This window comes from Aeromonas sp. SG16, from assembly GCF_024436135.1.
Lineage (GTDB): Bacteria > Pseudomonadota > Gammaproteobacteria > Enterobacterales > Aeromonadaceae > Aeromonas > Aeromonas jandaei.
This window is the reverse complement of the sequence record NZ_JANFNW010000005.1, coordinates 129410-239505: the sequence shown is the minus strand read 5'-3', so window position 1 is coordinate 239505 and position 110096 is coordinate 129410. Positions and strand designations below refer to the sequence as shown.

At 60.0% G+C, this 110096-nt stretch carries 116 protein-coding genes, 1 tRNA gene, 1 other RNA gene and 2 riboswitches (1 of these 120 cut by a window edge); of the genes, 63 read left to right on the top strand and 55 right to left on the bottom strand.

Translation table 11 applies throughout. The annotated features are described in order from the left end of the window. Positions 1-95 precede the first annotated feature (95 nt). Entirely contained in the window at positions 96-860 is a 765-nt protein-coding gene (locus tag NOM67_RS14425; protein ID WP_255938138.1) for a helix-turn-helix transcriptional regulator, read from the top strand. A 40-nt stretch (positions 861-900) separates the two neighbouring features. On the opposite strand, the gene NOM67_RS14420 is transcribed toward NOM67_RS14425, so the two are convergent. Continuing rightward, complete coding sequence (locus tag NOM67_RS14420; protein WP_255938137.1) at positions 901-1713, bottom strand: UTRA domain-containing protein; 813 nt, start codon at positions 1711-1713, stop codon at positions 901-903. 212 nt (positions 1714-1925) lie between these two features. Here NOM67_RS14420 and NOM67_RS14415 point away from each other — a divergent pair, with 212 nt between their 5' ends. The 6 genes from NOM67_RS14415 to NOM67_RS14390 are packed head-to-tail and all read left to right on the top strand — an operon-like array spanning position 1926 to position 7197. Beyond that, positions 1926-2972 (top strand): ABC transporter substrate-binding protein, encoded by a 1047-nt coding sequence (locus NOM67_RS14415; RefSeq protein ID WP_033115526.1) that lies wholly within the window; start codon positions 1926-1928, stop codon positions 2970-2972. A 10-nt stretch (positions 2973-2982) separates the two neighbouring features. Continuing rightward, complete coding sequence (locus NOM67_RS14410) at positions 2983-3816, top strand: alkaline phosphatase family protein (protein ID WP_041210062.1); 834 nt, start codon at positions 2983-2985, stop codon at positions 3814-3816. Then, positions 3816-4715: an ABC transporter permease subunit gene (locus NOM67_RS14405; RefSeq protein ID WP_040068741.1), complete on the top strand. Its 900-nt coding sequence runs from the start codon at positions 3816-3818 to the stop codon at positions 4713-4715. Before NOM67_RS14410 ends, NOM67_RS14405 begins: the two co-directional genes overlap by 1 nt. Then, on the top strand, positions 4708-5484 hold the full coding sequence (locus NOM67_RS14400; RefSeq protein WP_255938136.1) for an ABC transporter permease: 777 nt from the start codon (positions 4708-4710) through the stop codon (positions 5482-5484). The genes NOM67_RS14405 and NOM67_RS14400 overlap by 8 nt, the downstream gene beginning before the upstream one ends. Before the next feature lie 6 nt (positions 5485-5490). Then, the gene (locus tag NOM67_RS14395) at positions 5491-6498 is read left to right on the top strand and encodes an ABC transporter ATP-binding protein (RefSeq protein ID WP_255938135.1); all 1008 of its coding nucleotides are present in this window, start codon (positions 5491-5493) and stop codon (positions 6496-6498) included. A gap of 39 nt (positions 6499-6537) precedes the next feature. Then, positions 6538-7197: an HAD family phosphatase gene (locus NOM67_RS14390; RefSeq protein ID WP_255938132.1), complete on the top strand. Its 660-nt coding sequence runs from the start codon at positions 6538-6540 to the stop codon at positions 7195-7197. A 90-nt stretch (positions 7198-7287) separates the two neighbouring features. Here NOM67_RS14390 and NOM67_RS14385 read toward each other — a convergent pair whose 3' ends face one another. Continuing rightward, entirely contained in the window at positions 7288-8886 is a 1599-nt protein-coding gene (locus NOM67_RS14385; protein WP_255938129.1) for a diguanylate cyclase, read from the bottom strand. A 128-nt stretch (positions 8887-9014) separates the two neighbouring features. Between NOM67_RS14385 and NOM67_RS14380 the strand changes: the two genes are divergently transcribed. After that, complete coding sequence (locus tag NOM67_RS14380; protein ID WP_042030217.1) at positions 9015-9455, top strand: DUF2214 family protein; 441 nt, start codon at positions 9015-9017, stop codon at positions 9453-9455. A 72-nt stretch (positions 9456-9527) separates the two neighbouring features. Further along, positions 9528-10427 (top strand): DMT family transporter, encoded by a 900-nt coding sequence (locus tag NOM67_RS14375; protein WP_139393931.1) that lies wholly within the window; start codon positions 9528-9530, stop codon positions 10425-10427. Between the two features lie 66 nt (positions 10428-10493). On the opposite strand, the gene NOM67_RS14370 is transcribed toward NOM67_RS14375, so the two are convergent. The 3 genes from NOM67_RS14370 to NOM67_RS14360 form a co-directional block, all read right to left on the bottom strand. Further along, positions 10494-11120, bottom strand: a complete 627-nt coding sequence (locus tag NOM67_RS14370) for a glutathione S-transferase family protein (RefSeq protein ID WP_255938124.1) — start codon at positions 11118-11120, stop codon at positions 10494-10496. A gap of 106 nt (positions 11121-11226) precedes the next feature. After that, positions 11227-12495 (bottom strand): O-acetylhomoserine aminocarboxypropyltransferase/cysteine synthase family protein, encoded by a 1269-nt coding sequence (locus tag NOM67_RS14365; RefSeq protein ID WP_255938121.1) that lies wholly within the window; start codon positions 12493-12495, stop codon positions 11227-11229. A 151-nt stretch (positions 12496-12646) separates the two neighbouring features. Beyond that, complete coding sequence (locus NOM67_RS14360; RefSeq protein WP_215802310.1) at positions 12647-12823, bottom strand: hypothetical protein; 177 nt, start codon at positions 12821-12823, stop codon at positions 12647-12649. Between the two features lie 99 nt (positions 12824-12922). Here NOM67_RS14360 and sgrR point away from each other — a divergent pair, with 99 nt between their 5' ends. Genes sgrR through NOM67_RS14345 form a run of 3 tightly spaced genes read left to right on the top strand, consistent with a single transcriptional unit; the run spans position 12923 to position 15833 of the window. Beyond that, positions 12923-14641: an HTH-type transcriptional regulator SgrR gene (sgrR, locus tag NOM67_RS14355; protein ID WP_216995016.1), complete on the top strand. Its 1719-nt coding sequence runs from the start codon at positions 12923-12925 to the stop codon at positions 14639-14641. Between the two features lie 50 nt (positions 14642-14691). Next, the gene (locus NOM67_RS14350) at positions 14692-15087 is read left to right on the top strand and encodes a thioesterase family protein (RefSeq protein ID WP_033115515.1); all 396 of its coding nucleotides are present in this window, start codon (positions 14692-14694) and stop codon (positions 15085-15087) included. 32 nt (positions 15088-15119) lie between these two features. After that, the gene (locus NOM67_RS14345; protein WP_255938114.1) at positions 15120-15833 is read left to right on the top strand and encodes a hypothetical protein; all 714 of its coding nucleotides are present in this window, start codon (positions 15120-15122) and stop codon (positions 15831-15833) included. Positions 15834-15880: 47 nt separating this feature from the next. On the opposite strand, the gene NOM67_RS14340 is transcribed toward NOM67_RS14345, so the two are convergent. From NOM67_RS14340 to tyrS, 3 genes are all read right to left on the bottom strand, one after another. Then, positions 15881-16618 carry a lipase secretion chaperone gene (locus NOM67_RS14340; RefSeq protein ID WP_255938111.1) on the bottom strand — a complete coding sequence of 246 codons (738 nt, stop codon included), beginning with the start codon at positions 16616-16618 and terminating at the stop codon, positions 15881-15883. Further along, entirely contained in the window at positions 16615-17526 is a 912-nt protein-coding gene (locus tag NOM67_RS14335; RefSeq protein WP_255938108.1) for a triacylglycerol lipase, read from the bottom strand. Before NOM67_RS14335 ends, NOM67_RS14340 begins: the two co-directional genes overlap by 4 nt. 197 nt (positions 17527-17723) lie before the next feature. Beyond that, positions 17724-18989 (bottom strand): tyrosine--tRNA ligase, encoded by a 1266-nt coding sequence (gene tyrS / locus NOM67_RS14330; RefSeq protein ID WP_255938106.1) that lies wholly within the window; start codon positions 18987-18989, stop codon positions 17724-17726. A gap of 180 nt (positions 18990-19169) precedes the next feature. On the opposite strand from tyrS, the gene NOM67_RS14325 reads away from it, so the two are divergent. Beyond that, entirely contained in the window at positions 19170-19991 is an 822-nt protein-coding gene (locus tag NOM67_RS14325) for a helix-turn-helix transcriptional regulator (RefSeq protein ID WP_255938104.1), read from the top strand. 38 nt (positions 19992-20029) lie between these two features. Here NOM67_RS14325 and NOM67_RS14320 read toward each other — a convergent pair whose 3' ends face one another. Together NOM67_RS14320 and NOM67_RS14315 are read right to left on the bottom strand one after the other, a co-directional pair. After that, positions 20030-20806, bottom strand: coding sequence for an ABC transporter substrate-binding protein (locus tag NOM67_RS14320; protein ID WP_255938102.1), 777 nt, complete (start codon positions 20804-20806; stop codon positions 20030-20032). A 138-nt stretch (positions 20807-20944) separates the two neighbouring features. Continuing rightward, on the bottom strand, positions 20945-22201 hold the full coding sequence (locus NOM67_RS14315; protein WP_255938099.1) for a hypothetical protein: 1257 nt from the start codon (positions 22199-22201) through the stop codon (positions 20945-20947). A gap of 223 nt (positions 22202-22424) precedes the next feature. Here NOM67_RS14315 and NOM67_RS14310 point away from each other — a divergent pair, with 223 nt between their 5' ends. The 4 genes from NOM67_RS14310 (at position 22425) to NOM67_RS14295 (ending at position 25035) form a co-directional block, all read left to right on the top strand. Continuing rightward, positions 22425-22742 carry a DUF1496 domain-containing protein gene (locus NOM67_RS14310; RefSeq protein WP_052448098.1) on the top strand — a complete coding sequence of 106 codons (318 nt, stop codon included), beginning with the start codon at positions 22425-22427 and terminating at the stop codon, positions 22740-22742. A 309-nt stretch (positions 22743-23051) separates the two neighbouring features. After that, positions 23052-23567 carry a GrpB family protein gene (locus tag NOM67_RS14305; protein WP_255938093.1) on the top strand — a complete coding sequence of 172 codons (516 nt, stop codon included), beginning with the start codon at positions 23052-23054 and terminating at the stop codon, positions 23565-23567. Positions 23568-23672: 105 nt separating this feature from the next. Beyond that, the gene (locus tag NOM67_RS14300) at positions 23673-24170 is read left to right on the top strand and encodes a GNAT family N-acetyltransferase (protein ID WP_255938090.1); all 498 of its coding nucleotides are present in this window, start codon (positions 23673-23675) and stop codon (positions 24168-24170) included. A gap of 4 nt (positions 24171-24174) precedes the next feature. Beyond that, positions 24175-25035, top strand: coding sequence for a GyrI-like domain-containing protein (locus tag NOM67_RS14295; RefSeq protein WP_255938087.1), 861 nt, complete (start codon positions 24175-24177; stop codon positions 25033-25035). 90 nt (positions 25036-25125) lie between these two features. On the opposite strand, the gene NOM67_RS14290 is transcribed toward NOM67_RS14295, so the two are convergent. Next, positions 25126-25713, bottom strand: a complete 588-nt coding sequence (locus tag NOM67_RS14290) for a superinfection exclusion B family protein (RefSeq protein WP_041210085.1) — start codon at positions 25711-25713, stop codon at positions 25126-25128. 172 nt (positions 25714-25885) lie between these two features. Continuing rightward, positions 25886-25992, top strand: a riboswitch (yybP-ykoY riboswitch). A gap of 88 nt (positions 25993-26080) precedes the next feature. On the opposite strand from NOM67_RS14290, the gene NOM67_RS14285 reads away from it, so the two are divergent. Further along, entirely contained in the window at positions 26081-27067 is a 987-nt protein-coding gene (locus tag NOM67_RS14285; protein ID WP_255938084.1) for a sodium:calcium antiporter, read from the top strand. Between the two features lie 67 nt (positions 27068-27134). Here the strand turns inward: NOM67_RS14285 and NOM67_RS14280 are convergent, their stop codons facing one another. From NOM67_RS14280 to pepA, 3 genes are all read right to left on the bottom strand, one after another. Further along, the gene (locus NOM67_RS14280; RefSeq protein ID WP_139393917.1) at positions 27135-29987 is read right to left on the bottom strand and encodes a valine--tRNA ligase; all 2853 of its coding nucleotides are present in this window, start codon (positions 29985-29987) and stop codon (positions 27135-27137) included. Positions 29988-30052: 65 nt separating this feature from the next. Continuing rightward, positions 30053-30508, bottom strand: coding sequence for a DNA polymerase III subunit chi (locus NOM67_RS14275; RefSeq protein ID WP_124241476.1), 456 nt, complete (start codon positions 30506-30508; stop codon positions 30053-30055). A gap of 175 nt (positions 30509-30683) precedes the next feature. After that, a complete protein-coding gene (gene pepA, locus NOM67_RS14270) occupies positions 30684-32192 on the bottom strand; it encodes a leucyl aminopeptidase (protein ID WP_033115499.1) in 1509 nt (502 codons plus the stop codon). Between the two features lie 172 nt (positions 32193-32364). Here pepA and lptF point away from each other — a divergent pair, with 172 nt between their 5' ends. Together lptF and lptG are read left to right on the top strand one after the other, a co-directional pair. After that, the gene (gene lptF / locus NOM67_RS14265) at positions 32365-33477 is read left to right on the top strand and encodes an LPS export ABC transporter permease LptF (protein WP_041210089.1); all 1113 of its coding nucleotides are present in this window, start codon (positions 32365-32367) and stop codon (positions 33475-33477) included. Between the two features lie 25 nt (positions 33478-33502). After that, positions 33503-34573 carry an LPS export ABC transporter permease LptG gene (gene lptG, locus NOM67_RS14260; protein ID WP_182926941.1) on the top strand — a complete coding sequence of 357 codons (1071 nt, stop codon included), beginning with the start codon at positions 33503-33505 and terminating at the stop codon, positions 34571-34573. 61 nt (positions 34574-34634) lie between these two features. Here the strand turns inward: lptG and NOM67_RS14255 are convergent, their stop codons facing one another. Further along, on the bottom strand, positions 34635-35168 hold the full coding sequence (locus NOM67_RS14255; protein WP_255938074.1) for an RDD family protein: 534 nt from the start codon (positions 35166-35168) through the stop codon (positions 34635-34637). 143 nt (positions 35169-35311) lie between these two features. Between NOM67_RS14255 and NOM67_RS14250 the strand changes: the two genes are divergently transcribed. Next, positions 35312-35397 (top strand) — tRNA-Leu (locus tag NOM67_RS14250). Between the two features lie 202 nt (positions 35398-35599). Here the strand turns inward: NOM67_RS14250 and NOM67_RS14245 are convergent. From NOM67_RS14245 to NOM67_RS14210, 8 genes are all read right to left on the bottom strand, one after another. Further along, on the bottom strand, positions 35600-36223 hold the full coding sequence (locus NOM67_RS14245; RefSeq protein WP_255938071.1) for a PepSY-associated TM helix domain-containing protein: 624 nt from the start codon (positions 36221-36223) through the stop codon (positions 35600-35602). A gap of 64 nt (positions 36224-36287) precedes the next feature. Further along, positions 36288-38330, bottom strand: a complete 2043-nt coding sequence (locus tag NOM67_RS14240; protein ID WP_255938068.1) for a TonB-dependent siderophore receptor — start codon at positions 38328-38330, stop codon at positions 36288-36290. Positions 38331-38548: 218 nt separating this feature from the next. Further along, on the bottom strand, positions 38549-39586 hold the full coding sequence (locus NOM67_RS14235) for an acyltransferase (protein WP_156853769.1): 1038 nt from the start codon (positions 39584-39586) through the stop codon (positions 38549-38551). 226 nt (positions 39587-39812) lie between these two features. Beyond that, positions 39813-40715, bottom strand: a complete 903-nt coding sequence (locus tag NOM67_RS14230; protein ID WP_041210094.1) for a serine hydrolase — start codon at positions 40713-40715, stop codon at positions 39813-39815. Positions 40716-40950: 235 nt separating this feature from the next. Continuing rightward, entirely contained in the window at positions 40951-42417 is a 1467-nt protein-coding gene (gene yjeM, locus NOM67_RS14225) for a glutamate/gamma-aminobutyrate family transporter YjeM (RefSeq protein WP_156853768.1), read from the bottom strand. Between the two features lie 415 nt (positions 42418-42832). Further along, a complete protein-coding gene (locus NOM67_RS14220) occupies positions 42833-43672 on the bottom strand; it encodes a DMT family transporter (protein WP_198037994.1) in 840 nt (279 codons plus the stop codon). Positions 43673-43764: 92 nt separating this feature from the next. Further along, the gene (locus NOM67_RS14215) at positions 43765-44667 is read right to left on the bottom strand and encodes an ABC transporter substrate-binding protein (protein ID WP_255938065.1); all 903 of its coding nucleotides are present in this window, start codon (positions 44665-44667) and stop codon (positions 43765-43767) included. A 116-nt stretch (positions 44668-44783) separates the two neighbouring features. After that, positions 44784-45845: a porin gene (locus NOM67_RS14210; protein WP_255938063.1), complete on the bottom strand. Its 1062-nt coding sequence runs from the start codon at positions 45843-45845 to the stop codon at positions 44784-44786. A gap of 218 nt (positions 45846-46063) precedes the next feature. On the opposite strand from NOM67_RS14210, the gene glpX reads away from it, so the two are divergent. Both glpX and NOM67_RS14200 read left to right on the top strand, forming a co-directional pair. Next, positions 46064-47074 carry a class II fructose-bisphosphatase gene (glpX, locus tag NOM67_RS14205; protein ID WP_041210099.1) on the top strand — a complete coding sequence of 337 codons (1011 nt, stop codon included), beginning with the start codon at positions 46064-46066 and terminating at the stop codon, positions 47072-47074. 260 nt (positions 47075-47334) lie between these two features. Next, entirely contained in the window at positions 47335-47586 is a 252-nt protein-coding gene (locus NOM67_RS14200) for a YkgJ family cysteine cluster protein (RefSeq protein ID WP_033115487.1), read from the top strand. A gap of 76 nt (positions 47587-47662) precedes the next feature. Here the strand turns inward: NOM67_RS14200 and NOM67_RS14195 are convergent, their stop codons facing one another. The 4 genes from NOM67_RS14195 to hemC are packed head-to-tail and all read right to left on the bottom strand — an operon-like array spanning position 47663 to position 51542. After that, entirely contained in the window at positions 47663-48826 is a 1164-nt protein-coding gene (locus NOM67_RS14195) for a heme biosynthesis HemY N-terminal domain-containing protein (protein ID WP_255938060.1), read from the bottom strand. A gap of 9 nt (positions 48827-48835) precedes the next feature. Next, the gene (locus tag NOM67_RS14190) at positions 48836-49885 is read right to left on the bottom strand and encodes a uroporphyrinogen-III C-methyltransferase (protein WP_043850945.1); all 1050 of its coding nucleotides are present in this window, start codon (positions 49883-49885) and stop codon (positions 48836-48838) included. After that, positions 49882-50616: a uroporphyrinogen-III synthase gene (locus NOM67_RS14185; RefSeq protein WP_215802264.1), complete on the bottom strand. Its 735-nt coding sequence runs from the start codon at positions 50614-50616 to the stop codon at positions 49882-49884. Before NOM67_RS14185 ends, NOM67_RS14190 begins: the two co-directional genes overlap by 4 nt. Beyond that, on the bottom strand, positions 50613-51542 hold the full coding sequence (gene hemC / locus NOM67_RS14180) for a hydroxymethylbilane synthase (RefSeq protein WP_156853852.1): 930 nt from the start codon (positions 51540-51542) through the stop codon (positions 50613-50615). The genes NOM67_RS14185 and hemC overlap by 4 nt, the downstream gene beginning before the upstream one ends. 323 nt (positions 51543-51865) lie before the next feature. Here hemC and NOM67_RS14175 point away from each other — a divergent pair, with 323 nt between their 5' ends. Continuing rightward, entirely contained in the window at positions 51866-54385 is a 2520-nt protein-coding gene (locus tag NOM67_RS14175) for a class I adenylate cyclase (protein WP_156853762.1), read from the top strand. A gap of 76 nt (positions 54386-54461) precedes the next feature. Here the strand turns inward: NOM67_RS14175 and NOM67_RS14170 are convergent, their stop codons facing one another. Together NOM67_RS14170 and cyaY are read right to left on the bottom strand one after the other, a co-directional pair. Continuing rightward, positions 54462-55115, bottom strand: a complete 654-nt coding sequence (locus tag NOM67_RS14170) for an alpha/beta hydrolase (RefSeq protein WP_255938055.1) — start codon at positions 55113-55115, stop codon at positions 54462-54464. Beyond that, entirely contained in the window at positions 55112-55426 is a 315-nt protein-coding gene (gene cyaY / locus NOM67_RS14165) for an iron donor protein CyaY (RefSeq protein WP_255938053.1), read from the bottom strand. The genes NOM67_RS14170 and cyaY overlap by 4 nt, the downstream gene beginning before the upstream one ends. Positions 55427-55499: 73 nt before the next feature. Here cyaY and NOM67_RS14160 point away from each other — a divergent pair, with 73 nt between their 5' ends. The 6 genes from NOM67_RS14160 to NOM67_RS14135 all read left to right on the top strand — a co-directional run bounded on the left by NOM67_RS14160 (position 55500) and on the right by NOM67_RS14135 (position 60324). Next, a complete protein-coding gene (locus tag NOM67_RS14160; protein WP_082044105.1) occupies positions 55500-55676 on the top strand; it encodes a lipoprotein in 177 nt (58 codons plus the stop codon). A 32-nt stretch (positions 55677-55708) separates the two neighbouring features. After that, complete coding sequence (gene lysA / locus NOM67_RS14155) at positions 55709-56959, top strand: diaminopimelate decarboxylase (protein WP_156853760.1); 1251 nt, start codon at positions 55709-55711, stop codon at positions 56957-56959. Positions 56960-57008: 49 nt separating this feature from the next. Beyond that, complete coding sequence (dapF, locus tag NOM67_RS14150) at positions 57009-57839, top strand: diaminopimelate epimerase (RefSeq protein ID WP_043850953.1); 831 nt, start codon at positions 57009-57011, stop codon at positions 57837-57839. Between the two features lie 102 nt (positions 57840-57941). Continuing rightward, positions 57942-58622, top strand: a complete 681-nt coding sequence (locus NOM67_RS14145) for a DUF484 family protein (protein ID WP_033115477.1) — start codon at positions 57942-57944, stop codon at positions 58620-58622. Further along, positions 58615-59580, top strand: a complete 966-nt coding sequence (xerC, locus tag NOM67_RS14140; RefSeq protein WP_255938048.1) for a tyrosine recombinase XerC — start codon at positions 58615-58617, stop codon at positions 59578-59580. The genes NOM67_RS14145 and xerC overlap by 8 nt, the downstream gene beginning before the upstream one ends. Before the next feature lie 33 nt (positions 59581-59613). Beyond that, on the top strand, positions 59614-60324 hold the full coding sequence (locus NOM67_RS14135; protein ID WP_255938046.1) for an HAD-IA family hydrolase: 711 nt from the start codon (positions 59614-59616) through the stop codon (positions 60322-60324). Between the two features lie 76 nt (positions 60325-60400). On the opposite strand, the gene NOM67_RS14130 is transcribed toward NOM67_RS14135, so the two are convergent. After that, a complete protein-coding gene (locus tag NOM67_RS14130) occupies positions 60401-61927 on the bottom strand; it encodes a cyclic nucleotide-binding domain-containing protein (protein ID WP_041210112.1) in 1527 nt (508 codons plus the stop codon). Between the two features lie 143 nt (positions 61928-62070). On the opposite strand from NOM67_RS14130, the gene NOM67_RS14125 reads away from it, so the two are divergent. Beyond that, positions 62071-62454 (top strand): hypothetical protein, encoded by a 384-nt coding sequence (locus tag NOM67_RS14125; RefSeq protein WP_041210163.1) that lies wholly within the window; start codon positions 62071-62073, stop codon positions 62452-62454. Here NOM67_RS14125 and NOM67_RS14120 read toward each other — a convergent pair whose 3' ends face one another. Further along, positions 62455-63237, bottom strand: a complete 783-nt coding sequence (locus NOM67_RS14120; RefSeq protein WP_255938042.1) for a gamma-glutamyl-gamma-aminobutyrate hydrolase family protein — start codon at positions 63235-63237, stop codon at positions 62455-62457. It lies immediately after the preceding gene. Between the two features lie 397 nt (positions 63238-63634). Further along, complete coding sequence (yjgA, locus tag NOM67_RS14115; protein WP_041210114.1) at positions 63635-64159, bottom strand: ribosome biogenesis factor YjgA; 525 nt, start codon at positions 64157-64159, stop codon at positions 63635-63637. Between the two features lie 113 nt (positions 64160-64272). Here yjgA and pmbA point away from each other — a divergent pair, with 113 nt between their 5' ends. Then, complete coding sequence (pmbA, locus tag NOM67_RS14110) at positions 64273-65616, top strand: metalloprotease PmbA (RefSeq protein WP_156853756.1); 1344 nt, start codon at positions 64273-64275, stop codon at positions 65614-65616. 87 nt (positions 65617-65703) lie between these two features. Here pmbA and murA read toward each other — a convergent pair whose 3' ends face one another. Genes murA through mlaF form a run of 7 tightly spaced genes read right to left on the bottom strand, consistent with a single transcriptional unit; the run spans position 65704 to position 70228 of the window. Further along, positions 65704-66960 carry a UDP-N-acetylglucosamine 1-carboxyvinyltransferase gene (gene murA / locus NOM67_RS14105; RefSeq protein WP_041210116.1) on the bottom strand — a complete coding sequence of 419 codons (1257 nt, stop codon included), beginning with the start codon at positions 66958-66960 and terminating at the stop codon, positions 65704-65706. A 19-nt stretch (positions 66961-66979) separates the two neighbouring features. Beyond that, a complete protein-coding gene (gene ibaG / locus NOM67_RS14100) occupies positions 66980-67237 on the bottom strand; it encodes a BolA family iron metabolism protein IbaG (RefSeq protein ID WP_033115468.1) in 258 nt (85 codons plus the stop codon). Beyond that, on the bottom strand, positions 67237-67509 hold the full coding sequence (locus NOM67_RS14095) for a lipid asymmetry maintenance protein MlaB (RefSeq protein ID WP_071913318.1): 273 nt from the start codon (positions 67507-67509) through the stop codon (positions 67237-67239). Before NOM67_RS14095 ends, ibaG begins: the two co-directional genes overlap by 1 nt. Further along, on the bottom strand, positions 67506-68138 hold the full coding sequence (mlaC, locus tag NOM67_RS14090; protein WP_033115466.1) for a phospholipid-binding protein MlaC: 633 nt from the start codon (positions 68136-68138) through the stop codon (positions 67506-67508). Before mlaC ends, NOM67_RS14095 begins: the two co-directional genes overlap by 4 nt. Positions 68139-68140: 2 nt before the next feature. Further along, on the bottom strand, positions 68141-68641 hold the full coding sequence (gene mlaD, locus NOM67_RS14085; RefSeq protein WP_255938032.1) for an outer membrane lipid asymmetry maintenance protein MlaD: 501 nt from the start codon (positions 68639-68641) through the stop codon (positions 68141-68143). A gap of 7 nt (positions 68642-68648) precedes the next feature. Then, positions 68649-69428, bottom strand: coding sequence for a lipid asymmetry maintenance ABC transporter permease subunit MlaE (gene mlaE / locus NOM67_RS14080; protein WP_033115464.1), 780 nt, complete (start codon positions 69426-69428; stop codon positions 68649-68651). Next, on the bottom strand, positions 69428-70228 hold the full coding sequence (mlaF, locus tag NOM67_RS14075) for a phospholipid ABC transporter ATP-binding protein MlaF (RefSeq protein WP_042030127.1): 801 nt from the start codon (positions 70226-70228) through the stop codon (positions 69428-69430). Before mlaF ends, mlaE begins: the two co-directional genes overlap by 1 nt. 207 nt (positions 70229-70435) lie before the next feature. Between mlaF and NOM67_RS14070 the strand changes: the two genes are divergently transcribed. From NOM67_RS14070 to npr, 10 genes are all read left to right on the top strand, one after another. Further along, on the top strand, positions 70436-71431 hold the full coding sequence (locus NOM67_RS14070) for a KpsF/GutQ family sugar-phosphate isomerase (protein ID WP_124241494.1): 996 nt from the start codon (positions 70436-70438) through the stop codon (positions 71429-71431). Continuing rightward, positions 71431-71985: a 3-deoxy-manno-octulosonate-8-phosphatase KdsC gene (gene kdsC, locus NOM67_RS14065; RefSeq protein WP_156853755.1), complete on the top strand. Its 555-nt coding sequence runs from the start codon at positions 71431-71433 to the stop codon at positions 71983-71985. The genes NOM67_RS14070 and kdsC overlap by 1 nt, the downstream gene beginning before the upstream one ends. Further along, complete coding sequence (lptC, locus tag NOM67_RS14060) at positions 71982-72542, top strand: LPS export ABC transporter periplasmic protein LptC (protein ID WP_156853754.1); 561 nt, start codon at positions 71982-71984, stop codon at positions 72540-72542. Before kdsC ends, lptC begins: the two co-directional genes overlap by 4 nt. Beyond that, the gene (lptA, locus tag NOM67_RS14055; RefSeq protein ID WP_041210123.1) at positions 72529-73056 is read left to right on the top strand and encodes a lipopolysaccharide transport periplasmic protein LptA; all 528 of its coding nucleotides are present in this window, start codon (positions 72529-72531) and stop codon (positions 73054-73056) included. The genes lptC and lptA overlap by 14 nt, the downstream gene beginning before the upstream one ends. Before the next feature lie 3 nt (positions 73057-73059). Then, a complete protein-coding gene (lptB, locus tag NOM67_RS14050) occupies positions 73060-73785 on the top strand; it encodes an LPS export ABC transporter ATP-binding protein (RefSeq protein ID WP_033115458.1) in 726 nt (241 codons plus the stop codon). A gap of 63 nt (positions 73786-73848) precedes the next feature. Then, the gene (locus NOM67_RS14045; protein ID WP_156853753.1) at positions 73849-75288 is read left to right on the top strand and encodes an RNA polymerase factor sigma-54; all 1440 of its coding nucleotides are present in this window, start codon (positions 73849-73851) and stop codon (positions 75286-75288) included. A gap of 21 nt (positions 75289-75309) precedes the next feature. Further along, positions 75310-75597: a ribosome hibernation promoting factor gene (gene hpf, locus NOM67_RS14040; protein ID WP_005336323.1), complete on the top strand. Its 288-nt coding sequence runs from the start codon at positions 75310-75312 to the stop codon at positions 75595-75597. A gap of 2 nt (positions 75598-75599) precedes the next feature. Continuing rightward, complete coding sequence (gene ptsN, locus NOM67_RS14035) at positions 75600-76046, top strand: PTS IIA-like nitrogen regulatory protein PtsN (RefSeq protein WP_042030121.1); 447 nt, start codon at positions 75600-75602, stop codon at positions 76044-76046. Positions 76047-76091: 45 nt separating this feature from the next. Beyond that, positions 76092-76958, top strand: a complete 867-nt coding sequence (gene rapZ / locus NOM67_RS14030; protein WP_041210126.1) for an RNase adapter RapZ — start codon at positions 76092-76094, stop codon at positions 76956-76958. A gap of 20 nt (positions 76959-76978) precedes the next feature. Next, positions 76979-77251 (top strand): PTS phosphocarrier protein NPr, encoded by a 273-nt coding sequence (gene npr / locus NOM67_RS14025; RefSeq protein WP_033115454.1) that lies wholly within the window; start codon positions 76979-76981, stop codon positions 77249-77251. A 9-nt stretch (positions 77252-77260) separates the two neighbouring features. Here the strand turns inward: npr and NOM67_RS14020 are convergent, their stop codons facing one another. The 12 genes from NOM67_RS14020 to NOM67_RS13965 all read right to left on the bottom strand — a co-directional run bounded on the left by NOM67_RS14020 (position 77261) and on the right by NOM67_RS13965 (position 88151). Further along, positions 77261-79165: a transcription antiterminator gene (locus NOM67_RS14020; protein WP_255938029.1), complete on the bottom strand. Its 1905-nt coding sequence runs from the start codon at positions 79163-79165 to the stop codon at positions 77261-77263. Positions 79166-79272: 107 nt separating this feature from the next. Next, a complete protein-coding gene (locus NOM67_RS14015; RefSeq protein WP_156853751.1) occupies positions 79273-80013 on the bottom strand; it encodes a KDGP aldolase family protein in 741 nt (246 codons plus the stop codon). After that, positions 80013-81128, bottom strand: a complete 1116-nt coding sequence (locus tag NOM67_RS14010) for a DgaE family pyridoxal phosphate-dependent ammonia lyase (RefSeq protein ID WP_255938028.1) — start codon at positions 81126-81128, stop codon at positions 80013-80015. Before NOM67_RS14010 ends, NOM67_RS14015 begins: the two co-directional genes overlap by 1 nt. Further along, a complete protein-coding gene (locus NOM67_RS14005; protein ID WP_255938026.1) occupies positions 81112-82251 on the bottom strand; it encodes an amidohydrolase/deacetylase family metallohydrolase in 1140 nt (379 codons plus the stop codon). The genes NOM67_RS14010 and NOM67_RS14005 overlap by 17 nt, the downstream gene beginning before the upstream one ends. A 42-nt stretch (positions 82252-82293) precedes the next feature. Continuing rightward, positions 82294-82944, bottom strand: a complete 651-nt coding sequence (locus NOM67_RS14000) for a DUF4310 family protein (protein WP_005355144.1) — start codon at positions 82942-82944, stop codon at positions 82294-82296. Between the two features lie 11 nt (positions 82945-82955). Continuing rightward, a complete protein-coding gene (locus NOM67_RS13995; RefSeq protein WP_005341754.1) occupies positions 82956-83732 on the bottom strand; it encodes a DUF4311 domain-containing protein in 777 nt (258 codons plus the stop codon). Between the two features lie 39 nt (positions 83733-83771). Further along, positions 83772-84068 (bottom strand): DUF4312 family protein, encoded by a 297-nt coding sequence (locus NOM67_RS13990; RefSeq protein WP_033115448.1) that lies wholly within the window; start codon positions 84066-84068, stop codon positions 83772-83774. Further along, positions 84068-84433: an SFCGS family glycine-rich protein gene (locus NOM67_RS13985; protein ID WP_033115447.1), complete on the bottom strand. Its 366-nt coding sequence runs from the start codon at positions 84431-84433 to the stop codon at positions 84068-84070. The genes NOM67_RS13990 and NOM67_RS13985 overlap by 1 nt, the downstream gene beginning before the upstream one ends. Then, positions 84434-84796, bottom strand: coding sequence for a transcriptional regulator (locus tag NOM67_RS13980; RefSeq protein WP_255938022.1), 363 nt, complete (start codon positions 84794-84796; stop codon positions 84434-84436). Between the two features lie 320 nt (positions 84797-85116). Then, on the bottom strand, positions 85117-86238 hold the full coding sequence (degS, locus tag NOM67_RS13975; RefSeq protein WP_041210132.1) for an outer membrane-stress sensor serine endopeptidase DegS: 1122 nt from the start codon (positions 86236-86238) through the stop codon (positions 85117-85119). Positions 86239-86327: 89 nt separating this feature from the next. Beyond that, positions 86328-87689, bottom strand: coding sequence for a Do family serine endopeptidase (locus NOM67_RS13970; protein WP_041210133.1), 1362 nt, complete (start codon positions 87687-87689; stop codon positions 86328-86330). A gap of 90 nt (positions 87690-87779) precedes the next feature. Further along, positions 87780-88151 carry a YhcB family protein gene (locus NOM67_RS13965; protein ID WP_182926375.1) on the bottom strand — a complete coding sequence of 124 codons (372 nt, stop codon included), beginning with the start codon at positions 88149-88151 and terminating at the stop codon, positions 87780-87782. A gap of 140 nt (positions 88152-88291) precedes the next feature. Here NOM67_RS13965 and zapE point away from each other — a divergent pair, with 140 nt between their 5' ends. From zapE to NOM67_RS13925, 8 genes are all read left to right on the top strand, one after another. After that, entirely contained in the window at positions 88292-89386 is a 1095-nt protein-coding gene (gene zapE, locus NOM67_RS13960) for a cell division protein ZapE (protein WP_255938012.1), read from the top strand. Positions 89387-89652: 266 nt separating this feature from the next. Continuing rightward, entirely contained in the window at positions 89653-90081 is a 429-nt protein-coding gene (gene rplM / locus NOM67_RS13955; protein ID WP_005341737.1) for a 50S ribosomal protein L13, read from the top strand. A gap of 15 nt (positions 90082-90096) precedes the next feature. Further along, a complete protein-coding gene (gene rpsI, locus NOM67_RS13950; RefSeq protein WP_005336286.1) occupies positions 90097-90489 on the top strand; it encodes a 30S ribosomal protein S9 in 393 nt (130 codons plus the stop codon). Positions 90490-90783: 294 nt separating this feature from the next. Then, positions 90784-91374, top strand: a complete 591-nt coding sequence (gene petA / locus NOM67_RS13945) for a ubiquinol-cytochrome c reductase iron-sulfur subunit (RefSeq protein WP_041210136.1) — start codon at positions 90784-90786, stop codon at positions 91372-91374. Positions 91375-91376: 2 nt separating this feature from the next. Continuing rightward, positions 91377-92594 carry a cytochrome bc complex cytochrome b subunit gene (locus NOM67_RS13940; RefSeq protein WP_041210137.1) on the top strand — a complete coding sequence of 406 codons (1218 nt, stop codon included), beginning with the start codon at positions 91377-91379 and terminating at the stop codon, positions 92592-92594. After that, positions 92591-93325 (top strand): cytochrome c1, encoded by a 735-nt coding sequence (locus NOM67_RS13935; protein WP_033115439.1) that lies wholly within the window; start codon positions 92591-92593, stop codon positions 93323-93325. The genes NOM67_RS13940 and NOM67_RS13935 overlap by 4 nt, the downstream gene beginning before the upstream one ends. A gap of 88 nt (positions 93326-93413) precedes the next feature. Continuing rightward, entirely contained in the window at positions 93414-94043 is a 630-nt protein-coding gene (gene sspA, locus NOM67_RS13930) for a stringent starvation protein SspA (protein WP_033115438.1), read from the top strand. Beyond that, positions 94040-94465 (top strand): ClpXP protease specificity-enhancing factor, encoded by a 426-nt coding sequence (locus tag NOM67_RS13925; RefSeq protein ID WP_033115437.1) that lies wholly within the window; start codon positions 94040-94042, stop codon positions 94463-94465. The genes sspA and NOM67_RS13925 overlap by 4 nt, the downstream gene beginning before the upstream one ends. A gap of 47 nt (positions 94466-94512) precedes the next feature. Here the strand turns inward: NOM67_RS13925 and dolP are convergent, their stop codons facing one another. From dolP to NOM67_RS13905, 4 genes are read right to left on the bottom strand one after another with little or no spacing between them, the layout of a single operon-like run. Then, entirely contained in the window at positions 94513-95091 is a 579-nt protein-coding gene (dolP, locus tag NOM67_RS13920; RefSeq protein ID WP_156853742.1) for a division/outer membrane stress-associated lipid-binding lipoprotein, read from the bottom strand. Positions 95092-95095: 4 nt separating this feature from the next. Next, positions 95096-95686 (bottom strand): SIS domain-containing protein, encoded by a 591-nt coding sequence (locus tag NOM67_RS13915; RefSeq protein WP_005336275.1) that lies wholly within the window; start codon positions 95684-95686, stop codon positions 95096-95098. A 9-nt stretch (positions 95687-95695) separates the two neighbouring features. Then, entirely contained in the window at positions 95696-96067 is a 372-nt protein-coding gene (locus NOM67_RS13910) for a YraN family protein (RefSeq protein ID WP_033115435.1), read from the bottom strand. Continuing rightward, positions 96009-97799, bottom strand: a complete 1791-nt coding sequence (locus NOM67_RS13905) for a penicillin-binding protein activator (protein WP_255938003.1) — start codon at positions 97797-97799, stop codon at positions 96009-96011. Before NOM67_RS13905 ends, NOM67_RS13910 begins: the two co-directional genes overlap by 59 nt. A 199-nt stretch (positions 97800-97998) precedes the next feature. Here NOM67_RS13905 and rsmI point away from each other — a divergent pair, with 199 nt between their 5' ends. From rsmI to fliGL, 13 genes are all read left to right on the top strand, one after another. Continuing rightward, positions 97999-98832: a 16S rRNA (cytidine(1402)-2'-O)-methyltransferase gene (rsmI, locus tag NOM67_RS13900; RefSeq protein ID WP_255938000.1), complete on the top strand. Its 834-nt coding sequence runs from the start codon at positions 97999-98001 to the stop codon at positions 98830-98832. A gap of 62 nt (positions 98833-98894) precedes the next feature. Then, positions 98895-99281, top strand: an RNA gene (rnpB, locus tag NOM67_RS13895) — RNase P RNA component class A. 225 nt (positions 99282-99506) lie between these two features. Then, positions 99507-100379, top strand: coding sequence for a lateral flagellar motor switch protein LfiM (gene lfiM / locus NOM67_RS13890; RefSeq protein WP_255937996.1), 873 nt, complete (start codon positions 99507-99509; stop codon positions 100377-100379). An 8-nt stretch (positions 100380-100387) separates the two neighbouring features. Then, positions 100388-100765 carry a lateral flagellar motor switch protein LfiN gene (gene lfiN / locus NOM67_RS13885; protein ID WP_033115432.1) on the top strand — a complete coding sequence of 126 codons (378 nt, stop codon included), beginning with the start codon at positions 100388-100390 and terminating at the stop codon, positions 100763-100765. Continuing rightward, positions 100765-101499, top strand: coding sequence for a flagellar type III secretion system pore protein FliP (gene fliP, locus NOM67_RS13880; protein WP_033115431.1), 735 nt, complete (start codon positions 100765-100767; stop codon positions 101497-101499). The genes lfiN and fliP overlap by 1 nt, the downstream gene beginning before the upstream one ends. 1 nt (position 101500) lies before the next feature. Then, on the top strand, positions 101501-101770 hold the full coding sequence (gene lfiQ / locus NOM67_RS13875) for a lateral flagellar biosynthetic protein LfiQ (protein WP_041210142.1): 270 nt from the start codon (positions 101501-101503) through the stop codon (positions 101768-101770). Next, positions 101767-102549 (top strand): lateral flagellar biosynthetic protein LfiR, encoded by a 783-nt coding sequence (gene lfiR, locus NOM67_RS13870; RefSeq protein ID WP_255937991.1) that lies wholly within the window; start codon positions 101767-101769, stop codon positions 102547-102549. Before lfiQ ends, lfiR begins: the two co-directional genes overlap by 4 nt. Continuing rightward, complete coding sequence (gene flhB / locus NOM67_RS13865; protein ID WP_156853740.1) at positions 102546-103682, top strand: flagellar biosynthesis protein FlhB; 1137 nt, start codon at positions 102546-102548, stop codon at positions 103680-103682. The genes lfiR and flhB overlap by 4 nt, the downstream gene beginning before the upstream one ends. 3 nt (positions 103683-103685) lie before the next feature. Continuing rightward, complete coding sequence (lfhA, locus tag NOM67_RS13860; protein ID WP_033115427.1) at positions 103686-105761, top strand: lateral flagellar biosynthesis protein LfhA; 2076 nt, start codon at positions 103686-103688, stop codon at positions 105759-105761. Positions 105762-105958: 197 nt separating this feature from the next. Further along, a riboswitch (cyclic di-GMP riboswitch) is annotated at positions 105959-106046 on the top strand. 249 nt (positions 106047-106295) lie between these two features. Further along, entirely contained in the window at positions 106296-107558 is a 1263-nt protein-coding gene (gene lafK, locus NOM67_RS13855; protein ID WP_269747690.1) for a lateral flagellar response regulator transcription factor LafK, read from the top strand. 11 nt (positions 107559-107569) lie between these two features. After that, positions 107570-107896: a lateral flagellar hook-basal body complex protein LfiE gene (gene lfiE, locus NOM67_RS13850; protein ID WP_082035417.1), complete on the top strand. Its 327-nt coding sequence runs from the start codon at positions 107570-107572 to the stop codon at positions 107894-107896. 17 nt (positions 107897-107913) lie between these two features. Then, the gene (gene fliFL, locus NOM67_RS13845) at positions 107914-109662 is read left to right on the top strand and encodes a lateral flagellar M-ring protein FliFL (RefSeq protein ID WP_255938201.1); all 1749 of its coding nucleotides are present in this window, start codon (positions 107914-107916) and stop codon (positions 109660-109662) included. Then, positions 109649-110096, top strand: partial view of a lateral flagellar motor switch protein FliGL gene (gene fliGL, locus NOM67_RS13840; RefSeq protein WP_033115424.1) — the 5' portion only. The gene runs 581 nt beyond the window's last position; the window shows 448 of its 1029 coding nt (coding positions 1-448); its start codon is at positions 109649-109651; its stop codon lies beyond the right edge, outside the window. The genes fliFL and fliGL overlap by 14 nt, the downstream gene beginning before the upstream one ends.

Genomic DNA, 110096 nt, shown 5'->3' with positions numbered 1-110096 from the left:
TTTGGTGTCAATATCTGAGCCTTGGCGGTAAAAATAGAGGCGACCCCGCTGCGGCATAACCATGCAGTCACGATGCAACAACAAGGATGAGTCCCGTGAGCTACAGCCAGACCCTGGCCACCCAGATCCTCGATACCCTGAAGAAGATCCTGACCGACAAGGGGATCCGCTATCAGACGCTGGCGGAGGCGATGGGGGTCTCCATTGCCACCATCAAACGGATGATGAACAAGCCCTCCCTGCCGTTCGATACCCTGCTGGAGATCTGCCATCTGGTGGGGCTCTCGTTCGAGGAGCTGCTGGAGCGCACTCAGGATGCCCAGAGCCGGCGCGCCGTCTTCACTCAGGAGCAGGACGAGGCGTTTCACAACGAGCCGGGCCTCTACGCCTTTCTGGCCAACATCTTCTGGCGCGACAAGACGTTGATCGATCTCAAGCGGGAGTACAGCCTGACCGATGCCTCCTGCTACCTCTATCTGCGCAAGCTGGAGAAGCTCGGCATCTTGCAGCTTGGCATCGACAACAGCTACCACTTCCTCATCAGCGAGCGGATCAGCTTCGAGCAGCACAGCCGCTTCGCCCGCCAGCAGGCGCGGCAGGCGATGTCGATGCTGGGGGAGTATCTGGTGGAGAACATGCACAAGTCGAACAACTATCTGGCGCTCTGCCAGCTCCATCTCAACGAGAGCGAGGCGATGGGGTTGATCGAGCGGATGAAGGAGTACTGGCATCAGGAGCTCAAGCTCAACCGCCCCGCCATCGGCCCGCAGGAGCACCGCAAGACCTACACCATGTCGCTGCAACTGGCCGACTGCGGCTACCAGAGCTTTGACGACATGATCCCCAATATCGACAACTGATCCCGGCGGATCCTGCGGGATCCGCTCTGTTGGTGTCTGGTTATTCCGTGAATTGAACGGTCTGCGATCTGCTTGTGGCCGGTTGCAACGCCCGGGTATCGAGGCAGATACGGATCGCATCCGGCCGCCAGTGTTCGATATCGCAATCCACCAGAGCGCCCCGCTCGTCGTAGTTGACCCGCACCAGCCGCAGCACCGCGCTCCCCTCCGCCAGATTGAGGGCGCGGGCGATGGCGCCGCGCGCCGCCGAGGGGGTGATCTCGAGACTCGCCCCGCCCTGGCCTATGCCATAGCGCTGCTGATAGAGCTCGGTGAGGGAGCTGGCCAGCGGTGCGCTGGCGATATCGGGAAAGCGGCTGGCCAGCAGATGATGGCTGACGTGGAGCACCGGGCGGCCGTCGATAAGACGCTGGCGGCGGATCTCGTAAAGCGGCGTAAAAGGATCCAGCCCCATCCAGCGGCAGAGCTCACTGCTGGCTAGCTCGCTACCGTGGGCCAGCACCCGGGTTTCGGCGGTGCGCTGCTGCTCGCCGATCCACTGATGAAAGTGGGTGTGGATGGCGGGATCGTAGGTGAGGCGGGGCGGCGCAACGAACCAGCCACGCCGCTCGGCCCGGTAGATGAGACCATCCGCCTCGAGGCTGGAGAGCGCCTCCTTGATGGTGATGCGGGTGGTAGCAAAACGCTCGCTCAGGGCCCGTTCGGCGGGCAACTGCTGCCCGGCCGCCAGCTGGCCGCTGCCGATATAGCGGCGCAGGGTCTGGCAAATCTGTTCACACTTGGAGGCGCGGCCCTCTGCCGCTAGCCGTTCGCTCAATCTCGGTTCAATCACGCTCATGTCCCTGTCGCTCATTCTGGCTGTGCGGGCTGGCCTGGCCCTTGTTGGTTCAGCCCTTGCTGGAGTAGTCCAGCTTCACTTGGGTTCAGAGTTTTAACCGCTGCGGATGACAGCGACATGACAGGGCAATTGTCATCAAACTGCCATCAAAGCGCCCCGCGACCGTCATATTTCCCCTCTAGCATCCCTCTCGAACCTTAACTGACCTAGTCCAGAGGGATGGGATGATGAAAAGCGTGATCGCAAGTGCACTGGCTCTGGTGGCCATCAGTCAACCGCTGTTTGCCGCCGAAAATATCGCAGATCTTGAGAAGGCCGCTCGCGGCGAAGGGCAGCTCAGCAGTATCGGCATGCCCGACAGCTGGGCCAACTGGAAGGATACCTGGCAGCAGCTCGGCAACATCTACGGCATCAAGCATCAGGATACCGACATGAGCTCGGCGCAGGAGATCGCCAAGTTCGCTGCCGAGAAGGCCAACGCCACCGCCGACATCGGCGACGTGGGCGGCGCCTTCGGTCCGGTTGCGGTCAAGCAGGGGGTCACCCAACCCTACAAGCCCTCCACCTGGGCCGATATTCCCAACTGGGCCAAGGATGCGGACGGTCACTGGATGCTGGCCTATACCGGCACTATCGCCTTCCTGATCAACAAGGATCTGGTCAAGGCCGCCCCCACCAGCTGGCAATCCCTGCTGGGCGGCAACTACAAGGTGACCCTGGGTGATGTGGGTGTTGCCTCCCAGGCCAACAACGGCGTGCTGGCGGCGGCCTACGCCACCGGTGGCAGCGAGAAGAATCTCAAGCCCGCCCTGGAGTTGTTCGGCAAGCTGGCCCAGCAGGGTCGCCTGTCGCTGAACGACCCGACCATCGCCAACATCGAGAAGGGCGAGGTGGAAGTGGGTGTGCTGTGGGACTTCAACGCCCTCAACTACCGCGACCAGATCGACCCCAAGAAGTTTGAAGTGGTGATCCCGAGCGACGGCTCCGTCATCGCCGGTTACACCACCATCATCAACAAGTGGGCCAAGAACCCCAACGCCGCCAAGCTGGCGCGGGAATACATCCTCTCCGATGCCGGTCAGATCAACCTGGCCCGCGGCTATGCCCGCCCGATCCGCAGCAACGTTGCGCTGCCAGATGACGTGAAGGCCAAGCTGCTGCCGGCCGAGCAGTATGCCAAGGCCAAGCCGGTGCAGGATCACGCCGCCTGGGAGCAGAGCTCCAAGGCCCTGCCGCGTCAGTGGCAAGAGAACGTCATGATCTACATGCAGTAAGGAGCGGCCAGTGCAACACAAGGTGATAGTGGTACTTGTGGATGGCCTCTCTGCCGGGGTAGCCCATGGGATGGGCTACCTCGCAGGCATGGTGGAGGCGGAGCGTGGCCTCTATACGACCCTCAGCTGCGCCCTGCCATCCCTCTCCCGGCCTCTCTACGAGTGCATCCTGACCGGCGTTCCGCCGGTAGCGAGCGGCATCACCCACAACGGGGTGAGCCGTCTCAGTCTGCATGACTCCATCTTCCATCTGGCCCGCGCCGCGGGTAAACGCACCGCAGCGGCGGCCTACTACTGGGTGAGCGAGCTTTACAACAAGAGCCCCTGGCTGGCGGCCCGCGATCGCTTTACTCACGACGAGCAGCTGCCGATCCAGCACGGCTGCTTCTACTGGGATGACAACTACCCCGACAGCCATCTGCTGATGGACGGCGAGTGGCTGCGCAGCCAGTACGATCCCGATTTTCTGCTGATCCACCCGATGGGGGTGGATGATGCGGGCCACAAGTTTGGCTTCGACTCCCGCCAGTACCGCAATCAGGCGCGCCGCATGGATAGCCTGCTGGCCGATCTGCTGCCCCAGTGGCTGGCGGAGGGGTATCAGGTGGTGGTCACCTCGGATCACGGCATGAACAACGACCTGAGCCACGGCGGCACCCTGCCCGAAGAGCGCACCGTGCCGCTCTGGCTGTTTGGCGATGCCTTCGTCGAGCGCTGGCCGGATGGGGTGGCGATTGCCCAGACCCAGCTCTGCGCCCTGATGGCGGATCTGCTGGGGGTGTCCCACGACAAGCCGGCAGCGCCACCGCTGCTCAAGGCCGCCTTTATGCGCGAGGTGCACTGATGATGCCTGCAACCACCGAGATCCTGGTGGATCAACCCGTGGCAACCAAGCAGAAGGTGCGCCGCCACTGGCTGCCCGCGCTGGTGCTGCTGCCGTTTATCCTCTTGATGATCCTGTTCCAGCTCGCCCCCATGGTGTGGGTGCTGGTGGGCAGTTTCCAGACCCCCGATGGCTGGGGCATCGACTACTACCGGGAGATTTTGAGCTCTCCCTTCTACCTGCAATCGTTCGGCAACTCATTGCGCATCGCCGGTATCGCCAGTCTGGCGGGGCTTGCTATCGGCACCCTCGGTGCAGCCGCGCTGCGCCACAGCGGCGAGCGGGTCAAGCGGGTGCTGCTGGCCTTTGTGACCATGACCGGCAACTTCAGCGGGGTGCCGCTGGCGTTCGCCTTCATCATCATTCTCGGCATCAACGGTGCAGTGACCCTGCTGCTGAAATCCTGGGGATTGATAGACGGCTTCAACCTCTATTCGGGCAGCGGCCTTATCCTCATCTACACCTATTTCCAGATCCCGCTCGCCCTGCTGCTGCTCTATCCGGCGTTCGATGCGCTGCAGGATGAGTGGCCGCAGGCCGCCGCGTTGCTGGGGGCGAGCAAGGGGCAGTATGTCTGGCACGTGGCGCTGCCGGTGCTGACTCCAGCCCTGCTCGGCACCCTGATCATCCTGTTTGCCAACGCGGTGGGGGCCTATGCCTCTGCCTACGCCCTCACCACCGGCAACTTCAATCTGGTGACCATCCGGGTGGCCAGCCTGGTCTCCGGCGACATCTTCCTCGAGCCCAATATGGCGGCGGCGCTGGCGGTGATCCTGATGGTGCTGCTGGGAGTGGTGACGGCCGCCAACCAGTGGCTGCTGAAAAAGAGCTATGTGAACAAGGGGCAATCCCATGCATGATTTGACGCCGCGCTGGCCCAAGTGGGTGTTGGGTGGGCTGGTTGCCACCCTGCTGTTACCGCTGCTGGCTACCTTTCTCTACTCCATCTCTACCCGCTGGGGGGCGACCCTGCTGCCGGATGGCTTCACCCTCGACTGGTATCTCAAGCTGTGGGGCGACCCGCGCTTTCTGGCGGCGTTTGGCCGGAGCCTCCTGGCCTGTTTCGCCACCCTGCTGCTGGGGACCCTGGTGCTGGTGCCGACCGTGCTGGTGGTGGCCTACTACTTCCCCAAGCTGGATCCCTGGATGAACCTGTTGATCCTGCTCCCCTTCGCGGTGCCACCTGTGGTCTCGTCAGTGGGGCTGCTGCAGATCTACGCCGACGGCGTGCTGCCGATTATCGGCACGCCGTGGATCCTGATCGGCACCTGGTTCACCGTGGTGCTCCCCTTCATGTACCGAGCGCTGGCCAACAGTCTGCAAGGGGTGCCGCTGAAAGATCTGATGGATGCCGCCCACCTGCTGGGGGCGAGCAGTCGGCGTGCCTTTCTGCTGGTGGTGATCCCCTGCCTGCGCAAGGGGCTGCTGGCGGCGCTGTTTCTCTCCCTTTCCTTCCTGCTCGGCGAGTTCGTGTTCGCCAACATGCTGGTGGGCACCCGTTACGAGACCCTGCAGGTCTACCTCTACAACATGCGCGCCACCTCGGGCCACTTCACCAGCGCACTGGTGATGAGCTACTTCCTGCTGACCCTGCTGCTCACCTGGGCGGCCAACAGATTTCATCGGTGAATCAACATGTTCCATCTAGAAGTGAATCAATTGCACAAATCCTATGGCGACACCAGAGTGTTCGAGGGGATCGAATTCGGTATCCGCAAGGGGGAGCTGGTGACCCTGCTCGGCCCCTCCGGCTGTGGCAAGTCCACCCTGCTGCGGGCGCTGGCCGGGCTCACTCCGGTGGATGGCGGTCAGGTGCGGGTGGCCGGTGAAGATATCACCTGGCAGGAGCCCCAGAAGCGCGGCATCGGCATGGTGTTCCAGAGCTATGCGCTCTTCCCCAACATGACGGTGTGGGACAACGTTGCCTTCGGCCTCAAGATGAAACCCCAGCCGGGACGGGATCTCGCCGCCAGCGTGCAGGAGGCGCTAGCGCTGGTGGAGCTGACCGGTTTCGAGCGCCGCTATCCGGCCGAACTCTCCGGCGGCCAGCGCCAGCGGGTGGCACTGGCCCGGGCGTTGGTGGTGCAGCCGCGGATCCTGCTGCTGGACGAGCCGCTCTCGGCGCTGGATGCCCGTATCCGCCGCAGCCTGCGCCAGCAGATCCGCGAGATCCAGCAGCGCCTTGAGCTCACTACCATCTTCGTGACCCACGATCAGGAGGAGGCGCTGACCATGTCGGACAGGATCTTCCTGATGAACAAGGGATCCATCGTCCAGAGTGGTACGCCGGAGGAGATCTATACCCGTCCCGCCAGCGAGTTTGTGGCGAGCTTTATCGGCAACTACAACCTGCTTGGCGCAGAGCAGGGCAAGTCGCTGTTTGGCCCCCGTTTTCAGGGCAAGCTGGCGCTGCGACCCGAGTCCCTCTCCCTGCTGCCGGCTGGTGCTCACAGCGACGAACCGAACCTGCCGGGGGTGATCAGCGGGCAACAGCTGCTCGGCAACGTGATCCGCTATCAGGTGACCTGCGAGGCAGGTGTGCTGACGGTAGATTGCCTCAACCGCTCGGCCCGCGAGCTGCTGCCGGTGGGGCGCGCCGTGACGCTGGTGGTGGCCCGGGATCAGCTCTGTGAGGTAGCATGAGGCGGCATTTCATTTCCATTTTCACTGCGAGGAGCGCCCATGGCACTGGCACTGTTTGATCTGGACGAGACCCTGATTGCCGGGGATTCCGCCAGCCTCTGGCTGGAGTACATGGTGGCCGAGGAGCTGGCCCCCGCCAGCATGATCGCCGAGGAGCAGGGGATGATGTCCCTCTACCATCAGGGCAAGATGGACATGCACCAGTACATGGCCTTCACCCTGCAACCACTGGCGGGCAAGACGCGCCAGTGGCTCGATTCGCTCTGTAGCCGCTTTGCCGAGCAGGTGCTGCGCGAGCGTATCTACCCAGAGGGGTTGGCACGTATCGAGTGGCACCGCCAGCGTGGCGACGAGCTGGTGCTCATCTCCGCCTCCGGCGAACATCTGGTGGCCCCCATGGCGCGGATGCTGGGGATGGAGCACTGTGTCGCCATCCTGCTTGATGAAGAGTCCGGCATGCTGACCGGCCAGACCCGCGGCACCCTCAGTTTTCGCGACGGCAAGGTGGCCCGCATCAACCAGCTCTTTGCCGGGCGGGAACCGCTCTGGCAGGGAAGCTTTGGTTACAGCGACTCCCACAACGATCTGCCCATGCTGCGTGCGGTGAGCCATCCCCATGCGGTCAATCCGGCCCCCGCGCTGCGCCAGCAGGCCGAGGAGCTGGGCTGGCCTGTGCTGGAGTGGCAGCGCCAGCTTTGAGTGCCGGTTGGTGGTGATGAAAAGGTGCTGATGAAAAAAGAGAGAGGCCGGAAGGCCTCTCTCTTTTTATCTGAGCGCAGCTGTTGGCTGTCATGCCTCGTTGGCGCGTAGCGGCTCCTCATCAGACGCTTTGTCCGCGGGACGCGGTTCATCCGGCTGCGCTGTCTGCTCGCCATTTTGCGGGAAGCAGATGCGGTTTTTCCCCTCCCGCTTGGCGCGATAAACGGCGTTGTCTGCCAGCTCAATCAGATCTTTGCCAGACATACCGGGTTTGCTGAAGGCGACGCCGCCGCTGATGGTGATGGTGAGATTGGCCTCGCGCCACTCCAGCTGCTCCACCCCGATCCGGAAGGTCTCCAGCAGGGAGGGGAGCATGGGTTGATCCTCGCCGTAGCGGAAGATGAGCACCAGCTCCTCGCCACCATAGCGGCAGAACCAGCCCCAGTCGTGGAACAGCCGCATGCCGAGTTTGCCCACCCGCTTGAGCACCACGTCACCGGTCTGGTGGCCGAAGGTGTCGTTGACCCGTTTGAAGTTGTCGAGATCGAACATCACCAGCCCGAAGGGGTGGCCCTGCTTGATCTGCTGTTGCAGACACTCGTCGAAGAAGCGGCGGTTGTAGAGGCCGGTGAGCTTGTCCTGATTGGCTTGCAGCCGGATCTGGGCGAAGTCCTGGCTGGCGGCATCCATCTCTTCGTAGACCTTGGCCAGCTCCAGCATGCGGCGGCCGTTGTAGGCGATACCGCCGGAGCGGCTGGCCCGGATCAGCAGGGTGATCTCGCCCAGCATGCGGCGGAAGTAGCGTGACCAGAGCATGGCGAGCAGCAGATAGAGTACGCAGGCAACGCCGATCATCAGCTGCACGTTGACGGAGACGCTGTCTATCACCCGTTCCATGCTGGCGGTAGGCTCGACGCTGAGCAGGACCCAGCGCTGCTCGGGAATGCGGTTGTAGGCGACCATCTGGCCGCTTGCCTCATCGAGGAAGAAGCCCTGATCGCCCTTCATCCGTGTCAGCCATGTAGGGTCGGCCAGCGGCTTGAAGACGCGGGCGCGATCCGGGTGAGCCAGCACCAGACCTTCGTGGTTGATCAGCATCTGATAACCCCGCCCGTCGTGATAATCCACACCGCGTTTGTTGTTGAGCCAGCTGGCGAGCGGAGTGAGCTGGGTATCGAGGGAGAGCACACCGACCCGTTTGCCGTCCGGGGTCAGGATGACCCGGGCCAGCGCCATGGTGAGGGTGCCGAGGGTGTAGTCGTAGTAGGGGTCGGTAAAGACAATCTGGCCGGGGTGGCTGGCCGCCAGCTTGTACCAGGGGCGAACCCGGGGATCGAACCTTTCGTCAGCCTGCCATGCAGGGTGGATCAGCATCTTGCGATACTCGGTGCCGACATAGACATAGTCGAGCTCCATCACCTTGTGATAGGCCCGCCACGACTGCAGATAGTGCTCGCCGTTGCGAATGGTCGGCTCAATGAAGTCCTGATAATTTACCTGCTGGTAAATCAGCGTAAACTGGCGTTTGAGCGTCTCCAGATAGGGTTCGAGCAGGGTGTGCAGATATTGGGTATTGCGGGCCACCAGGTTTTGTTCCTGCTCGTTGCGCAGGGTGCGCTCCATATGCAGGTAGTAGATGCTGCCCAGCAGCAAAACAGGGATAAAGAGCAGGAGGAGGCCCAACCGCATGCGGGAGATTAATGACCACGTATTCCTGGACGTACCGCGGGGCATGAAAAAGTCCTTTTTAACTCGTGTGAGACCAGCATATATGATGCCGCTCTGCTCGTCTAAAGGCAGAAAGTGAGAATTTGCTGATGCTCAATCATTCTCTGCTCTGCCATCTCCATGACGGCAGTATTATTCTGCTGCTGCTCGCCCTGTGCATCGAATACCTCATTTTTCGCCGAGGGCTCAACATGGTGCGGGTGCGCCGTCTGCTGGTGGTGGACGGGGTTTCGGCTCTGGCCCTGTTCGGCATCTTTGCCACCGGTTGTCTGCTGGCGCTCGAACATGCCGGCTCGCTGGCGGCTCTCTTTGCCCACCCGGCTCACGGCATGCAGACCCTGCTCTTTCTGGTGATCGTCGGGTCGCTCGATTACCCCAGCCGTCTCTTCTACCGCTGGCGCCGCTCCCTGCGGTTGGGGCGCGCGCCAATGATCTCCATCCAGCAGCAATTCCGGGTGATCTGGATCCTGCGTGGCAACATGTTGCTGGTGCTGATCTTCGCCCTGCTGGTAAAACATCCACTGCCATAAAGACAAGAGGGTGGGGAGACGGGTATCTTGGATCAGATAACCCGCAAAACGCTGATTTAAGGATGAATCATCATGCGTTCCAATCTGATGTTGCTGATGGCTGCCACCATCTGGGGCATGGGCTTTGTCGCCCAGCGTCTCGGGATGGATCATATGGGGCCATACACCTTCAATGGCCTGCGCTTTCTGCTCGGCGCCTTCTCTCTGCTGCCGCTGCTCTGGTGGCTCAAATCCCGACAACCTGTTGCCGTCACGGGCGATCATCGCCAGCTGCTGACCGGTGGTGTGCTGGCCGGACTGGTGCTGTTCTGTGCCGCCTCCCTGCAACAGGTGGGGCTGCTCTACACTACGGCCGCCAAGGCGGGTTTTATCACCGGCCTCTACATCATTCTGGTACCTGTGCTGGGTTTGCTGTTGCACCACAAGACCGGCACCAACACCTGGATTGGCGCCCTTATTGCGCTGGCCGGTCTTTATGTACTGAGCGTGACGGATGACTTTTCCATCGGCTTTGGCGATCTGCTGCAGGTGATTGGAGCCCTGTTCTGGGCGATCCATCTGCTGCTGGTTGATCACTACTCCAACCGGGTGGCCCCCATCAAGCTGGCTTGCGTGCAGTTTGTTGTGTGCGGTCTGCTCAGCCTCGTGACCGCCTTTATCATCGAGACGCCGACGGTGGCCGGGGCGGTTGCCGGTTGGCAGGCGCTGCTCTACGCCGGTCTGGTCTCGGTGGGGGTTGGCTATACCCTGCAGGTGCTGGGGCAGCGCGGTGCTCATCCTGCCCATGCCGCCATCATTCTCAGTCTGGAGACAGTCTTCGCCGCCGTGGGTGGCGTGTTGCTGCTGGATGAGACGCTGGATGAGCAGACGGTGGCGGGCTGTTCGCTGATGCTGGCGGGGATGCTGATCTCCCAGATCCGGTTGCGCTGGTGGTGGAAGTCGCGCCGCGACAAGGTGCCGCTGGCCAAGTAAACCGCGCTCTGCCTGCATAACAAAAACGCCCCGACAGTCGGGGCGTTTTGCATGGTGGCTGTTCGGTCAGGGGCGCTGATCCAGCTCGCGTTCCAGCTCCATGGCCTTCTGGCGAGCCGGATGGGTATTGAGGCGCTGCCAGTAGGCTTGCAGGTGCGGGAAGTGGGCCAGCTGGCCGCTTTGTGCCAGTAGATCCACCAGGAAGGAGTTCATGATGTCGGCGCCGGAGAGGCGATCCCCCACCAGATAGTGGCGATTTGCCATCACATCGTTGAGGTAGCCCAGCACCTTGGCAGACTCCGCCTTGGCATAGTCCGGCAGGAAGCGCATCGGGCTGCCATCCTTGCGCACAAACATATCCAGCAGCAGTGGCAGGATGCCCGAGCTCTCGGCGAAGTGGAGCCACTGCAGATATTCGGCATACTCCGGGCTGTCGGTGGCCGGTGCCAGCCGTTCCGGATCGTGGCGGGCAATCAGGTACTCGGTGATGGCGCCCGATTCCGCCAGTACCCGGCCATCGAACTCGATGACCGGCGACTTGCCGAGGGGGTGAATGGCTTTTAGCTCGGGCGGCGCCAGAAAGGTGGTGGCATCGCGCTGATACGCCTTGATCTCATAGGGCTGGCCCAGCTCTTCGAGCAGCCAGATGATGCGTTGGGAGCGGGATTTGTTCAGGTGGTGCAGGACTATCATAACGACCTCGATTCGGTGGCAGGGTGGGGTATACGAGCGGGCGAGGGGGGCGGTTCACTGGCAGTAAAAAAAGAGCGGGCTGATGCCCGCTCGCTCAATACCTGACTTATGCCTCCAGCGCCTGATCCAGATCCGCCAGAATGTCCTCGATCGCCTCGATCCCGACCGACAGCCGGATCATCTCGGGTTTCACCCCAGCCTTGGCCTGCTCCTCCTCGCTCAGCTGGCGATGAGTGGTGGAGGCGGGGTGGCAGGCCAGCGACTTGGCATCGCCGATATTGACCAGCCGCTTGAAGATCTTGAGCGCATCGTAGAAGCGCACGCCTGCGTCATAACCCTCCTTCAGGCCGAACGAGAGGATGGCCGAGGGGCGACCGGCCATGTACTTCTCTGCCAGCAGATAGTGCGGGTGACCCGGCAGACCGGCGTAGCTGACCCAGGCCACCTTGGGGTGATGCTTGAGGTGGTTGGCGACCCGCAGGGCGTTGTCGACGTGGCGCTCCATGCGCAGGCTCAGGGTCTCCAGCCCCTGCAGCAGCAGGAAGGCGTTCATCGGCGCCAGCGCTGCGCCGGTATTGCGCAGCGGCACGGTACGCACTCGCCCGATAAAGGCGGCCGGGCCAAAGGCCTCGGTATAGACCACTCCGTGGTAGGAGGGCTCGGGTTTGGTCAGCTGAGGGAAGCGCTCGGCGTGATCCGCCCAGGGGAACTTGCCCGAGTCGACGATGACGCCACCCAGCGAGTTGCCGTGGCCGCCGACATATTTGGTCAGGCTGTGTACGACTATGTCAGCGCCGTGTTCGATGGGCTTGCAGAGTACCGGGGTGGCGACCGTGTTGTCGACGATGAGCGGCACACCACTGGCGTGGGCGGCCTTGGCCAGCGCGGCCAGATCGACGATGTTGCCCGCCGGGTTGCCGATGCTCTCGCAGTAGACCGCCTTGGTCTTGTCGTCGATGAGGGCGGCGATGGCTTCGGCGCTGTCATCCTTGGCAAAGCGCACCTCGACCCCGAAACTCGGCAGCATGTGGGCGAACAAGGTGTAGGTGCCACCATAGAGCTGGGGTGTGGAGACGATGTTGTCACCGGCTGCGGTCAGCGCCTGAATGGCATAGGTGATGGCGGCGGAACCTGCCGAGACCACCAGTGCGGCGATCCCCCCTTCCAGCGCGGCCATCCGCTGCTCCAGCACATCGTTGGTGGGGTTCATGATGCGGGTGTAGATATTGCCCGGCACCGCCAGATTGAACAGATCCGCCCCGTGCTGGGCGCTCTCGAATTCGTAAGCCACCGTCTGGTAGATGGGGACGGCAACGGCCTTGGTGGTGGGGTCGTTGGTAAAGCCGTGGTGCAGGGCCAGGGTCGCATCTTTCATCACACACTCCTTGTTGGATGTTGCTTATGGCAGTTATAGATGGATAGACGTCCAATCTATCAGGCCCGTGGCCGATGTAAACAGCAAGATCCGGCAAAGCAATTGCTCCCGCAGGGGGATGCGCATCCCGAGTGGCTGGCACGGCTCGCACTCAGAGACGGCGGCGATACTCCTTGTCGTCGATCTGGTTCATATCCCACTGCATCAGGCGGTTGAGCTGCTGCATGGGATCTTCGATAAGTGGCAGCGGGCACGGCAGGATCCGCTTGAAGTAACGGCGCAGGATCTGCTGGATCCGGTTCGGTTTGGGCTCGATGTGATGGTTCATGGTGAGGCTCCTTATGTTGTTGCTCAGCGTCATCGTCAGTATTGAGTTAAAATGCGGAAGTAAAAACTGATGACTTTTGAATGAAGGATTTCCTCTTTTATGCCGACAGGTCGCCTCTACCAGCAATTTCAACGGCTCGCCCAGCAGCTTGGCTGTGATGAGCGGGAGATCAGTCTCGCCGAGGTGGCGGAGCTGCTCTGCTGCACCCCGCGCAACGCCCGTCTGTTGCTGCGGCGGATGCAGGATCAGGGCTGGCTCAACTGGACAGCAGAAGCGGGGCGGGGGCGGCGCTCCCGGCTCACTCTGCTCGACAGTCAGGAGAGCCTGACCCGGCGCCGCTTGCGGGATCTGCTCAGTGAGGGCCAGCTGGCGCAGGCGGTGCGGCTGGCCGAAGATCGCCTCGATCTGCTCACCCCGCTGCTGCTCGAGCAGCTCGGTCAGGCCACCCGCGAGGGGCGCCAGATCCTGCGGGTGCCCTACTACCGGCCGCTGCCGCAGCTGCTGCCTACCGGCCCGATGCGTCGCTCTGAGGTGCATCTCAGCCGCCAGATCTTCAACGGCCTCAGCCGGCGAAATGAGGAAAATGGGGAAATCGAGGGCGATCTGGCTCACCACTGGGAACAGGTTGGCCCTTGTCACTGGCGCTTCTACCTGCGCCCGGCGGTGCGTTTTCACCACGGTCGAGAGCTGGTGGTGGAGGATGTGATGGAGAGTCTGCTGGCCCTGCGGGATCGCCCGCTGTTCGCCCATCTGGCGCGGCTGGAGAGCCCCTGGCCGCGAACTCTGGATCTCTATCTCGACAGCCCGGATCCTCTGCTGCCTGACCTGCTGGCCGAGCCGGTGGCGGCCATTTTGCCGCGCGAGCTCAAGGGGGAGGCGGGCTTTGCCTTGCAACCGGTGGGCACCGGCCCCTATCGGGTGATCGCCAACGACCCGCTGCAGCTGCGCCTCGCCGCCTTTGACGACTACTTCGGTCTGCGCGCCCTGCTCGACGAGATCGACATCTGGATGCTGCCGGAGCTGGCGGAGCGGCTGGAGAGCCACCTGCAGCTGGGGCGTGACAGCCCCGAGCTTGGCACCATGCGCGGCGAGTCGGAGCTCGAATCGGGCTGCTACTTCCTGCTGCAGGATGAGCGCTCCCGTGCCTTGCAGGATCCTGCCCTGCGCTACTGGATCATTCAGCTGCTCAGTCCGGTGGCCCTGATGGCACGGGTTGCCCCCGAGCTGCAACGGGGCTGGACCAGCGCCCTCGGCATGCTGCCCCACTGGCGCGAGACGCTGCCACCGCCGCAGCCCCGGCCACAGAGCCTGCCACAGCGACTGGTGCTCGCCTGCTTCAACCAGCATATCGAGTTCAACGAGTGTGCCGGTGCCATGGCCGATCTGCTCGGGTCGCAGGGAATTGAGCTGGAAGTGCGCACCCTTGATTACGGTCGCTGGGTGAGTGGCGAGGATGAGGATGTGGATCTCTGGCTTGGTACCCTCAACCTTGAACATGAGGGGCCTTTTGCCCCCTACGGCTGGTTGCAGGGCACTCCGCTGCTGCGCCGGGTGTGGGCCAGCCAGCTGCCGTTGTGGCAGGGGTTGACGCAGTGGCGCGCCAGCGGTGCCGAACCCGGCCCGCGCGCCCTGATGGCCCGGGTGCAGCAGCAGGGCTGGTTTGTGCCGTTGTTTCACCACTGGCTTGAGCTGGAGAGCCGTACCGGCGTGCACGGGGTGCGGATGACGGCGCTCGGCTGGTTCGATTTTCGCAGCGCCTGGCTGCGACCCGAGCTGGTTGGTCAGGCACAGGGCGATGGCGGGGAGCTTGAGTCCTGATGCGGGGCGCGTTAGCCTGAGCGCGGTTCAATGACAAGGAGTCACCAGCCATGCTGGAAATGCAGATCCAACCCCGCTTTCAGGAGACAGATGCCCTCGGTCACATCAACAATACGGTGCCGGCGGTCTGGTTTGAGTCGGCGCGGGATCCCCTGTTCCGGATCTTTTCGCCCGAGCTGGATGTGCATGACTGGCACCTGATCATCGCGGGCTACACGGTGCAGTTCAAACGGGAGCTGTTCTACGGCCAGCCGGTCACCATCAAGACCGGTGTGCGCCGCATTGGCAGCAGCTCCTTCACCATCTGGCAGGAAGCCTGGCAGCAGGGGGAGCTGGCCGTCACCGGCGAGACGACCCTGATCCATTTTGACTATCGGGCACGCCAATCCATCCCTCTGAGCGAGACTCACCGGGAGGGGCTGCGGGCCTGGTTGATAGAGAGTTAACCCGGGCCTTTCGGCCAACACACAGGACACATATGCGCAATACCGTGATCGCTCTGAGCCTCGGCTTGGGGCTGGGGCTCTGCTCCCTGCCGTCTCTGGCGGCAACTCTTGCCGAACAGTTCTCCTTGATGGAAAAGGGTGCCGCCAGTGCCCTCGATACCCGTCTCTTCAGCCACGACGGCGTCGACATCAAGGCCTGGGTCGATGGCGCCCCCGTCATCATCGCCGTGCCCATCATGAACGAGCTGGGCAAGCTGGAGGGGGAGAGCCGCTACTACTTCAAGGGGGGCAAGCTGTTCGGGGTCAAAGAGCCCGCCGCCCAGTTCGCCTTTGACGACAGCGGCAAGCTGACCCAATGGCTGGACGAAAAGGGTCAGCCAGCCGAGTTCGTCAGCAAGATGAGCATGCAGCAGCGTCAGGAGTGGCTCACCAAACGGGCCGCCGAGCTGAGCAAGCTCTTTGCTCCCGGCGCAGCCGAACAGAAGGCGGCCAAGGGCAGCGTCAAGCTCAAGGGGGCTGAGCTCGCCCACTGGCTCTGCAACGGCAAGCTGATGGAGCTGGCTGGTGGCGACAAGGTGATCTTCGAGCAGGAGAAGCTGAAGATTGGCGAGCAGGGGATCGCGGGCGATGTCTCCTTGCGTCAGGAGAAGGGTTGGCAGGAGCTGAGTCTCACGTGCGAGGTGCAGGGCAATCAGGTGACTCGCCTCACCTGGCAGCCGTTACCTGCGACCAACAAGCCGCAATAAGCGCACCACAACAAGGGGCCCATCGCGGGCCCCTTGTCATTGGCTTACTACTCCCCCAGCTTCATCCGGGTGAGCGCTTCGACCCGTCGCCACTGCTGTGGCTCGAACCAGCGGGCCAGCAGCTCCTGCTGCTGTTCGGTTCTGGCGGTGGCGGGTAACTGCCCCAGCTCGGCCAGATAGCCATTGAGCTGCTCCTTGAATTCCTGCCGATCCTGTTCGAGCTGATGCAGCCGATCTACCGCCTCCGGCCCCGCCTTCTCAAGCAACAGGGCATCCCTTCTGGCTGGCTCCATCTGCTCCAGCGCCTGCAGCTCGCCCAGCAGGCGGCCGTTGGCTTCGGCCTCCTGAAACCACCGGGGCTGCGCCGCCAGCCAGAGCTCCAGCTCGCTGGCCAACTCCTGCTTGTCGGCATCGCTTGCTTCAGCCAGTGCCTTGCGGCGCAGGGTCCACTGCTCCATCAGGCGATCTTCGGCAAACAGCTGATCCTGCTCGGCCGGGGTGAAGCTTTGCTGGCGCAGTTGCTCCCGCTCGTCGAAGAGAATTTGCAGGCTGGCGAGGGTGATATCGGTAGGTACGGTCAGACTGCTCTGGGCCGAGATAAAGGTGCGATAACGCTCCTGCAGCTCGTCGGCGGCCTCCTGCACGGGATCGTGGTGATGGTTGCTGGCAGCAGGTACGCCTTGCTGACGAGCCACCTGCGCAGTCGGTGCTGCCGGCCAGAGCAGCACGCCGCCGATCAGCAGGGCGATGGCGCTGGGGACGGCGAGCAGGGTGACGATCCTCATAGTCCCAGCTCCTTGAGGCGGTGAGCATGGTCGCGATAGAGGGTGACCGGGTCGGTTTCAAACAGGTGGTGGATGCCGAAGGACTGGTTCACCTCATCCAGATGGTTCATCCGGTAGTCGGTGCCGATCACCTTGCCGAGGTGGCTGCTGCAGACGCCGACCAGCCCGTCATTGGGCTCCTTGAAGAAGGTACCGGTCAGCGCCAGCGCCGGATCCACCGGATCCAGAATATTGGTCATGTTGCCGCGTCCGCTCCAGGAGAAGTAGTAGACGCCGTTGGTCGCCCGCATCGGCCCTTCGCCGCAATACTGGCTGGGCAGCCCTTCCGGATAGCGCTGGTTGAACTGGTTGGCTCCCTTGCTGGTGAGGGCATCGAGCGCGGCGACCGGATCCTGCGGCAGTTGACTTCCCCCCGAGAGGAGAGAGATGACGCCGGAGAGTGCGTGGGCAGCGGCGGCAGCCAGCTGCTCGGCGGCCGAGCCGGGCGCCGCATTGGTGCGCACCAGATCTGCGATGTCGGAGCCGTAGTTCACTCCGCCCACGCTGGTGGCAGAAGCGACCAGCTCGGGGGCGACCGATGCGACATAACGAATGGTGGGGCCGCCGTGGGAGTGGCCGATCAGGTTGACCTTCTCGGCGCCGGTGGCGGCCAGCAGCAGTTCAATCTGGGCGAGCAACTGCTCCCCCCGCTGCTCGGAGCTGGCGGTAGCCGATACCTGAGCCACGTAGACCTTGGCGCCATCGCGGCTCAGGGCCTGTGGAATGCCGTAGAAGTAGTCGACCCCGAGCAGCTTGTCGAAGCCGAACAGGCCGTGCACCAGCACTATGGGGTAGCGGGTCTGGGTATATCCGCTGGCGTGCGCCAGTATGGGCAGGGTGCAGAGCAGCACCAGAAGCCATCTCTTCATCATCAGCATCCTTGTCGATTTGTAAGGGGTTGTGAGGTGGGGCGGACTCCATGTTCGCCGGTGCCAGTATGGTGGCTGCTTGAGAAACGGGTTGTGAGGGGGATCGCAAGTTGGGATTCAAAAGAGGTTGTGGCCATCCCTGGCCAGCGGTTGAGGCGGGGAGGCGACCTTGTGATGCCTCCCCAACCAAACGGGAATCAGTGCCACATCACCAGCCGATACTGCTTCTTGCCCCGGCGCAGCAGCAGGTAGCGGCCGAACAGCCGATCAGCCGTCGTCAGCGGCTCATCCCGGCGGGTCTCGCCGTTGAGGCTGATGGCCCCTGCCGCCAGCAGCTCGCGGGCGATGCGCCTGGAGTTCGCCAGACCGCTCTCCACCAGCAAGGTCACCAGATCTGTTTCCCTCTCGATTCGGCAGCTTGGCATGCCATCCTGTGCCAGCTGGGCCAGATCGCTCTCGCCAAGGCGGGCCACCTCGCCGCTAAACAGCAGCTCGCTGATGCGCTGCGCTGCCGCCAGCGCCCCCTTGCCGTGCACCAGCTCGGTCAGCTCATCGGCCAGCACCTGCTGGGCCAGTTTGCGCCCTTGCCGCTTCGCATCCTCCGCCTCCAGCGCCTCAATCTCGGCCAGCGGCATAAAGCTGTAGTAGCGCAGGAAGCGGTAGACATCCTCGTCTGCGGTGCCGAGCCAGAACTGGTAGAAGGCGTAGGGCGAGGTGAGCGCCGGGTCGAGCCAGATAGCGCCGCCCTCGGTCTTGCCAAACTTGGTGCCGTCAGCCTTGGTGATGAGCGGCAGCGTCATGCCATAGACCTGGGCCTGATTGAGGCGGCGGGTGAGATCCATGCCGCTGGTGATGTTGCCCCACTGGTCGTTGCCGCCAATCTGCAGGGTGCAGCCGAGGCGCTGGTTGAGCACCGCGAAGTCCTGTGATTGCAGCAGGGCGTAGGAGAACTCGGTGAACGAGATACCCTGATCCGGGCGGGCCAGCCGCTGGCGCACCGATTCGCGGGCCAGCATGGCGTTGACCGAGAAGTGCTTACCTATGTCGCGCAGAAAATCGAGGGCGGACATCTGCCCCATCCAGTCGGCGTTGTTGACCAGCTGCGGCGCCGCCAGCCCTTCGCTCGCCGGCAGCAGCGCTTTTATCTGGGCCGACAGGCTGGCTACCCAGCCCTGAACCGTCTCGGCGCTGTTGAGGTTGCGCTCGGTCGCTTTGAAGCTGGGATCGCCGATAAGGCCGGTGGCACCGCCCACCAGCGCCACCGGGGTGTGGCCCGCCAGCTGGAAGCGGCGCAGCATCAGCAGTGGAACCAGATGGCCGATGTGCAGGCTGCCAGCGGTGGGATCGAACCCGCAGTAGACGGTGCGCGGGGTGGCAAGATGGTGGGCCAGCGCCGCCGGGTCGGAGTTCTGGGCCACCAGGCCGCGTCGGGTCAGCTCATCGAGCAGGTGGGGGTTGATCATGGGGTCTCCAACAGCAAGGGGAAAAGCCCACATCCTCGCCGCTCCGGCTCGCGCCGAATATGTCCCCCAGGGGACAGTTTTGCCACTCTCGTGCTAGCATCCGGCTATCGTGTGACCATCGCACAACCATAGCGGGAAGCCTGCCCGCCACCCGGAAGCCATCGCCATGAACCAGTGCCCATGATCCAGACTCTTGCCACAGATGCCCTGACCCGCAGCATGACCGAGGTGGTCGATGCCCTGCACGGCAGCGCCTTTCCGGCGGCACTGGTGCGCCTTATCCAGCAGCAGGTGGCGTTCGACTGTGCCCTGCTGCTCGGGGTGGGGCCGCGCCCCGTCTATCTCTACGACAACCTGCACCACCAGCGGGCGCTGCTGTTCGATCGCTACCTCACCCGCCACTTCAGCCAGGATCCCTTTATGCTGGCGCTGGAACAGGGTCTGGAGGCCGGGGTCTGGACGCTGGCGCAGGTCTCTCAAGGGCGGCTCGACCCCGAGTATCGCCACCACTTCTATCAGGCCACCGGCTGGCAGGAGGAGGTGGGGCTGATCCTGCCGGTGCGGGACGGCCTCACCCTGATGCTGTTTCTGGGGCGACTCGACAAGCGCAGCACCCTCAGCCGTGACGAGCTGGCCAGGCTGGAGGCGCTGTTTCCGCTGGTACATTCGCTGTGCCGCCAGCACTGGCGGGAGGGAGCCGCGTTGCTGGCACAGAGTCCGGTACTGCCGGGTGGCACCGATCTCAAGGCGACGGTGGAGCAGGCCATCGCCAGCGTGGGGGGCGCGAGCCTCACCCGCCGTGAACGCCAGGTGGCGGGATTGCTGTTGCAGGGGTTGGATACCGAGGCCATTGCCGGTGCGCTCGGTATCGGCAGCGGCACGGTGAAGAATCACCGCAAGCACCTCTACGCCAAGCTGCATCTGCGCTCGCGGGCCGAGTTGTTCCGCTTCTTCCTCAATCACCTCATTACGGCGCCTGCGGCTGTCAGCGAAGAGGGGTAACGGGAAATAAAGAGCCCGCCAGGTGGCGGGCTGCGGGGCTATTCGATGTGGGTCGGCTGGCTGTCGGCGCTGTGCGGGGGGTTAAGGTGTTCATAGCGGGCGATCAGCCGCTTGAACTCGTCCCCCTGTCTGACTTTGTCGAGCGCCTGCTGGATTCTGGCAACCTCGTTTTTGTCGGCCTGCGGGTTGAAGGCAAAGCAGTTGTCCTGCTCTTCCAGTACCGCCACGGTGACAAAATCATCGGGTTTGAAGCCCAGCTCTTTCAACTGGTGAAACAGCATCACCTCGTTGCCGGCTACCAGATCGGTACGGGCCATGATGAGCTGACGTACCACCTGATCCATCCGTTCCACCGACATCAGATTGAGCGGACTGACTCCCCGGTTGAGCAGCAGCTGTTCACCTACATCCGCCTGCATCACCCCAATCTGCAGCTTGGCGAGATCCGCCTTGCCGGTCACTTTGGGGGCATCCTTCTTGCGGCCGAGCAGCGCTACCCGGGAGTAGCTGATGGGGCAGACCCAGAGGAAGTGGGGATCCCGCTCTTTGGTGTGAGCCGTGGTGAAAAGAACCGCCTCCGGCTGTTGGGTCAGCAGATACCAGCCCCGTGCCCAGGGCATAAAATGGATCGGCTGAACAGGTTCGCCCAGCTCGCGCCAGATGAGAGGAAGCAGTTCGACAGCCATCCCCACCGGTTGGCCATTTTTGTCCTGCCCGTTGAGGGGCATGTTCTGCTCCGAGTAGTAGATAAAGGCATGGGCAGGGAGCGCGACAAGCAGGGCAAAACCGAGCAGAGCAGAGAGCAGACAACGCATGACACACTCCTTGTGCGGATAAGACCGTGATTAACTAACAGTCTATGTGGCCTTTGCCACAACTTCATGATCAGATTGCACGATATTGCCACCCGGTATGGCAGAAAGTAACAGGCCACCTTGCGGTGGCCTGTGGCATTACTTGAGCAGGGCTTCCATTTCGGCTTCTGCCTTGGCGCGGGCTTTGGCCTCTGCCTCTTTGGCGGCATCGGCTACGCTCTCGCCCGCCGTATGGTCAGCGGCACTCACCTGCTGCGTGGCGGTAGCAGCCGCGCTGCTGACCGCTTGCTTGACGGGTTCGACGACGGTCTTGGTCGCTGCCGGTGCTACGGTAGCCACTGCACTGCTGACGGCCTGTTTAGCGGGTTCGACAGCGGCCTTGGTTGCTGCCGGTGTTGCGGTCGCGACTGCGTTGCTGACTGCCTGTTTGACGGGTTCGACGACGGCTTTGGTTGCTGCCGGTGTTGCGGTTGCGACAGCACTGCTGACCGCCTGTTTGGCGGGCTCGACTGCGGCTTTGGTGGCTGCCGGTACTGCGGTAGCGACAGCGTTGCTGGCCGCCTGCTTGGCGGGCTCGACAGCGGCTTTAGTGGCTGCCGGTGCTGCAGTAGCGACTGCACTGCTCGCAGCCTGACTGGTTTGGGCTACCGCTGCTTTGGTTTCCTGAACGGTTGCGGTGGTGTTGGCGACAGCCTGTTTGGCCGGAACGACCGTGGTCGTGGCACTCTTGGCTGCACTGGTGGCGCCAGTGGTTGCGGCCTGGGTGGCTTGTCCGGTCAGCTTGCTGGTGGTGCCGCTGATCGCCTGCGTGGCGCTATTGGTCAGAGAGCCGGTGACGCTGCGGGTGGCGTTGCCGATCGCACTGCCCAGCGAGAAGGGGGCGGCGGCACTCGAGCTGGTACTGCTACCCGTCAGCGCATTGCCGGTGGTGGCAAGCGGCGTGGTTGCAGCCTGCCAGCCCTGCATGGCGGTTGGCCAGACCGGAGTAGTACCCGCCAGATTTTCGCCGAAGGTCTGGGTGGTGCCATCCCCTTTTTGCAGCAGCACGGACATCTGGTTGGTCTGCGAGTTCCAGACCATACCCGCCTGTTTGGCGATGTCGGGTACGGGGGCATACTCCGAGAGCACGTAGAAGAGCGGCCCCTCCTGCTGCAGCTTGTTGGCAGTCTTGAGCAGCTGCATGGTGGTGTCGTAATTGGGGCCAAGGATGGCAGTCATCCGATCCTTGACGAGAGGCTGTTCGAACAGGTTCGCCTCATTGGGATCGAAGCCGACCAGTGGCTTGAGCAGGGCCCACATCAACTGGCTGGTGGGGCTCATCATCAGCAGAGGGGCAACACAGGCGGACAACATCAGGCTCAGGCAGGCCGCCTTGAGCAACGGCATGATACGCATTGGGATAATATCCAAATAACGATTTGATAAATAAGGTTATATTTTGTCTTGAACGGACAAATTCACCGGAATTTGACGGCTGACGACAAGAGATAGTCAGCGGGCGCAGGCAGGCTACCATATTGGTTCCGGAATACCAGTCAGCCTTGCATTTGCCGGTAAAGTAAACACGCGGTATGGTCGCTCCCTATTGGCTGAGCTCACCGAAGTAAAGGAAGAGTCCATGAAAAATCGAGTTCTTTGGCTGCTGGCATCCTGCTGGCTGTTGCCCGTTCATGCAGCTACCGATACCAGGGTGGCAGGCGAGGGGAGCAGTACCCAGCTGGTATTGCCGCTCGGCTCCCTGCCGGAGCGGGTTTGCTGGTTTCAGGATCAGAAGTACTCGCAGGGCGCCCGAATTCTACAGGGGGATATCTGGCTGGAGTGTGGCCCGCAGAACGATCTGGAGAGCAATGGCCCGCTGGTCTGGCGTTCGGCGGCGACCGTATTGCCGGCGACCCGCGATGATCGACAACAAAAAACGATTTCGGTTGGTCAGTGACCCATTTCTTGATCCAGCTAAAGACAAGGGCGTGATCCCTGTCGCATAATGCAGCTCCTTCTTCTCATGGCTGGAACCTAAGAAATGGCTCGTCGCTCTTCCAATGCACAACGTCGTCGCAGTAGCTGGTGGTACAAACGCCTGTTGGCAAGGGAGCGGCAAGAGCGCGAAGCGCGTTCTGTCCGTGATTGATACAGAAGTGAAAAAACGGAGCCTTGGCTCCGTTTTTGTTATGTGTTGCCGTCAAATCCGGCCAGCTTTCCCCATTGCCAATGGCTTGATGCCACACATCCCCAAGGAGCAGATGCCGTGAAAGTCGAAGTTGTTCCCTACCGCCCCCAATGGCCAGCCCTCTTCCAGGCAGAAGCAGACCAACTGCGCAGCCTGCTGGATGAGTGTCTGCTCGCAGTGCACCATATCGGCAGTACCTCGGTCAGCGGGCTGGCGGCCAAGCCCATCATAGATATCCTGCTGGAGGTCTCCTCGCTGGAGCGGCTAGACCAGCAAAACGGTCTGCTGGAAGTCATGGGGTACGAAGCGATGGGAGAGTGCGGCATCTCGCGGCGTCGCTATTTTCGCAAAGGCGGCGATGAGAGGACGCACCAGATCCATGCCTTCTTGCAGGGGGATCCCCATGTCGTTCGTCATCTGGCTTTTCGTGATTATCTCAGGGCTCATCCTGCCATCTGCCGGGAGTATGCCGCTCTGAAAGAGACGGTTGCAGCGCAGTGTGAGAACCGGATCGAGCGCTATTGCGAGGGCAAGAATGACTTTGTGAAAGAGCACGAGGCGAGAGCGCTGAGCTGGCAGGTCAGCAGGCGATAGAAAGCCGGTGCCCTACCTCAGCCACGGCCCGGCGAATAAGTGGGCTGGGGGGATGTGCAAATCAGCCGGATATTGCATGATGGGGGTTTCGAGAAGGAGCCTCATATGCCGATTACCATCCGTCATGCCGAACCCGCCGATGCCCCCGCCTTGCGGGATCTTCATGCCATGCCCAATGCTCAGGCGGGCACCTTGCAACTGCCCTATCCAGCGCTGAGTGTTTGGCAACAGCGGCTGGAACAGAGTGGCGCGGTAGCGCTTGTTGCCGAGGTAGAGGGGCTGCTGGTTGGCCAGATAGTATTGCATGTGGAGCCCAATCCCAGACGGAAGCATGTGGCCGGGATTGGCATGGGAGTGCGGGATGACTGGGCTGGCAAGGGGGTTGGCTCTGCCCTGATGGCCGCGGCGCTGGATCTGGCCGATAACTGGCTCAACCTGCACCGGATCGAGCTGACGGTTTTTGTCGATAACGAAGCAGCGCTGGCGCTTTATCGCAAGTTCGGCTTTGTGGAGGAGGGGCGAGCTCGCGACTATGCCTTCCGCCAGGGGCGCTATGTGGATGTGTTCTATATGGCCAGAGTCGTGGGGGGCGCCAGTCGCTAACGATATGGTCGATTATCAGGCCAGATTGCGCCCGGTGATCCGGGCGCTGGAGCAGAATCCCGATCTCTCCATCGAAACGCTGGCAAGCAGTGCCTGCTTGTCTTTCTACCATTTTCACCGGGTGTTTACGGCTGTGGCGGGGGAGACGCCCGGGGAGATGTGTCGTCGTCTGCGCATCCAGCGGGCTGCTTGGCAGCTCTGCTATACCGATGCCAGTGTCACGGCCATTGCGTTGGGGGCGGGGCTCGCCAGCTCCCAGGCGTTTGCCAAGGTATTTCGCCGTTACTATGGTTGCACGCCGGGAGAGTTTCGCCGCGACAAGAGCAAGAATGGACACTTGATGAGCAAGGATGGACACGCATTTGTGAAGCCGAATCCTTATGCTGAGGGTCACTCATCTGCAAGGAGCAATACCATGAAAATCATCGAGATGGACGCCCGTACTCTGGCCTATATGCGTGTCACCGGCCCCTATGGCGAGGGGTATGACCCCGTCTGCAGCCAGCTGCATCAGTGGGCCAGCACCCGCGGTCTGGAAGGTGGGGAGTGGATCTTCATCTATCACGATAACCCCGAGGTGACTCCGCCAGCTCAGTGTCGCACTGACATCGGGGTGACGGTGCCTGCGGGGACGGTGGGGATGGGAGCGGTCGAGATCCAGCTTATTCCCGCCGGTTGTTACGCCCAGTCCCGTTATCTTATTACCGACCGCAGTCAGTATGGCCCTCGTTGGCAGGAGCATATCGGCGACATCGTTGCTGCCGGGCTGGAGTTTGGCAATGGTCCCTGCTTCGAGCTCTATCACAGCATGAGCGATGATCCTGTGCAGGACGATGTCAGCTTTTGCTCCAGCCTAAAGGGGTAGCGCAGCAAGACGGAAGGGATGGTACAGAACGTCGCGCAGAAACGAGAGAGCCGGACAGTGTCCGGCTCTTTTTATATCAGCGGGCGCTGATTAGCGCTGCAGGCTCTTCTGGGCGAACTTGGGTCTGGCATTCATGATCTGCTCCACCTGCTCGTCGCTCATCTTGCCACGTGACAGCCCCAGCACCTTGTAGGTGAGCAGCGGTCGGGCGGGCAGGGCGATCATCAGGGCGCGGATCTGGTTCTCGTCCTCTTTCTCGCGCGTCGGTTTGCCGTAGGCGTAAGTGAGGACGCCGGCATCCATCAGGTTTTTGACGGCGGGCTCGGTGATCGGCAGGTTTATGACGCTTTTGCGCTGCAGTACGAACTCGCGCAGCACTGCCTTCTCGTTGAAATCGAGGAAGCTGATCATCTGGGCCAGTTGATCCTGCTGGCGGCGTGCCTGCCACTCGTCACAGGCCCACTCCCAGGCGATCAGGAAGCCCTGACTGCAGAAGTAGGAGATGGCGATCAGCATGCCGACTCCCAGCCAGGCCGCGTGGGTCGTGGCCCACTGGCTGACGGCACCCTTCATCAGTCCGGCCGGAAACAGCAAAATGATGCTGCAACAGAGCAACAACCAGACCATCATCCAGTTGAGGCGGTTCAGTTGATAGAAATGTTGGATCCACCGTTTCATTGTTCATCCTTCCCAAACTGTTGTGGATAGTGAACTACCTACAGCAATCGGTGTGCCAACAGCGCAATAGCGGTGGAGAGGAGGGGCTGGCGAGGTTACATTCCCTTACAACTTATTGAATGAGTTGTCATTAATTTGCCTTGTGAGGCGGCGGTCGAGTTGGTAAAACGTCCCCTCAGTCATTGGGGAGTAGCAACCCGCCCGTATTCCGGGCCGGGCCCATGTCAACACTCTTGGATCCTCGTATCCATGGCATGGGCGGCGATAGGCACTATCGCTCTGCAAGACCTTTGGCCTCGATATGCACGCCAGCCGGGCGAGCCATGTCGGGTCCATCGGTTATTCTGCTCGCCTGGCGGTATCTATTATGTTGATTACCCTGCTGTTATTTCTCGCCTCTGCGGTCACCATCTACCTTGCCTGCGAATACTTCGTCAACGGCATCGAGTGGACTGGCCACCACTTCAAACTATCCCAAAGCGCCACCGGCTCCCTGCTGGCGGCACTGGGTACGGCGCTGCCCGAGTGCATCGTCACCCTGACCGCTTTGCTGATGGGCAACACGACCGCCCAGCAGGAGATCGGCATTGGTGCCGCCCTTGGCGGGCCACTGGTGCTGGCGACCATCGGCTATGCGGCGGTTGGCCTCACCCTGGTGCTTTGCATGGGGCGTACCGAGCGCGCCATCGATGGCGAGGTGCAGCGCGAGATTGGCCGGGATCAGCGCTGGTTTATGGGGATCTTTCTGGTGGCGACCGCGCTGGGGCTGGTCGCTTTCACCGGCAAGAGCTGGCTGGCCCCGCTCTTCCTGCTGGTCTACCTCGTCTATGTAAGGCGCGAGCTGAAGCAGGCTGACAGCCACGAAGTCGAATTGCCGGAGCCCCTCAAGCTGGCTCCAAATGCCGGGATCCCGCCCCTTGGCAAGGTGTTGCTGCAGACGCTGGCTGCGTTGGTGGTGGTAGCGCTGGCTGCCCAGCTGTTTGTCCATCAGCTGGAGAGCATGGGCGAGCTTTTTGGCCTCTCGCCGGTGCTGGCGGCTCTGCTGTTGAGTCCGGTGGCGACCGAGATGCCGGAGCTGATGAACGTGCTGATCTGGGTGCGGCAGGGCAAGAACCGGTTGGCGCTGGCCAATATCTCCGGGGCCATGATGATCCAGGGCACTATCCCCAAGGCGTTCTGCTTGCTCTTTACCCCCTGGTTGCTGGATGGCGCAATGATGGCCTCCTCGCTGGTGACGCTGTTGGCGGTCGGGTTGCTCTGGTGGGGGTTCAGAAAGGGAACCATGACCGCCGGGCGGTTGGCGCTGGTCGGTCTGCTCTATCTCGGTTTTTGCGGCTGGTTGCTGGTGAGCTGAAGCGGGAAGCGCGGATATGAAAAAGCCCCCTTGGCAGGGGGCTTTGTTGTATCGGTTGGGGCGGTGCTTACAGCGCGGCGATCTCGGCCTGCTGGGCTTCCAGCTTGGTCAGCTGGAGACGGTAATCTTCCAGCTTCTCGCGCTCTTTGGCGATGACCGCTTCCGGCGCCTTGGCGACGAAGGCTTCGTTGCCGAGTTTGCCTTCGATACGGCCGCACTCGCCCACCAGACGGGCAACTTCTTTGGCCAGACGGGCCAGTTCGGCATCCTTGTCGATGAGACCGGCCATCGGGATCATCAGTTCGGTAGCACCGATCAGCTTCTTCACTGACAGCGGAGCGGTTTCACCGTCCGCCAGTACGCGGATGGACTCCAGACGGGCCAGCGACTTGAGGAAGGCCTCGTTGTCAGCGGCGCGCTGGGCATCCTTGGCATCGCACTGGAGCAGTACGTTGAGCGGCACGCTCGGCGCCACGTTCATCTCGGCGCGGATGTTGCGGATGCTGACGATGAACTCCTTCACCCATTCCTGATCCGCCATCGCGGCTTCGTCCACCTTGGCGGCGTCGAACTCAGGGAAGGCCTGAATCATGATGGTGTCGGCGTGTACGCCAGCCAGCGGAGCGACCGATTTCCAGATGGTCTCGGTGATGAACGGGATGATCGGGTGCGCCAGACGCAGCAGGGTTTCCAGCACGGTCACCAAGGTATGGCGGGCAGCGCGCTGCTCGGCCTCGGAACCCTTGGTCAGCACCGGCTTGGTCAGCTCCAGATACCAGTCACAGAACTGGTTCCAGATAAATTCGTACAGCACGCCAGCCGCGATGTCGAAGCGGTAGGTATCGAGGGCGGTACGGAAGTCACGGATGGCCACTTGCAGCTGGGACTGGATCCAGCGATCCGCCAGACTGAACTGCATTTCGCCACCGGCAAAACCGCAGTCCTGATCTTCTGTGTTCATCAGCACATAGCGGGAGGCGTTCCACAGCTTGTTGCAGAAGTTGTTGTAGCCGTCCAGGCGCTTCATGTCCCAGTTGATGTCACGACCGGTAGAGGCCAGCGCCGCCAGGGTGAAGCGCAGGGCGTCGGTACCGTGGGCATCGATCCCTTCCGGGAACTGCTTGGCGGTGCGCTTGGCGATCTTTTCGGCCATCTGCGGTTGCATCATGTTGCCGGTGCGCTTCTCCAGCAGATCTTCCAGCGAGATGCCGTCGATCATGTCGAGCGGGTCCAGCACGTTGCCCTTGGACTTGGACATCTTCTGGCCCTCTTCGTCACGGATAAGGCCAGTGATGTAGACGGTCTTGAACGGGACTTGCGGCTGGCCGTTTTCGTCCTTGATGAAGTGCATGGTCATCATGATCATCCGGGCAATCCAGAAGAAGATGATATCGAAGCCGCTCATCAGCACGTCGGTCGGGTGGAAGGTCTTGAGTGCCTCGGTATTGTTCGGCCAGCCCAGAGTGGAGAAGGTCCACAGGGCGGAGCTGAACCAGGTGTCGAGCACGTCTTCGTCCTGACGCAGGGTGGTTACGGACGGGATGCTGTGCTTGGCGCGCACTTCATCTTCGCTGCGACCAACGTAGACGTTGCCGGCATCGTCATACCATGCCGGGATGCGGTGACCCCACCACAGCTGACGGGAGACGCACCAGTCCTGAATGTCGCGCATCCAGGAGAAGTACATGTTTTCGTACTGCTTCGGCACGAACTGGATGCGGCCATCTTCCACCGCCTCGATGGCGGTCTTGGCCATCGGTGCCACGCGCACGTACCACTGGTCGGTCAGCATCGGCTCGATGGGCACGCCACCGCGATCGCCGTAAGGCTGTTGCAGCACGTGATCCTTGATCTCGTCCAGCAGACCCAGCTCTTCCAGCTTGGCCAGAATCGCCTTACGGGCGGCGAAGCGCTCCAGACCGGCGAACTCGGCCGGCAGGGCGGCGTCGTAGGCAGTGCTCGGGTTGCCGTTGGTATCGACCACTTCGGCCTCGGCACGCACGTGGGCATCCAGAGTGAAGATGTTGATCATCGGCAGGCTGTGGCGCTTGCCCACTTCGTTATCGTTGAAGTCGTGGGCCGGGGTGATCTTCACGCAACCGGTGCCCTTCTCCATGTCGGCGTGTTCGTCGGCAACGATGGGGATCAGACGGTTCACCAGCGGCAGCAGGATGTGCTGGCCGATCAGCGCCTTGTAGCGCGGGTCTTCCGGGTTCACGGCCACGGCGGTATCGCCCAGCATGGTCTCCGGACGAGTGGTGGCGACGATCAGGTAATCTTTGCCTTCGGCGGTCTTGGCGCCGTTGGCAAGCGGATAGCGCAGGTGCCACATGTGGCCCTTGATCTCACGGTTCTCCACTTCCAGATCGGAGATGGCGGTGTTGAGTTTCGGATCCCAGTTCACCAGACGCTTGCCGCGGTACATCAGGCCATCTTCGTAAAGACGGACAAACACTTCCTGCACGGCAGCGGAGAGACCCTCATCCATGGTAAAGCGCTCGCGCTCCCAATCCACGGAGTCGCCCAGACGACGCATCTGGCGGGTGATGGTACCGCCGGACTCTTCCTTCCACTGCCAAATCTTGTCGATGAAGGCATCACGGCCGTAATCGTGGCGAGTTTTGCCCTCTTCTGCAGCGATCTTGCGCTCAACCACCATCTGGGTAGCGATACCGGCGTGGTCGGTACCTGCCTGCCACAGGGTGTTCTTGCCCTGCATGCGGTTGTAGCGGATCAGGGTATCCATCAGGGTTTGCTGGAAGGCGTGACCCATGTGCAGGCTGCCGGTGACGTTCGGCGGCGGGATCATGATGCAGAAGGAGTCTTTGCTGGTGTCGCCGTGGGGCTTGAAGTAGCCCTGAGCTTCCCAGTGCTGGTAGAGCGCCTGTTCGATGGCGTTGTGATTAAAAGTCTTTTCCATGGTCTCGCCGTAATCTGGATGGATGGATTCTGGTGTTGATTCGTCGTGGATCACAGGCGGCGCAGTCAGGGCTGCGCCGGATCCGGTGCGGCAAGGACGGGCTGATCCCTCATCTCGAGGGCATGGCCTGCCTGGCGATAGTGCTTGTAGCGCTCGCGGGCTTGCTGCTTTTGTGTTTCGTCAGTGGGGACAAAATCTACCACTTGAGCGAAGTGTCCTGCAAACAAAGGTGTCTGTTTGGCCAGATTGATGAGGCGGGCGTAGCGCCGCCGTGGCGGCTGGTGGCCGATCTCCACCGGTGCCTGACCGCTTTCGCCCTGCAGCTGGTGCGGCACGAAGCGCTCCGGCGGCAGCTGCCACAGCAGCTCGTCGAGGCGCAGAGCCTGCGCTTCGTCGTCGCAGAACAGGTAGATATGGCCCGCACCCCAGCTATCGGCTACGAGCTGGCAGGCGAGCCGTTCGATGGCCGACGCCTGCGTGTCATCCTGTTCGCTCATCAGGTAAAAGGTCACTTGGCTCATCAGGTTGATCCCGTGTTGCAGTGACGGACTATTGACCGCCTCATGAGGCTCGCGGGGTGTTTCTCCGCTCGCAACTCACTGATTCAAGAATGAAACAAGGAAGAGGCGGGCCTCTTCCTTGTGATTCAGGGTAACGCCAACCCCGTTGATGCACGCATCCGACAGGGTGGGAGAGTTACTCTTTCTCTTCGATATCCACGCCAGCCCGGTTCAGCAGGAACTGGGTCAGCAGGGGCACCGGACGACCGGTGGAGCCTTTATCCTTGCCACTCTTCCAGGCGGTCCCGGCGATATCCAGGTGGGCCCAGTTGTACTTCTTGGTGAAGCGTGACAGGAAGGCGGCCGCAGTAATGGTTCCGGCCGGACGACCGCCGATGTTGGCCATGTCGGCGAACGGGCTGTCGATCTGCTCCTGATACTCGTCGAACAGCGGCAGACGCCAGGCGCGATCACCCGCCTGCTCGGAGGCGTTGAGCAGCTCGTGGGCCAGCGGGTTGTGGTTGGCCAGCAGACCCGAGGTGTGGTGACCCAACGCGATGACGCAGGCTCCGGTCAGGGTCGCCACGTCGATCACGGTATCCGGCTCGAAGCGGTCCACATAGGTCAGCGCATCGCACAGCACCAGACGACCTTCCGCATCGGTGTTGAGCACTTCGATGGTCTGGCCGGACATGGAGGTGAGAATGTCACCCGGGCGATAGGCGTTGCCACCCGGCATGTTCTCGCAACCTGCCAGCACGCCAACCACGTTGATCGGCAATTGCAACAGTGCCAGCGCATGCATGGTACCGAGCACGGAGGCGGCGCCACCCATGTCGTACTTCATCTCGTCCATGCCGTCGGCCGGCTTGATGGAGATGCCGCCGGAATCAAAGGTCAGACCCTTGCCGACCAGCACGATGGGCTTGGCATCCGGATGACCCTTGTATTCGATGATGGCCATCATGGCTTCGTTGTCGGAGCCGCGAGCCACTGCCAGATAGGAGTTCATGCCGAGCTCGGCCATCTCCTGCTCACCCACCACCTTGGTGGTGATGTTGTCGTAGGCATCGGCCAGACGACGGGCCTGAGAGGCGAGATAGGCCGGATTGCAGACGTTGGGCGGCATGTTCGCCACGTCGCGGCAGACCCGCACACCTTTGGCCACGGCCAAGCCGTGAGCGATGGCTTTTTCACCAATGGTCAGTTCCCGACGCGTCGGCACGTTGAATACCAGCTTGCGCAGCGGGCGACGTGGCTCGGCCTTGTTGGTCTTGAACTGGTCAAAGCTGTAGAGGCCCGCCTTGGTGGTTTCTACCGCCTGACGCACCTTCCAATAGGTATCCCGACCCTTGACGTGCAGCTCGGTCAGGAAGCAGACCGCTTCCATGGAGCCGGTTTCGTTCAGGGTGGTGATGGTCTTGTTGATGATCTGCTTGTACTGGCGTTCGTCGAGTTCCCGCTCCTTGCCGCATCCGACCAGCAGTACGCGCTCGCTGAGCACGCCCGGTACTTGATGCAACAGCAGCATCTGACCTGGTTTCCCTTCCAGGTCGCCACGGCGCAGCAGCGAACTGATATAGCCATCGCTGATCTTGTCCAGTTGTTCGGCAACCGGAGAGAGGCGACGAGGCTCAAATACGCCGACTACGACGCAGGCGCTCCGTTGCTTCTCAGGACTGCCACTCTTTACACTGAACTCCATGGAATCTCCTACATCCTAAAGACAAAAGGCACCTTTTATTGAATAATGCGGTGCTTGTTGGGGTATCAGAGGCGGAGCGAACAGCCACTGGCTCCGCAGTTTAAACTGGTAAAAATCCAATATACGGCCCTATTTTTCAGGCATTCGACTAAAAACACAAGTTTACTTGGGAATGACTGTGATCGTTTTCCGATATTTGTTCAGGGAAACCCTGAAAACCCAGCTGGCAGTGTTATTCGTGTTGCTGCTTATCTTTGTCAGCCAGCAATTTATCCAGATTATTGGCGACGCTGCCGACGGCGAGGTACCGACACGTCTGGTCTCCACCCTGCTGCTGCTCAACCTGCCCAACATGGCGCTGTTGATGCTGCCAATCAGCCTGTTTTTGGCCATCTTGTTTGCTCACGGGCGCCTCTATGCCGAAAGCGAGATGACGGTGATGCATGCGGTTGGTTTCAGCCACCGTTTCGTGATGCGCAATGCCATGTTTCTGGCGCTGCTCACCGCCGCTGTCGCTGCCTTCAATACCGGCTGGATCGCCCCGCAGGCGAAGGAGCGCGAGTATCAGGTTATCGACGAGTTCAAGGCTGATCCCGGTATCTCCTTCCTGCAGGCGGGTCGCTTTATGGAGCTCGACAAGGGGCGTCTGGTTGCCTACATCCAGGATTTGAATGATAACGGCTCCAAACTGCACAAAATCTTCGTGCTGCAGCGACCCGAAGGGAACAATCCTCCCTCTGTGGTGGTGGCATCCGAAGGGGTGGTGACGGTGGATGCCAACGGTTTGCAGTGGCTGACCCTGACCGATGGGTCCCGCTACGAGGGTAACTTCTCCGGCAAGCAGTTCCAGGTCTCCGATTTTCGCGAGTACGGCCTGATCATTCGCCAGCAGGAGATGGAGCGCTCCAACCGCAAGGCGGCAGCCAAGCCGACCATGGAGCTGTTCGGTACCCAGGACAACTCCATGATGGCGGAGCTGCAGTGGCGCCTCTCGTTGCCGCTTTCGATTCCGGTGCTGACCCTGCTGGTGGTGCCGCTGGCGCGGGTCAATCCCCGTCAGGGCCGTTATGCCAAGCTGCTGCCTGCCATCATGCTCTATCTCTCTTACTTCCTGCTGCTCAGTGCCGCCCGTTCGGCCATCGACAGCGGCCGGTTGCCCTACTGGCCGGGGATGTTCCTGGTTCCGCTCGGTTACCTGCTTTTTATCGGTTTGCCCCTCAACCTGCAGGGCACCAGCTGGTGGAATGGGGTGAAAGGGCGTTATTTCAACAGAAAATCAGCATGATGCTGCAACATAGGAACTTCTGCTGATGTTTGGCATTCTCGACAGATATATCGGCCGGGTCATCTTTATGTCGATCCTGCTGTGTGAGATCACGCTGGTTGGCCTTGCGGGTCTGATCAAGTACGTGGAGCAGCTGCGCTCGGTCGGTGAGGGCAACTACGACATGGTCAATGCCCTCTACTATGTGCTGCTTTCGATGCCGAAAGAGGCGGTACTCTTCTTCCCGCTGGCGGCCCTTCTGGGTGGCCTGATCGGTCTGGGTCAACTGGCGACCAGCTCCGAGCTGGTGGTGATGCAGGCGGCGGGTCGCTCCAAGATCAGTATCGTGATGGCCGCGCTCAAGACGGCGATCCCGCTGATGATCCTGGTGTTGCTGATGGGGGAGTATGTGGCCCCCGTTGCCAAGCGAATGGCGGATGATATTCGTGCCGGCGCCATCTCCGAAGGGCGGTTGACCGTCTCCGCCTACGGGGTGTGGGCTCGCGATGGCAACAACTTCGTCAATATCAACGGGGTGCGCAACGATGGCGCGCTGACCGGTATCACCCTCTACCGCTTTACCCCCGAGCGCAAGATGATCGATGTGGTTCAGGCGCAGGAGGGGACGTTTGAACAGCACCACTGGCTGCTCAAGCAGGTACAGGTCACCCGCTTTGATGATCCGACCCGGGTGCAGAGCGAACAGCATGCCCAGATGGAGTGGAGCTCCGAACTGACGCCCAAACAGCTTGGGGTGGTGAGTATCGATCCGGAGAACCTCTCGATCTCCGGCCTACGCGACTACATCGGCTATCTGGACGCCAACAAGCAGGATGCCGGCCGCTACAAGCTGGAGATGTGGCGCAAGTTGCTGGCCCCCCTCTCGGTGGTGGCCATGATCCTGCTGGCCTCCTCGTTTATCTTTGGCCCGCTGCGCTCGGTGAGCATGGGGGCGCGGATGCTGATGGGGATCATGACCGGCTTTGCCGTCTACGTGAGTGATCGGGTATTTGGCCCCGTTACGCTGGTCTACTCGGTTCCTCCGATCCTGGCGGCGATAGCCCCCAGTCTGCTTTTTGGCGGCATATCGCTTTATATCCTCGGCCGCAAACAGTAGCGGTTCTGGAATGTAAAAAGGGCACCTTTCGGTGCCCTTTTTCGTTCCTGTCGAGCAAGGCTTACTTGTTCAGCAGTTCCAGATTTTCCTGTTTGCTCAATACCACGACCTGGCACTCTGCCCAGATATCCTGAAACGCGCGCGGTGCCTTACGGTTGAAGAGACACATCAGATTGCCAAGGCCGAAGGCGGCAGTGGCGAGCCGGATCAGCGCCTGAGTGATGCGGATATTGCTGCCATCTTCGTTCTGGATGCGCAGCCGCCAGGCCCGCATGCCGATCGTTTGACCGGCGCGAGTCCAGAACCAGGTGTAGAAACCGCAGATGACAAAGGCGAGCCACAGGGTATAGATCAGGCTCAGGGGATGGCGGGTCAGCAACCAGACGGTATCTTCACCCGCCGGTACGCTGGCCATGCCGGTGACCAGCAGCAGTTTGGCGACGCCCATGCCGATAAAACCGGCAATGACGAGCAGCGAAGTGACGACCAGATAGTCGTAGATGAGGGCTCCCAGCCGACGCAGCAGACCTGCTGACGGGTACTGGAATGCCACAGGCTTGGAGGGGGTTTGTTGGACTTTTTTATGCTTGGCCATCGTTTTTATTCCATTAAAAGGATGGCGGCATTCTATGTAACTGATCCGGTGTCGGCAAGGCGTTGAATAAATGAACAAACAGGAGTGTTCAATCGAAAAACACCTTGCATGGCCTCGCGCCATTCGTATAATCCCTCGCAGTTGCCCGGGTGGCGAAATCGGTAGACGCAGCGGATTCAAAATCCGCCGGTGAATAACCGTGTCGGTTCGAGTCCGACCCCGGGCACCATCAAATTCATGACAAAAGGCCATCAACAATGATGGCCTTTTGTTTTTTCCGCTTTTTATTTCTTGGCGCTCTGCATGGCTGGAGCGGCTTTTTCCTCTTTTAAATCGCCCGCTTATCCCTCTCTTTTCTTGCCGCCAGAAGGCTTCTTTTTCTGCCAGTATTCCGCCCGTTCGAGTGTAATAACTTGCTCTGGCAAAGATATTTATCCCCACAGGGCAAATAGCAAGGTGCCAAAAGCACCGCCAAAGAGCATCAGGGCGACGGCTTTGGGTGAGCCGTGCAGCTTGGTCCACATAAAGAGGCTGGTGAGGGCGAGCAACAGCAGTGCCAGCGCGGCGAGATCGCCAAACAGTTGCCAACCAAGGCCAGTTCCCATGCCGCGATGCAGCCGGTTGAGGCTGGCGGCAAAGTTCGCCTGCTGCAAGTCGGTGCGTACCAGCAGGGTGCCTTCCACATAGCTGGCGGCCACGCTGTGGGTGAGGGTGACGCCACGCATCTCCCAGCGGGCGGGCAGGGTGAGTTCACCGGATGGTGTCGGCAGTCGCTGGGCCGGGGTGATCATGGCGCGGCCATCCTCGAATCCGTCCGCGTAGCGTTGCTGCAGCAGACTCTTCAGCTCATCGGGGCTGGCCAGCGGTACGGCCAGCGTTATCTCTTCGCTCGACTTGACGGTATGGGGGCCGGGTAGCGGCAATACGGCCCTGTGCTGCAACCAGAGCCCGGTAATGCCATAGAGCAGCATCAGGGTAAGGGTGAAAAATCCGGCCCAGGCATGGAGGCGGCGCACCCATTTGTTGTTGTGAAGGGGAATTCTTCTGCGTTTCATTATCTGTGTTTCATAAAAAACTGGCCAGCAAGGGCTGGCCAGTGAGGATGGTCGGTTACAAGGTTCAGAAGCGGTAGCTGCCGGTCAGCATCAGCTGACGGGGCGTTCCCGGCATGATCTGGGTGGCGCCGGTGGCGCTGACGAAATACTCATGGTCGGTCAGGTTCTCCGCGCTCAGCTCGGCTTCCCACTGCTGCCAGCGGTAACCGGCACGGGCATCGAAGCGGGCGTAGCCGGGCAACACTGTGGTGTTGGCGTTGTCGGCAAAGCGATCGCCCACCGCGGTCATCCCCGCCTCGCCAAACCAGCCCTGTTTGCCGCTCTGGTAACCGGCAAACAGCTGGCCATTCTGGCGAGAGACGTTCATTGGCCGTTTGCCCTGCAGATCGGCATCCGCCTTGACCTGCTCGGCATCCTGAATGGCGATACCGCCACGCAGATAGAGCTCGTCGGTCAGCTGGGCGCGGGCGCTCAGCTCGACCCCGTCGGTACGCTGCAATCCGGTCAGGATCACCTTGGTGGGATCCAGCGGATCCTTGCTGCGCTTGTTGTACATCTCCAGCCGGTAGACAGAGAGAGTGGTCGCCAGCCGGCCATTCAGCCAGTCACTCTTCACACCTCCTTCGTAGAGGCGGGTGTGCTGCGGTTCCAGATGGTTGTTGGGATCTCCCGGAGTGAACCCGATCAGCTCGCCGCCCACCGGGGTAAAGGTCTTGCTGTAGGAGGCGTAGAACGCATGCTCCTCAAGAGGATTCCATACCAGGCCTAGGCGCGGACTCAGGCTGGTGACCGAAAGGGTCTCCTCCTTGTTGAGGTCGTTGCGGCGGCTGGTGACGGTGAAGTCATCGCGACGCAGCCCACCCACCAGATGCCAGTCGCCCAGGCTGAGCTGATCCTGCAGATAGATGCCGTTGCCACGCACCTTGTGGTTGGCATCGCTGGAGAGCTTCATCGGGCCGTTGTAGCTGGGCAGCGAGCCCGGGTCATAGAGGTTGCCGGGCGCAATGGGGGCGGCATTCTGATAGAGCTTGGGCGTGCGTGCCTGCCAATCCTGTTCCAAACCGATGAGCAGACGATGCTCGACGGGGCCGCTTTGCAGCTGACCTTCTACCTCGGTGTTGCTGATCAGGTTTTTGGCCTTCAAATCCTGCTGCCAGCGAGAGCGGGTCACCTTGTCCCCTTTCACGCTGGTGACATAGGTGTTGTCGAACTGGCTGTCGAGGGTGGTGTAAGCGAGCTGCTGGCGCAGTTGCCACTGATCGTTGATATCCCAGGAGAGGCGGGAGCGGGTCGACTGCGCCACATCGTCGATGAAGTCGCGGCTGGTGTCGCTGTAAACATACTCTCGTGGCACATCTGCCGGTCGGCCATTGACGCCGGGAATACCGCGATCCGGCATACGGTTGTGCTCGTTGCGCTCGAACTGCACCAGCCAGTTGAGGCTGTCGCTGATCTCCCAGTTGGCTGACGGTGCCAGCAGGGTGCGCTTGCCGGTTACTCCGTTGCGGAAACTCTCTTTGTCCTCCTGCGCCATGTTGAGGCGCAGTCGCAGCTGCTCGCTCGCTTCGCCGTTGAGGTCTGCGGCCAGCCGCTGAGTGTCGAAACTGCCGACCCGAGCTGTGACGCTGGAGGCTTGTTCCTTTTGCGGTGTCTTGCTGACTCGGTTCACTATGCCGCCCGTGCTGCCACGGCCGTAGAGTACGGCTGCCGGCCCTTTCAATACCTCGACCCGCTCGATATTGCCGAGATCGCGGGTGTACTGCATGTCATCGCGAAATCCGTCGAGATAGAAGTCGTTGCTGGCGCTGAAGCCGCGGATATTGACCCCGTCGAAGCGGGTATCACCGCTGGCGTTGACCCCGGGAATGCCAGCCAGCGCTTCGCTCAGGGTGGGTTGGCCGAAGGCAGTCAGCTCGCTTGCCTTGACGCTGTCGATGGCTTGCGGCACCAGTTTTGCCGGCGTGCTGGTGCGGGTCGCTGTCGCGACCTCCTCGTGCTGGCTGCGCTTGCCGACGACCGTCATGGTTTCATCGGCAGCCTGGGCATGAAGGGCTGTACCGAACAGTGCCAGCGAGATGAGGGTTCTGCGAAAGTGAGGGTGCTGCATATTCAATTTGACTCTTGAAGGTGCGGCCTGATGGCCTGAACTTGTTGGTTTAATTGTAATTAGTATCTGCCCCGAAAAAAATCGGGATGCCAATGATATTGATTTTCATTTGTATAGCAAGGTGAAAATGGAAGTGTGTAGAGGGAGATAAGCGCGGGCGATGGGGTGGCGAGTTGTGCGAGGAGACTGGCCCGCAAGGTGCGGGCCGGAGAACGAAATTATTGGGTACGCAGCAACCAGCGGGTCGCAGGCAAGGTAGCCAGCAGGCGATAAGCAAGCAGTGAGGCACCCAGCAGCAGTGGCACCTTGACCAACTCCCATAAAATGGAAGCGCCCTGCGGGCCAAAGGTGAAGAGCCAGACCACCAGCATCATGTGCAGACAGTAAAGGCCCAGCACCTTGGGGGATTGGCGGGCGAGCCAGCTTCCCTTTCCCCAGTCAGGATGGGCCAGCAACAGGCCAAAGAGGCCGACGGCCCAGGGCACGGAACCGAGCAGAAAATCGTGGCGAGTCAGCGGGATACCGGCAAAGGTGCGCAGAACGCAGGCTTCCAGCCCATAGAGCGCGAGTCCACCCAGCAGTAGCCACCATCCGCTGCGGGCCGACGGTTGCCACTGCTGCTGGCGCAAGCGGGCCCCCATTGCCACAAACAGCAGGGAGAAGAAGGGGCCGTTACGGGTGAGCAATAGCCACTCCTCTCCCAGCAATGGCTTGGCATAGGAACCACCGAGCAGTGCCAACAGGTAGAGCCCGGCACCCAGCATGAGTGCGAATCCCGGCTTGCCAAGCCACTGACAAAACGCCAGCAGGGTGACCGCCAGGATCAGTGCCGGCAGAAACCAGAGGTGGATCATGCCGCCGACCAGCCAGCGATTGACCGAATCTCCGAGCTGGAACTGCCACTGTGCGTTGAGGGAGTTCAGATAACCCTGTTCGATGGCATTCAGCGGATTGAAGGGCACCAGCAGGTAGACGAGGCTCCAGACCAGCCAGAGCTGGAGCAGGGGGCGGCAGTAACGCCATGCCACGCTCATCGGTGCTCCAGCACTCAGCTTGGGTTGCAGAAAGTAGCCGGCACAGAGGAAAAACAGCGGTACGGCAAAGCGGCAGAGCTGGTTGATGATGCCGCTGAGCCAGAGGTAGCTCTCGCTACCCCACAGCGTGGGGTCGAAGGGGTGAGCGAAAGGGGATACGTGAATGGTCATCACGGCCAATATGGCGATTACCCGCCCACACTCGATACTGGATATGCGCATATTGCTGGCTCGAGGTTACAGGGTTGAGCCAGCACGCTAAAAGTGTGGTGTTTGATTTACAACTCATTGATTCCATTAATGTGAATCACGCTATTGAGCGGTTACATTTCGTAACGGGGTGGTGGAGAGGGTTACTTGGGGTGTGATCTGGCCCCCGTTTGCGGTGGCCATGGCCAGCATGAAAAAAGCGAGGCAGGAGCCTCGCTTTTTGAGTTTGCAGGATCGATTATTCGCGCAACATGGCGCTCTGGTTGGCTGCCAGGGTTGTTCTGCCAGAGCTCTCCAGCCAGGTTTTGATCCGCTTGGCATCGGCCACCCTGTCGTTGGTGGTTTCGGCGTTCAGCAGCACCATGATCACCGGCTCGTTGTTCACCCTGGTACCCAGCACCAGACAACGACCCGCTTCGCGGATATAGCCGGTTTTGGAGAGGGTAAATTCCCACTGACCCTCGCGAACCAGCCGGTTGGAGTTGCGATAGTGAAGCTGGCTCTTGTTGGTTCGCACATAGCTCTGATCGTCGGTGGAGTATTGGCGGATCAGCGGATAGGCAGCAGCGGCTGCCGCAAGCTTGGCCAAGTCCTGGGCGGTAGAGACATTGCGCGGGTTGAGGCCGGTGCTGTCAGCATAGTGGGTGTTCCACATACCCAGCATGCGAGCCTTGGCATTCATCGCCTCGACGAAGGCGCGCAGACCGCCCGGGTAGTTGCGTCCCAGCGCTGAGGCGGCACGGTTTTCCGACGACATCAGGGCGATATGGAGCATCTCGGCCCGGCTCAGTTTCGAACCGATGGCCAGACGTGAACCTGTGCCCTTGATACGATCAACATCCGCATTGGTGACGGTGAGGGTTTCATTGAGGCGCTGGTTGGCATCCAGTACCACCAGCGCGGTCATCAACTTGGTGAGAGAGGCGATGGGCATCACCCGATTGCCGTTGTGCTCGGAGAGCACTTCGCCGGTTCTGTGGTTGGCGACCACGAAAGCGGCCGAATTGAGGTTGGGAATATCCCTTCGCTCCAGAAAGCTGTGATTGCTGCTGGCGGAAAAGGGGTTGGCGTGGGCACTGTCCATAGCGGCCGGCAGCATTACTGCGCCAAGCAACAGGGGAAGAAGGGAACGCATCATCATGATCTGCTCTACCGGACAAAAAACAGGGATATCTCGGTAAGTTATATGTCGTGAATTGGCGCTTCACAATGATTCTCACCTTGATATTGATAATTTGCTGCGTTGTAACCGTTAAGGTCCTGATTTGAGTATCCAAAGAGGTCTCTTTGAAGTCTTTTAACAGGACGTTTTAGCTGATGTTAAAGGAAAAAACGGGGCCCGAAGGCCCCGCTGACTATCAGGATGAAATAGCCGATCAGTGGGCATCTTCCTGCTTGATTTTGAACCGCATGGCGATGATGACGAACAGTACCGGACCTATGATGGTCCAGACGCCGGTCGAGATGTCACCGGAGATAAAGGGGGCGACCACGGTAAAGACGTTGCCGAATGCCACCAGGATCAGGCTGACAATGGTGGCCAGCAGTACCGAGCGCGAGCTCTTGAAGAAGATCAGGTCCTTCTCCAGTGCCGGATTGTGACGATAGCGATACCAGGCGTAGATGAGGAACATGTAGGGCAGGGTCATGCCGACGTTGGTCATGGTGATGATCAGTTCATAGAGGGCGGCAGCCCCTTCCGGGTTGATCAAAGTGAAGATGGATTTGGCCGCGATGAAGATGCAGACCACCCAGGCCTGAACCTTGAGGGCCTCGACGCGAACGCCATTCTGGTTTTCACGCTGGAAGCGCTCCGGCCAGAAGTAGCTGGGGGTGCCGGTGATAAACTGGCGCAGCGGTGCGTAGGAGAGGGCGATAAAGGCGCCCAGATAGCTCAGGAACATGCCAAGGCCGGCAAAGCGCATGAAGATCTGGCCCAACCACTCGCCACCCAGATGACGACCCAGCTCCAGCATGATGATGAAGAGGGCTGAGAGGGAGGTGATCCCCTCGGCCGGGAAATCGCTCCAGCGCATGATGGAGCCGACCGCCAGAAAGCCGATGATGTAGCAGAGCACGATGAAGGCGCCGGAGAGGAAGATGCCGCGCTTGAGGTCGCGCTCCGGGTCTTCCAGCTCGTCAGCCACACCGGCCATTGCTTCGACGCCGCCGTAGGCGAAGATGGCGAATACCATGAAGCCGAGGAAAGGGATGATGTCGTTGAAGGCGGCATTGGGAGAAGAGGTCAGCGATGCCTCGGTGAAGGGCTCCTGCAGGGTCATGCCGCTCACGGCGAAGGTCAGGACGCCGCCCACCAGCAACAGCACGTTGAGGGCTACGACGGAGAGGCCGCCGATGGCCGCTACCTTGGCGAAGCGAGCGCTGCCGAAGGTGATGAGTTTGGTCACAATGGCCACCAGTGCGATGGCGACGACGCCCAGAATGAAGGGGCCAAAGTCGATACCTGTGCCCAGGGTGACCGGGATAACGGTGATGTCGCGGCCAAACAGCATGAAGGAGAGGGGCACCCACATGGAGAGCGCCTTGCCGAACATCCAGATGACGTAGGAGGCGAACCACATGGTCAGCCCGATAAAGGCGTAACGGGTCGAGACTGAGTGGCGCATCCAGGTAAAGATGCCGCCAGCCTCTTTGCGAAAACCGGTACCGAACTCAATCATCATCAAGATGAAGGGGATGAAAAAGAACAGACCACCGACCACGAACATCGGAATGGCGGCATATCCCATGCGGTAGAAACCGATCCCGATATTAGTAACGCCAAATACCGATGTGAGTATCATCAATATAAAGGCACCCAATTTCAGCTTTTTTGCTGACATATAAAACTCCCTGCTGGTGCAGCATTTTAAATAATCAAAAAATTAAACATATCAAGCTGGATAAATTAATTATCCGGAGTGCATCAGCCTGTCGCGGTGCGACAGGCACAAACGTTCAGCCACGGATCGTTTGGTGGCCGCAAATCACTGTTTGACGAACCTGCATGGCGAATGCCATGGAGAGAAGGGGTGGTGCTGCCAAGCATTGAATGGGCGCGATTTTACCATTAACGGCATCGAATTGGTAAGTTAGCCATATGGTTCTCAATCAGATCGAAATAGCAATGCCAGTTAATTAATACGTTGCGGATGTAATCATTTACGATTCTGGCGTATCTATTTTTCGCTCGATATCCGTGAATAGATAAATGCATAGTTTGTCGACAGATTTAAAAGCAAATGAAAATTGATTCCCTTATCCAAGGCGAGTCAACAGCACGCCACCGGTAATAATGGCGGCTGCAGTCAGACGGGCTCGACCCAGCGGTTCTTTCAGCAGCCAGACCGAGAGCAGCATGGCAAACAACACGCTGCTTTCGCGCAGGGCGGCAACCACGCCGATGGGAGCCTGGGTCATGGCCCAGATGACGATGCCGTAGGCGATCAGGGACATGGCTCCTCCAGTGGCGCCTGCTGCTGCATGCCGGCGGATCTGGCGCCAGGTATTGCGCTTCTGATGGGCGATCAGTACCAGCAACATCACCAGACCGGTGCAGGCGAACAACCAGAGGGTATAGCGCACCGGCTCGCCGCCAGCCCGGGCGCCGGCCCCATCCGAGAGGGTATAAGTCGCGGTAAACATGGCGGTGATCAGCGCCGCCCTGACCGCCTTGCTACCAAGGCGTTGCTGCCCACCTCGCCAGGCCATCAGCAAGACTCCCATGATCAGCACGCAGGCGCCGACGATGCCGCCGTAGCCCGGGTAGTCACCGAGCAGCATGGCACTTAACACCATGGCGAGCAGCGGCGCGCTGCCGCGGGCGAGCGGATAGATCTGGCCAAAATCGCCCTGATTGTAGGCATGACTGAGAAAGAGACAGTAACCGGTATGAAGCAAAATCGAGAGGCCTAGCCAGGGCAGTTCAGCCTGTGATGGCAATCCCAGCGGCAGCAGGGCGACCGCGGCAATCAAACCGGAGAAGAGGGCGACCAGCGAAATGCCGACCAGCCGCTCCTCACCGATTTTGACAAGGGCATTCCAGCTGGCATGGAGCAGGGCTGCCAGCAGCACGGCAAAGAAGACGGTGGTACTCATGGGAGGTGCCTCGAATCCGGGAGCCGATATCATACCCGACCGGCACTTGTCGTGCCGGGATCTCTATCAAGGGATTGGTTGGGCGGGCTCTGTTATTGCCCGCTTTGGCGCAGTTTGCCGAGGGGGCCCAGTACCAGCTTGGGATTGGCATCGAACTTCAGAGCAATATCCTGCAGCGGGACGCCCTGCTGGTTGAGGTGGATGATGTCGGCGGCCATCTTGCCCAGCAGCTTGTAACTGCTGATTGTGCCGACCGTGCAGCCGTGCTGGACGAAGAGCTCGGCGCTGCAGATGGTGGGGATGCTCGCGTCGTTCAGGGCGCTCAGCAGACGGGGAGCGATGGAGAGCAGGTAGCTGTCCGCCGCGAGAAAGACGATGTCGTTGCTGGCATCCTGCTGCAATCGCTTCAGCTCGCTATCTAGCCGCTTGGGATCCGGGGCAATCCGCCAAGGGACCACCTGCCAGTCGTAGCGTCTGGCCTCGGGGATGAGCATGTCTGTGACGAGGCGGGTGTTCTGTTCCCGCGGGTTGAAGGGGACGATGAGCCGTTTGCCGGCGGGCAGGTACTTGCTGGCATTGGCCAGCTGCAGCGCCATCGGCACCATGTTGCTGGTGCCTGCCACCATCTTGTTCAGGTTTTTATCCTTTGCCAGAAAACCGGCACCTGCCGGATCCGAGACCACGCTGAAGATGAGGGGCTTGCGATCGGCCAGCAGACTCTTGGTCATGGCGGTGGCAGTGGTGCCGAAGGTGTAGATGTAGTCGTAGCTGGCCAGATTTGGCTCAATTTGCTGGCGCAGCATGGCCGCCAACGTGGCGCGATCCTGCGCTGCATCGAAGGTGGTGAAGGTGGGTTGATAGCCAAGGCGCAGCAGCTCTTCGCGAAAACCGGCTTCGGCCGCAGTCTCGCCGCGCCAGAGCACCATGGCGATCGAGAGCGCATGTGCCGGCAGAGCCAGCAAAAGCAGGAGTGCAGCAAGCTGTTTCAACATCATCCAGCCTCGTGTCGTACAAACATCACCTGTTGAGCCTAGGCCAGTTTGTCGCTACGTGAACAAAGCAAAAAGCGCGATGGCATGCCATCGCGCTTTTGGTATCCATCCTGACCCGATTAGAAGTCGTAACGGGCAGCCAGCTGGAAGTCATCCTTGTTGGCGGTCGCAGTTCCGGCCACGTTGTCCAGATTGTTGATGCGGTACTCGCCGATGACGCGCAGGTTCTTGTTGAACTTGTACTGGGCGCCCAGGGTGTAGTAGTCCACGTTGTCCTTCTTGACGCCAGCCTTGTCCTGCTCCTGCTTGTTCCACAGCGCCATCAGACCGAAGCCATTCTCGAAGTTGTAGCCCAGCGCGGCTTCCCAGCCGGTGTGGTCGGTGCCGGTGGCCAGGAAGTCGCTGCCGTCGGCGTAGCTCAGGGCGGCGTAGGCGGCCTTGTTGTCGTACTTGGCAGAGATGATCCACAGCTTGGCATCACTCTCGCCGCTTTTGTCGCGAATGCCGACGTTGTAGGCGGTACCCAGTGAGAGATTGAACGGGAAGGTATAGGCCACGGCAGCACCGTAGGCGGCATCGCTATCCTTGCTGGTGGTCTGTTCGGTATCGCCGCCGTCGAACTTGTAGCTGGTATCGAGCTGGAAGCCGTTGAACAGGCCTGAATATTTCAGCACGGAGCCGGCGCGGTTGGTGGCGAAGGTGTCGGTCTTGGCGCCCAGCGCATCGTTGCCGTAGCCATCGGAAAGGGCGACATCAGTCCAGTCAGCCAGGAAGCCCGGGGCTCCTTTCTGGCGGCCGAAGGTGACGCTACCCCAGTCTGCGCCCACACCGGCAAAGGCCAGGCGGGTGCGCAGGTTGTCGGAGTTCTCGCTGATGGTCTTCTCGCTGTCGTTGATATATATCTGCACTTCATACTGGGCCAGCGCTTTCAGACCGCTCTGGATCTGGGTTTCGGCTTTGGCGCCGAAGCGGACAAACTGGTTGGCACCCTGCTTGGCACTGTAATCCTTGGTGCCATTCGGATTGGTAGTACTGACGTTTTCTTTCTTGTCACCGAAGAATTGACCGGCATAGATGCGGCCATAGAGATCCAGCAAAGAGGAGTCATTTTTATAAACTTCAACGGCTTGAGCCTGGAAGGCGGCAGTCAGCGCCAGTGCCACTACAGTCAGCTTTTTCATCTTAATCCCTTGTGTTGCAAGCTTTTGTTTGGAAGACGGGGCCATCCTAGGGAGGGCGGATGACAGCGGGGTGACAGTTGGATGAAGAGTCGATGGCAGTTGGATTGCAATTGGATGAATTGGCTACATTTATGCGCCTACCAGCTACTTTTGTGCGCAAAGGTTTGCCCTTGTGGTAGAATGCCGCCCGTTTTCGAGCTCCATAGGTTGGATATGCGATGAGACGTGAACTGGCAATCGAGTTTTCCCGAGTGACGGAAGCGGCTGCACTGGCTGGCTACAAGTGGCTCGGACGTGGTGACAAGAATATCGCCGATGGGGCGGCCGTTGCGGCCATGCGCCACATTCTCAACCAGATCGAGATCGATGGTGAGATTGTGATCGGCGAAGGTGAAATTGATGAAGCGCCGATGCTCTATATCGGCGAGAAGGTTGGTACCGGACACGGCGACGCGGTGGATATCGCGGTCGATCCCATCGAGGGTACCCGCATGACTGCCATGGGTCAGGCCAATGCGCTGGCCGTGCTGGCGGTGGGCGACAAGGGTTCCTTCCTGAAAGCGCCTGACATGTACATGGAAAAGCTGATCGTCGGGCCCAGAGCCAAAGGCGCCATCGACCTGAATCAGGCTCTCGAGCTGAACCTCAAGGCTGTGGCCAAGGCGCTGGGCAAGCCGCTCTCCCGTCTGACCGTCATTACCCTGGCCAAGCCGCGTCATGACAAGGCGATCAAGGAGATGCAGGGGCTGGGCGTGCGCGTTTTCGCCATTCCCGATGGTGACGTCGCAGCCTCCATCCTCACCTGTCTGCCGGACAGCGAAGTGGACATGCTGTACGGCATTGGCGGCGCACCGGAAGGGGTGATCTCCGCTGCGGTGATCCGCGCGCTGGATGGCGATATGCAGGCCCGTCTGGTGCCGCGTCACCGGGTCAAGGGCGACAGCCCCGAGGTGATCGCGCTGGGCGAGCAGGAGATTGCCCGCTGCGAAGCGCTCGGCATCGACGTCAACAAGGTACTCAAGCTGGAAGACATGGCGAAGAACGACAACGTCATCTTCTCCGCCACCGGCATCACCAAGGGTGATCTGCTGGACGGCATCACCAGCGATGGCGTGATGGCGACCACCGAGACCCTGCTGATCCGTGGTAAATCCCGTACCATCCGTCGTATCAAGTCGATCCATTACCTTGAGCGCAAAGACAGCGTAGTGCGCGACATTATTCTGTGATGTGGTGAATACTGGTCGGCGGCAAGTCCCGTACTATGTGCCGTCGTATCAAGTCGATCCATTATCTGGAACGCAAAGACAGCGTGGTTCGCGACATCATCCTGTGATGATGGCTCTGCCCGCCATGCGGTAGTGAATCAAGCCCGATCGCCTCGCGGTCGGGCTTTTTGCTGCCTGCCCTCTACGTTTGTCATCTGGCCTGGGCTATGGTGGCAGAGAGTCCGACAGTGCAGGTTGATCCTGTGACAGGAGTGGGTTGTATGGAGTGTCGTTCCGGTTGCGGTGCCTGTTGCATCGCTCCCAGTATCAGCAGTGCCATCCCCGGCATGCCCGATGGCAAACCGGCTGGCGTCCCCTGCATCCAGCTTGATGCGCGCCTTGGTTGCAAGATCTTCGGCCAGCCCGAACGGCCGGCGGTATGTGGTGGCTTTCGTCCGATGGCGGATGTGTGCGGTAGTCACCGCGCCGAGGCCATCTGGCTGATTGGCGAGCTGGAGCGGCTCACCACCTGACGAGAGCAGAACAAAGAGATAAAAAAGAGGCCGCATTGTGCGGCCTCTTCTCTTTTTGCTGTTTGCAGTTTCAGGGTCAGATCCCCGCCAGCTCCAGCGCCTGACGGTAGTACTCGTTGGCCTTGTTGGTAAGGCGGCGCTTGTCCATCACCTGACCGAGTGCGTGGTAGACGGCGGCACTGGGCGCCTTCTCCACCTGCTGCTCCAGTAGCTTCTGGGCCTCGTCGAGCTGACCGGCTAGCAGATAGAGCTGGGCCAGCGCGTTGTCGACCTCCGGCTGCCCCTGCTGTTTTTGCAGCAGCGCCAGCAGCGGCTGGTAGTTGTCGAGTTTCAGCTTGGGCAGACGGCTCAGCAGCTGCGGCATGGCTTGCTTGCGCAACGCCTCCTGCCAGAGGCTGGCCGCTTCGCTGTCGGCACCCAGCCCGCGCAGCAGATCTCCGTAGCTGGCCAGCAGCTCAGGTTCAAGGCGCAGTTTGCGCGGCAGCTCCTGCCACACCGCCTTGAGGGTCTCCAGATTGCTGGCCGCCTGCTGCAGACGGCCATTCCACGCCTGTTGCAGCAGCTCCTCTTCCTGTTCCGGGGTCAGCTTGCCCACCTTGTGCAGGGTGGGGATAAGATCGCACAGGGCCGCCCAGTCGTGGCGGGCCAGATGCACCTGACGCAGCTGATCCAGCACCATGGGATGGCGCGGGTTGAGGGCGTAGACCGACTCCAGCATCGCCAGCGCCGTGTCGTACTGGCCCTGCTCGATCTGCAGCTGGGTCTGGGTCAGGGTAAGCGCGAGCTCGGCCTTGGGGTTCTCCTCCTGCGCCTTTTGCAGGTATTGATCCCGGCGGACATCGTCACCGCGCGCCTGGGCCGCCTTGGCGGCGCTCAGATAGTTGAGCAGCGGAGTGTCGCTGTTGCTGGCGCCCTTGAGCATCAGCTTTTCAGCTTGGCTGTAGTGGCCTTCGGCCATCGCCAAAGTTGCGGCCACGGTCTGCTGATTGGCCTTGCGGCGGCGACGCGAGCCGTACCAGCCGAGGGTCTTGCGGCGCAGACCGAACACCCGGCCCAGCAGCCACTCGACGATGAGCAGGGCACCATAGAACAGCACGGCCAGGATCACTGCGCTGGTGACGGAAGATTCGATGGTGTAGTTGCCGAGGGCAATCAGGACATAGCCCTTGTTGCCTGATGCCTGCGGGCCGAAGATCAGCCCTGCGACCATGACGGCAACCAGAATGATAATGCGGATCATGGTGCCCCCTTAACTGCTGGCCAGAATGCGTTGCAGGCGTTCGGTCAGCACCTGCTCCAACATCGCCTGGGTCTTGAACTGCTCCGGATAGCTGATCTGGATCTGCTCGCCCTTGAGTTTGTCGAGCTCACCCTGCATGTAGTGGGTGGCGCTGTTGTCGGTATCGAAGTACTGGGTCAGCCAGCGCTGCGCCTTGTCGATGCTGTCCTCATAGAGGGACTGCTGTTCGCGATAGACGGCGAGTTGCGCCTGCAGCAGCTTGGTCTTGAGGTTTTCGCGCAGGAAAAATTCCTGCTGCGGTGAGAGCAGGGCCTCCACGGCGCCATCGCGGCGACGGATGGTGATGAAGTTCTCGGTGAACTTGACCCAGTTCTTCTTCAGGTTGCTCTCCCACTCGTCAGGATTGGTGCTGACCGCCTGATCTTGCTCTTGTTTGGCTTCCGGCATGTTGACGGCGGAGAGCGGGAGCAGCTCGATCTGGTCTTCGAGGGCGGCCAGCTTGAGGGTCAGTCCTTCGCGGTCGATGCGCGGCATCCCTTTGAGCTTGGTGATATCTTCGGCCAGCGCCTTGCGGATCGGCATCAGGCTGGGGTCGTTGAGGGCGGCAATGCGCTCGTCGGCGTTGCCGAGCAGGGTGATGGCAGAGACAAGGTCATGCTCCAGCCACAGCTTGCGGCCCGCCATGCGCACCAGATACTCGGATTCGGCCAGCATCCAGTCGTTGGGGCGCTTGTCGTTGAGATCCAGTACCCGGTTCTGCAGCCCCTGCATCTCGCCCTGCAGCCGTTGCTGGGTCTGGCCCAGCGCGGCCAGTTGTTCGGCATCCTTGCTGTTGCTCTGGTCAATCTTGCTCATGGCGCTGGCCAGCTGCTGCTTGAGCTGGGCCAGTTCGGCCTGCTGGGCCACCGCATTCTTGTGACCATGCAGATAGAGACCACCGGTCAGGCCAAGGGCCAGCAGGATGGCGACCCCTCCCAGAACGGCACCGGAGCGGCTCTTGCTGCCATTGACCACCGCGGTCGGCTGGGGTGTGACCTGGGATTCTTGTTGTGCTGTCATTCCATCTTCCTCAGTTCCAGTGCGGCCATCAGGGCCTGGTTGGATGCACCTTGGGCAATCGTGATATGGATAAAGCCCGCAGCGCTGGCCATCTCGGCCACGCGCGGACTGGGGACCACCAGCAGGCGGTCAAAAAGCCAGGGCTGCTGGCTGGTGGGAACCAGCTCCAGTAGCCGTTGCAACAGTTCACCACTGGTGACAAGCAGGCTGTCGAGTCCCGCTGCCTGCCAGTGGCGGGTCAATGCTTCCCCGTCAAAGTCGGGGTAGTGGCGCTCATAGGCGGCACAATAGTGCACCAGAGCACCGCGTGAGGCCAGCGTGCTGGCGATGAGATCCCGCCCGCCATTGCCGCGCAGGATCACCACCCGCTTGCCGCTCACCTGCTGCAGTTCGGGCAGGGCCAGCAGTCCCTCGCTGCGCGGGTCGTCCGGGCAGATCGCCCGCACGCCCACTTCGGCAAAGGCATCGGCACTCGCCTGACCCACTGCGAAGTACTCAATATGTGGCCAGGTCAGACCAGTTTGCAACAGAAAATCGTGTGCAAAATGAACGGCATGGATGCTGACGGCGATAACGATGTCGGCATCTTGCAGCATGTCGGCCAAGCGGGGGAGGTCGCTGCCCGCGACCGTTTCCAGCAGTGGGCAGCAGAGTGGTGCATGACCGTACCGGCGCAGCAACTGCGCCAGCTCGGTGGCCTGAGCGGCCGGACGCACCACCAGCGGGATCATGCGCGGTAGACCTCGGCCAGGATCTCGTCGGCGCCAGCCGCCAGCAGGCGCTGTGCCAGTGTCTCTCCCAGCGTTTCGCCTTCGCTGACCGGGCCGCGTATTTCGTCGCGGATGACGCGGGTGCCATCCGGGCTGCCCACCAGACCGCGCAGCCAGATCTGTTCGCCCTCGACCAGTGCATAGGCACCGATAGGCACCTGACATCCTCCTTGCAGGGCGCGGTTCATGGCGCGCTCGGTCAATACCCGGGCGCGGGTCTCGGCGTGCTCCAGCGGCGCCAGCAGGGCGTGCAGCTCATGATCGTCGAGGCGGCATTCGATGCCGACAGCCCCCTGACCGTTGGCTGGCAGGCTCTGCTCCGGCTCGATAAAGGCGGTGATGCGGTGCGCCATCTCCAGTCGTTTCAGACCGGCGGCTGCCAGAATGATGGCGTCATATTCACCGGCATCCAGCTTGGCAAGGCGAGTGTTGACGTTGCCGCGCAGATCCCGGATCACCAGGTCGGGGCGGGCTGCACGCAGCTGGCATTGGCGACGCAGGCTGGAGGTGCCGACCACGGCCCCTTGCGGCAGCTCGGCAATGGCCTTGAAGCGGTTGGAGACGAAGGCATCGCGCGGATCTTCCCGCACGCAGATGGTGTGCAGACCGAGCCCCTCGGGGAACTCCACCGGCACGTCTTTCATGGAGTGGACGGCGATGTCGGCGCGCCCTTCCAGCATGGCGGTCTCCAGCTCCTTGACGAACAACCCCTTGCCGCCCACTTTGGCCAGAGGGGTATCGAGGATCTTGTCACCCTGAGTGCTCATCGGTACCAGTTCGACCTGCAACTCTGGATGCAGGGCTTCAAGCTGGTCTTTTACAAAGTTGGCCTGCCACAGGGCCAGCGGGCTCTTGCGAGTGGCAATTTTCAGGGTTCGGGCTGCCATATCAATCAGTTGTTTCATTTTTAGAAGGAAATCGATATTACCACCCTTTGCCCGGGCTTTCATGGCGGAGCCGGCAAAAGCGGGCTCAAGCTCAAAAATGGAGGCTGAAAATGATTTTCATTAAGTTGAGATGATTGATTAATTCATTGAAATTATTGAAATTTAACCGTTTCCCCTGATACTTGTTGTGGTCGTACCAGAAATAATCCGGTGATTCGCTGTCGGCTTGTTTACCACTGCTGTTTGCATTGTTAACATGATCACACTTTTTTGACGTATCCCGCTTTTGGTGCGTCATTTTCACCTTGGTGATAGGCAGGGCATTGCTGGAAAAACTCGACACGCTGGTTGCGCGTTATGACGGGATTACCCGTCTCAAGACGCAACGGGCGCTGGGCCTCATGAGTCGCTACGGGCAGCAGGTATTTCAACTGCTGCCGGTCATGCTGCACTTCAATCATCCCCTGTTGCCTGGCTATGTTTCCGGTGATGTCCCTCATGGCATCTGGAGTTTCAGCACCACCCCGGAGCAGCAAGCCTTCATCGATGACCTCTGCCAGAATGCCAACTGCCTCAACGGGCTTGCCACCCATGACCGAGCCATTCAAGGGCTTTACTCCATGGGCAGCACCTCCTCCATCGGCCAGTGCTGTCACTCGGATCTCGATATCTGGGTCTGCCACGTGGCCGGCTTGTCGCAGACGCGGCTCGATCTGCTGGAGCAGAAGTGCCAGCAACTCTCCAAGTGGGCGGAACAGCGCGGGGTCGATCTCAACTTCTTCCTGATCCCGGAAGACAAGTTCCGCCAGACCAACGATGCCGAGATGCAGGGGGAGAGCTGTGGCAGCGCCCAGCATCTGCTGCTGCTCGACGAGTTTTACCGCAGCGCCATGCATATCGCCGGCAAGCGGCTCATCTGGTATCTGGTGCCCGTCGAATATGACGACCACTACGACGAGTATGTGAACGGGCTGTTCGAGAGCGGTCAGCTCGATCAGGATGACTGGCTCGATCTTGGCAGTTTTAACCGGATCCCGGCCGAGGAGTATTTCGGCTCGGCACTGTGGCAGCTCTACAAGGGGATCGACTCTCCCTATAAAGCCGTGCTCAAGTCGGTGCTGATGGAAGCCTACTCCCACGAGTACCCCAATACCCGCCTGCTCTCGATGATTGGCCGCGACTGGTTCCAGCACAACGAGGGGATGCACTACCGGCTCGACAACTACTGCCTGATGCTGGACAAGGTGACCAACTACCTCAAGTCCATCGGTGACATGGCGCGACTCGATCTGGTGCGCCGCTGCTTCTACCTCAAGGTGTGCGATGGCCTCAGCCATCCCAAGGACGATCACTCTCCCGAGTGGCGTCGCGAGCAGATGAGCCAGCTGGTCTCTTACTGGGGCTGGAGTCAGGAGAAGCTGTACCACCTCGATCATCGCCACGAGTGGAAGGTCGAGGAGGTGAAGATCGCCCATGCCGAGTTGCTGGAAGCCCTGATGCAGAGCTACCGCAACCTGATCCAGTTCGCCCGCCGCAACAACATCAGCGAGTCGATCAACCCGGAGGATATCGGCATCTTGTCGCGCAAGCTCTATGCCGCTTTCGAGAGCCTGCCGGGCAAGGTGCAGCGGGTGAACCTCAAGATAGCGCCGGATCTGAGCGAGCCGGATCTCAGCTTCGTGCAGGTGCCGCACGGCCGCCTTAACCGCGCCGGCTGGTATCTCTACAAGCATTCGCTGGAGCCGGTGGACATCATTGGCCGCGCGCCGCTCGAGTTCAATGGTTACATCAGCAAGCTGGTCTCCTGGGCATATTTCAACGATCTGCTGACGCCCCAGTCGCGGGTGCACCTCTTCAATCAGGGGTCGGATCTGCACATCGACAATCTGCACCAGTTCTGTCGCGATCTCTCCGGTTGCTTCCCCGAGAAGTATCCGCTCGCCACCAACCTGGCGCTCAGTCGGCCGTGCGAGATCCGTCAGCTCTCCATCTTCCTCAACCTGGAGATGGACCCGACCAGCCACTGGGTCGGCCAGGTGATCGAGTTCGACGCAAATACCGTGGATGTATTTTCGTTTGGTCGCAATCAGGAGTGTCTGGTCGGTTCGGTGGATCTGGTCTATCGCAACTCCTGGAGCGAGATCCGCACCCTCCATTTTCAGGGGGACGAGGCGGTGGTCGATGCCCTCACCACCATCCTCGGCAAGATGCATCAGGATGCCGCCGCCCCCGAGATGATCGAGGTGTTCTGCTACAGCCAGCACTTCCGCTCTCTGGTGCGCTCCCGCTTCCAGACGCTGGTGGCGGAGTGTATCGATCTGCGCCTGGCCCGCGACAAGCAGCAGCTGGTCAAGACCATGGCGCTCGGCCGCGAGAAGTACGGCATCTTCTTCGAGCGGCGTGGGGTATCGGTGAAGAAGCTGGAGAACGCCATCGATTTTTACCGCCACATCTCCCACAACAAGCTGGATCACCTGCCGCTGCGGCTCGACAAGACCCACAGCCAGCATCTGCCGAGCATCGTCGATGCCTATGCCAGCGAAGGGCTGGTGCAGTTCTTCTTCGATACCCGGGATGCGGGCACCAACATCTATATCCTCGATGAGGCGAACCGGGTCGAAATCTACCAGCACTTTGCCGGCAACAAGGATGAGCTGGTCTCCGGCGTGAACCGCTTCTACACCTCGAATCACGAGCGCTTCAGCGATGACGGTCAGTTCATCAACTTCAACCTGCCCCAGTACTACGAGATAGTGCAGCACAATGGCGAGCTGGCGGTTATTCCCTACCGCAGCCAGGGGGCGGGGCGTGAACAGGTGCCGCCGACCCGAGATGTGGGTTAGCCGCTGCGGATACGCATCCTGAGAGCACAGCAATAAAAACGGCCTGCAGTTGCAGGCCGTTTGCGTTTGCGGTTGCTCAGGCGCCGAGGCGGGCCAGCAGCCAGCTGCGAATGTCGCCCAGCTGAGGGCGGCAGATCTCGTGGCGCATCGGGTACTCGTGCCACTCCGGGGCGAGCCCTATCTCTTCCAGCCGGTTCTTGGCATCCCAACCGAGCGACAGGCTCACCACATCGTCATAGATGCCATGCATGTAGCAGATGGGCAGGGAGCGAGCGGCCTCGCTCATTTCGTCTGCCAGCTTGTCGGGGGCGGCCAGATAGGTGGACATGCAGAGCAGGCCTGCCAGCTGTGCCTGATAGCGCAGCGCGGTGAAGGAGGCAATTACCCCGCCCTGAGAGAAACCGGCCAGCACGATATGCTCGGGGGCAAACCCTTCGGCGGCCAGCTGATCCAGCAGGGCGCTGATCTGGCTGGCTGATTCACGGACATGGGACTCCACGGCCCGCTCGGCGGGATCCTCGAAGCTCTTGATGTCGTACCAGCCGCGCATCTTGTAGCCCATGTTGATGGTGATGGGGCGCTCCGGCGCATCCGGCAGCAGGTGACGCACCGGCAAGTCGGCGGGCAGATCCAGCGCATCCACCAGCGGGGCCAGGCCGGCGCCGGAATCACCCAGCCCGTGCAGCCAGATCACCGCGTGACGGGCGCCCTGTGGATGGAGGTCAATCATGGGAACACCACGGATTCACCAGCCTGAGCGGAGCAGGACTTGCTCAGCAGTGCCTTGAGCTCATGGCCGAAGCGGTTGTCGATCCAGGTTTCACCCTGCAAATCGAAGTGGAAGCCGTTCTCGCGGGTGGCGACCCAAATCTGGTGCAGCGGCTCCTGCTTGTTGATGATCACCTTGGTCTTGTTCTCGAACACGAGGGTCAGGACACCCCCGTTGCGCTCGCAGTCGATATCCGGATACCCCTCGTCGAGCGTGTCCTCCACATACTGGAAAAAGGCGTCGGTCAGGGCGTGATACTCGTGATCCTTCATCGGTTTATCCTGTTGCTTTTAACAATGTGAGTGCGATTATAGAGGGCCAAAATTTTTTTCGCAGCGAACCATTATGATTACCCAGTTCACCAAGTGTCTGCTTGCTACTCTTCTTTCCCTCGGGTTGGCCGCCTGCGGTCTGAAGGGGCCGCTTTATATGCCGCCTCCCGAGCAATCCCAGAGCCAGAGTACACCGCAAGCGGCACAGCCTGCGACCCCTGCGGCAACCAACGAGGCCGCGCCGCAATAATGCCGCACCCATTCTAGGAAGGAACCGCCCCTTTGGATCACTTTAACTACGATGCCGCTGGCCAGCTTCAGGCCGAGCAAACCTCGCTGCAACAGCTTGCCGAGCAGTACGGTACCCCGCTTTATGTCTACTCCCGTGCCACCCTCGAACGTCACTGGCACGCCTTTGACAAGGCCGCGGGCGATATTCCCCACCTGATCTGCTATGCGGTCAAGGCCAACTCCAACCTGGCGCTGCTCAACCTGCTGGCCCGACTGGGGTCAGGGTTCGACATTGTTTCCGGTGGCGAGTTGTCACGGGTGCTGGCGGCGGGCGGTGATCCGCGCAAAGTGGTCTTCTCCGGGGTGGCCAAGAGCGAGGCCGAGATGCGCCTCGCGCTGGAAAAAGAGATCCTCTGCTTCAATCTGGAGTCGGAAGCCGAGCTGGAGCGCCTCAACCGGGTGGCGGGCAGCCTGGGCAAGAAGGCACCGGTGTCGGTGCGGGTCAATCCGGATATCGATGCCGGTACCCATCCTTATATTTCTACTGGCCTCAAGCAGAACAAGTTCGGCATCCCCATCGAGCTGGCCCCCGCTATCTATCGCAAGGCGGCGGCGATGGAACATATCGAGATCGTCGGGGTGGATTGCCATATCGGCTCGCAACTCACTGAATTGAATCCCTTTATGGAAGCGGCGGACAAGCTGCTGCGGCTGATCGATGGTCTGGCGGCGGAAGGTATTCATATCCACCATCTGGATGTGGGTGGCGGCCTGGGGGTCAACTATGGTTCCGAGCAGCCACCGCACCCGACCGAGTATGCCGAAGCGCTCAAGCAGAAGCTGGCGGGGCGGGATCTGACCCTGCTGTTCGAACCGGGCCGCGCCATCGTCGCCAATGCCGGCGTGCTGCTGACCCGGGTCGAGTATCTGAAGCCGGGCGAGACCCGCAACTTCGCGCTGATCGATGCCGGCATGAACGACATGCTGCGCCCCTCGCTCTATGGCGCCTGGATGAACATCATCGAGGTGGATAGCCGTGCCAGCCATGCCCCTGCGCTCTATGACGTGGTGGGGCCGGTGTGCGAGACCGGGGATTTCCTCGGCAAGGAGCGCACCCTGGCCATCGCCGAGGGTTCGCTGCTGGCGGTGCGCTCGGCCGGTGCCTACGGCTTTACCATGTCATCCAACTACAACACCCGTCCCCGTGCCGCCGAAGTGCTGGTGGACGGCACGCAATCGTTCCTCATCAGAGAGCGCGAGCAGTTGACCGATCTCTGGCGCGGTGAGCACTTGCTGCCTTAAGCTGCCTTTAAAAGTGCCTTGAGCGCGCGCCCAAAAACAGGAACGCACGATGTTGATAGATTTTTCCAAGATGCACGGGCTGGGAAACGACTTCATGGTGGTGGACGGTGTCACCCAGAAGATCTTTTTCAGCAACGACGTCATCAAGAAGCTGGCTGATCGCCACTTCGGGGTCGGTTTTGACCAGCTGCTGCTGGTGGAGCCCCCCTATGACCCCGAGCTCGATTTTCACTACCGTATCTTCAATGCCGATGGCAGCGAGGTGGAGCAGTGCGGCAATGGCGCCCGCTGTTTCGCCCGTTTCGTGCGTCTCAAGGGGTTGATCAACCGCGATCGCATCGCGGTCAGCACGGCGCGCGGTCGCATCGTGTTGCAGCTGGAGGGGGAGAATCAGGTCACGGTCAACATGGGAGTGCCCCAGTTCGAGCCGGGCAAGATCCCGTTTCGGGCCCAGAAGGCAGAGAAGACCTATCTGCTGCGGGCGCAGGAACATACCGTGATGTGCGGTGCTGTCTCCATGGGCAACCCCCACTGCGTCATCGAGGTGCCGTCGGTGGCCGAGGCGCCGGTGGCGACACTGGGGCCCATCATGGAGCGTCACGAGCGTTTTCCCGAGCGGGTCAACGTCGGCTTCATGGAGATGGTCAACGCCACCGAGATCAAGCTGCGGGTGTTCGAACGCGGGGTAGGGGAAACCCTTGCCTGTGGCACCGGAGCCTGCGCGGCGGCGGTCATCGGCATGAGTCAGGGCAAGCTCAAGGAGCGGGTCACCGTCAGCCTGCCGGGCGGCAAACTGACTATAGCCTGGAAAGGGCCGGGTCAGCCGGTCTACATGACCGGGCCGGCCGAGCATGTCTTTGATGGCCAGATCGACGTATAAAGCAGTTATTCCGATTGATAGCGGTTCAGGCTGCAGGAGCTAGGCTCCCGCAGCCCATGATGTCGGGGCCCCGGCCCCTTTCTCTGATGGATCAACCAAGTTATGAGTGAACTCAAACGGCAGGAGCAACTGGTGGACGAAGCCGCCGTGCTGGAGTACCTGGCCCGTTACCCCGAGTTTTTCCAGCGCCACGGTGCCGTGCTGGACAGGATCCGTATTCCCCACGAGCGCAAAGGCTCGGTTTCGCTGGTCGAACGCCAGCTGGATCGCCAGCGCGAACGGATCGAACAGCTGGAGCAGGAGATCACCGAACTGATGGGGATCGCCAGCGAGAACGAGCGGATCTTCCGGGTCTATGCCGATCTCTATGGCGAGCTCTATGGCTGCCAGACCCTGTTCGAGGTGAGTGCCGTGATGGGCAAGGCCTTCGTGCAGCGGCTGCGGCTGACCGGTCTGCGGCTCTGGCTCAATCCGAAAAAGTTTCAGTTAAGCGGCCCTGAAGCGCGCTTTCTGGCCGAGGGCAAACAGCTGGAGCAGCTGCTGGGTCAGCGCCTGCCGGGGCAGGATTACTACTTCGGCCGCCTGAACCAGAGCGAGAAGCAGGCGCTGTTTGGTCACGACGTGCTGGTCAACTCGGTTGCCCTGATGCGGCTTGGCGATCTCGGTGTGTTGGCCTTTGCCAGCTCGGATCCCAGCCACTTCACCCCGCACAACGACACCCTGTTGCTGGGCCAGCTGGGCCGACTGCTACAACTGCGGCTGCCAGAGCTGGCGCATGGCTAGGGCGCCCGCCAAGACGCCTCCTGTTGCCGAGCCACTGCCGTCCGGATTGGCTGACGATCTGGTGGCATTCATCGAATATCTGAGGGTCGAGCGCCAGCTCAGCCCTCACACCCGCAGCAACTATCAGGCCCATCTGGAGGCGATGACCGCCGCGCTGGTGAAGCTGGGGCTCGAAACGTGGAGCCGGCTTGAGGCGAGTCAGGTTCGGACTCTGGTGACCCGGATGCACAAAGAGGGGCTGGCGCCCCGTTCGCTCGCTACCAAGGTCTCCGCCCTGCGCAGCTTCTGTGACTGGCAGGTTCGGCAGGGGCGGCTGGTGGCCAATCCGGCCCGCGGCATTGTGACCCCCAAGCAGGGGCGGCCACTGCCGAAGAACCTCGATGTGGACGAGATGCACCAGCTGCTCAACATCACCGACGAGCAGGATCCGCTGGCGGTGCGGGATCGCGCCATCATGGAGCTGATGTACTCCTCCGGTTTGCGCCTGGCCGAGCTGGTCGGGCTCAATCTGGTGGATGTGAAACTCGACGACCGTCAGCTCAGGGTGACCGGTAAAGGCTCCCGCGAGCGGGTGCTGCCCATCGGCCGGATGGCGGTGGAGTGGCTGCACAAATGGCTCAAGGTGCGGCCGCTGCTGGCGGGCACCGAGAGTGAGGCGCTGTTTGTCTCCAGCCGCCAGCAGCGGCTGTCGGCCCGCTCGGTACAGGCCCGCCTCGATGGCTGGGGCAACAAGCAGGCGCTCAATGCCCATGTCCATCCCCACAAGCTGCGCCACAGCTTTGCTACCCACATGCTGGAGTCCTCCGGCGATCTGCGGGCGGTGCAGGAGCTGCTGGGCCATGCCGACCTGTCAACTACCCAGATTTATACCCACCTCGACTTCCAGCATCTGGCCAAGGTCTACGACAGCGCTCACCCGAGGGCCAAGCGGGATCCCGAATCGCAGGAAGATGAATAACGGGCCGTGCGCCCCCGTTGCAGAGGAGAGTCCATGCACTTCTATCGCCGCTGGCAGCCGGTTGCCGCCATCTCGTTTGATCTCGACGATACCCTCTATGACAACGGCCCGGCCATCGAGCGGGCCGAGCAGTGGATGTTGAGCCACCTGCGCAGCGAATATCTGGCCACCGCCATGCTCGACAAGCCGCGTTGGCTGGAGCTCAAACGCGCTGTGCTGCTGGCCCGCCCAGAGCTGCGCCACGATGTCAGTCTGGCGCGCCAGCAAACCATCCGTACCGCCATGATGGAGGGTGGGATGCCGGCGGCGCAGGCCGGGCGCGTGGCCGAAGAGGTATTTGCCGCGTTTCTGGCCGAGCGCTCGAAAATCGAGGTGAGCGATGCGACTCATGACCTGCTGGCCCGGCTGGCGGCACGCTATCCGCTGGTGGTCATCACCAACGGCAATCTGGATCTGGTGCAGGCCGGGCTTGAACCCTATTTCACTCTGGTCTGCAAGGCAGGGATGAATGCCAGAATGAAGCCAGCACCGGATATGTTTGAGCAGACCCGCAGCGCCCTCAAACTGCCTGCGGAGCGGATCCTCCATGTGGGGGATCATCCCGAGACCGATGTACTGGGGGCTCGTCTGCACGGCTTTAGCGCCGCCTGGCTCAACGAGCGGCAGCAGCCATGGCTGCAGTTGCAGCAACTGCCGGATGTAGAGCTGAGCGCGTTGGGAGAGCTGGCCGAGCTGCTGTTGTGAAGGTTGCCGGGCCGGTGAGGTAATGAAGGGGAAGTAGTATGGCGGAGCTGTCGTCACAACTCCGCCCGAGGTTGCCTTATCTGCCGCCAAACAGCTTCATAAGTTTATCAAGCAAATCAAGTTGTTGTGGTGGATGCTTCATGGACTCCGCCTCGCGATCCAGCAGCGCCTGCTGCTCCTGCTGACGATCGCTCAGCACCCGATAAAGGGGCTCGACCAGCGATTCGCGCTGGGCAACCAGCGCCTGGAACATCGCTTGGTTGATGCGATAGGTCTCGACCGTGGCGAGCGCCCGTACCGTGAAGGTGCTGGGCTCGCCGGTAAGCAGGCTCAGTTCGCCAAAGAAGTCACCGGCCCCGAGCGTGCCGAGTTTCAACTCTTTTCCATCCGCATTGACCAGCATCTCGGCCTCGCCCTTGACCAGCACGAAGAGCCAGCTTGACACCTCTCCCTGCTCCAGCATGACGTCACCGCTGACGAAGGGGGCGAATTTCACCTGATCGGCCAGCTGAAGCAGCTCGTTCTCCTGCAACATGGCAAACAGCGGCAGCTTGCGCAACGTGTCGGTACGCTCGGCGGTATGGCGTTTGTGGCGTGCATCCAGATGTTGCTTCTCCTTGGCCATAAAGACGTTGAAGATCGGTGGAGTGAGGCGCCTGTCATTGCGACGCAGGGCGGCATCTATGAGGCTGCGTACCATGGAGTCGGTGGGGTCATCGCGGGCCAGATCGGTCAGCCAGTAGCGCACCGCATAGCGGGCAATACCCCCTTCGACGTTCATCAGCAGACAGTCCGGTTGCGGGTGCTTGGCGACGCAGGGCAGTTTGGTCTCCCGCAGGGACTTCTCGATCAGAGCGATAATTTGGGTCGGCAGGGTATCCAGCGTCAGATCGAACCAGACCCAGCGTCGCCACTGGAGCGGTTCGCCACGGCGACGGCCGAGTACAGTGAAACGCTGTTTGAGCAGGTGGCTGTTGGGGATGACCACTGTCTCCCAGTTGCGGGTCTCGATGGTGGTGGCGCGCCAGTTGATCTCGACGACGCGCCCCTGGGTGGTGTCCACCTGCAGCCAGTCACCGATGGAGATGGAGCTGTCGAGCTGGATCGATACGCCAGCCAGCAGGTTGCCGAGAGTGTCCTGCATGGCAAAGGCGATGACGGCGGTGATCACCGCCGAGGTGGTGACTATCTCCCCGAGCGCCATGCCGGAAGCGTAGAGGCGAAAGAGCCCCCAGCCGATGTAGCCGATGGTGATGACGATGTCGGCGATGATCCGCGGGATCTTCACGTGACAGAGCGGCAGCAGGAATTCGAACAGCAGGATCCCCCAGATCTTCACCATCACCAACCCTGCCAGCAGGGTGGAGATTTCAACCAGCAGATGGTGAGGGAGCGGCAGCTTGAACCAGCCGCCTTCCAGCTGGATCAGGACGATGACCACTATGCTCATCATCACGAAGCCAAGCTCGGAGAGGAGCTCTCGCCGTTCACCGGGGCGGCGCCAGAAGTGCACCAGCATCAGCGACAGGGTGAGCAGGGTCCAGAACGGGTGTTCACCGATCCAGAGCAGGGTCGGTAGCGCAGTGAGATTATCGCCAAACATAGCAGCCCCTTGGCATTGTTTACCTCCAGCATAGCTGTTCCACGGCGGAGAAATGGTGCGCCGATGCGCCATTTTATTTATGCTGCACTCAATAGCTTCAGGGAGGGCTTCCAGTGCAATTTTCAAAGAAAATCATCTGCTTGATGGCGCTCTTGCCGTTGGCTGGCTGTGACCTGCTGGTGGATCGCTATCGGGTCGAGTTCAGGGATGGATCCTGGCGCGAGATTGCCATTACCCCCTTCTCCAGCGAGGCACGCTGGCGCGAGGGATGTGCGACTGGCGAGGTGCTGAGCGACATGACGGTACCCATCAAGCGTGGCGACAAGGTGAATGGCCGTGAGCAGCTGTTGATTGGAGGGGAGAAGTTCGAGCTGGATGACAACAATCTCTATCGCAGCAATGGCATGGTATTCGGCCAGTCGCCGGATCATATCCAGCGCGGCCTGAAAGGACTGGATGCCTGTCGTGGCTTGCGCCTCGAGCGAGGGGGAATGCCCAAGCTCAAGGCGCGCGGGTTTGGCGAGTGATTAGGTCTTGCTGGTGACTGCCTGGCGCTTGCGGCAGGCATCGCCAAAAGCCTGGAAGATCTTGATGGAGTAGGGGTTTTCCCTCGCTTTCCACTCCGGATGCCACTGCACAGCCAGCAGGAAGGGGGAGATGACGGGGGCGTGGATCGCCTCGATCAGGCCATCCTCGGCGTGGGCCAGCGGTTCCAGCCCGCTGCCCAGCGTCTTGATCCCCTGTCCGTGCAACGAGTTGACGGCAATGGTTTCTTCGCCCATCAGGTCGGCAAACCAGCTGCCGGAGACCAGATTAATCTGGTGGCTCTCGCCATACTGCTCGTCTACCGGATCGTCCGAATCCTCCCGATGATCGTCATATCCCGGCTCGCTATAGACCTTCTGGTGGATATCTCCACCCAGCGCTACGTTGATCTCCTGCATGCCGCGGCAGATGCCGAGGATCGGTAGTCCACGCGCCAGCGCCCCCTTGATGAGCGGCAGATCGAACAGATCGCGATCCCGGTCCTGCTGCTTCTCCGGAGTGAGGTTCTCCTGACCATAGAGGGCGGGGTCTATGTTGGAACCCGCCCCGCTCAGGTAGACGCCATCCGCCAGATCCAGATACTGCTCCAGATCAGCTGTGCCGCAGCAGGTGGGCACTAGCAGAGGAACACAGTGGCTGAGTTCCACCAGCGGCGTGATGTATTTGTGGGTCATCACCTGATAGGCGTGGCCGTTGCGGGGCTGGGCGCCCATGGTCATCAATACGACGGGTTTACGGTTGGGAGGGAGTGAAGGCGTTGACATAGGGCACCTGAGTTATCCTTGGCGTTGAATTCGCATCCTGCGCCTTGGGCAGACCCTTGCACATCAACCGGACAAGGGCATGCCTCAAGGCATGGTCAAGGGATCCCGTGTCGGCCCGGGGGGCAGAATCGTCGGTCAGCCTCGGCAACGACAGCCTGGATCCTGCTTCCAGTCTGCCAAGGCCGTTCAATATGTCAAACAAAATGATGCAAAAATGTTAATGGTTGTGACTTGCATCTTCGCCAAACAGCCTGTTTTTGGCCATCCCAAGCCATCGCTTTGCATAAAACTGCTACTTTGTGGTGGATATATTAAACGATGTGGTGTTGTGATGCGGGCGGGAGTTGCGGGGCGTGCATAAAAAAACGCCTCCGCAAGGGGAGGCGTTTTTCGGGGATCACAGCAGGTCTTCAATCTCACCGCGCAGATACTGGTACATCTCGCGATAGGCGACCGGCGGCTTGTTCAGCTCCCGCTCCTTGTTGGCGCTGCGGATCAGCTGGCGCAGCTTCTGGCGGTCCAGTTCGTGGAACTGGGACATCAACTCGTTGAGAGCGCTGTCTCCCTCGCTGATCAGCCGCTCGCGCCACTGCTCCAGCCGGTGCAGGCGGGCATTCACGGTGGAGTGGCGGTTCTTGATGATGGAGAGCGCTTCGGCGATCGGCTCTACATCACGGCTGCGCATCAGGCGGCCGATGAACTGCAGGTGACGGCGGAAGGACTCATCCTTCTTCGGCTTGAGCTTACGGCCGAGCTCGACCGCTTCTGCCAGCTCTTCATCCAGCGGGATCTTCTCCAGCTCGCTGTGGCTGAGGGAGACAATCTCTTCCCCCATCTTCTGCAGGGCTTCGGCATCACGCTTGAGCTGGCTCTTGCTGGGGCCCCAATCTTCCCATTCGTTGTCGTCTTGATGGTGACTCATCGGTCTCTTGATTCCTGTCATTCACATTTGGTGGATATGTTACCAGCTTCTCCCGCTGGGCGCAGGGGTCTGATATGCTTAGCCCCTTTCCTTCCTTCATACAGATGTGAGTTATGGATCAGCAAGACCAAATCCGCCAGGATCAAGCCCATCTCGAGGCCGTGGTTGCCGAGGCTCTGGATATCGCCAAAGGACTGGGCGCTTCGCTGGCCGAAGTCTCCATCAGCAAGCAGACCGGACTGTCGGTCAATACCCGCGGTTGTGAACTGGAAAGCATTGAATTCAACAAGGACGGCGCGCTCGGTATCGCCGTCTATAGGGATGGCTGCAAAGGCTCCTCTTCCACTACCGACCTGAGCCGTCCCGCCATCCGTGCCGCCGTTGAAGCGGCGATGGAGATTGCCCGCCACACCTCACCGGATGCCTGTGCCGGTCTGGCGGATGCCGAACTGCTGGCCTGGGATGCGCCCGATCTGCAGCTGTGCCACCCGGTGGCGCTGGATCCCCAATATGGGATCGAGCTGGCTACCGAGTGCGAGCGCCTGGCGCTGGGGCGCGATGCCCGCATCAAGCACTCCGACGGGGCTGGCTTCTCCAGCCACCTCGGCATCAAGGTCTATGGCAACAGCCACGGCTTCGTCAAAGGCTATGCAGCGTCTCGCAACTCCCTGAGCTGCGTGCTGATTGGCGAGCAGGATGGCGACATGCAGCGCGATTATGGCTACTCCTCCAGCCGAACTCTTGAAGGGATCTGGAGCCCGCAGCGCATCGCCGATGAAGCGGTGGAGCGTACCCTCTCCCGCCTTGGTGCCCGCAAAATTGCGACCTGTCAGGCACCGGTCATGTTTCATCCCGATACCGCCTCCGGTCTGTGGGGTCATCTGGTGATGGCGATCAGTGGGGGCAACCTTTATCGCAAGTCGAGCTTCCTGCTCGACAAGCTGGGCAAGCAGATCCTGCCCGAGTGGCTCACTATTCAGGAGTTCCCCCACCTGCTGGGCGGTCTGGCCAGTACCCCGTTTGATGGCGAAGGGGTGCGCACCCAAGATATGGACATAGTGCGCAATGGCGAGCTGATGAGCTGGCTGCTCACCTCCTACTCTGCCCGCAAGCTGGGGCTGACCAGCACCGGCCACGCTGGTGGCATCCATAACTGGCAGGTCTCCAGCACAGGTCAGGACTTCAATGGCATGCTCAAGGAGATGGGTACCGGCTTGCTGGTGACCGAGCTGATGGGGCAGGGGGTCAACATCGTCAATGGCGACTACTCCCGCGGCGCCGCCGGTTTCTGGGTTGAGAATGGCGAGATCGCCTATCCGGTCGAGGAGATCACCATTGCCGGCAATCTGGCAGAGATGTTCGGCCACATAGTGGCAGTGGGCAGCGATGAAGATGAGCGCTCCAGCCTCAAGACCGGCTCGGTACTGGTGGAGAGCATGAAGCTGGCGGGTCACTGATCCTCCGGCTCTGCCGAGCGGAAAGAATGCAAAAGGCCCCTCGCAATGCGAGGGGCCTTTTTGTTAGCCAGAGCTCAGGGGCGGCAATCAGCCCTTGATGCGCTCGATGCGGCCACCCAGACCTTGCAGCTTCTGCTCGATGTTCTCGTAGCCACGGTCGATGTGGTAGATGCGGTCGACGATGGTGGAGCCTTCTGCAACGAAGCCAGCCAGAACCAGGCTGGCAGAGGCGCGCAGATCGGTCGCCATCACCTGGGCACCCTTGAGCTGAGCGGTGTCACGGCAGATGGCCACGTTGCCCTGCAACTCGATGTCGGCGCCCATCCGTACCAGCTCGGGAACGTGCATGAAGCGGTTCTCGAAGATGGTCTCGGTGATCATGCCGGTGCCTTGGGCCACCGCGTTCAGCACGGTGAACTGGGCCTGCATGTCGGTCGGGAATGCCGGGTAGGGGGCAGTCTTGATGGTGACCGGCTTGAGCGTGCGGCCAGTCATATCGAGGGTGATCCAGTCTTCACCCTTCTCAATCAGGGCGCCAGCCTCTTCCAGCTTGACCAGTACCGCTTCCAGCAGGGTCGGGTCGGTGTTGCGGCAGGTGATCTTGCCGCCGGTAACCGCTGCGCCCACCAGGAAGGTACCGGTTTCGATACGGTCAGGCTGGACGCTATAGCTGCCGCCGTGCAGACGCTCGACGCCGTCGATGATCAGGGTGTCGGTGCCTGCGCCCTGGATCTTGGCGCCCAGCGCGTTGAGAAAGTGGGCCAGATCGACCACTTCCGGCTCGCGCGCGGCGTTTTCGATCACGGTACGGCCTTCAGCCAGGGTGGCGGCCATCATCAGGTTTTCGGTACCGGTGACGGAGACCATGTCCATCAGGATGTGGGCACCCTTCAGGCGACCGTCAACGCGGGCTTTGATGTAGCCATCCTCGATGGTGATCTTGGCACCCATCAGCTCCAGACCGTGGACGTGCAGGTTGACCGGACGGGCACCGATGGCGCAGCCGCCGGGCAGGGAGACGTCGGCAGCACCGAAACGGGCGGCCAGCGGGCCCAGCGCCAGAATGGAGGCGCGCATGGTTTTCACCAGCTCGTAGGGGGCAACGTGGTTGTTCACGGCACCGGTCAGCACGGTCACATTGCCGTTGACTTTGGTGGTGGCGCCCAGCATCTCCAGCAGCTTGATGGTGGTGCCCACGTCTTTCAGGCGCGGCACGTTGGAGAGGTGAACCTCTTCATCACAGAGCAGGGTTGCGAACAGGATCGGCAGCGCGGCGTTTTTGGCGCCGGAGATGGTCACTTCGCCGTTGAGAGTACAACGACCATCGATTTTGAATTTGTCCATTTTCTACTTGGTTACCAAATCAGGAGGGCATTAGGAATTTACGTTCGCGTTTCCACTCGGCGTCGGTGAACGCCTTGATGGAGAGGGCGTGAATGGCGTTGCTGGCGATCTTGTCCATCAGCGGGGCATAGATGGCCTGCTGTTTCTTGACCCGGCTCATGCCGTCAAACATGTCACCAACGGCGATCACCTGATAGTGACTACCGTCCCCTTTGACATGGACTTCGGACAATGGCAGAGCCTCGAGGAGTATCGCTTCAATTTCAGAGACTTGCATTATGCGTCCTCAGTTGTGAGCGGAGTTGACTGAAACAAACCGGCCACCCCGTAGAGGTTGGCCAGGGTATAGAAATCACTGGAGGCGCCCACCAGTTGCGGTGTGGCGCCTCGTGCGAGAGCGGCTTTAGCCCATTTGACCAGCAGTGCCAGCCCGGCAGAATCGAGGGTGGTGACCCCGCCCAGCTCGAGTCGGTCATCCTGCCACCACTCGTCGCGGCGTTGCCACAGGTCCTTGACCTGTGGCGCTTGCAGATCACCGCTCAGGATCATTTCTTGAGTACCAGCGGCTTGGCATTGTGCTCGTTGAGCTGCTTGATCACGGCATCGATACCGTTTTGGCGGATGAGGCCGCCCAGCTCGCTCTGCTTGGCGGAGAGCAGGCTGATCCCCTCGGCCACCATGTCGAAGGCTTTCCACTCGCCGGTCTTGTTGTTCTTGCGCAGCTTGAACTCGAGGAAGATGTCCGGCTTGCCGGCCTCTTTCACACTGACGTTGACTGCGGTGATGTTGCTGGTGCCCGGTGCCTTGCCCGGCTCGACCTTGACGGTCTGCTTGTCGAAGTGGGCCAGCGCGTCGGCGTAGGAGCTCACCATGTACTCGGTAAAGGCGGCGACGAAGGCGTCACGCTGGGCCGGAGTGGTCTCCTTGATCTGGTTGCCCAGTACCTTGTAGGCAGCGAAGCGGTTGTCCACATAGGGCAGCAGCTCTTCGCGGATGATCACCCGCAGGTGATCCGGATTGCTTTTGACCTCAGCCTGATCGGCTTTCAGGCGGGCAAAGGTCTGTTTGGCTGCCTGATCCACTAACGCGTAGGGATCGGTGGCATCCACCGCCTGAGCGGACAGGGAAAAAAACATGCTGGTCATCAGACCCAGCAGCAGGGCAATTTTCTTGAACATGGTTACTCCTTCTTGCTGTCTGACTTGCTGTCGGAGGACTGGCTGCTGTAGAGGAACTTGCCAATCAGATCTTCCAGCACGATGGCGGATTTGGTGTCTTCAATCAGGTCGCCATCCTTGAGCATGCTGGTCCCCATATCCTCGTCGGTAAAGCCGGGGGCCAGACCGATGTACTGCTCGCCGAGCAGACCGGAGGTGAGGATGGAGAGGGTGCTGGTCTCGGAGAACTCGCCGGCACTCTTTTCCATCTGCAGGGTGACCTCGGGAACCTGGGTTTTCGGGTCGAGCACGATGTCGCTGACCCGGCCAACCACCACGCCGCCGACCTTGACCGGCGAACGGACTTTCAGGCCGCCGATATTATCGAAATGCGCGCGCAGGGTATAGGTTTCTCCTTCCGGTTTGAAGCTCAAACCGGCCACTTGCAGTGCCAACGCCAGAATGGCACCGATGCCGGCCAGCATGAAGGTGCCAACCAGGAATTCTACTTTGCTGAACTTCATCTTTACCTTATCCAAACATGACTGCAGTGAGAATAAAATCCAGGCCGAGTACGGCGAGGGACGAGTGAACCACGGTACGAGTCGTGGCCTGACTGATCCCGGCCGAGGTCGGCTTGGCATCATAGCCGTTGAAGAGGGCTATCCAGGTGACCACCAGAGCAAAGATCAGGCTCTTGATGGCACCCTGCATGATATCTTCATGCCAGTCGACCGAGGCCTGCATGGCAGACCAGAAGCCCCCTTCGTCGACGCCAAGCCAGTCAACCCCGACCAGCTTGCCGCCAAAGATACCGATCAGGCTGAACATGAAGGCCAGCAGCGGCATGCTGATGACCCCGGCCCAGAAGCGGGGCGCCACCACTCGGCGCAGCGGATCGACTGCCATCATCTCGAGGCTCGAAAGCTGCTCGGTCGCCTTCATCAGGCCGATCTCGGCAGTGAGGGCAGAACCGGCGCGACCGGCAAACAGCAGCGCGGTTACCACAGGGCCCAGCTCCCGCAACAGGGAGAGAGAGACCAGCGGGCCCAGACTCTGCTCGGCACCAAAATCCTTTAATACGTTGTAACCCTGCAGCGACAGCACCATGCCGATGAACAGCCCTGACACCAGAATGATGGCGACGGATTGCACCCCGACTACATAGAGCTGCTGCACCAGCAGCGGGAAGTGCTTGCGTGGCTCGGGTTTGCCCGCCAGCGCATGGAACAGCATGATGGCTGCCCGGCCCAGAGAGGTGATGGCGCGAATGCCGACCCGCCCCAGCTTGCTTATTTGACTTATCAACATCAGAGATCCTGTAGCAGGTCGCCTGCCGGAAAGTGAAACGGAACAGGACCATCGGGCAATCCTTTGAGGAACTGCTCGACTTCGGGGTTGTGCTCCTCGCGCAGCTGTTCCGGCGTACCGTGCGCCACCACCTTGCGGTTGGCGATGATGTAGGCGTAATCGGCGATGCTCAGCACCTCTTTCACGTCGTGGGTGACGATGACGGAGGTGATACCAAGGGCATCATTCAAATCCTTTATCAGCTTGACCAGCACCGCCATGGTGATGGGATCCTGACCGACAAACGGCTCGTCATACATGATGAGATCCGGATCCAGCGCGATGGCGCGAGCCAGTGCCGCCCGGCGGGCCATGCCACCGGAGAGCTCGGAAGGCATCAGTTTTGCCGCGCCGCGCAGACCTACAGCCTGCAGCTTCATCATGACAATGGTGTGGATCAGCTCTTCCGGCAGACCCGAGTGCTCCCGCAACGGGAAAGCCACGTTGTCGTAGACCGTCATGCCGGTAAACAGGGCGCCGCTCTGGAACAGCATGCTCATCCGCTTGCGCACCTCGTAGAGGCGCGAACGGGAGAGGGCGGGGATATCTTCTCCGTCAAACAGGATATGACCGGACTCGGGTTTGAGCTGGCCACCGATCAGTCGCAGCAGGGTCGTCTTGCCGATGCCGCTCGGGCCCATGACAGCGGTGACCTTGCCACGGGGAATGGTCAGGTTGATCCCGTCATACAGCAGCCTGTCTCCGTGACTGAAGGTCAGATCGGAGACGGTGATCAGGTCATTGTTCAAACAATTGTCCATTCGGTGTAAATGAGGTGCGAATTTTATGGGCTAGTCTAGGTCTAAGCAACAGCAAGGAACAACTATTGAGCAGCCTTCAGCACGGTTTGCGCGACAGTTTTATGTAACAAACTGCGTCATAAGTTACGGGATTTGCCATCCGATTCGCTTATCAGAGCAGACTTTTTTATAATCCCGCAGCTAAATTCGCCCCGGAGCTGTCTCTTTATGTCTGCAACCCCCGAGAAAGTGTCTGAACTGTTCGATTTCCGTCGCAGTGCCCGTGCGGTGCTGGACACAGAAAAACAAGCGATTGATGGACTCTATCAGTATCTGAACGACGCCTTCGACAAGGCGTGCGAGATGGTGCTCCGTTGTGGTGGCAAGATAGTGGTCACCGGGATGGGCAAGTCGGGCCATATCGGCAGCAAGATTGCCGCCACCCTCGCCAGTACCGGTACGCCAGCCTTTTTCCTGCACCCGGGTGAGGCCAGCCATGGCGATCTGGGGATGATCTCCGGCGGCGATCTCATCATCGCCATCTCCAATTCCGGCGAGAGCGACGAGATCCTGGCCCTGCTGCCGGTGCTCAAGCGTCGTGGTATCCCGCTCATCTGCATGACCGGTAACCCGGCCTCCACCATGGCTAAAGAGGCCAACGTGCATCTGTGCATCAAGGTGGAGAAAGAGGCCTGTCCGCTCGGGTTGGCGCCCACCTCCAGCACCACGGCGACCCTGGTGATGGGTGATGCGCTGGCGGTTGCCCTGCTGGAAGCGCGCGGCTTTACCGCCGACGATTTCGCTCTCTCTCACCCAGGTGGTTCGCTCGGCAAGCGGTTGCTGTTGCGAGTGGGCGATCTGATGCACAGTGGCGAGCTGTTGCCCCGGGTGGGGATCGATGCCACCATCAGCGAAGCGCTGCTGGAAGTTAGCCGTAAAGGGCTCGGTATGACCGCAGTGGTTGACCAGCACGGGCTGCTGGCGGGACTCTTCACTGATGGTGACCTGCGCCGTATTCTCGACCAGCAGGTCGATATTCATCGCACCCCCATCAGCCGCGTCATGACGGCCAACTGTGTTACCGTAGGGCCCGAGATGATGGCGGCAGAAGCCGTCAAACTGATGGAAACGAGAAAAATCAACGGATTACTGGTTGTGGATGGCGACAAGCGCCCGCTGGGTGCCTTCAACATGCATGACCTGCTGAAAGCCGGAGTTATTTGATGCAAAACGTACCGACCCTCTATGGTCCGGTGACGCGCAGCCAGTTCGACAAGGCGGCGCAGATTCGCCTGCTGGTGTGCGATGTGGACGGGGTGCTCTCTAATGGCCTCATCTACATGGGAAACAACGGCGAAGAGCTGAAAACCTTCTGTACCCGGGATGGTGCAGGCATGAGAGCGTTGCTCAATGCCGGGATCGAGATCGCCATCATTACCGGGCGTAACTCCCGTATCGTCAGCGATCGGATGAATAGCCTGGGTGTGGCCCATGTGGTGCAGGGGGCAGACAAGAAGTTGCCTCATTTTGAAGCCCTGCTGGCCAAGTTGGGGCTGACACCCGAACAGGCCGCTTATATGGGGGATGACACCATCGACCTGCCGGTGATGGAGGCCTGTGGCCTCGGCATTGCGGTTGCCGATGCCCATCCGCTGGTGCTGAGCCGTGCCGATATGGTGACCCGGCTTGGCGGCGGGATGGGGGCGGTACGCGAAGTGTGCGATCTCATCCTGCAGGCGCAGGGCCATGACGATTATCAGTTCGAGGTATCGGCATGAGCAGACAAACCCTGTTGTTTGCCCTGCTGTTTCTGGTCGCTCTGGTGGCCTGGCAGCTTGGCAAGGTGGAGCTGGTGCCCGAGGCCAAGGTGAAAACCGAGCACTATCAGCCGGATTTTGTCGCCAGAGATTTGGTGACCACCCGTTTTGATGTCAACGGTAAGCGTACCGAGCGGCTGGAGTCCCGATATGCTGAGTATTTCCAGATCCTCGAGCAGGCGACCTTCGAAAAACCGGTAGTCTACATGTTTGACGAGCAGGGACAGGCTGAGTGGAAGGTGACGGCCGAGACCGGTGTGCTCAATACCGATGACAACGTGATTCTGCGGGACAAGGTGCATCTGGACGGGTTGCTGCCGGACTCCTTTATCTCCAAGCTGGATACGCCCTATATGGAGCTGGATCTGGTGACACAGGACGTACGCAGCAATCGGCAAGTGAACATTTTGGGTCAGGATTTCCAGACCGAAGGGGTTGGCCTCAAGGGCCATCTGGACCGCAAATATTTTGAGCTACTGGATCAAGGTCATGCCATCTATTTCAATGAAAAACGCTAATCTGGCCCTCGCCGCTCTGATGCTCTGCGGCACAGTCAACGCCAAGGAGTCCGACTTCACCGAGAAGGTCTATGTCGACGCCATCAAGCAAGTGGCCGAGATGCAGGACAACCGCATCACCTTCGAGCAGGATGTGACCATCAATCAGGGCACCATCAGGATCAAGGCTGACAAGGTTGTGGTAACCCGTTCCGGCGAGAAAGGGGCCGAGGTAATGACAGCCTATGGCAAACCCGCCACCTTCTTCCAGATCCTGGATAACGGCAAACCGGTCAACGCTCATGGTGACAGCATTCGTTACGAGCTGAAAAAGCGTCTGGTGACTATCACCGGTAACGGCCAGCTCAAGCAGGAAGATAGCCAGGTCAACGGCGACCTGATCCGTTACGACATCGTCAAACAGAAGATGATTGCCGAGAGCAAGACCCCGAACCAGCGGGTCAAGACGGTGTTCCTGCCCGATCAGGTCGAGAATTTCGACAAGCCCGCCGACCAGAAGAAGCAGGGAAAATAAGCCATGGCAGTATTGAAAGCAGTCGGCCTGCAGAAGAGTTACAAGCGTCGCATGGTGGTTAGCGACGTGAGCCTTGAGGTAGGAACCGGCCAGATCGTCGGCCTGCTTGGTCCCAACGGTGCCGGCAAGACCACGTCGTTTTACATGATCGTCGGGCTGGTACAGCGGGATGCCGGTCTCATCACCATCGATGATCAGGACATCAGCCTGCAGCCCATGCATGTGCGTGCCCGCAACGGCATCGGTTACCTGCCGCAGGAAGCATCAATTTTCCGCCGCCTCACTGTGTATGAAAACCTGATGGGGGTGATGCAGACGCGCAAGGAGCTGAGTCGCGAAGAGCGGGAGGACAAGGTTCAGCAGCTGCTGGAAGAGTTCAACATCACCCATATCCGCGACAACCTGGGGCAAAGCCTCTCCGGTGGTGAGCGGCGCCGGGTCGAGATTGCCCGGGCGCTGGCAGCAGAACCGCGCTTTATCCTGCTGGATGAACCCTTCGCGGGGGTTGACCCGATTTCTGTGATAGACATCAAGAAGATCATCCAGCACCTGAAAGATAGGGGGCTTGGCGTCTTGATTACCGACCACAACGTCAGAGAGACTCTGGACGTATGCGAGAAGGCCTATATCGTCAGCCACGGCCAGATGATTGCCGAGGGCGCCCCGGCCGATATCCTCGCCGATGAACAGGTCAAGCGCGTCTATTTGGGCGATCAATTCAGTCTATAGTAAGGGGGCAGCCTTCATTCTCTGTGACAGTGCCTCGCTGAACATAAGGATATCCCGACGTAGATGAAGCCGACATTACAGTTGCGTCTCGGTCAGTCCCTGACCATGACGCCGCAATTACAACAAGCGATTCGTCTGCTCCAGCTCTCCTCTCTGGAACTCCAGCAGGAAATTCAGCAAGCGCTCGAAAGCAATCCTCTGCTGGAGCAGGAAGAGAGCGAAGTGCAGGAGACTGCCCCGCAAGAGGCCGTCGATGCCAGCCAGCTCGACTCCAGCGATGCCATGGCCCAGGAGCAGATGCCGGACGATCTGCCAGTGGATACCACTTGGGATGAGGTTTACTCCGCTGGCACCGCCCAGAGCGCAGGCCCGATCCACGACGCTGAAGACAGCGTCTATCAGGGAGAGACCACCGAAAACCTGCAGGACTATCTGCTGTGGCAGATGCGGCTTACCCCGTTTAGCGATGTCGATGCTGCCATCGCGCTCGCTATCATCGATGCCATCGACGAGTCCGGTTATCTGACTGTTGCACTGGAGGATATCCAGGCTGCCGTCAGCAGTGATGAGGTAGAGGTCGAGCTCGACGAGGTGGAGGCTGTCCTCAAGCGGGTGCAGCATTTTGACCCGGTCGGTATCGCCGCCCGTTCGGTGCAGGAGTGCCTGCTTATCCAGCTGGAGCAGTATGCCCCCGAGACCCCCTGGCTCAACGAAGCCAAAGAGGTGATCCTCGAGCACATGGATCTGCTCGGCAACCGCGATTATCGTACTCTGGCCCGCAAAACCCGCCTCAAGGAGAGCGACCTCAAGGAGGTGCTGGATCTGATCCAGCTGCTGGAGCCCCGCCCCGGCAATGGCATTATCCAGAGCGACTCCCAGTATGTGATCCCCGATGTTTCGGTGGTAAAGCGCCAGAACCGCTGGGTGGTGGAGCTCAACCCCGATTCTGCCCCGCGCATTCGGGTCAACGAGACCTATGCCGCCATGGCCCGCAACGCCCGCAGCAGCACGGATACCCAATTCATCCGCTCCCACCTGCAGGAGGCCAAGTGGTTCATCAAGAGCCTTGAGAGCCGCAACGATACCCTGCTGAAAGTAGCCAGCTGTATTGTCGAGCAGCAGCAGGGCTTTTTCGAGTATGGTGAAGAGGCGATGAAGCCGATGGTGCTCAACGACATCGCCGAAGCGGTGGAGATGCATGAGTCGACCATCTCCCGGGTGACCACCCAGAAATACATGCATACCCCCCGTGGTATCTTCGAATTGAAGTTTTTTTTCTCCAGCCATGTGAACACCGAAGGAGGAGGAGAGTGCTCATCGACCGCAATTCGCGCGCTCATCAAAAAGCTGGTGACGGCAGAGAATCCTGCCAAACCGTTAAGTGATAGCAAGATCGCGGATTTGCTGGCCGAACAGGGTATTATGGTGGCTAGACGCACGATCGCTAAGTATCGCGAATCCTTGTTTATCCCACCTTCCAATCAGCGCAAACGCCTGGTTTAGGCAAAACAAAAGGATGATGTTATGCAAATTAACCTGACCGGACACCATGTCGAGATCACCGAAGCTCTGCGTGACTATGTGAATAACAAATTTGCCAAACTCGAGCGTCATTTTGACCACATCAACAACGTGCATGTGGTGCTTAGCGTAGAGAAACTGAACCAGATTGCCGAAGCCAAACTGCACGTCAGCGGTGGCGAGGTGTTTGCCAACTCCGAGCATGCCGATATGTATGCCGCGATTGATACCTTGCTCGACAAGCTGGACAGGCAGATCATCAAGCACAAAGATAAGTTAAATAAAAAATAACTATGCAACTTGAACACATACTGAGTCGGGACTGCACCAAGAGTGCAGTCCCATGTACCAGCAAGAAACGCGCCCTTGAAATCATCAGCGAGCTGGCTGCCGAACGCCTCGGCACCTCCCGCCAGGCGCTGTTTGAATGCTTGCTGGCCCGCGAAAAAATGGGCAGTACCGGGATCGGTGCCGGTATTGCGATCCCCCATGGTCGAATTGACGATGAGTTCCCGCCAACCGCGATCCTGATGACCTTTGCCGAACCCATCCCTTTCGACTCCATCGACAATCAACCGGTTGACCTGCTGTTTGCCTTGCTGGTACCGGAGAGCGAGTGCAAACAGCATCTCAAGACCCTTTCCCTGATGGCTTCCAAGCTGGGCGACAAGGCGGTCTGCCGCCAATTGCGTCAGGCTACCAGTGACGAAGAGCTCTATCAGATCATGACCTCGGCCTGATGTGCAGGCCCTGATGACACACCCGTTTTGGCGTGAGGGAACAAGATGCAGTTAATCGTGGTGAGTGGACGTTCGGGCTCCGGCAAGACGGTAGCCCTGCGGGTGCTGGAAGATCTGGGCTACTACTGCGTAGATAACCTGCCGGTCAACCTGTTGCCCCAGCTGATCGTCTCGGTCGAGAGCCAGTATGACAAGCTGGCGGTCAGCATCGACGTGCGCAACCTGCCCGGTGACCCGGAAAAACTGGAGAACCTGCTGGCTCAGGTTCGCAACGAAGGGCGGGTTGAATTTGCCAGCTTCTTCTTCGATGCCGACAACGGCACTCTGCTCAAGCGCTATGGCGAGAGCCGCCGTCTGCACCCCCTGTCGCGCAACAAGCTGTCGCTGGATGAGGCGATCCGTCAGGAGACCCACCTGCTGGCACCGCTCTCCTCTACTGCCGACCTGCGTATCGATACCACCAACCTCAGCATTCACGACCTGAGCGAGCTCATCAAGACCCGGGTGCTCGGCAAGAAAGAGAACGAGCTGGTGCTGGTGTTCGAATCTTTCGGCTTCAAGTACGGCATTCCCAAGGATGCCGACTTCGTGTTTGATGCCCGCTTCCTGCCCAACCCGCACTGGATCCCGGAACTCAAGCCTTTTACCGGCAAGGATGAACCGGTCGCCAACTACCTCGCGGCGCAAGCGGATGTGATGCTGTTTACCCAGCAGATCGAAAACATGCTGGCGACCTGGTTGCCCCATCTTGAGCGCAACAATCGCAGCTATGTGACGGTCGGCATCGGTTGCACCGGCGGTCAGCACCGTTCGGTCTTTATCGCGGAGCGGCTGGCTGCGGCCTTCAGAGCGCTGGGCAAAAACGTGCAGCTCCGCCACCGCACCCTCGACAAGAACCCATCCCACTCCTGATGACGCAATAGGACGGCCAAATGACAGTCTCTGCTTCGGTTGAAGTGAAAAACAAGCTGGGCATTCACGCCAGACCGGCCATGATGTTGTTCGAGCTGGTACAGGGATTCGATGCCCATGTGTTGCTGCGTAATGAAGATGGGGTCGAGGCCGATGCTGACAGCGTGATTGGCCTGCTGATGTTGGACTCCGCTCAGGGCAAGCAGGTGGAAGTGCAGGTTGAGGGCCCCGAAGAGGTTGAGGCCCTTGCCGCCGTCGTTGAGCTGTTCACCTCGGGTTTCAACGAGGAGTAGTAACGACGCTCAGGGCGTGACTCTTGCCAGCGCCTTGAAATCGGCAAAATCGCGACAAGCCAGCAGACTCCTGCTGGCTTTTTCATTCATCAGCGCCAGAAAAAGATCGTAGAGCCCCATCGCCTCCTCATAGTCTGCCTTGCTGATGGCCAGCACGAAGATGAGGGTGGCATTTTCGCCATTGCCCCAGTCGATCCCCTGCGGTGCCAGTACGGTATAGGCCAGCGTCCGGCGAGCCAGCAGGCCGAGGGAGTGGGGCAGGGCGATACCCTCGCCCAGCATGGTGGAGACTATTCGCTCCCGCTCCTGCAGGGAGGCCATGAAGCCCCTCTCCACCAGATCCTCAGCCTCCAGCTGGCTGCAAATGCGATCAAATAGTTCCGCTTGGGTAATCGGCTCGTTGACCACCATGAAGTGGTCTGCATCGAAGTACTTGTCGAGCATATAGGGGCGGGTGCGGTCGATCAGCACCAGCTTGCCAAGTTGCTCCAGTTGGTACTGGGTCGGAAAGGGGTCTACCTGCACCACCGGCACATCCTTTTCGCTCACCTTGACGGTACTGATGACAAAATCCTGTTTGATCTGCGCCAGTCCGTCGTAATCCCGTACCGATTCCAGCGTGGTCAGCTGCAACTGGGGATACTCCCGCTTGATGCGTGCCTCCAGTACCCTGAAGGTGGCGTTGCCCGCATCGCACAGCAGCAGTGCCTGCGGGCGGCGGGTATAGCCGATATCGTAGTGGCGCTCCAGCCCGACCCCGATATGGATCACCAGATAGCCGATCTCGTGGTGGGTCAGCCGGTAAGGGGTCTGCCTGATCCACTCCGAGATTGCTGCCAGCGTGATGTCGTAGGCGAGGGGGTAGTACTGCTTGATGTGGTCTGCCAGCGGATTGTGGCTGCCGATCTGGTACTTGACCCGCAGCAGCATGGCGCTGATGTGGGTCTGCAGGTCGGCTCGCAGCTGCTGGTCACCCCGCAGGTCATAGGGGTAGTGCTGGTGGATGTACGTGAGCAGATGTTCCACCAGCTGTTCGCTCTCGGCCGCCATGGCCGGGCTAAGCTGAGGCGTTTCGGCAATCAGGCGCGCCTGGATCTGGATGGCGAGGCAGGCTATCTCCTCTTCTCCCGGCGGGGTGAGTGTCGGCAGTTCACCATAGATGTCACGGGCGACTGCCAGCAGGGGGGCAGTGAGATCCTCGCTGGCGAATTGGCGCAGCTCGTGGCCAGCGGCCTGGCGCAGCAGGGCGACGGCGCAGTAGATGGCAAGCTGCTGCAAACTCTCGTCGGCCAGACGCAGCTGATGACGGCTCAACTGGTCGTGAATGTGATTGCCCACTACCTCCAGAGTTTTGCTGGGGCAGAGGTTGGGCAGCAGGCTCTGCAGGGGATGGTTGTTGAGCAGCTCCTGACAGAGCAGCTGGGTCAGGCAGGCGCGGATGGCCGTCTCACTCCCCTGTACCCGCATGCCAACCCTTGGTTTGCTCTCGACCGTGAGGCCAAAGTGAGCCAGTTGTTCCCGCACTTCCGCCATATCGCCCTGTAGCGCCGTCCGGCTCAGGTACCAGGTATCGGCCAGCTCATCGAGCTTGATCCCCTGCTCTGCCGTCAGTAGCAGGATCTGCAGATGCAGCACCCGCTCGCGACTGGTTCGCGGCAAGGTACTCTCCTGTCCCTGCGCTGCCAGCAATGCCTCAAACAGCGTCTGATTGTAGATCTTCAGCTGGTAGCCGCTGCCACGCTGGTGGATCAGGTGGGCACCATGAGTAGCAATCAGTTCGTTGAGGTTCGCTACATCGGTGCGTATGGTGCGGGTGGAGACATTGAGGCGGCGTGCCAGCTCCTCCTGCGGCAGTGGTTCGGCATGAAGTTGGGTCAGCAGCTGGTGCAGTCTCGGGTGGGGCAGCTTGATCATGTGGGGATGAGCGTCTCCTGTTGCACGATAAAATGGCCGATGTTAACAAGCATGTCACCAGCAGGCCAGGCACCGGTCAGTGATTAAACCGGTGCCCGTGACTGCCATCACGCCAACAGTCGTTTCACCATGGCCAGCAGAGTCCGTACATCATCAGGGCGGGTCTGACCGCTCGCGCTGTCGATGATGGAACTGTAGACGTGGGGGATCACCTTCTCGACCCCGGCATCCAGCGCGATTCGCACAATCTCTTCAAAGTTGTCCAGATCGATGCCGCCGGTGGGCTCCAGCCAGAAGCCGTGGCGGGCACAAGCCTCGGCCACCGCCTGATACTCGTCGCGGCAGGCCAGCCCGCCCATGGGGAAGAACTTGACCGAGCTGCCGCCCATGTCCTTGAGCAGGGCGATGGCTGTATCGATGGGGACAATCCCGTCCGGCTGCCCGGCGCTGAGCGGGCCGGTGGAGATCTTCACCATGCCCGGCATGCCGGTGGGGGAGATCAGGCCGTTGACCAGCGTTTCCGACTGGCCGAGCAACGCCCTGCTGGCGCCAACGCCAGTGAACACCTGGTTGACGTGCTGGGGCTGTAGCTGGCAGGCCAGCTCGGCCACCATGGCGGATTGACGCGGATCACCGGCCCCCAGCCCGATGGAGAGAGCGTTATCGATGAGCTTGGCGTAAGCCCGCATGTCGGCCACCGCGGAGGGAATATCCGGGTAGTTTTTGGAGAGCACACCGACCAGCACGTGGCCTTCGGCTGCATCGTACACCTCGACGGCATTCTCTTTGGAACCTGCCAGCACGTTGAGACAGACCCGGTCACGGTAGTAGTTGGGGGTAAGGGACATCAGCGATTCTCCTGAGCGAGGTTGGCAATGGCGGAGTGGATTTGGTCTAGCTGGGGCACGGTGACGCTGCGCACATCGATCTCGATATGCCCCTCGTTGGCCTTGTAGCCACGGCAGTAGATGGCAGGCGTGCCCTGTTGCAGACGGTTGACGACCTGCACTGTGGTCATGCCGATCTGCTGGTGGTCGAAGGCGATATCGGTGCGGGCGATGTCGCGCCCCGCGCTGTCCCACACCACCTTGGCGGTGACGCCGGGCAGCTGATTGAGGCGCTCGATGAAGGGGGTCATCTTGGCGACCATGGCGGCGCCGCTCTCTTTCTCTTTGGCTAGATAGCGCTCGATGGCGTGGGTCAGGCCGAGGATCCCCTCCTTGCCCACCTTCATGGCGCGGCCGATGCCGTTGGCTTGCTGCTTGACCCACTCCACGTACTGACGCTTGCCAACTACCAGCCCGCTGGTGGGCCCTTCAATGGCCTTGGCGCCGCTGTAGATGACCAGATCCGCTCCCTGGTTGTAGTAGAGGCGCAGATCCTCCTCGGCGGCCGCATCAACTATAAGCGGGAGTCCGTGAGCCCTGGCGACCTCGGCGGCCTCGGCCACCGACAAAATGCTCTTCTGCACGCAGTGGTGGGATTTGATGTAGAGGATGGCTGCTGTGTTGGCATTGATGGCGACGGCCAGCTGGGCCGGGGAACACTCGTTGGCGTAACCGGCCTCTATAACTTTGCCACCACCCAGATTGACCATGGTACCGACCGGGGCGCCGAAGTTGACGTTGTGTCCCTTGGGCAGCACGATTTCGCTTGGCACGTCATGGGGGTGGGCATGCAGGTGCTCAAGGCGGTAGGGGTCACCGCGTACTATCACGGCTGCCACTGACTGGGCGATGCCGGCGCTGGCACACGAAATGACCACTGCATCTTCCACTCCCAGCAGGCCAGCCAGGTAGGCGCCGGTCTTGTTGACCAGATCCTTCACCTCGAAGTAGTGGCCGAGGCCGAAGTTGACCGCATCGACCACCTCCTGCTCGGGGGTGGAGACGCCGAGAATGGTCATGCGCCCGGAGGCGTTGATCACCGGTTTGAGCTGATATTTCTCATAAACAGAAGGCATGGTGTGATTTCCCATAGTGAGTCAGAACCAGTTCGCCACCGACCAGGACGGCAAGAGGCTGCAGTTGTTGGTCACCGCTGCGAGACTGGGCTTCGGTATCCATAAACAGGGTCGGGCCGCTGGCGACCTCGAACAGGGTCAGATCGGCATCGGCGCCCACCTCAAGCCGACCCTTGCCGGAAAGGCGCAGGGCATCGGCGGCCTGATGGGTGACGCAGGCGAGCACCTGCTCCAGCGTCATGCCGATGGCGAGAAACTTCGACATCACGTGGGCCAGACTGTAGACCGGCCCCTTGATGCGGTTCTTGCAGTAGATGTCTGAGCTGATGGTGCGGGGCAGGATCCCCTGCCGGATAGCCAGCTCCGCCACCTCGAAGCTGAAGCTGGCGCCGCCGTGGCCAATGTCGAGCAAGAGGCCCCGCTGCATCGCTTCGCGCACCGCCTGACGCAGCTCGCCAGCCGGGGTCAGGATGCGGTTGGGCTTGCCGTTGAAGCAGTGGGTCAGCAGATCGCCATCCCCCAGCAAGGCAACTATCTCGTCCAGATCCGGCGGCGTGTTGCCCACGTGCACCATCAGCGGTAGCTGGTCGTGGGCCTGTTGCAGCGCCTTGGCCATGCGCAGCGGTTGCAGGCCGTTTTCACCGACCACGCTGCCGCTCATCCGCGCCTTGATGCCGACAATAAAATCGGGGTGGCGACGAATGGCCGCCGAGGCGAGATCCATATCGAGGTCCCGGCTGTCGGCCAGCTCGTTCTGGCGCAGCAGGCCGATGCGGGAGATGTTGAGCAGGGCATGCACCCGGGTCTTGCAGCCGGCGGCGAGACACTGGAATTCATCCACATCGTCGGCCCCGGTGCTGCCGGCGTCGATGACGGTGGTGACGCCGGACTCTACGCCCACCTTATCCGGCTCATCATGATAGATGGGGGAGGCGGGGTAGCAGTGGGTGTGGCCGTCGATCCAGCCGGCGCTCACATGCACCCGGCCGCCGAGATCCAGGATCTGCTGCGCCGTTGCCGTCTCCGGCAGGGAGCCGATGGCGGCGATTTTGCCCTCCCTGATGGCGATATCGACGAGCTGGCCATCTCCCTGGCGCCCCGCTTTGATGATCATGTCGTACATGCAGATGACCTCTGGCGAGCCGCCCCGCAGGGCGGCTGGTACTTACACAAGGGCGACCGGGAAGAAGGTACCCAGCAGCATGGCTCCCAGGATGGCGCCGCCGGTGATGGGCTTGCCCCACACGTAAAACAGCAGCGCACCCAGCAGGGAACCGATACCGATGGGGATGGAGGCACCCATGGCGGAGAGGATGATGAGGGGGCCGAGGAAGCGGCCAGAGCTGTTGCCAGCTCCCATCATGACGTCTGCGCCGTAAGTGGAGTTGCTCTGGTTGATGGTGAACTTGCGCGCCAGAATGATGACGTAGCCGATGGCCAGACCAATCCCCATGCCGGTTGCCAGCGAGGCGCCGAAGTTTTCCACCGGATAGACGATGCCGGCTCCCAGCAGCAGGGCTGGCACTCCGAGGCCGACTCCGGTCTGGATGGCGCCGCCGATATCCAGGATCCCCACCAGGGAGCCTTCGATGATGCGGGCGAACAGGAAGCTGGCACCGAACGCGGCTACCGCGCCATAGGCGCCCGTGTCCATTCCCGCTTTCAGCATGGCGACGAAGGCTACCTCGTTGAAGGCACCGACCCCGTACAGATAGAACATGTGGGTACCGGCAAAGACCCCGGCCGAGAGCAGGCCGACGAAGATGGGGAATGACCAGTCGGCATACCAGAAGTTGTTTTTCAATTTCTCATCCATGGTGTGACCCCTTATTTGCCGCTCAGCAGGTTATGGACGTTTTCCAGCCACAGGGGGACACCCATATGGAAGGATTCAATCAGTTTCATGTCGAAGCCACGGAAGAAGCCGCTCAGCACGAACAGCAGGACGATGGCCGCCATCATCACCTTGGTGACGTGGTTCCAGCCGCTCTCTTCCACGCCCTTGCCGATCAGGATGCCGAGCACCAGACCCGGTACCGCGTTGCCCATGATGAGCTGTGCCAGACCGCCGAAGATGGTGGCCCAGAAACCGGACTTCTTGCCCGCTTCAATGGCGGCCAGCCAGAAGATCACCGGCATGACGGTATTGACCAGCAGGTTGGCAGCCGGTACCAGCACCTTGACCGCAGTGACCTGCAGGGCGGCCGGGACGGCAGCAGCCGTGCTGTTGAGGAAGGCGACCACGATGGCACCTATGATGCCGCCGGCGATGGCCATCTTTTTCGGGTCGTGCAGGGTGGTGGCGAGATCCCGATTTTTGAACAGCAGTGCCGCCGTGGCCCAGTGCGGAATGATGCGGTGATCCACATCCTGGGTGAAGGCGCCCGCCGCCACGGTGGAGGCCCAGGCGTTGAAGAAGAAGCCGAGACCAAACGAGAAGTGGGAAGCGGGATCCCCTTCGCAGGAGTTGAGTTCGCCCAAGGTGCGGAAGGCGCCCATGCCCTGTACGGTCGGGGCGTGGAACATCCGCGCCGCGCCGGCCCCCACCCCGACGCCAACCAGGCCGCCAATGATGAGAGACTTGATAAATATGATTAGAAACATCCAACGTATCCTTCTTGTGGGGTGGTGCCGGTCAGGAGATCACACCTGGGTGAACGTCACCCTGGCGACGTCGAGACTGGTGACCTGAACCGTGATCTCCAGCTGGACGCGGTATTCGCGGCGCTGGCGCGGCAGGAAGAAGAACAGGAACTTCTCCACCCGGACTGACTCCTCGGCTTTGAGCACCTGTACATCGACCGGCTCAATGCGCAGCAGTACTTGCTGGTTGTCCTTGAGCAGTGTGGGTTGCACCTGGCTGAGGGCGGAGGCAAACGCCTGCTGACGGGTGGTTCCCTTGCCGCTGACGGTGACCTTGGTGGTGAAGTTCTCTTTCATCAGGCATGTCCGTGTTTCTTGGCGAAGGCTTCGACCAGTTTCTGGCCCAGCTCTTCCTTGTCCATGAAGCCAAAGCCCAGCACGACGCAGCCTTCGTTGATGGCGGTGACGCCCTCTTCGATGGAGCGCATGCCGTAACGGCATTTGTAGCCGTACTTGGTCTGGGCGGTGATGGCACCGGCGCCGCCGCTGCCGCAGAAGGAGATCCCCAGATCAGCCTGCTCCTTGTTCATCACGTCGCCGAGCTTCATGTCGGCGGCCATGCCGGGGATGATGGTCACGCTGGCTCCGGCTGCTTCCGCGCCTGCACCCACTTTCTGACCCTTGCCGAGACGATCTCCAATCACGAGTTTGATGGCAGTCATTTAGTTATCTCCTGTTACTGAGCTGAGTTCGTTTTCTTTGGCTACTTCAAAATGGACGGACAAAAGGTGTGCCTCTTCGTAGGCGAGTCGTTCCAGCCAGCTGACAACCTGCTCGGCGAGACGCAGGGAGAGGGGAGAGATCTCCTCAAACAGGTTGAGGTCAACTTCCGGCAGCGGTTCACCGCTGTGGGAGCGCCACACCATGGCTTTGACGTGGGAGGCCAGCATCTGCTGCTGCACCTCGTTGGGGCGGATACCCTGATCGCCCAGCAGAATATGGATGCGTGCCAGGATCTGGTCGGTCTGGCGCAGCAGCGCCGGGCTGTCCGGGGTCAGGGGCTGGTCGTGGGTCTCTGTTTGCAATGTCTGCTCTCCAAGGCTGGCAGAAGGGATGGCTCTACCCTAAGCCGGCATGGATGGAGAGAGGAGGCAGCTTTTTTCCGATTCGAAGCGGAAATTCCCGCCGCTGGGGTTCAAAAAGGGCCCTTTATTGGCAAAAGAGAGTAAAAAAGGTCTGAACGAGGCTGGATTAGTGTGAGCAGCGGCGCACTTTTCCGTTTTCAGCTGGCAGCTGAGCCTTGGCGAAAAGTGTGAATCGCCTCACGCAGGCGGGGCGTATTTATGAAACAGCAGGCAAGAAAAAGGGCGGTTGCCCGCCCCTGAACGATGAGATGGAGTGGAGGTTAGCTGGCGCCTGCTGCGCTGGCGGCAGCCCGGTTCTGGTAGCGCAGATCCTCTTCGATGGTCACTACCACCTCGAGCGGCTTGCCATCGCGGAAGACAGAGATGGAGAGCTTGGTGCCGGGGCGGCTCTCGACGATCTTGTCCATGGCGGCACGTACCCCGGTGATCGCTTCACCGTTGATCTTGAGCAGCACGTCACCCCGTTGCAGGCCGCCTTTGGCCGCCGGGCCGACAGGATCCAGACTCTCGACGATGAGGCCGCGCAGTTCACCCAGATTCATCATACGGGCGACGATGGGGTTGATCTCGACGCTGGAGATGCCGAGATAGCCGCGAATAACGCGGCCGTTGGCGATCAGCTCGTCCATGATCCGCTTGGCCAGCCGGTAGGGGATGGCGAAGCTGATGCCGTAGCTCTCCTGATTGCCGTTGAGGTGATAGGTGGCGGTGTTGATGCCCACCAGATCGCCCCGGCCGTTGACCAGAGCCCCCCCCGAGTTGCCGGCATTGATGGCGGCATCGGTTTGCAGCAGATCCTGCCGGCCATTGCTGTCCGGCCCCATGCTGGAGAGACCGGTGCGACCGGTCGCACTGATGATCCCCTGGGTGATGGTCTGGCCGACGTTGTAGGGGTTGCCGATGGCAAGCACCACATCGCCCACCTCGGGCTGGTTGTTCTGATCCTGCGGGATCACCGGCAGGTTATCCGATTCGATGTAGAGCACCGCCAGATCGGTGAGCTGATCGGTGCCGACCAGTTCAGCGCTGAAGACTCGGCCATCCTGCAGGGCGACGATGATCTGATCGGCATCGGCGATGACGTGGTAGTTGGTCAGCACATAGCCGCGCTGGTTCATGATGACGCCTGAGCCCAGCCCCTGTGGCTGCAGCTGTCCGCGATTGCCCTGATTGGAGGCAAAGCTGCGGGTATAGATGTTGACGACTGCCGGGCCGGCGCGGTGGGCGGCGTAAGAGAAGCTCAGTTCGCGGGCGTTGGTGATCAGGCCGGGCAGCTGAGCCCCGCCACGGAAATTGGGAAACAGCAGCAACAGCAGTGCGGCGACGGTCAAACCGAAGCCGATAGACTTGCCCAAGTAACTGACTAAAGAGGGGATTTTCATGTCATTCTCATCCGTGCTGGCTGCGGGCAGAGAATAACACTATCAATGGATAAAAATCACCCGCGGCGAGTGCCGCGGGTGATGGGGGATTAACGGATTACCAGATAGAGGGAAGAGTCGCCGCGCTGGATGTTGAGAGCCAGTACGTCCGGCTTGCTCTTGAGCGCTTTGGTCAGTTCACCCAGGGTGTTGATGCGCACCCGGTTGACCCCGATGATGATATCGCCCTTCTGCAGGCCGGAAGCGGCTGCCGCAGAGCGGGGGTCAATATCGGCCACCGCGACGCCGGAGACCGGGTCGGTAGTGGTGCTCAGCTTGGCCCCTTCCAGTGCCGGGTGCAGGGCGCTGGCGCGCACTTCGCTATCATCGGCCTGCTTCAGGGTGACCTTGGCGCTCTGGGCCTTGCCATCACGGATCAGCCCCAGCTCGACCTGCTTGCCGGCGCCCATGGTGGCGATCTTGGCGCGCAGTTCGCCGAAGGAGCGAACCGGCTTGCCATCGATGCTGACGATGATATCGCCCGCCTTGATGCCCGCCTTGTCGGCCGCAGAGTCCGGCATCACCTGGTTGACGAAAGCGCCATCCTTCTTGTTGTAACCGAAGGTCTTGGCGATGTCGGAGGTGAGCTCGGTGCCGGTAATACCCAGCTGGCCGCGACGTACTTCACCGTACTTGACGATCTGGTCGGCCAGATCCCGCACCATGTTGGAGGGGATGGCGAAGCCGATGCCGATGTTGCCACCGTTGGGGCCCAAAATGGCGGTGTTGATACCGATCAGCTCGCCACGCAGGTTGAGCAGGGCGCCGCCGGAGTTACCGGAGTTGATGGCCGCATCGGTCTGGATGAAGTTCTCCAGATTTTCGATGTTGAGGCCGCTACGGCCCAGCGCACTGACAATGCCGGAGGTGACGGTCTGACCCAGACCAAAGGGGTTGCCGATGGCCAGCGCATAGTCACCGACCCGCAGCTCGTCGGAGTCGGCGAACTTGATCTGCACCAGATCTTCCGCCTTGATTTGCAGCAGAGCGATGTCGGACTGTTTGTCCTCACCGATCTTCTTGGCCGCATACTCGCGACCATCTTTCAGGTTGACCTTGATCTCGTCCGCCTCGTGAACCACGTGGGCGTTGGTGATCACGTAGCCCTTCTTGGCATCGATGATGACGCCGGAGCCGAGCGCCTGGAAGGGCTGCTCGCTCACCTGTTCGTCAGGCATGTTGGGACCAAAGAAGAAGCGGAACTGCTCGGGCAGGCGCTGACGGGTCACTTTCTTGCCTGAGACAGAAATGTTGACCACGGCCGGAGTGACCTGCTCCAGAACAGGAGCCAGACTCGGCATCTCCTGGTTGGAGCCTAACAGGGAAGGCAGTGCAGCCTGAGCAGGGGCCGCAGACATGGCGATACCGACACTGAGGGCTAGCACACTGAGCATGGAAAGAGGTTTACGCATATGAAAAACAGCTCCCAGAAAAAGTTGCATTGCAATCGTCAAGGTCAGACCACAGACGTTCCCGATTAGTTCCGCAAGGGACTGACCAGCTTACTTGAGCAGACCGGAAGAGGCGCCGGCATAGTCGCGAGGCGGTACGCCCGGCTCGGCTTCGGTCTTGGTCACTTCTTCTTCCACCAGGACTTCGCGGAACAGCGGCTCCTGAGCCTTGGCCAGGAACTTGCTCTGCTCTGCCATGTGGCGATAGAGGGTTTGATACTGCTCGGCCAACTGCTCCATCAGTGCCGCACTGTCGGCAAAGTGGGTATTGATCTGGCCCTGATAGTTTTCGAGCTCTTTATGGGCCTTTTTCAGCTCCTGTTCCAGACGACCGGCGTCACGGCTGCGAACCGAAAAACGGCCGATGATGATACCGACGATCAAGGCTGCGACAGCCAGCAGGATCCCAATTGACAGACTCATAGATGCTCCTTGTTACAGCTAAAACAGTGTGTGTTCATGCGGCCGGATGAGCCGCCATGCCTTGATGGCACTATACCGTGCGTCCTGAGGCCGTGATACCATTTTGTCCTCTATTCAGGGAGTTGGAGAGGCCCTCAAGGATGACACCGCAGCAAAAATACCAACAGGATCTGCTACGACCCGGCGTGCATGCCGACCCCGCTCAGGGGATGGCCATCAGCAGGCTGGAGCGACTCTATCAGGATTTGCTGCATCGCCCGACTCCGACCAGATCCCGCGGACTGTTTGGCTGGTTGCAAAAGCCCAGGGCGCAGGAGCCCATCCTGGGGATCTATATGTGGGGTGGAGTGGGCAGAGGCAAGACCTGGCTGATGGATACTTTTTTCGACAGTCTGCCGGGGACGCGCAAAATGCGCTGTCACTTCCATCGCTTCATGCAACGGATCCACGATGAACTCAAGGCGTTGAGCGGTCAGGCTGACCCACTCATGCTGGTCGCTGCCAAGCTGGCCGGCGAGACGGACATCATCTGCTTCGACGAATTTTTTGTCTCTGACATTACAGATGCCATGTTGTTGGGCACGTTGTTTCAGGAGTTGTTCGGTCACGGCGTCGTGCTGGTGGCAACCTCAAACATTCCACCAAAGGATCTTTACCGCAACGGCTTGCAGCGAGCCCGTTTTCTGCCAGCCATCGAGCTTATCGAGCGCCATTGCGAAATACTTAACGTGGACGGCGGCATCGACTATCGCCTGCGTACGCTGGAGCAGGCCGAGATTTATCACTGCCCGCTGGATCTGCAGGCAAAAACGAATCTCGATCGCTATTTTCAGCAATTAACCGGGGGGCTCGAGGCCTCCGGGGGGCGTTTTGAGGTCAATCATCGTCAGCTGACGTCGCTGGGGATGGGAGAAGGGGTGCTCTATATTGATTTCGAGCAACTTTGCTGTACTCCCCGCTCCCAGAACGACTATATCGAGTTGGCTCGGCTGTTCCACACCGTGTTGCTGGCCAATGTTCAACCAATGGGCAGAGGCACGGATGACGCGGCCCGCCGCTTCATCGCCATGGTCGACGAGTTCTATGAACGGCATGTCAAACTCATCATGTCGGCCGCCGTGCCCATGACGGAACTCTATGGTGAAGGGCTGCTGAATTTCGAATTCCAGCGCTGTCTTTCACGGCTTCAGGAAATGCAATCGCACGAATACCTTGCCAGAGTGCACCTTCCTTAGTCACAATACCGCGCCTGCCAGTCGGATGGGCATCTGCGGCAGGTAGGGCCGGGCGACATTTGCTAGCTTCATGGCAGTGAAATTAGCAGGTGATATTTAAGGCAACTTCACTTATAATCGCCCGGCCCACGTTACAGCTGTCGATAAGACAGCAACACTTTAAGCTTTACTTGTATTCGAAGGGGTACAGGTAGGCCATCGTTTGTTGTTTGTGGGAGAGCCCCCATAAACAATTGGGTCTGTAACAGGTAATTGGGTTTAACTTAATGAAAACTTTCGTTGCCAAGCCAGAAACCGTAAAACGTGACTGGTACATTGTGGACGCAGAAGGTAAAACTCTGGGTCGTATCGCAACCGAGATCGCTGCTCGTCTGCGTGGTAAGCACAAAGCTGAATACACTCCGCACGTTGACACCGGTGATTACATCATCGTTGTAAACGCTGAGAAGGTACGTGTTACCGGTAAGAAAACTACCGACAAAATGTACCACGCTCACTCCGGTTTCCCGGGTGGTATCAAGTCCATCAGCTTCGACAAGCTGATTCAGCGTAAACCGGAAATGGTAATCGAAGCTGCTGTTAAAGGCATGCTGCCGAAAGGTCCTCTGGGCCGTGCCATGTTCCGTAAACTGAAAGTTTACGCAGGCGCCGAGCACGCTCACGCTGCTCAGCAACCTCAAGTACTGGATATCTAATCGGGAACTGGCAACATGGCAGAAAATCAATACTACGGTACCGGCCGTCGCAAAAGCTCCACTGCTCGCGTATTTATCAAAGCGGGTAGCGGTAAGATCGTAATCAACCAGCGCTCCCTGGAGCAGTACTTCGGCCGTCCGACTGCCCGCATGGTAGTTCGTCAGCCGCTGGAACTGGTTGAGATGACCGAGAAACTGGATCTGTACATCACCGTTAACGGTGGTGGCATCTCCGGTCAAGCTGGTGCGATCCGCCACGGTATCACTCGTGCTCTGATGCAGTACGACGAAACCCTGCGTTCCGAACTGCGTAAAGCTGGCTTTGTTACTCGCGATGCCCGTAAGGTTGAGCGTAAGAAAGTCGGTCTGCACAAAGCTCGTAAGCGTCCGCAGTACTCCAAGCGTTAATTCGCTTCTGGTACTCACTCTTTCGAGTGTCAAAAAAGCCTGGCAACTGCCAGGCTTTTTTTATTGGTGATCTTTCCTGCCGCAATGCTAACCATACGTCACAAAAGACAAAAAATTGTATATTTATTGTTTTCTGGGACTACCTCTCTTTCTTGTCAAGTTGTTATCTTTTCTTTAAAATTTCCTCGGTTTTTCTGTGGCAATTGTAACTCCAGCTTCCGCCGCTGTTGTCACGGGAAAAGGGGAACAGGGACACAATAAGAATGTGCGGAGTCCACATGGGAGAGTTTTTGGATGAGCAATGCGCCAGTTGATACCGGTCGCCGCAGATTTCTTACCTGGTCAACGGTTGCCGTTGGCGGGGTAGGAGCTGCGTTTACCGCAGTGCCGTTTATAAAATCATGGAACCCGAGCGCCAAGGCCAAAGCCGCTGGCGCCCCGGTTGAAGTCGACATCAGCAAGTTGGAACCGGGTCAGCTCATCCGTGTCGAGTGGCGAGGCAAGCCGGTCTGGGTGGTGAACCGCACCAAGCAGACGCTGGATGCGCTCTCTGCGCATGACGACAAGCTGCGGGATCCCTCATCCGAAGAGCCGCAACAGCCTGACTATGCCCACAACGGGTATAGATCCATCAAGCCGGAAATCTTCGTGGCGGTAGGCATCTGCACCCACCTCGGGTGTTCGCCCTCCTATTTGCCGGACAGCTTTGGCGAGCAGGTGCAAGGGGTCACATCCGGCTTCTTCTGCCCGTGCCATGGCTCCAAGTTCGATATGGCTGGCCGGGTATTCCAGGGGGTGCCTGCACCACTGAACCTGGTCATTCCGCCATATAAATTCATCAACGACACCACCATTCTGGTCGGTGCCGACGGCAAGGAGGCCTGATCATGTTGAGCAAACTGATGGGCTGGATCGACTACCGGTTCCCGCTCACTGCCATGTACAACGACCACATGGCCAAGTATCCGGCACCGAAAAACCTGAACTTCTGGTACTTTTTCGGCTCCCTCGCCATGCTGGTGCTGGTCAACCAGATCATCACCGGTATCTGGCTGACCATGAACTACAACCCCTCTGCGGAAGGCGCCTTTGCCTCCGTCGAGTACATCATGCGGGATGTGGATTACGGCTGGCTGCTGCGTTACATGCACTCAACCGGCGCATCCGCGTTCTTCATCGTGGTCTATCTGCACATGTTCCGCGGCATGATCTACGGCTCCTACCAGAAGCCGCGCGAGCTGCTCTGGATCTTCGGCATGCTGATCTTCCTCTGCCTGATGGCGGAAGCCTTCATGGGCTATCTGCTGCCGTGGGGTCAGATGTCCTTCTGGGGGGCTCAGGTCATCATCTCGCTGTTCGGTGCCATTCCGGTTATCGGCGACGATCTGACCCTGTGGATCCGCGGTGACTACGTTATCTCCGGCGCCACCCTGAACCGCTTCTTCGCGCTGCACGTCATCGCGTTGCCGCTGGTGCTGGTGATGCTGGTTGCGATGCACATCCTGGCGCTGCATGAAGTGGGCTCCAACAACCCGGACGGCATCGACATCAAGAAACACAAGGACGAGAACGGCTGGCCGCTGGATGCGGTGGCATTCCACCCTTACTTCACCGTCAAGGACATGATCGGCGTCGCCGGCTTCCTGTTCTTCTTCTGCGCCATCATCTTCTTCAAACCGGACATGTGGGGTTACTTCCTCGAGAAGCCGAACTTTGAAGTGGCCAATGGCCTGAAGACCCCGGCCCACATTGCGCCTGTGTGGTACTTCACTCCCTTCTACGCGATTTTGCGTGCCGTACCCGACAAGCTGCTGGGCGTTATCATGATGGGTCTCTCCATCGTGGTGCTGTTCCTGCTGCCCTGGCTGGATCGCTGCAAGGTGCGTTCGGTGCGCTATCGCAGCAAGCTGCACAAGCTGAACATCGCCCAGTTCGTGGTCTGCTTCATCATCCTGGGTGTTCTGGGTGTGCTGCCGTCGACCCCGACCCTGACCCTGATCGCTCAGGTGTGTACCTTGGGTTACTTCGGTTTCTTTGTCCTGCTGTTCTTCTATAGCAAGAACGAAAGCACCAAGCCGCTGCCAGAAAGGGTGACATTTAAATGAAAAAAATAATATTTGCAGTGCTGACCCTGCTGCCATCTCTGGTGTTTGCCAATACCGGAGCCGTGCATCTGGATAAGGCCAACTATGACCTGAGTGACAAGGCGTCGCTGCAGCGTGGTGCGGCCACGTTCATGAACTACTGCTTCGGGTGCCACAGCACCCAGTATCAGCGTTACAACCGGGTGGCCGAGGATCTGGGGATCCCGGCCGATCTGATGGCGTCCAATCTCATCGTCAACGGTGCCAAGATCGGTGACCTGATGGAAAACTCGGTGCATGACAAGGATGCAGCCAAGTGGTTTGGTGCGGCGCCTCCTGATCTGACGCTGGTTGCCCGTGTGCGTGGTGCAGACTGGATCTACACCTATCTGCGCTCGTTCTACGTGGATCCGACCCGTCCGTTTGGCGTGAACAACGTGGTGTTCCCGTCCGTGGGTATGCCGCACGTGCTGGAGCCGCTGCAGGGCACTCCGCGCGCCGAGTTCGCCACCCATACAGTCGATGGAGTCGAGACCCAGCAGGTTGTCAGCATCAAATCTGACGGCAATGGTGAAATGAATAACGAAGAGTATGATCAGACGGTGCTGGATCTGGTAAACTTCTTGGTCTACTCGGCTGAACCGGTCAAACAGGAGCGCGAACGCATGGGCTTCTGGGTACTTGGTTTCATCGTGATCTTCTTCATCTTCACTGTGCTGTTGAAGAAGGAATTCTGGCGCGACGTTCACTAAGCGACCAGATCCGGGTAATATAATGCACGGCAATGAAGACCATAGAGGCTTCATTGCCGTTTCTGCTTTTAAATGACGGGAGGGTTCAATGGCTGTAGCTGCCAATAAGCGTTCGGTAATGACGCTGTTTTCCGGTGCCAACGATATGTTCAGCCATCAGGTGCGTATTGTCCTGGCGGAGAAGGGTGTTAGCGTGGATATTTGCCAGGTTGACCCTGCCAACTTGCCGGATGAACTGGCTGAGCTGAACCCCTACAACTCTGTACCGACCCTGGTTGATCGCGAGCTGGCACTCTACACCTCGCGCATCATCATGGAGTATCTGGACGAGCGTTTCCCGCATCCGCCCCTGATGCCTGTCTACCCGGTAGCTCGTGGTAACAGCCGTCTGATGATGCACCGCATCGAGCTGGACTGGTACTCGCTGGCTGACAAGATCATGGCTGGCACCGATGCCGATGCTGCGCGCAACGAGCTGCGGGACAACCTGCTGGCCATCGCCCCGATCTTCGGTGAGATGCCCTACTTCATGAGCGAAGAGTTTGGTCTGGTGGACTGCTACATGGCTCCGCTGTTGTGGCGTTTGCCGAGCCTTGGCATCGACCTGACCGGTCGTGGCGCCAAAGAGCTGAAGGCCTACATGGTTCGCCTGTTCGAGCGTGAGTCCTTCCAGGCTTCCCTGACCGAGGCCGAGCGCGAGATCCGTGCCGGCGTATGAGCATGGAACCGACAATGACCCCGAGCCGCCCGTACTTGTTACGGGCGTTTTATGACTGGTTGCTGGACAATGACCTGACCCCCCATCTGGTGGTCAACGTCAATATCCCCCATGTGATGGTACCGATGCAGTTCGCTCAGGATGGGCAGATTGTGTTGAACATAGCGCCACGCGCCGTGGTGCAGTATCACATGGATAACGAAGCGATCAGCTTCAGCGCCCGCTTTGGCGGGGTCTCCCAGCAGGTTTACATCCCGATGGCGGCCGTGCTGGCCATTCATGCCCGGGAAAACGGCGTGGGCACCATGTTCCCGCCCGAACCTGGCTATGACATCTGGCTGGAGCAGGCCGAGGCGCCGGTGGAGCCAGAGCCGGAACCGCCGCGTCCAAGCGGTCGTCCGACCCTGAAAGTGATCAAATAAAAAAACGCAGCCGGTTGGCTGCGTTTTTTTATATCCGTTTCGGATCATCAGTTCTGAGCGTACTCGAAGGCTTTGATTACGCGCTTCACGCCGTTGACGTGGCGAGCGATCTCGACGGCTTGTTCCCCCTCCTGGCGCGTAACCAGACCGATCAGGAATACCTCGCTATCTTCGGTCACGACCTTCACCTTGGTGCTGTCAAAGTTCTTGGTGCCGAACATATCGGCTTTCACCTTGGAGGTGATCCAGGAGTCATTGCTGCGGGTGGTGAAGCTGGCTGGTTGACCAAGGCGCAACTCGTTATAGACGTGGCGAACCCCTTCGATGCGGCCGACGATTTTGCCTGCCTCCAGTTTGTACACGTCAGAAGGTGTCTGGCCGACCAGCAATACGCGGCCATTGTTGCTGTAGACGCTGATCTTGCTGGCAGCGCTGAGCGGTTTGTTGTCGGCCAGCAGGTTGGCTGCTTTGAGCTCGATGGCCTGATCATCCCACTGGGCACCCAGGGTGCGGCGATCGCCGGAGGCCTTGGCAGTACCGGCTGCACCGCCTACTACTACAGCCGCACAGCCTTGCAGCAGCAGGGAACCGGCCAGCAGGCTAAGAATGAGGATCTGCTTGTTCATGGTTTCAATCTTCCTGTTGCGGGAAAAGAGTCTGGTCGATGAGATCACACAGGCAGTGCAGGGTCAACAGGTTCACTTCCAGAATGCGAGGCCGACGGGCGGATGGTACTCGGATCTCCACATCGTTCGGGCCCAGCAGACCGGCCATCTCACCACCGTCACCACCACTGAGTACCACTATGGTCATGTCGCGGGAGAGCGCAGCTTCCGCCGCCTTGATTAGGCTGCGGCTGTGACCCGAGGTGGTGATCACCACCAGAATGTCACCCGGTTGACCCAGTGCCCGGATCTGCTTGGCGTAGACCTCTTCGAAGCCGTGATCGGTGGCGATGGCGCTGATGGTCGCCATGTCGGGGGTCAGCGCCATGCCGGGCAGGGAGGGGCGCTGGGTTTCGTAGCAGTTGACCAGCTCGGAGATGAACAGCTGCGCCAGTGCGGCAGAAGGACCGTTACCGCATGCCAGCACCTTGTGGCCATTGAGCAGGCAGATGGTGATCATCTGGGCTGCAGTATGGATGGCATCCGGCAGCGCCTCGGCAGCTGCAATCTTGGTCTGGATGCTTTCGGTGTAGTTCTCTTTGATGCGGTCTGTCATAGGGTCCTCTTAAAATGCGTTCCGGATCCAGTCTGGCTGGTCCCCCTCGAACGCGATCACATCGAATCGGCAGGCCTGGCTGGCCTCGTTGATGGCATGTTGCTTCAAATAGTGGCGCGCTGCCAGCATGATCTTGCGCTGTTTTGCCCGAGTGACCGAACTGGCCGCTCCACCATGGCTGGCAGAGGCCCGGTACCTCACCTCAACAAACACCAGGGTCTGGCCCTGGTGCATGATGAGATCGATTTCGCCACCCCGGCAGCGATAGTTGCGGGTCACCGGCTGCAGACCCTGGGCCTGCAGCCAGCGTTCAGCCACTAGCTCAAAGTGCTGTCCCTTGCTCGACGGGAGCGGGAACAGGTTCTGCAATTGCTGGCGCATCCGTGCTAACAGCTCCTTCATTGGCTGGCTCCTCCAGCTGCTGGACTGCATTCTCGTCAACCAGCTTGCCGTTCTGGTAGGTGGCCCAGCTCAGCATCCGCACGATATTGCCCTGGGCATCGACGCTCAGCTGACCACTCATGCCGGACTGCTGCATGCCGCCCACCTTGCGCATCTGTTGCAGATTTTCCGCCAGTGCGACGGCGTCATAGCCCATGGCAAACAGGCGCAGCAGGTCGCCCTGGGTCTGCGGCCACAGCAGGGCAATTTGCTCGCGTTGCTTCTCGTAGCCACCGAGCAGCAGCGGCATATCGGCGATACGCATGCCGTTGAGTTCGGAGGTCACTTCGGTTGCGGCGCTGTCATAGCCGCGCGGGCCGGTGAAGATCGGCAGACTGCCCATCGGATTGACGGAGACATCCACGTAAGGCTTGATCATCCGGGTTTCCAGCGGGTTGGCCACGATGTAGACGACATCAATGCTGCGCGGTGCGGCGTCGGAAAGCTGGACAACCTGGCCTGCACGGGCAGTAGAACGGCCGCTCAGGGCGTTTTTAACCATGCCTTGAACTTCGTTGCGACCGCCAAAGGTGGCGACTACCGGCTTATCCTGGCTCACGGTTGCCCAGGCCTGTTCAAAGGCCTTGATGCTGCTGTAGCCGATACGCCCCTGGGCGGCGATCAGCAGCGGCTTGCGATAGCCCTGGGTATAGAGGTACTGCGCAGCCTGCGCGGCATCTGCGGCAGCAGAGAGGGAGAAGTAGTAGGTGCTGTCGTTGACGATCGGCTTGTCCAGCTCGTTGAGCGCCAGAACCGGCACCGTCGGGTTGGCCTTGAGCAGCTCCTCGACCCGGTCTTTGAGCAGCGGGCCGATGATCATGTCCGCCCCTTCCTGAATCGCCTGCTTGTAGAGGTCGATGGTCGGTTTGCTCTGGGTGTCGTAGAAGTTCAGGGTAAATTGACCCTGATTCTCCTTGTAGGACATCAGCATACCGTTGCGGATGGCGGCGCCCTGCGGCTCCAGATTACCGGAGAGGGGGAGCAGCACCGCAATCTGCTGCACCGAGGTGCTGGCAGCAGTGGCAGTCAGATCGCCAAGACCCGCCGGCATGTCTTTCTGGGCCGGGTGGTTGGGGAAGTCGCGCTTCCAGCCAGCCAGCTGACGGGCGAGCAGGTTGGGCTGGGCACCGAACTCGTTGACCAGTGCCGCCAGACGCAGCCAGCCGGTGGTTACGTCAGGAGCCGGTGCCTCCTCCAGCGCCTGCAGGGTGGAAGGAGTCATGCTCTTGAGCAGCGACCAGATCTGCTGATGGTTGGTGGCCTGCTCGCTCTGGTTGAGGTAGGGCTCCAGCGCAATCAGGGACTTGGCTGCACCAAACTTGTTGTTGATGTCGAGCTGCAGTACCACGCGCTGACGATACCAATCCTTCTGGGTATCGGCATCCAGCGCAACCTCAGGTTTGCCTTCCAGCAGGATCAGCGCCTGATTGGCATGGCCTTGTGCCAGCAGCAGGTGGGCTTGCAGCAACTGCAACTGCGCCTTCTGGGTGGGCTCCTTGGCCTGCTTTTGCAACTGCTGGAACAGCGCCGAGGCTGGTTTGGCCTGACCGAGCGCCAGATAGCTGCGTGCTGCCAGCATCTGCCAGGTAAAGGCTTCAGCCGGTTTGGCGGGATCGACCTGCTCCAGATACCACTGGGCATTCTTGGTCAAATCCGAGAAGGCTGACGGCATGCCAGACTGCCCCGAAGGTTGATTGGGCTCCGACGCACAGGCGGCCAGCAGGATTGCCGCGAGTAGGATGCCGAAGAGTCGTGATACACTTAGCTGCTTTGTAACCCGGTTCAAGTTCATTCCCCGACCAGTGTTGAAATTCCCCATAGTGTAAACGGGGCAATATGGCGACACAATTGTCGGGGCACTCGGAGATCCCATGAGTGACATCCCAACCCTGTATATAGTGCCCACTCCGATCGGCAATCTGGCTGACATTACCCAGCGTGCGCTGGATACTCTGCGCAGCGTCGACCTGGTCGCCGCCGAAGATACCCGCCACACCGGCATTCTGCTCAGCCACTACCAAATCTCGGTGCCGACCTTTGCGCTGCACGATCACAACGAGCAGCAGAAAGCCGATGTGCTGATCGGTCGGATCAAAGAGGGCAAGAGTGTCGCTCTGGTCTCCGATGCGGGTACGCCGCTCATCAGCGACCCCGGTTATCATCTGGTCACCCGCTGTCGCGAAGCCGGGGTCAAGGTGGTGCCACTGCCCGGCCCCTGCGCCGCCATCACGGCGCTCAGCGCTGCTGGCCTGCCCACCGACCGGTTTGCTTTCGAAGGTTTCCTGCCGGCCAAGAGCAAAGGGCGTGACGATCGTCTGCAGGCTGTTATCGAAGATACCCGTTCGCTGGTGTTCTACGAATCCCCGCGCCGGGTACAGGATACGGTGGAAGCGATTGCTCGCATCCTTGGCGAGCGCCAGGTGGTTGTGTGCCGTGAACTGACCAAAACGTTCGAATCCATCCACGGTTTGCCCGCCTCCGAGATGCTTATCTGGCTTGGCGAAGATGAAAACCGCTGCCGCGGCGAAATCGTGTTGGTGGTTGCCGGTGCCAGTAAAGAGGAAGAGGAGCTGCCGGCCGAGGCGCTCCGTACTCTGGGTCTGCTGGTTGCCGAGCTGCCGCTCAAAAAAGCAGCCGCACTGACCGCCGAGATCCACGGCGTGAAGAAGAATGCCCTCTACAAGTACGGTCTCGAGCACTATTAATTGCCGTAAACGGGAATTGCCGGTTTACCCCGCCCGCATCACGAGGCTATAATCCGCGCCTCGGAGTTGGCTGGGCAATCGCTGCTTCGTCGTTGTGTCCCTCGGGACAGACGGGCGGAGGGGAGGAAAGTCCGGGCTTCACAGGGCAGGGTGCCAGGTAACGCCTGGGGGGCGCGAGCCTACGACCAGTGCAACAGAGAGCAGACCGCCGATGGCCCGCAAGGGATCAGGTAAGGGTGAAAGGGTGCGGTAAGAGCGCACCGCGCGACTGGCAACAGTTCGTGGCACGGTAAACTCCACCCGAAGCAAGACCAAATAGGCCCCTATTGGCGCGGCCCGCGTTGGGGGCGGGTAGGTTGCTTGAGCCAGCGAGCGATTGCTGGCCTAGAGGAATGATTGCTACCCGGGGCAACCCGGTACAGAACCCGGCTTACAGGCCGACTCCGACCCAATTCTGCGTGACCCGTCACGATAAATCCCGGTGCTTAGCGGCACCGGGATTTTTTACATGTCACAACATGATGTGGCGCGTGGCAGCATTTTTGAATTTGTAATAAAGTTCGGCCTCTTTTTGGTCGCTATGACTCGGTTGGATGAGTTGTATCTATCATGCTGCATCCCCCACCGAAGGGGCTGACGGCAAGGGAAGATGAAATGGTCAGGGTGGATTTTTAATGTCATCAAGCGGTGCAGTGCACACACCTTCCCGCCTGCTCGGAGCCGAGCAAGGCAAAGCCCTTCCTCGTTATGATCTGCTGGGTATCGATCGGGTAAACCGCACTCGTCTCAAGCAGGTTAACGCCCAGTTGAGCACCTTTTCTCTGCAGGTCGCCGGCTGCATGGCCCAACTTTTCAACAGTGCTGATTGCGAGCTGACCTATGGCGAGTTCGCCGCCTCCAGCGTCGCCGATGTTGCCGAGCCACAACTCTGGGTCGAGGCCACATCCCGGGTTGATCCCCAGCGCGCAGTCTATTTTTCCATCTCTCCTCTGGTGATCTACCGTCTGGCCGTCCTCTTTTTTGGTGGCACGCTCCATCAGAAAGAGGAGGCGCTTCCTGCCGGTAAAGGGGTGACTGATACGGAACAGCGCCTGCTGCAAAGACTCTGTCACTATCAAGTCGATATCTGGTGCTCCTGCCTCGGGCTGGGAGATCTTGAGTGGCAGATCAATATCATCCCGCAGGATGCCATGCCGACCCGTCAGCTGTGGACTACCCGTGCCACCCTGCAAGCTGGCAATTGCACCCACCAGTGGCAGATGTGGCTGCTTCCGTCCGAAGAATCCGACTCTCAGGAAGGGATTGCTTTGCCCGAGGGAGAGCTGGAACAGGTATTGAGCCATGTTCCGGTCCGGCTGCGGGTGGTCATGGGGCAGCTGTCGATGACGCTGGCCGATCTGGAGTGCCTCAAGGTGGGAGATGTGCTGTCGCTGGATCTGCCGGAGATGGTGCCCGCCCTGATAGGTAACCGCCCCTGCTTCAATGGGCGTATAGCAGAACATAAAGGCAGTCTGGTCTACCAGGTTGCGACTGTGGTAGAGGAGTAAATCGAATCATGAGCGAGCACAATATGAATGACCCGCTGGATCTGGATGGACTGGATCAACTGTTTGGTGACGATATCAGCATGCCCAGTGCCGCCGACTACATGGCGCCGACCAGTAGCAGCAAGCAGCGGGATCTCTCTTTCTTCCGCCAGATCCCGGTCAAGGTGACCCTTGAGGTAGCCAGTACCGAAGTGCCTCTGGGTGACCTGATGCGGGTGGAAGAGGGCGCCGTGATTGAGCTGGACAAACTGGCGGGCGAGCCGCTGGATGTCCGGGTCAATGGCCGCCTGCTTGCCAAGGGGGAAGTGGTCGTCGTCAACGGCAAGTATGGCTTGCGTCTGGTTGACGTAATCGATGCCAAACTGCTGGGTGGCATGGACGACTGATGCGTTACCTGCTGCTGACCCTGCTGCTCTTCTCCCTGCCTGGCTGGGGGGCTGACATGACCCTGTTCTCGGTAGCTCCGGGGGCAGCAGGTGGCGAGGATTACAACATCAAGTTGCAGATCCTCTTCTTCATGACAGTGCTGGGGTTGTTGCCGACCTTGTTGCTGATGATGACCAGTTTTACCCGGATCATCATAGTGCTGGCCATCTTGCGGCAGGCGCTCGGTTTGCAGCAGAGTCCTCCCAACCGGGTGCTGATCGGGATCAGCCTCATCCTGACTCTGGTTATCATGCGTCCGGTCTGGACCGACATATACCAGAATGCTTTTGTCCCGTTTGACAGGGATGAGATCACCCTGTCGGAAGGGGTTGCTCGCGCAGAGAAACCGCTGCGTACCTTTATGCTGGCGCAGACCCGCGAGCCGGATCTGGAACAGATGCTGCGCATCTCCGGTGAACCAACAACGGTGGCCAAGAAGGATGTTCCTTTCGGGGTGCTGTTGCCCGCGTTTGTATTGAGTGAGTTGAATACCGCATTTCAGATCGGCTTTATGCTGTTTATTCCGTTTCTGGTGATCGATCTGGTGGTGGCCAGCGTGCTGATGGCGATGGGGATGATGATGCTCTCGCCGCTGATCATCTCCTTGCCATTCAAGCTGATGGTTTTTGTACTGGTCGATGGCTGGTCGATGACGGTCGGTACCCTTGCTGCCAGTTTTGGCGGGGGAGGCTGACATGACGCCGGAGCAGAGCGTGGCGCTGGTTGGCGGCGCCGTCAATCTCGTCGTGGTGATGGTCTCCGTGCTGATCGTGCCGGGGCTGATTGTGGGCTTGGTCGTCAGTGTGTTTCAGGCTGCGACCCAGATCCAGGAGCAGACCCTCAGCTTTTTACCCCGTTTTCTGGTGACCCTGATGACGCTCATCTTCACTGGGAACTGGCTACTATCGCAGATCACAACCCTGTTCCACGACCTGTTTTTGAAGATCCCCGGACTCATCGGATGAACTCCCTCTTGTCCCTCAGCGCTGCCGATCTGACGGCCTGGCTGGGGCAGTGGTGGTGGCCATTTCTGCGGATTGGTTCCGCTTTCTGGGTCATGCCGGTATTCGGTGACGGTCGGGTGCCGCCGCAAGTTCGTCTGCTGCTGGCGCTGATCGTCAGCCTGCTGATTGCCCCCATGCTCAAGGGAATGCCTGTCGTTGACCCCCTCAGCACCGGTGCTCTGGTATTGGCTGTTGAGCAGCTGTTGTTCGGGTTGCTGTTCGGTCTCTGCGTCCAGATGCTGTTCATGATCATGACCATGGCTGGCCAGATCCTCTCCATGCAGATGGGGTTGGCGATGGCGGTGATGAATGACCCCAGCAATGGTGACACCGCGCCCATCGTCAGCCAGTTGATGCTGGTCTTCTGCTCACTGCTGTTTCTTGGTCTGAATGGCCATCTGGTGACGCTGGATGTGCTGGTGCAGAGCCTGCGCAGCTGGCCACCCGGCTCTTCCCTCGACCTGCTCGACATGAAAGGGGTGGTCGGTCTGTTCGGCTGGTGTATCGGCGCTGCGCTGATCCTCACCCTACCTGCCGTGGTTGCCATGTTGATGGTCAACCTGACCTTTGGTGTCATGAATCGCACGGCCCCTTCGCTGAACATCTTCTCGCTCGGTTTCCCCATGACGCTGTTGCTCGGGCTGCTCACCATGGCTATCTCAATCAGCGGAGTCCCTTCCCGTTACCTTGAGCTGGTGACTCACGTGCTGGAACAACTGCGAGCCCTGACCCCCTCATGAGCCAGAACAGCGCCCAGGATAAAACCGAAGAGGCCTCTTCCCAGAAACTGCGCAAGGCACGAGAAGAGGGTCAGATCGCGCGCTCCAAGGAGCTCAGTTCGGCGGGACTATTGCTGCTCGGCGGTTTTGCCATGCAGTGGATGGTGCCCAGCTTTGGTCGCTTCTTCGCCGAGTTGATGAAACGGCCACAACGGTTCGACTGGCAAGGAGCCAGGGATCCGCAAATGATGGTGCACTGGACGGCGGAAGCCTTGCTCAACATGTTGTGGGTGTTGCTGCCGCTGTTTGCTTTTCTGGCTCTGATGCTGGTCCTGCTCAGCTCGTTGCCGGGGGGCATGGTACTGACCTGGAAGAAGCTCTTCCCCAGAGCCGAGAAGCTGAACCCACTCAAGGGGCTCAAGCGGATGTTCTCGAGTCACAGCCTGATGGAGCTGCTGAAGTCGGTACTGAAAATTCTGCTGATTGGCTCCACGCTGGCGCTGCTGCTCCAGCATCAGTGGCCCACGTTGCTGATGATGAATCGTATGCCACCCCAGGCCGCCATGGAGCAGGCGCTGCGGATCCTCTCTCAGGCATTCATCTTGCTTGGTGGCGTGCAGATGCTGATCGCCGTGCTGGATGTGCCCTATCAGCGCTGGTCGCTGAACAAGCAGTTGCGGATGACCAAGCAGGAGGTCAAGGATGAGCACAAGAACAGCGAAGGTCGTCCGGAAATCAAGGCGCGGATCCGTCAGGTGCAGGCCATGCTGGCTCGTGCCCGTATCGAGCAGCGCGTACCGCAGGCCGATGTGATCATCGTCAACCCGACTCACTACGCGGTGGCCATCAAATATGATCCCCAGCGTGCCAATGCCCCGTTCGTGATTGCCAAGGGGGTGGATGGCATGGCTGAGCGGATCCGTCAGGTGGCCAAACAGCATGACAAGATGGTGATGAGTCTGCCGGAGCTGACTCGTGCCATCTACTACTCCACCCGGATAGATCAGGAAGTACCGGCGGGTCTCTATACCGCGGTGGCTTATGTCTTGAATCATGTATTGCAGTTGAGGGCGTATCAGGCCGGCAAGGGGCGAAAGCCAAACCCGCTTGCTCCTTTGCATGTGCCGCCCGAATTACGTCAACCTGAGAGGTAAGTTGTGAACTGGCGTGTATTGACCCAATCCTATACCGCGATCCCGATGATGCTGCTGGCCATTCTGGCCATGATGATATTGCCGTTGCCGGGCTGGCTGCTGGATGCCCTCTTTACCTTCAACATTGTGTTGGCGGTACTGGTGCTGCTGGTCTCCGTATCGGCGCGTCGCCCTCTCGACTTCTCCGTCTTCCCCACGGTGTTGCTGGTGGCAACCCTGATGCGGCTGTCGCTCAACGTGGCCTCGACCCGCGTGGTATTGCTGCATGGCCATGAAGGCCATGAAGCGGCGGGCAAGGTGATTCAGGCATTTGGCGAGGTGGTGATCGGCGGCAACTATGTCGTGGGTCTAGTGGTCTTCGTGATCCTGATGATCATCAACTTTGTGGTGATCACCAAGGGTGGGGAGCGGATCTCCGAGGTGTCTGCCCGCTTTACCCTGGATGCGATGCCGGGCAAGCAGATGGCCATCGATGCCGACCTCAATGCCGGCACCATGGATCAGCATCAGGCGCGGGCACGACGGGACGAGATCGCCCGTGAAGCCGACTTCTACGGGGCGATGGATGGTGCCTCCAAGTTTGTGCGCGGTGATGCGATTGCCGGCATGCTGGTGCTCATCATCAACCTGGTGGGCGGCCTTGCCATCGGTATTTTCCAGCATGCCCTGCCGGTTGCCGAAGCCTTCCAGCGCTATGCTCTGCTGACCATCGGTGACGGTCTGGTGGCCCAGATCCCTTCGCTGCTGATGTCTACCGCTGCCGCCATCATTGTGACTCGGGTCAGCGATGAAGGTGAGATGGCGGATCAGGTGGGTGACCAGATCCTAGCTTCTCCCCGCGTCATCTACACTGCCGCTGCCATCATGCTGGTACTGGGGCTGGTGCCGGGCATGCCGATGCTGGCCTTCCTCAGCTTTGCCGCCGTACTGGCCTGGACTGGTTGGAGCGTGAGCAAGCGGGCGGTCAATACCCCGGATCTGGATGCCGCGCAGGAGCTGGCTCGCCAGATTGCCCAGCCGGAACCACAAGGGCTGGAATGGCAGGATTTGCCGCCGGTCGATACCGTCGCCATCGAACTGGGTTATCGGTTGGTGCCGCTGGCGGAAGCTGACAAAGGCGCCGAGCTGTTGGCCCGGGTGCGCGGTATTCGCAAAACCCTATCGGAGCAGTACGGTTTTCTGCTGCCCGAGATCCGGGTTCGCGACAATTTGCAGCTGCAACCCGATCAGTACCGGATCAAGCTCTCCGGTGTGGCACTGGCGTCCGGCAATGTCGATTGTCAGCGTCTGATGGCCATCAGCAGCGGCGAGACCTATGGCTCGCTGGATGGGGAGCTGACCCAGGATCCTGCATATGGCATGAGCGCAGTCTGGATTTCACCGGAGAACAAGGCCAAGGCATTGAATCTTGGCTATTCGGTGGTGGATTCGGCAACGGTGATCGCGACCCACGCCAGCAAGCTGCTGCGTGAGCAGCTTGATGCCCTCTTCGGTCATGATGAGGTGGGCAAGCTGGGGCAACATCTTGCGGCCCAGTCGCCCCGTTTGGCGGAGGAGCTCAATCTGGCCCTGACCCAGATGCAGCAGTTGCGAGTTTTTCGGCAATTGCTAAAGGAACAGGTCAGTCTGACCGATATACGCACGGTGGCGACGACCCTGCTCGATGCCAGCGAGCTGACCAAGGATCCCGTGCTGCTTGCTTCCGATGTTCGTTGCGCCTTGAAGCGCCAGATTGTGAGACAGGCGATTGGCAGCCGTGATGTGCTTGCCACCTTCACGCTCGATGACCGTCTTGAGCAGACCTTGCTGGCGGCCATGAACCAGTCGCAGCAGCAGGGGAAAATCCAGCTGGACAGTTTTCCGGTTGATCCGCAACTGCTGGCACAGTTGCAGCAAAATATGCCGCTGGTTAAAGAGCAGCTGCAGCAGCAAGGATATGCCCCGGTATTGGTCGTGATGCCGCAACTTAGACCCTTGATCGCGCGTTATGCCCGATCTTTTGCAAAAGGTCTCAAAGTGCTCTCATATAATGAAATACCGGAAGAGTTGAGAGTGGAGGTTATTGGCACGCTAGGCTGAAACTGGGCTGCCATGTTAATAGGCAAATGGGAAGAATATATTCCGCCTATCTACTTGAATTGTAATTGTAAGCCGTTATGATGTGACTGTTTTTGACGCATTCGGTCGTCAAAGATAAATAACAAATATAACAATTCACATGTGTCACTCAGCAGTCACCACTAATTTGGTGCTGTCTTGTCCAAATACGGGCAGTCGCATGAAAAAGGCAAACTGAACTGAAAAGTCAGGACGCAAAGCCTCCGGTCTAAAAGCAGGAATGCTCATGATAGCGGGGTTGCCAAGGCCATTGTTACCGCCTTGATATAACACTGGTTTGATCTAGGTGCTCGTTAGAAGCGCCAGCGTACCTGTGCGTCTTTTATTTCGGCATTTCAGTTCTGTTGATTGTTTTATCCACAATCACGGGTTCGGGTTCATATGCTTTCGGATGTATCTACCAAAAAAAGCTCAAGACCGGCCAGTCTTGGGAAAGATCCCCATTTATTGTTAATCAGCTCATCTATGGCCGATGGGAACGATATTGAAGGAATATTGGCAGCACAGGGATATGCTGTTTCCCGCTGTGACTCTATTCGCAAGTCGAAATTAATTCTCGGCAGTCGTTCCGTTGATTTAATCCTGCTCGACATGGATCTCATGACCGAAGTAGGTCCTCAATTGGTGCATGATTTTAGCGGCATTGATTGCGTGATCCTGGTTAATGAGCGTCAGGCCTACCTTGCGGCAGAAGCGATGCGAGCCGGTGCCATCGACTACATCATCAAGCCCTTCGGGGGGCAGCAGATGCTGGATGTGGTTAAGGGGGCACTGCGTCTGCGGCAGGCCATTCCAGACCTGATCGCCGTCTCGACCATGAGCCTGCAAGTGTTGCAGCTTGCTCGCCGGGCAGCCAAAACGGCAGCCACCATTCTTATCGGGGGTGAGTCGGGAACGGGCAAGGAGCGTCTGGCGCGTTACATCCACGAGATGTCCAGCCGTGCTCACAAGCCGTTTGTCGCCATCAACTGCGCCGCCATTCCCGAGTCCATGCTCGAATCCATTCTGTTTGGCCACAACAAGGGGGCCTTCACCGGCGCGACGGGTTCGCAGCCCGGCAAGTTCGAGCAGGCGCAGGGCGGAACCCTGATGCTCGACGAAATCTCCGAGTTGCCCCTGTCACTGCAGGCAAAGTTGTTGCGGGTTTTGCAGGAGCGTGAGGTGGAGCGCCTCGGTAGTCATCAGACCATCGCGCTGGATGTGCGGATCATCGCCGCCAGCAACAAGGATCTGCGCACCCTGGTGGCAGCCGGCCAGTTCAGGGAAGACCTCTTCTATCGCCTCGATGTGTTGCCGATGAACTGGCCAGCACTGCGCGAGCGTCCCGACGACATATTGCCGCTGGCTGAATATTTCATCGAACGCTATGCGCCCCAGCAGGGGTATCGCCTGAGCGAGAGTGCTCGCAAGCAACTGCTGGCTTATCAGTGGCCGGGCAACGTCAGGGAGCTCGATAACGTCATTCAACGTTCATTAATCATGGCTCGCGGATTGCATATTCAAGCGGTCGATTTGATGCTGCCCAGCTATGTCGCGGAACCCGAACATGGATTGGCGGAAGTCCTTTCCGCCCCGGAAGGGTTGAGCGAGACGCGTCGGCACGCAGAATTTCAATTTGTACTAGAGACCTTGCGCCGCTTCCGTGGCCATCGTACCCGCACGGCAGAAGCGCTCGGGATGACCACCCGGGCTCTGAGATACAAGCTGGCGGCGATGCGTGAGCAGGGCATTGATATCGAGCAGCAGCTTCAAAACTAAGGGATAACGGCGTGAAGATTGAAATGATGTCATCACAGGCAACGCTTCTGCAGCAGATGCAGGAGATGCAACGAGTTGCCACTCAGGCTCCTTCCATCGAATCCAATGATCTCTCGAATGTGTCATTCAGCGACGCCATGCGCGACGTTGTCGGCAGAGTCAACGAACAGCAGAACATGGCTTCAGCCATGATGACGGCTGTTGATGCCGGCCAGAGCGATGATCTGGTCGGGGCCATGGTGGCCAGTCAGAAAGCGGGTCTCAGCTTTTCAGCCCTGATGCAGGTGCGCAACAAGCTGATGACCGGTTTTGACGACATTATGCGCATGCCGCTCTGAGGTAAGTGATGACTGAACTGGTAACGTCCCCGCAAGGGGCTTCGGATTCCTTCAGAACACGCGTGCAGGAGGGCCTTCGCAACTGGCGCAGCCTCTCCCGTGACAATAAATCGATCCTGACGATTGCTCTGCTGGCTGCCATCGTTGCCGGCACAATCGTCGTCATTCTGTGGACGTCCAGCAAAAACTACGTCCCCCTCTACGGCAAGCAGGAGCTCTACGATACCGCCAACATCATGGAGATGCTGGAGAAGGAGCAGGTGCCGTTCCGGCTTGAGAAGAGTTCTGGCCAGATCCTGGTGCCGGAGAATCAGCTGGCCCATGTTCGTATGGCCTTGGCGGCCAGAGGGGTGAGAGCGGCCATGCCGGCGGGTCTGGAGGGGCTGGACAATGTCACCGGCCTTGGCACCAGTGAGTTTATGGAAGGTGCCCGCTATCGCCATGCGCTGGAAGGCGAACTGGCGCGCACCATCATTTCGCTGGATGCGGTACGCAGTGCCCGCGTCCATCTCGCCATTCCCAAACGCACTCTCTTTGTCGGTCGTGACGAGGAGAAGCCAAGTGCATCCGTCATGCTCGATCTGCAGCCCGGTCAGGCCATGGAGCCCGGCCAGGTCGAGGCCATTGCCAACCTGGTGGCAGGCAGTATCTCCGGCATGAAACCGGGAGCGGTCACCATTGTCGATCAGGCTGGCCAGCTGTTGAGTGCCGAACTCGGCGACAAGGCCGGGTTTGGCAAGCAGAGCGTGCAGCAGATGGAGTATGTGCGCAAGCTGGAGCAGTACATTCGTCAGCGTGCCAGCGACATGCTCTATCCCATGCTGGGCACCGGCAACTTCCGGGTGCAGATCGCCGCAGACGTCAACTTCAATGCGGTGGAGGAGACCCAGCAGCAGCTGGATCCACAAGGGGTGGTGACCAAGGAGTCGAGCAAATCGGACAAAACCATCGATGCGCTGGCACTGGGTATCCCTGGCGCACTGTCCAATCGTCCTCCCGAAACGGCGCCCAAAAGTGATCCGGCGACCCAGAATCAGACCGCGGCAGCCACCACGGAAAATCAGAAAAATGACTCCCGCACCGAGCGGCAGGAGGTCAGCAAGCAGTACGAAAACAGCCGCACCATAGTACACACCCGCTATCAGCAGGGACGGCTCGAGAAGATGAACGTCTCCGTACTGCTCAATCATCAGAGCGCCCCGAAAGGTGGCTGGAATGATGAGCAGCTGGCGCAGATCCGGCAGATGGTCGAGCGCTCGGTGGGCTTTGATGAGGCTCGTGGAGATCAGATCAGCCTGCAAGTGTTCGACTTCACCGGCGCTGCGCCGATTGCTCCGCCCGAATCGAGCTGGTGGGAAACCCCTTACTGGCAGGATTCGCTCCGTTATCTGGTGGGTGGTCTGCTTGGTCTGACGCTGGTCTTCTTCGGTATCCGCCCGTTGGTTAAGCATCTGGTTCGCACCCAGCAGGCACCGGACGAAGAGGCGCTCTCTGACGAGCTGGATGATGAGCTGGAGCCGACCGTGGGTCTCTCCATGCGGCGGGATGATGATGTTGCCCTGACGGCGCCGCCGATGAGCAATGGTCTGATCCGTTCCGACAACGAGCGGGAACCGCACTTCTCTTCTCTGGATCTGGAGGCATTGCCGGAGCCGGGTTCCGAGCTGGAAGTACAACTCAAGCATCTGCAGTTGCTGGTTGACAAAGATACCGCTCGGGTAGCGGAAGTGGTGAGAGCATGGGTAAGTGGCAATGAACAACGTTAACCTGAACCAGAAAGCCGTCGATATCGATATCGACAACCTTGAGAAAGCGGCCATCCTGCTGTTGAGCATGGGGACTGAGGCTGCTGCCAAGGTGATGCAAAAGCTCTCCCGCGATGAAGTGCAGCGCCTTATCTCCAAGATGGCCGGTCTCTCCGGCGTCAGTTCGATGGAGGCCCGATGGACCTTGCAGCAGTTCTTCAACCAGTATCGTGAACAGAGCGGGATCGGCAGTGCCTCCCGCGAATATCTGGAACAGACTCTCGACCTGGCCCTTGGTCAGCGTCTCTCCCGCAGCCTGCTCGACAGCCTCTACGGTGACGTGATGAGTCAGGATATCCAGCGGTTGCAGTGGGTACCTGCCGATGTGCTGGCCCGCTTCTTCCGCAATGAGCACCCGCAGATGCAGGCGGTGCTGCTGGCGTTCCTGCCACCCC

What these genes read in the sequence shown, in the direction of transcription:
- NOM67_RS14245 (WP_255938071.1), bottom strand. Translation starts at nt 36,223, where the DNA reads ATGAAACGCAGAAGAATTCCCCTTCACAACAACAAATGGGTGCGCCGC.
- NOM67_RS14295 (WP_255938087.1), top strand. Translation starts at nt 24,175, where the DNA reads ATGGTCGATTATCAGGCCAGATTGCGCCCGGTGATCCGGGCGCTGGAG.
- lptF (WP_041210089.1), top strand. Translation starts at nt 32,365, where the DNA reads ATGACTGTGATCGTTTTCCGATATTTGTTCAGGGAAACCCTGAAAACC.
- NOM67_RS14145 (WP_033115477.1), top strand. Translation starts at nt 57,942, where the DNA reads ATGAGTGAACTCAAACGGCAGGAGCAACTGGTGGACGAAGCCGCCGTG.
- NOM67_RS14095 (WP_071913318.1), bottom strand. Translation starts at nt 67,509, where the DNA reads ATGATCCTGAGCGGTGATCTGCAAGCGCCACAGGTCAAGGACCTGTGG.
- NOM67_RS14280 (WP_139393917.1), bottom strand. Translation starts at nt 29,987, where the DNA reads ATGGAAAAGACTTTTAATCACAACGCCATCGAACAGGCGCTCTACCAG.
- NOM67_RS13915 (WP_005336275.1), bottom strand. Translation starts at nt 95,686, where the DNA reads ATGACAGACCGCATCAAAGAGAACTACACCGAAAGCATCCAGACCAAG.
- pepA (WP_033115499.1), bottom strand. Translation starts at nt 32,192, where the DNA reads ATGGAGTTCAGTGTAAAGAGTGGCAGTCCTGAGAAGCAACGGAGCGCC.
- petA (WP_041210136.1), top strand. Translation starts at nt 90,784, where the DNA reads ATGAGCAATGCGCCAGTTGATACCGGTCGCCGCAGATTTCTTACCTGG.
- NOM67_RS13925 (WP_033115437.1), top strand. Translation starts at nt 94,040, where the DNA reads ATGAGCATGGAACCGACAATGACCCCGAGCCGCCCGTACTTGTTACGG.
- NOM67_RS14010 (WP_255938028.1), bottom strand. Translation starts at nt 81,128, where the DNA reads ATGCCTTCTGTTTATGAGAAATATCAGCTCAAACCGGTGATCAACGCC.
- NOM67_RS13905 (WP_255938003.1), bottom strand. Translation starts at nt 97,799, where the DNA reads ATGCCGTCAGCCTTCTCGGATTTGACCAAGAATGCCCAGTGGTATCTG.
- NOM67_RS14185 (WP_215802264.1), bottom strand. Translation starts at nt 50,616, where the DNA reads ATGATCCCGCTGGTGGTGCGTCCGGCCGCTCAGGCCACCGAGCTGGCG.
- mlaD (WP_255938032.1), bottom strand. Translation starts at nt 68,641, where the DNA reads ATGAAGTTCAGCAAAGTAGAATTCCTGGTTGGCACCTTCATGCTGGCC.
- NOM67_RS14350 (WP_033115515.1), top strand. Translation starts at nt 14,692, where the DNA reads ATGCTGGAAATGCAGATCCAACCCCGCTTTCAGGAGACAGATGCCCTC.
- sgrR (WP_216995016.1), top strand. Translation starts at nt 12,923, where the DNA reads ATGCCGACAGGTCGCCTCTACCAGCAATTTCAACGGCTCGCCCAGCAG.
- NOM67_RS14375 (WP_139393931.1), top strand. Translation starts at nt 9,528, where the DNA reads ATGCGTTCCAATCTGATGTTGCTGATGGCTGCCACCATCTGGGGCATG.
- lfiN (WP_033115432.1), top strand. Translation starts at nt 100,388, where the DNA reads ATGAGCGAGCACAATATGAATGACCCGCTGGATCTGGATGGACTGGAT.
- NOM67_RS14130 (WP_041210112.1), bottom strand. Translation starts at nt 61,927, where the DNA reads ATGTTTGGCGATAATCTCACTGCGCTACCGACCCTGCTCTGGATCGGT.
- rsmI (WP_255938000.1), top strand. Translation starts at nt 97,999, where the DNA reads ATGAGTGACATCCCAACCCTGTATATAGTGCCCACTCCGATCGGCAAT.
- NOM67_RS14190 (WP_043850945.1), bottom strand. Translation starts at nt 49,885, where the DNA reads ATGACAGCACAACAAGAATCCCAGGTCACACCCCAGCCGACCGCGGTG.
- mlaE (WP_033115464.1), bottom strand. Translation starts at nt 69,428, where the DNA reads ATGTTGATAAGTCAAATAAGCAAGCTGGGGCGGGTCGGCATTCGCGCC.
- NOM67_RS14020 (WP_255938029.1), bottom strand. Translation starts at nt 79,165, where the DNA reads ATGATCAAGCTGCCCCACCCGAGACTGCACCAGCTGCTGACCCAACTT.
- rpsI (WP_005336286.1), top strand. Translation starts at nt 90,097, where the DNA reads ATGGCAGAAAATCAATACTACGGTACCGGCCGTCGCAAAAGCTCCACT.
- dolP (WP_156853742.1), bottom strand. Translation starts at nt 95,091, where the DNA reads ATGAACAAGCAGATCCTCATTCTTAGCCTGCTGGCCGGTTCCCTGCTG.
- ptsN (WP_042030121.1), top strand. Translation starts at nt 75,600, where the DNA reads ATGCAACTTGAACACATACTGAGTCGGGACTGCACCAAGAGTGCAGTC.
- NOM67_RS14345 (WP_255938114.1), top strand. Translation starts at nt 15,120, where the DNA reads ATGCGCAATACCGTGATCGCTCTGAGCCTCGGCTTGGGGCTGGGGCTC.
- NOM67_RS14320 (WP_255938102.1), bottom strand. Translation starts at nt 20,806, where the DNA reads ATGCGTTGTCTGCTCTCTGCTCTGCTCGGTTTTGCCCTGCTTGTCGCG.
- lptB (WP_033115458.1), top strand. Translation starts at nt 73,060, where the DNA reads ATGGCAGTATTGAAAGCAGTCGGCCTGCAGAAGAGTTACAAGCGTCGC.
- NOM67_RS14315 (WP_255938099.1), bottom strand. Translation starts at nt 22,201, where the DNA reads ATGCGTATCATGCCGTTGCTCAAGGCGGCCTGCCTGAGCCTGATGTTG.
- NOM67_RS13940 (WP_041210137.1), top strand. Translation starts at nt 91,377, where the DNA reads ATGTTGAGCAAACTGATGGGCTGGATCGACTACCGGTTCCCGCTCACT.
- NOM67_RS14230 (WP_041210094.1), bottom strand. Translation starts at nt 40,715, where the DNA reads ATGATGATGCGTTCCCTTCTTCCCCTGTTGCTTGGCGCAGTAATGCTG.
- NOM67_RS14210 (WP_255938063.1), bottom strand. Translation starts at nt 45,845, where the DNA reads ATGAAAAAGCTGACTGTAGTGGCACTGGCGCTGACTGCCGCCTTCCAG.
- NOM67_RS14170 (WP_255938055.1), bottom strand. Translation starts at nt 55,115, where the DNA reads ATGATTGACCTCCATCCACAGGGCGCCCGTCACGCGGTGATCTGGCTG.
- NOM67_RS14120 (WP_255938042.1), bottom strand. Translation starts at nt 63,237, where the DNA reads ATGTCAACGCCTTCACTCCCTCCCAACCGTAAACCCGTCGTATTGATG.
- yjeM (WP_156853768.1), bottom strand. Translation starts at nt 42,417, where the DNA reads ATGTCAGCAAAAAAGCTGAAATTGGGTGCCTTTATATTGATGATACTC.
- hpf (WP_005336323.1), top strand. Translation starts at nt 75,310, where the DNA reads ATGCAAATTAACCTGACCGGACACCATGTCGAGATCACCGAAGCTCTG.
- NOM67_RS14290 (WP_041210085.1), bottom strand. Translation starts at nt 25,713, where the DNA reads ATGAAACGGTGGATCCAACATTTCTATCAACTGAACCGCCTCAACTGG.
- NOM67_RS14285 (WP_255938084.1), top strand. Translation starts at nt 26,081, where the DNA reads ATGTTGATTACCCTGCTGTTATTTCTCGCCTCTGCGGTCACCATCTAC.
- NOM67_RS14310 (WP_052448098.1), top strand. Translation starts at nt 22,425, where the DNA reads ATGAAAAATCGAGTTCTTTGGCTGCTGGCATCCTGCTGGCTGTTGCCC.
- NOM67_RS14135 (WP_255938046.1), top strand. Translation starts at nt 59,614, where the DNA reads ATGCACTTCTATCGCCGCTGGCAGCCGGTTGCCGCCATCTCGTTTGAT.
- flhB (WP_156853740.1), top strand. Translation starts at nt 102,546, where the DNA reads ATGAGCCAGAACAGCGCCCAGGATAAAACCGAAGAGGCCTCTTCCCAG.
- fliP (WP_033115431.1), top strand. Translation starts at nt 100,765, where the DNA reads ATGCGTTACCTGCTGCTGACCCTGCTGCTCTTCTCCCTGCCTGGCTGG.
- NOM67_RS14405 (WP_040068741.1), top strand. Translation starts at nt 3,816, where the DNA reads ATGATGCCTGCAACCACCGAGATCCTGGTGGATCAACCCGTGGCAACC.
- cyaY (WP_255938053.1), bottom strand. Translation starts at nt 55,426, where the DNA reads ATGAAGGATCACGAGTATCACGCCCTGACCGACGCCTTTTTCCAGTAT.
- NOM67_RS14380 (WP_042030217.1), top strand. Translation starts at nt 9,015, where the DNA reads ATGCTCAATCATTCTCTGCTCTGCCATCTCCATGACGGCAGTATTATT.
- mlaC (WP_033115466.1), bottom strand. Translation starts at nt 68,138, where the DNA reads ATGTTCAAGAAAATTGCCCTGCTGCTGGGTCTGATGACCAGCATGTTT.
- xerC (WP_255938048.1), top strand. Translation starts at nt 58,615, where the DNA reads ATGGCTAGGGCGCCCGCCAAGACGCCTCCTGTTGCCGAGCCACTGCCG.
- NOM67_RS14420 (WP_255938137.1), bottom strand. Translation starts at nt 1,713, where the DNA reads ATGAGCGACAGGGACATGAGCGTGATTGAACCGAGATTGAGCGAACGG.
- NOM67_RS14005 (WP_255938026.1), bottom strand. Translation starts at nt 82,251, where the DNA reads ATGTACGACATGATCATCAAAGCGGGGCGCCAGGGAGATGGCCAGCTC.
- NOM67_RS13970 (WP_041210133.1), bottom strand. Translation starts at nt 87,689, where the DNA reads ATGCGTAAACCTCTTTCCATGCTCAGTGTGCTAGCCCTCAGTGTCGGT.
- hemC (WP_156853852.1), bottom strand. Translation starts at nt 51,542, where the DNA reads ATGGCAGCCCGAACCCTGAAAATTGCCACTCGCAAGAGCCCGCTGGCC.
- NOM67_RS14235 (WP_156853769.1), bottom strand. Translation starts at nt 39,586, where the DNA reads ATGCGCATATCCAGTATCGAGTGTGGGCGGGTAATCGCCATATTGGCC.
- NOM67_RS13935 (WP_033115439.1), top strand. Translation starts at nt 92,591, where the DNA reads ATGAAAAAAATAATATTTGCAGTGCTGACCCTGCTGCCATCTCTGGTG.
- pmbA (WP_156853756.1), top strand. Translation starts at nt 64,273, where the DNA reads ATGGATCAGCAAGACCAAATCCGCCAGGATCAAGCCCATCTCGAGGCC.
- NOM67_RS14340 (WP_255938111.1), bottom strand. Translation starts at nt 16,618, where the DNA reads ATGAGGATCGTCACCCTGCTCGCCGTCCCCAGCGCCATCGCCCTGCTG.
- NOM67_RS14385 (WP_255938129.1), bottom strand. Translation starts at nt 8,886, where the DNA reads ATGCGGTTGGGCCTCCTCCTGCTCTTTATCCCTGTTTTGCTGCTGGGC.
- NOM67_RS14045 (WP_156853753.1), top strand. Translation starts at nt 73,849, where the DNA reads ATGAAGCCGACATTACAGTTGCGTCTCGGTCAGTCCCTGACCATGACG.
- lptG (WP_182926941.1), top strand. Translation starts at nt 33,503, where the DNA reads ATGTTTGGCATTCTCGACAGATATATCGGCCGGGTCATCTTTATGTCG.
- glpX (WP_041210099.1), top strand. Translation starts at nt 46,064, where the DNA reads ATGAGACGTGAACTGGCAATCGAGTTTTCCCGAGTGACGGAAGCGGCT.
- NOM67_RS14070 (WP_124241494.1), top strand. Translation starts at nt 70,436, where the DNA reads ATGTCTGCAACCCCCGAGAAAGTGTCTGAACTGTTCGATTTCCGTCGC.
- NOM67_RS14335 (WP_255938108.1), bottom strand. Translation starts at nt 17,526, where the DNA reads ATGAAGAGATGGCTTCTGGTGCTGCTCTGCACCCTGCCCATACTGGCG.
- NOM67_RS14125 (WP_041210163.1), top strand. Translation starts at nt 62,071, where the DNA reads ATGGCGCTCTTGCCGTTGGCTGGCTGTGACCTGCTGGTGGATCGCTAT.
- NOM67_RS14390 (WP_255938132.1), top strand. Translation starts at nt 6,538, where the DNA reads ATGGCACTGGCACTGTTTGATCTGGACGAGACCCTGATTGCCGGGGAT.
- NOM67_RS13985 (WP_033115447.1), bottom strand. Translation starts at nt 84,433, where the DNA reads ATGACTGCCATCAAACTCGTGATTGGAGATCGTCTCGGCAAGGGTCAG.
- NOM67_RS14300 (WP_255938090.1), top strand. Translation starts at nt 23,673, where the DNA reads ATGCCGATTACCATCCGTCATGCCGAACCCGCCGATGCCCCCGCCTTG.
- NOM67_RS14195 (WP_255938060.1), bottom strand. Translation starts at nt 48,826, where the DNA reads ATGATCCGCATTATCATTCTGGTTGCCGTCATGGTCGCAGGGCTGATC.
- NOM67_RS14360 (WP_215802310.1), bottom strand. Translation starts at nt 12,823, where the DNA reads ATGAACCATCACATCGAGCCCAAACCGAACCGGATCCAGCAGATCCTG.
- NOM67_RS14160 (WP_082044105.1), top strand. Translation starts at nt 55,500, where the DNA reads ATGATTACCCAGTTCACCAAGTGTCTGCTTGCTACTCTTCTTTCCCTC.
- rplM (WP_005341737.1), top strand. Translation starts at nt 89,653, where the DNA reads ATGAAAACTTTCGTTGCCAAGCCAGAAACCGTAAAACGTGACTGGTAC.
- sspA (WP_033115438.1), top strand. Translation starts at nt 93,414, where the DNA reads ATGGCTGTAGCTGCCAATAAGCGTTCGGTAATGACGCTGTTTTCCGGT.
- degS (WP_041210132.1), bottom strand. Translation starts at nt 86,238, where the DNA reads ATGAAAATCCCCTCTTTAGTCAGTTACTTGGGCAAGTCTATCGGCTTC.
- kdsC (WP_156853755.1), top strand. Translation starts at nt 71,431, where the DNA reads ATGCAAAACGTACCGACCCTCTATGGTCCGGTGACGCGCAGCCAGTTC.
- murA (WP_041210116.1), bottom strand. Translation starts at nt 66,960, where the DNA reads ATGGACAAATTCAAAATCGATGGTCGTTGTACTCTCAACGGCGAAGTG.
- lptA (WP_041210123.1), top strand. Translation starts at nt 72,529, where the DNA reads ATGAAAAACGCTAATCTGGCCCTCGCCGCTCTGATGCTCTGCGGCACA.
- lfiM (WP_255937996.1), top strand. Translation starts at nt 99,507, where the DNA reads ATGTCATCAAGCGGTGCAGTGCACACACCTTCCCGCCTGCTCGGAGCC.
- mlaF (WP_042030127.1), bottom strand. Translation starts at nt 70,228, where the DNA reads ATGGACAATTGTTTGAACAATGACCTGATCACCGTCTCCGATCTGACC.
- NOM67_RS14275 (WP_124241476.1), bottom strand. Translation starts at nt 30,508, where the DNA reads ATGAGCCAAGTGACCTTTTACCTGATGAGCGAACAGGATGACACGCAG.
- tyrS (WP_255938106.1), bottom strand. Translation starts at nt 18,989, where the DNA reads ATGATCAACCCCCACCTGCTCGATGAGCTGACCCGACGCGGCCTGGTG.
- NOM67_RS13965 (WP_182926375.1), bottom strand. Translation starts at nt 88,151, where the DNA reads ATGAGTCTGTCAATTGGGATCCTGCTGGCTGTCGCAGCCTTGATCGTC.
- NOM67_RS14215 (WP_255938065.1), bottom strand. Translation starts at nt 44,667, where the DNA reads ATGATGTTGAAACAGCTTGCTGCACTCCTGCTTTTGCTGGCTCTGCCG.
- NOM67_RS14000 (WP_005355144.1), bottom strand. Translation starts at nt 82,944, where the DNA reads ATGGATGAGAAATTGAAAAACAACTTCTGGTATGCCGACTGGTCATTC.
- NOM67_RS14395 (WP_255938135.1), top strand. Translation starts at nt 5,491, where the DNA reads ATGTTCCATCTAGAAGTGAATCAATTGCACAAATCCTATGGCGACACC.
- NOM67_RS14015 (WP_156853751.1), bottom strand. Translation starts at nt 80,013, where the DNA reads ATGTCCCTTACCCCCAACTACTACCGTGACCGGGTCTGTCTCAACGTG.
- npr (WP_033115454.1), top strand. Translation starts at nt 76,979, where the DNA reads ATGACAGTCTCTGCTTCGGTTGAAGTGAAAAACAAGCTGGGCATTCAC.
- NOM67_RS14415 (WP_033115526.1), top strand. Translation starts at nt 1,926, where the DNA reads ATGAAAAGCGTGATCGCAAGTGCACTGGCTCTGGTGGCCATCAGTCAA.
- dapF (WP_043850953.1), top strand. Translation starts at nt 57,009, where the DNA reads ATGTTGATAGATTTTTCCAAGATGCACGGGCTGGGAAACGACTTCATG.
- lfiR (WP_255937991.1), top strand. Translation starts at nt 101,767, where the DNA reads ATGAACTCCCTCTTGTCCCTCAGCGCTGCCGATCTGACGGCCTGGCTG.
- yjgA (WP_041210114.1), bottom strand. Translation starts at nt 64,159, where the DNA reads ATGAGTCACCATCAAGACGACAACGAATGGGAAGATTGGGGCCCCAGC.
- NOM67_RS14255 (WP_255938074.1), bottom strand. Translation starts at nt 35,168, where the DNA reads ATGGCCAAGCATAAAAAAGTCCAACAAACCCCCTCCAAGCCTGTGGCA.
- zapE (WP_255938012.1), top strand. Translation starts at nt 88,292, where the DNA reads ATGACACCGCAGCAAAAATACCAACAGGATCTGCTACGACCCGGCGTG.
- NOM67_RS14200 (WP_033115487.1), top strand. Translation starts at nt 47,335, where the DNA reads ATGGAGTGTCGTTCCGGTTGCGGTGCCTGTTGCATCGCTCCCAGTATC.
- NOM67_RS13995 (WP_005341754.1), bottom strand. Translation starts at nt 83,732, where the DNA reads ATGTTTCTAATCATATTTATCAAGTCTCTCATCATTGGCGGCCTGGTT.
- ibaG (WP_033115468.1), bottom strand. Translation starts at nt 67,237, where the DNA reads ATGCAAGTCTCTGAAATTGAAGCGATACTCCTCGAGGCTCTGCCATTG.
- NOM67_RS13910 (WP_033115435.1), bottom strand. Translation starts at nt 96,067, where the DNA reads ATGCGCCAGCAATTGCAGAACCTGTTCCCGCTCCCGTCGAGCAAGGGA.
- lfiQ (WP_041210142.1), top strand. Translation starts at nt 101,501, where the DNA reads ATGACGCCGGAGCAGAGCGTGGCGCTGGTTGGCGGCGCCGTCAATCTC.
- lptC (WP_156853754.1), top strand. Translation starts at nt 71,982, where the DNA reads ATGAGCAGACAAACCCTGTTGTTTGCCCTGCTGTTTCTGGTCGCTCTG.
- NOM67_RS14365 (WP_255938121.1), bottom strand. Translation starts at nt 12,495, where the DNA reads ATGAAAGATGCGACCCTGGCCCTGCACCACGGCTTTACCAACGACCCC.
- NOM67_RS14400 (WP_255938136.1), top strand. Translation starts at nt 4,708, where the DNA reads ATGCATGATTTGACGCCGCGCTGGCCCAAGTGGGTGTTGGGTGGGCTG.
- NOM67_RS14370 (WP_255938124.1), bottom strand. Translation starts at nt 11,120, where the DNA reads ATGATAGTCCTGCACCACCTGAACAAATCCCGCTCCCAACGCATCATC.
- NOM67_RS14240 (WP_255938068.1), bottom strand. Translation starts at nt 38,330, where the DNA reads ATGCAGCACCCTCACTTTCGCAGAACCCTCATCTCGCTGGCACTGTTC.
- NOM67_RS14325 (WP_255938104.1), top strand. Translation starts at nt 19,170, where the DNA reads ATGATCCAGACTCTTGCCACAGATGCCCTGACCCGCAGCATGACCGAG.
- rapZ (WP_041210126.1), top strand. Translation starts at nt 76,092, where the DNA reads ATGCAGTTAATCGTGGTGAGTGGACGTTCGGGCTCCGGCAAGACGGTA.
- NOM67_RS14220 (WP_198037994.1), bottom strand. Translation starts at nt 43,672, where the DNA reads ATGAGTACCACCGTCTTCTTTGCCGTGCTGCTGGCAGCCCTGCTCCAT.
- NOM67_RS13990 (WP_033115448.1), bottom strand. Translation starts at nt 84,068, where the DNA reads ATGAAAGAGAACTTCACCACCAAGGTCACCGTCAGCGGCAAGGGAACC.